Source organism: Streptomyces sp. NPDC051041, assembly GCF_044456065.1.
GTDB classification, from domain to species: Bacteria; Actinomycetota; Actinomycetes; order Streptomycetales; family Streptomycetaceae; genus Streptomyces; species Streptomyces glaucus.
Window position 1 is genome coordinate 122,476 of record NZ_JBITFM010000001.1, and the last position, 113,351, is coordinate 235,826.

Here is a 113,351-nt window from a genome sequence, read left to right on the forward strand (position 1 = left end):
GAACATCGCCGCCTCGGCGCGGCGCCTGCCCCCCCCCCCGCCCGCCCGGGTGCGCCGCCCCGGGCGCGGGCTGATGGTGTGCGGCCTGCCCGCGGGGGCGGGGCGCGGGGCCCGGGCGCCGGGCCGCGCCGCGCCGCCCCCCTCCAGCAGCGCGCCGCGGCCGGCCGTCCTCCATGCCCTGCGGAGGGCTTGACCCACTGTGACCCGCGGCACGGGCCGGAGGGGAGGGACGGCCGGTGTTGTCACCCTGATGGGCGAACCGGCCCGACGCCCCGTCAGATGTGGCCGATGCCCGCGCCGGCCTCGGCGTTCTCCCCCCGCTTGGTGAGGAACGCGACCAGCACCGCGACGACGGCGACCCCGGCGGCGACCAGCGACGCCAGGCTCATGCCGGAGACGAAGGTGTCGTGCGCGACGTCCGTGATCTTCCCGACGACGGCGTCGGGGGTGCCCGGCGCCACCGGCGCCACGCCGACCTGGACCGCCTCCGAGGCCTGCTGCTCCTGGGCCGGGGTGAGCGGCGGGAGCCCCGCCTCGGTCCAGTTGCCGGCCAGGTCGCTGTCGACCTTGGAGGCCATCACGGCGCCCAGGACGGCCGTGCCGAGGCTGCCGCCGATCTGCATGGCGGCCTGCTGCAGACCGCCGGCGACGCCGGAGAGCTCCATCGGCGCGTTGCCGACGATGACCTCGGTGGCGCCGACCATGACCGGTGCGAGGCCGAGGCCCAGCAGGGCGAACCACAGGGACATCGGGCCGCTGCCGGTGTTCACGTCCAGGGTGGACATGCCGTACATGGCGATCGCGGTGAGCGCCATGCCGCCGGCCAGCGGGATCCGCGGGCCGAACTTGGTGATCATCGCGCCCGCCAGCGGGGAGCCGACGATCATCATGCCGGTGAGCGGCAGCAGGTGCAGACCGGCGTCGACCGGGCTCATGCCGTGCACGTTCTGCAGGTAGAAGGTCACGAAGAACAGACCGCCCATGAAGGCGATGGCCATCAGGACCATCAGCACGACACCCGCGGACAGCGGGACGGAGCGGAACAGCGCCAGCGGGATCAGCGGCTCCCGCACCCTCTTCTCCCAGAGGGCGAAGGCGGCGAAGAGGACCACCGACGCGGCGATGAACAGCCAGGTCCTGCCGTCCCCCCAGCCCCACTCGGGCGCCTTGATCAGGGCCCAGACGAGGCAGAACATCGCGCCCGACAGCAGCGCGATGCCGGCGACGTCGAAGGAGCGCGGCGCGTTCTCCGCACGGTGGTCCAGCAGGATCCACCCGCCGAGGACGACCGCGAGGACACCGACCGGCACGTTGATGAAGAACACCGACTGCCAGTTGACGTGCTCGACGAGGACACCGCCGAGGATCGGGCCGCCCGCGGTGGAGGCGCCGATGACCATGCCCCAGATGCCGATGGCCATGTTGAGCTTCTCGGCCGGGAAGGTGGCCCGCAGCAGGCCCAGCGCGGCCGGCATCAGCAGCGCGCCGAACAGGCCCTGGAAGACGCGGAAGGTGACGACCAGCCCGATGCTGCTGGACAGGCCGATGGCCCCCGAGGCGGCGGCGAAGCCGATCACGCCGATGAGGAAGGTCTGGCGGTGGCCGAAGCGGTCACCGAGCTTGCCCGCGGTGATCAGGGAGACCGCGAGGGCGAGGAAGTAGGCGTTGGTGATCCACTGCAGCTGGGCCAGGCTGGCCTTCAGGTCGTCGCCGATGGCCGGGTTGGCGATGGCCACGATGGTGCCGTCGAGGGCCACCATCATGACCCCCACTGCGACGGTTATGAGGGTGAACCAGGGGTGGCCGCGCAGCCCCTTGCCCGGCGTCGCGTCCGACGGGGTTGCCGGTGCCTTGTCCCCCGACCCCGTCGTGTCGATGGTGGTCTGACTAGTCATGCGTTCGAGGCTAGTGACAGCGACTGACACATGACAAACCAGTTCACAAGCCGGTAACTGACGCGCCACTCCCTTATAGCCTGAACAGGGAGAACAGTTTCGCCGGGAGGGCCCATGGACACGCTGGAGACCGTTCGCACGGCGCCCCGGCCGGGGCTGCGCGAGCGCAAGAAGCAGCGCACGCGGGACGCGCTGCTGCGGGCCGCCCTCGAGCTGTTCACGGCCAAGGGCTACGAACGGACCACCGTCGACGAGATCGCCGAGGCCGTCGGCGTCTCCCAGCGCACCTTCTTCCGCTACTTCGCCAGCAAGGAGGAGGCGGCGTTCTTCGTGGCGCGGCTCGCGGAGTCGCACTTCCTGGCCGCCCTGCGCGAGCGCCCGCCCGGCGAGCCGCCGCTGCAGGCGCTGCGCCGCGCCGTCCTGGACAGCTGGGACACCATCGGCGAGGCCATCGAGCAGCTGGTGCCGCTGGAGCTCCACATGCGCCTGTACCGGGTGATCGAGTCGACGCCCGCGCTGCTCGCCGCCCATCTGCGGCGCGCGACGGAGCTGGAGGAGGAGATCGCGCGCGTCATCGCCCGCCGGGAGGGGCTGGACGTGGACGCCGACCCGCGGCCGCGCCTGGTGGTGGCCGTCTTCGGCGCGGTCATGCGGGTCACGGAACGGGCCTGGTCGGCGGGGGACGACGTCAGCCTCGCGGCGATCCGCGAGCTGACCGCCTCGCACCTCGATCAGGTGGGGCCGGCGCTGGCCGGGAACTGGCGCGGGGAGTGAGCCGCTCCCAGCCGCTTCGGACCGCGCGGAAGAGAACCGAACCCCGCATCGCGTGAACGAAACGTGATCCGCGTCACTTGATTCACGCGAGACCCTTCCGTTCTCCTAGTGTGTCCTTCCAGTGACTTCCTTCGACACCTCCCCTCACCTGAGCGTCTGGCGCGCGCTGCTCGCCCTGGCCGTGGTGTTCGTGATGCTGGCGACCACCGGCTGGACCGCACTGCGCGCCCAGCACGAGACGACGGCCCTGGGGGCCTCGCTCAGCGCCTGGGAGCACGGCCGGATCGACGGGCGCCGGCTGCCGGACCCGCAGGCGGCGCCCGGCCGGCTGGCCCGCTTCTTCGCCTCCCTCACCGAACGGCAGCGGCTCACGCTGGCCCGCCGCCATCCCCTCGTGGTGGGCAACATGAACGGCGCCCCCGTCGAGCTGCGCTACCGCGCCAACCGCATCGCGCTCGGCCAGGCCCGCGCGGCCGAGCGCGCACGCCTGCACGACAGCCGCCTCACGCCGGACGGGCAGCGGGCGGCGGGCCGCCGGATGCACCGCTTCGAGTCGCTGATGGGGGCCGGCCGGCGCATCCTCGCCTTCGACCCGGAAGGCTCCGGACGCGTCGCCGAGGTCTTCGGCGATCTGCGCCGGGCCGACCGCGTCTCCGTCGTCGTCCCCGGCGTCGACACCGACCTGCTCACCTTCCAGCGCACCCGGCGCAGGTACGCGGCCCCCGTCGGCATGGCCGAGGCCCTGTACGCCGCCGAGCGGGCGGCCGGCCCCTCGACCCGCACGGCCGTGATCGCCTGGGCCGACTACACGGCACCCAGCGGGCTCGGCGTGGACGCGGCCACCGCGACGCGCGCCGGGAGCGGGGCCGCACGGCTGAACGCGCTGGTGCGGGCGCTGCCCGGGAAGGCGCCGGTCGCGCTGTTCTGCCACAGCTACGGCTCCGTGGTGTGCGGGCTCGCCGCGCCCGCGCTGCCGCGCCGGGTGGCCGACATCGCGGTGGCCGGCAGCCCCGGCATGCGCGTCCGGAACGCCGCCCAACTGCGCACCACCGCCCGCGTGTGGGCGACGCGGGACGCCGACGACTGGGTGCAGGACGTGCCGTATCTGGAGGTCGGCGGGCTGGGCCACGGGGCCGATCCGGTGTCGGCCGCGTTCGGGGCGCGGGTGTTGTCCGCGCGGGGCGCGCAGGGACACAGCGGCTATTTCGAACCGGGGACGGAGAGCCTGCTGAACTTCGCCGAGATCGGCGTTGGCGCATACCGCTCGGTGGACTGCGCCGGAGAAGACGACGTCTGCGCGGCGGGTTTGTCCGACGCGGGCACGGCCGGACGCGCGTAGAGACGACAGGAACCGCGGTCTGCACGGGGAGGGGACGGAAGGCCTCATGCCGCATACGATGAGCCGCATGGGTGACGTACTGGCCGGATTTCATGCCGCCTGGGAGTTCGAGTCCGACTCCGTGCTCATCCGCTACGAACGGGGGATTCGAACACCGAAGCTGCTCCAGGTGCTGGGGGAACGCCGGATCCCCCTGGAGGCCGTCACCGGCGTGACGCTCACCCCCGGCCGGCGCGGCACCGTCGTCCTGCGCATGGAGCCGCGGCCCGGCGCCGATCCGCTGATGGAGGCCGCCGCGGGGCAGTTGAAGGAGAGCGGCGACCCGTACCGGCTGGTGCTGCCGGCCGAGCGGGACGTGCTCGCGGAGTACTACGCCGAGGAGGTGCGGGCGCGGCTGACCGCCTCGGGGCCCGCCGAGCGGTACCTGGTGGCGGCGCCCGAGGTGCCGCTGCAGTTCAAGGGGTACGACGGGAAGGCGTCCTTCGACGGCCGCACGGTGCGCTTCCGGTGGTTCTGGACGGGCGCGTCGACGGCGAAGTGGAAGGCCGGCGACCAGAGTTTCGCGGTCGCCGGCCTGAGCGGGGTGGAGTGGCGCTCACCCGAGCTGTTCGAGGGGTACCTGCGGCTGCTGCGGCGCGACGCCGCCGAGGCGCAGCCGGCGTCGCCGGACCAGGACCCGGCGGCCGTGGTGTTCGGGCTCGGGTACGGGGCGGTGCACGAGTCGCTGCCGTTCGCGGCGGCGGTGCTGGCGGCGGTGCGGGAGGCCCAGCCGGTGCCCGCGGTGCCGGCGGCGGTGCGCCGCGACCCCGCGGACATCGCCGAGCGGATCCGCCATCTCGGGGAACTGCACCGGGCCGGGCTGGTGACCGACGAGGAGTTCTCCTCGAAGAAGGCGGAGTTGCTGGCGGAGCTCTAGCCGCCCGGCGGCGTCCCCGCCCTCCCGGCTACTCCCGGCCCGCCGAGGTGAACGCCATGTCCGGGTAGCGGTTGCCCGCCACCTTCGCCGCGATGGGCTCCAGCAGCGCCAGTTCCTCCTCGGTGAGCACGATGCGGGTGGCCGCCGCGTTCTCCGCCACCCGGCCCGGCTTGCGGGTGCCCGGGATCGGGACGACCGGCAGGCCGTGCACCGCCGCCCGCTGCTGGGCCCAGGCCAGGGCGATCTGGCCGAGGGAGGCGCCGCGGGCCTCGGCGACCGTGCGGACCGGGGCGAGGAGGGCCGCGTTGGCCCGGGCGTTCTCGCCGGTGAAGCGGGGCTGCTGGCGGCGGAAGTCACCGTCCGTCAGGTCCTTCTCGGCGTTGACGAAGGAGCCCGTGAGGAAGCCCCGGCCGAGCGGGGAGTACGGGACCAGGGCCACGCCCAGTTCGCGGGCGGCGGGCACGACCTTCGCCTCGATGTCCCGGCTGAACAGCGACCACTCCGACTGCACGGCGGCGATGGGGTGGACGGCGGCCGCGGCCCGGAGCTCGTCCGCGGTGACCTCGCTCAGGCCCAGGTGCTTCACCTTGCCCTCGCGCACCAGCTCGGCCATCGTGCCGACGGTCTCCTCGATCGGCACAGCCACATCGCGCCGGTGCATGTAGTAGAGGTCGATCACGTCGACGTCGAGGCGCTTCAGGCTGGCCTCGACGGCCTGGCGGATGTACGGGGGGTCGTTGCGGATGATGCGCTTCGTCGGGTCGTCCGGCGGGATCGACAGGGCGAACTTGGTGGCGACGACGACCTCGTCGCGGTGCGCCTTGAAGAACGGCGACAGGAACCGCTCGTTCTCCCCCGCCCCGTACGCGTCCGCCGTGTCGTACAGGGTGATGCCGAGTTCCAGCGCCCGTTCCAGGGTCGCCCGGGACTCCCCGGCGTCCGCCGGGCCGTAGGCGAAGCTCATGCCCATGCAGCCCAGGCCCTGGACGCCCACCTCGGGGCCGTCCGTGCCCAGCCGTACCTTCTCGATCCTGCCGTCCGTCATCGGGACCCCTCCGACGCCAGGGCGCGCCCGGCGTCCGCGTAGAAATCGATCTTCCGGTCGAGCACGGCGAGCGTGCCCTGCAGTTCGGCGATCCTGGCCAGGACGTCCTCCCGGGTCGCCTTCAGCAGCGCGAAGCGCTCGCCGTAGGTGTGGTCGCCCGCGCGCACCAGCTCCGCGTACCGGACCATGTCCGCGACCGGCATGCCGGTCAGCCGGAGCTTGCCGACGAGGTCGAGCCAGTCCAGGTCGCGGTTGTTGTAGCGGCGCTGCCCGGTGTGGGAGCGGTCGATGTGCGGCATCAGCCCGATCCGCTCGTACCAGCGCAGGGTGTGCGCCGTCAGGCCGGTGAGGGCGGCGACCTCGCTGATGGTGTACCGGTCCTCGCCGTCCGGGCGCCGGCCGCGGGGCCGCGGCCCCGCGCAGGTGTCGGTACTGGTGCTCGTGGTCTCCGTCACCGTCATGGCCTCACGCTATGACCTTGGAGTGTGCTCCAGGCAAGCGCGATCGATCGGAAATCGACGCGGCGGGACGCGGGCGCACCGGTCGGCGCGCGGGCCACGGGTGCCGTACGCCGTGCCGCGCCCGGGGACGCCCAGGAGGTGCTGAGACCGCGTCAGGTGATGGTCGACGCGCCCGCCGAGCGGCACGCCCGGTCCCCGCCGGCCCCGCGGGAGCGGCCGGCCCGGCCGCACGGGGACTGCGCCGCGTTCGTCGCCGGCCGCCCGGAGCGGCCCGGGGCGCCGGCCGCGCCGGTGGCCGGGACGCTGGAGCACCGGATCGGACAGGTCGCCAACCCGCACGGGCTGACCGGCTACGTCTTCGGCGTCGCGACCGACCCGGACGCCCGGCGCCGGGGGTACGCGCGCGTGCACGGAGGAGTCGCTGCGCCGGCTCCGGGAGCGGGGCGCCGGGTACGTCAGTCATGCTCACCGCCTCCGCCGGGACCGAGCCGCCGTACGCGTCGACGGGCTCCACCCGGGACACCGACCCCTCGGTGCGACTGCGCCGGTGGGCCGCTTAGGCTCACGGGCATGTCCTTGAAGAGCCTCGCGTTGATCGAGAACTGGCCGGTTCCCACCGCCGCGGCGGGTGTCGTACGGGCCGACGGCACGGTCCTCGGCAGCCACGGACCGGTCGACCGGCGCTTCCCCCTGGCCTCGGTCACCAAGCCGCTCGCCGCCTACGCGGCGCTCGTCGCGTACGAGGAGGGGGCGGTCGAGCTGGACGAGCCCGCCGGCCCCGACGGGTCGACGGTGCGGCACCTGCTCGCGCACACCTCGGGCCTCGCCTTCGACGAGCACAGGGCGACGGCCCCGCCCGGGGAGCGGCGGCTGTACTCCAACGCCGGTTTCGAGCAGCTCGGGGAGCACATCGCGAAGGCCACGGACATCCCGTTCGCCGAGTACCTGCGGCAGGCGGTGCTCCAGCCGCTGGGGATGACGTCGACGACGCTCGACGGCTCCCCGGCCAAGGACGGCGTCTCCACCGTCGAGGACCTGCTGCGGTTCGCCGCCGAGGTGCAGGCCCCGCGGCTGCTGGACCCCCGCACGGTCGCCGAGGCGATGACGGTGCAGTACCCGGGGAGGAAGGGCGTGCTGCCGGGCTACGGGCACCAGAACCCCAACGACTGGGGCCTCGGCTTCGAGATCCGCGACGGCAAGTCCCCGCACTGGACCGGGTCGTCGTCCTCGCCGCGCGCCTTCGGGCACTTCGGGCAGTCGGGGACGTTCCTGTGGGTCGACCCGGACGCCGGCGCGGCGTGCGTGGCGCTGACGGACCGGGCGTTCGGGCCCTGGGCGATCGAGGCGTGGCCGCTCTTCACCGACGCGGTGCTGGCGGAGCTGCGCTAGCGGTCTCGCGCGCAGCCGGCCGCCCCACGGCGCGACCCGCCGGCCGCAGCCCCGCGGTCCCCGCCCGGCCGCGCCCGGGCGGGGACTCCGCGAAAACCCCTCGCACCTCCTTGTCCCGCCCGGTACGGTCTCGGGCGTGTCCGCCGCGGGGAGCCGAAGAGCTCCGCGCGCGGCCGTACCGGCAGTTCCCACACCGGAAGCGGGGTTCGTCCATGGCATGTCGCATCAGTGAACTCGTGCTCGACTGCCGGGACCCGGAGGCGCTGGCGCGGTTCTGGTGCGAGGTCCTGGACTTCGTGGTGCTCGACCGCGGGGAGGAGGGCTACGTCGAGATCGGTCCGCGCGAAGGGTTCGGCGGTCCGCAGCCGACGATCATCCTCAGCCGCAGCGACGAGCCGAAGCCGGACAAGCTGCGGCTGCACATCGACGTCAACCCCACCGACCGCGGCCAGGACGCCGAGCTCGAGCGCCTTCTGAAGCTCGGAGCGCGCCCGGCCGACATCGGCCAGACCGGCGAGGAGCAGTGGCACGTCCTCGCCGACCCCGAGGGCAACGAGTTCTGCCTGCTCAAGGCCCGCCTCGACCCGCTCTGACGGCTCCGTGTCCCCGGCGCGGCCGAGGCCTGCGCCGGCAGCGGGCGTCGGCTGCTCCGCGGCGGGCGCGGGATGCGCCCGCCGGGCGGCGACCGCACCCTCGGCGCGGTTCTAGCCGCTCATCTCCCACACCAGCAGCTCGGCCGGCGTCACCCCCGCCGCTGCCACGCCGTCCGCCCCGGTGATGCGCGCCGCGTCGCCGGGGCCCAGCTCCGCGCCGTCCAGCCGTATGCGGCCGCGCACCACGTGGACGTACACGTACGCCCCGTCCGGGACCGCCGTCCGCTCCCCCGCCGCCAGGCGCCGCACGTGCAGCGTCGCGCCGGCCGCGGGGACGGCGTACGGGGCGGAGTCGGCGAGGGCGGGGACGATCTCGTACGACGGCTCGCCGCCCGGTTCCCGGGGCGCCAGCCACATCTGCACGAAGGTCAGGGGCGCGGTCCCGTCGTTGCGTTCGACGTGCCGCACGCCGCCGGCCGCGCTCAGCCGCTGCACGTCCCCGGGGCGCACCACCGTCTCGCGGCCGGTGGAGTCCCGGTGGGTCAGCTCGCCCTCGACGACCCAGGTGACGATCTCGGTGTGGCTGTGCGGGTGCTCGTCGAAGCCGGCGCCCGGCGCCAGGCGCTCCTCGTTGCAGGCGATCAGCGTCCCGAAGCGGAGGTTGTCGGGATCGTAGTGCGGGCCGAAGGAAAAGGCGTGGAACGACTCGATCCCTGCCGTCGGGTCGCCTCCGGGGTAGCGCTCCGCCGCGCGCCGTACGTCCATCACGCGTCCCACCGTAGACCCGGCGGCGCACGCGGCCGTCCCGATAAGGCAGTCTTGTCCCCGTGCCCGAACCAGAAACCCGTACCGTCGAAGCCACAGCACACGGCCTCCATCCGCACTCCGCGACCCTGAGGCGGCTGGAGAAGTCGTCCGGAAGCCTCGCCGCGCAGGCCATCGCGCGGATGGACGAGACGCTGCCGTGGTACCGGGCCATGCCCCCGGAGAACCGTTCCTGGATCGGGCTGGTCGCCCAGGCCGGCATCGCCGCCTTCACCGAGTGGTTCCGGCACCCGGAGGCTCCGCAGGCCATCTCCACCGACGTCTTCGGGACCGCGCCGCGCGAGCTGACCCGGGCCATCACCCTGCGGCAGACCGTCGAGATGGTGCGCACCACCATCGAGGTCATGGAGTCCGCGATCGACGAGGTCGCGGCCCCCGGCGACGAGAGCGTGCTGCGCGAGGCGCTGCTCGTGTACGCCCGTGAGATCGCCTTCGCCACCGCCCAGGTGTACGCCCAGGCCGCCGAGGCACGCGGTGCCTGGGACGCCCGGCTGGAGTCCCTGGTGGTGAACGCCGTGCTCAGCGGCGAGGCCGACGAGGGGGCCGTCTCCCGGGCCGCCGCCCTGGGCTGGAACTCCCCGGAGCACGTGTGCGTGGTGCTCGGCACCGCCCCCGACGGGGACTCCGAGCTGACCGTGGAGGCCATCCGGCGGGCCGCCCGGCACGCCAAGCTGCAGGTGCTGACCGGGGTCCTCGGGGACCGGCTCGTCGTCATCGCGGGCGGCAGCGACAACCCGCTCGCCGTGGCGAAGTCGCTGATCGGGCCGTTCGCGCCGGGACCGGTGGTGGCCGGCCCGGTGGTGCCGGACCTGCTGGCCGCGACCCGGTCCGCGCAGGCCGCCGCGGCGGGGCTCAAGGCGTGTTCCGCCTGGCAGGACGCCCCGCGTCCGGTGCTGGCCGACGACCTGCTGCCGGAGCGCGCGATCGCCGGAGACCCCTCCGCACGCGAGCAGTTGGTGGAGGAGATCTACAGACCGCTGGAGGAGGCCGGGGCCGCGCTGCTGGAGACGCTGAGCGTCTATCTCGAACAGGCGAGCAGTCTGGAAGGCGCCGCCCGGATGCTCTTCGTCCATCCCAACACCGTGCGCTACCGGCTCCGACGTGTGACTGATGTCACCGGATGGTCACCCTCCGATGTACGGTCGGCTTTCACCCTCCGTATCGCGCTGATCCTGGGGCGTCTGGTCGACGGCGATCCTCAGCCCTAGGGTTTTGTCGGGGGCCCACAAAACCCCCTGCTGTTCTTCGTCCCTGTCCTCACGGGCGGCCGTACCCGTCCCCAAGAGAGAGTGTGAGAGTGCTCGTACTCGTCGCTCCCGGCCAAGGCGCCCAGACGCCCGGCTTCCTGACTGAATGGCTCGAACTGCCCGGCGCCGCCGACCGCGTCGCCGCCTGGTCGGACGCCATCGGACTCGACCTCGTCCACTACGGCACACAGGCCGACGCGGACGCGATCCGCGACACCGCCGTGGCTCAGCCGCTGCTCGTCGCCGCGGGGATCCTCTCGGCCGAGGCACTCGGTGACATCCCGCCGGGGGCCGTCGCGGGCCACAGCGTCGGCGAGATCACCGCCGCCGCCTTCGCCGGTGTCCTGGACGACACCGCCGCGCTGACCCTCGTACGCCGGCGGGGCCTGGCGATGGCCGAGGCCGCCGCGATCACCGAGACCGGCATGTCGGCGCTGCTCGGCGGCGCCCCCGAGACGACCGTGCCGCACCTGGAGAAGCTGGGCCTGACCCCGGCGAACATGAACGGCGCGGGCCAGATCGTGGCGGCGGGCACGCTGGAGCAGCTCGCCGCGCTGAACGACGACAAGCCCGAGGGCGTCCGCAAGGTCGTCCCGCTGAAGGTCGCCGGCGCCTTCCACACCCACCACATGGCCCCCGCCGTCGAGAAGCTGGCCGAGGCCGCCGCGGAACTCACGCCGGCCGACCCGAAGATCCCCTACGTCTCCAACAAGGACGGGCGGACCGTCGCGAGCGGCACCGAGGTGCTCCAGCGGCTGGTCGGCCAGGTCGCCAACCCGGTCCGCTGGGACCTGTGCATGGAGACCTTCAAGGAGCTCGGTGTCACCGCGCTGATCGAGGTGTGCCCCGGCGGTACGCTCACCGGTCTGGCCAAGCGCGCGCTGCCCGGCGTCAAGACGCTGGCCCTGAAGACCCCCGCCGACCTCGACGCGGCTCGCGAGCTCATCGCCGAGCACGCCGCCGAGCACAGCGCCTAGAAGGAGCCCACATGGCGAAGATCAAGCCCAGCAAGGGCGCCCCGTACGCGCGCATCCTCGGCGTGGGCGGCTACCGCCCGACCCGGGTCGTGCCGAACGAGGTGATCCTGGAGCGGATCGACTCGTCCGACGAGTGGATCCGCTCGCGCTCCGGCATCGAGACCCGGCACTGGGCGTCGCCGGAGGAGACCATCGCGGCGATGTCGATCGAGGCGTCCGGCAAGGCCCTCGCGAACGCCGGGATCGACGCCGGGCAGATCGGCGCCGTGGTCGTCTCGACCGTCTCCCACTTCAGCCAGACCCCGGCCATCGCCACCGAGATCGCCGACAAGCTGGGCACGGACAAGGCCGCCGCCTTCGACATCTCGGCGGGCTGCGCGGGCTTCGGCTACGGCCTCACCCTCGCCAAGGGCATGATCGTCGAGGGTTCGGCGGAGTACGTCCTCGTCATCGGCGTGGAGCGGCTGAGCGATCTCACCGACCTGGAGGACCGGGCCACGGCCTTCCTGTTCGGCGACGGCGCCGGCGCGGTCGTCGTCGGCCCCTCCCAGGAGCCGGCCATCGGCCCGACCGTGTGGGGCTCCGAGGGCGACAAGGCGGAGACCATCAAGCAGACGGTGCCGTGGGACCGGTTCAGGATCGGTGACGTCTCCGAGCTGCCCCTCGACTCCGCGGGGAACGTCAAGTTCCCCGCGATCACGCAGGAGGGCCAGGCGGTGTTCCGCTGGGCCGTGTTCGAGATGGCGAAGGTCGCCCAGCAGGCGCTGGACGCGGCCGGCATCGCCCCGGACGACCTGGACGTCTTCATCCCGCACCAGGCCAACGTGCGGATCATCGACTCGATGGTGAAGACCCTGAAACTGCCGGAGCACGTCACGGTCGCCCGCGACATCCGCACCACCGGCAACACCTCGGCCGCCTCGATCCCGCTCGCGATGGAGCGGCTCCTGGCGACCGGCGAGGCGAAGAGCGGCGACACCGCCCTCGTCATCGGCTTCGGGGCGGGTCTCGTCTACGCAGCGACGGTCGTTACCCTCCCTTAGGCACTCGGTACCGGATCATGTTTCCGGTGCGGAGTACTCCACCACCTGCCGCCGACGCGGCGGGCGCCACACCCTCTGGATATCTACGAAGGAGCGCCAACATGGCCGCCACTCAGGAAGAGATCGTCGCCGGTCTCGCCGAGATCGTGAACGAGATCGCCGGCATCCCGGTTGAGGACGTCCAGCTGGACAAGTCCTTCACCGACGACCTGGACGTCGACTCGCTGTCCATGGTCGAGGTCGTCGTCGCCGCCGAGGAGCGCTTCGAGGTCAAGATCCCGGACGAGCAGGTCAAGAGCCTCAAGACCGTCGGCGACGCGGCCGAGTACATCCTCAAGCACCAGGCCTGATCGGCCGGTCGCAGGCTGAGGGCCGACTGCCCCGCCACCCGGCGGTGGCGCCGTACGAATCCTCGTATCCGTTGGAGAGAAATTCCGTGAGCTCGACCAATCGCACCGTGGTCGTCACCGGTATCGGCGCAACCACACCGCTGGGTGGCGACGCAGCCTCTACCTGGGAGGGTCTGATCGCCGGTCGTTCCGGCGTCACGCCCCTCGAGCAGGAGTGGGCCGCCGAACAGGCGGTCCGCATCGCGGCCCAGATCGCCGTGGAGCCGACCGAGGTCATTCCCCGGCCGCAGGCCCGCCGCCTGGACCGCTCGGCGCAGTTCGCGCTGATCGCGGCCAAGGAGGCCTGGGCCGACGCGGGCTTCGAGGCCAAGGCCGGTGAGGGCGCCGACGTCGACCCGGACCGGCTCGGCGCGGTCATCGCCTCCGGCATCGGCGGCGTGACCACCCTCCTCGACCAGTACGACGTGCTCAAGGAGAAGGGCGTCCGCCGCGTCTCCCCGCACACCGTCCCCATGCTGATGCCGAACAGCCCCTCGGCCAACGTGGGTCTGGCCGTCGGCGCCCGGGCGGGCGTGCACACGCCGGTCTCCGCCTGCGCGTCGGGCGCCGAGGCCATCGGCTACGCCATCGAGATGATCCGCACCGGCCGCGCCGACGTCGTCGTCGCCGGCGGCACGGAGGCGGCGATCCACCCGCTGCCGATCGCCGCGTTCGGCAACATGATGGCGATGTCCAAGAACAACGACGACCCGCAGGGCGCCTCGCGTCCGTACGACGTCGCCCGCGACGGGTTCGTCCTCGGCGAGGGCGCCGGCGTGATCGTCCTGGAGTCCGCCGAGCACGCCGCCCGGCGCGGTGCGCGGGTGTACGCCGAGGCGGTCGGGCAGGGCATCTCCGCCGACAGCCACGACATCGTGCAGCCGGAGCCGGAGGGGCGGGGCATCTCGCACGCCCTGCAGAACCTGCTGGACCGCAACGACCTGGACCCGGCGGAGATCGTGCACGTCAACGCGCACGCGACGTCGACGCCGGCCGGTGACATCGCCGAGCTGAAGGCGCTGCGGAAGGTGTTCGGCGACGACGCCGACCACATCGCGGTGTCCGCGACCAAGTCGATGACCGGGCATCTGCTCGGCGGCGCGGGCGGCGTGGAGTCCGTCGCGACCGTGCTGGCGCTGTACCACCGGCTGGCTCCGCCGACCATCAACATCGAGAACATCGACCCCGAGGCCGAGGCCCACGCCGACGTGGTGCGGGACGAGGCGCGCAAGCTGCCGGTCGAGGGGCGGATCGCCGCCCTGAACGACTCGTTCGGCTTCGGCGGGCACAACGTGGTGCTGGCGTTCCGGACCGTCTGACCGGCGTCCGCACGCAGCCGAAGGGCTCCCACCGGCCGGTGGGAGCCCTTCGCGCGTCCCGGGACGGCGCCCGCCGCGGGCCGGGCCGGTCAGACCACCTGGTGCAGCCAGCGGACCGGGGCGCCCTCGCCGGCGTACCGGAACGGCTCCAGTTCGTCGTCCCAGGGCTTGCCCAGCAGCTTCGACAGTTCCGCCGCCAGGTCCGCCTCCCCGCGCTGGGAGCGCAGCAGGGCGGCGCGCAGGCGGTCCTCGGGGATGAGGATGTCGCCGTGGATGCCGGTGACGGCGTGGAAGATGCCGAGGTCGGGGGTGCAGCTGTAGCGCTCGCCCTCGGCGGTGGCGCAGGGCTCGGCGGTGACCTCGAAGCGCAGGAGCTGCCAGCCGCGCAGGGCGGAGGCCAGTTGGGAGGCGGTGCCGGTCCCGCCCTGCCAGGAGAACTCCGAGCGCCAGGTGCCGGGGGCGGCGGGCTGCCGGATCCAGTCCAGGCTGACGCGCGTGCCGAGCACCCCGGCGACGGCCCACTCGACGTGCGGGCACAGCGCGCGCGGAGCGGAGTGCACGTACAGAACTCCACGTGTCGTCACCGGAACCTCCGGGCAGAGCGGGACATCTCGGAACGGGCGGGCGGCCGTGACCGGGAGGGTCACGTTGAGGGCGAGGCTACCGTGCGGCGGGGTGGGGAGTGTGACGTACCGTCGGTCCCGGTACCCGGAAACATCCGCCATTCACCCGGCAGGACGCTTGTGCGGGTGTGAGACGTCGCACCGACGGGTCCGGGAACCCTCGCGCGGTGCCACGGGTTGAGAACGTGGAGGACCCGGCGGGAGATCAGCGAGGGAATGGGCCAGGATGCGGAAACGACGCCACCGTTCACGGGCCGTCCTCGCCGTCCTGGCCGCGGCCGTCCTGGGCGTCGCCGGCTGCGACGCCGGCGGCGACGCCTCCGGCCCCCGGAAGGACGGGCCGTCCGCGCGCCCCACGCCGGTCTGGGACGTGAGCCCGGCCTCGATCGCCGCCGTCGGCGACTCCATCACGACCGGCTTCGACGCCTGCACGGTCCTGTCGGACTGCCCCGAGGCGTCCTGGGCGACCGGCAGCAGCCCCGAGGTGGACAGTCTCGCGGTGCGGCTGCTGGGCGCGAAGGCGGCCGGGCGGAGCTGGAACTACGCGGTGACCGGGGCGCGCATGGCGGACCTGCCCGGTCAGCTGGCGCGGGCCGCGGCGCGCCGGCCGGAGCTGGTGACGGTGCTGGTGGGGGCGAACGACGCCTGCCGGGACACGGTGTCCGCGATGACCCCGGTGGCCGACTTCCGCGCCGACTTCCAGCGGGCGATGAGCACGCTGCGCAAGACCCTGCCCAAGACCCAGGTGTACGTGGCGAGCGTGCCGAACCTGAAGCGGCTGTGGGCCCAGGGGCGCACCAGCCCGCTGGGCCGGCAGGTGTGGAAGCTGGGCGTCTGCCCGTCGATGCTGGGTGACGCGCAGGCGACGGACGCGGCGGCGACCCTGCGGCGGAACACGGTGCAGCAGCGGGTGGAGGACTACAACAGGGTCCTGCGGGAGGTCTGCGAGCAGGACCGGCGGTGCCGGTCCGACGGGGGCGCGGTGCACGCGTACCGGTTCGGGCCGAAGCAGCTGAGCCCGTGGGACTGGTTCCACCCCAGCGTGGACGGGCAGGCCCGGCTGGCGGAGATCGCCTACCGGACCGTCACGGCCCGCACGGCGTGACCCGGCGCCCCGGCGGGCGCGTCCACCCGGCGCCGCTCCTCGGCGGGCGGCCGGTGCCTGCCGGGCACTAGAGTTTTCGAACATGAGCGAACTCTTCGGCACATTGTCCGACGGCACCCCCGTCCACCGCTGGACGCTGGAGCGGGCGGGCGTCCGGGTGCGCGTCCTGTCGTACGGCGGGATCGTGCAGTCGGTCGAGGTCCCGGACCGGGACGGGCGGCGGGCGGACGTGGTGCTGGGGTTCGCGGACCTCGACGGCTATCTGACCCACCCGGAGCCCTACTTCGGCGCCCTGGTCGGGCGGTACGCCAACCGGATCGCCCGGGGCCGCTTCGCGCTGGACGGGCGGACGTACGCACTGGCGCGCAACAACGGGCCCAACTCCCTGCACGGCGGCGAGCGCGGCTTCGACAAGCGCGTGTGGGACGCGGCCGAGGTCGAGCACGGCGTGCGCCTCACGCGGGTCAGCCCGGACGGCGAGGAGGGCTTCCCGGGCCGGCTGGAGGTCGCGGCGACCTACACGCTGGACGAGGCGGGGGCGCTGCGGATCGCCTACGAGGCGGTCACCGACGCGCCGACCGTGGTGAACCTCACCAACCACAGCTACTTCGACCTGGGCGGCTCCGGGCACGCCGGCGGGCACGAGCTGCGGCTGGCCGCCTCGCGCCTCACCCCCGTCGACGCGGACCTGATCCCCACGGGGGCGCTCCAGGACGTGTCCGGCACCCGCTTCGACTTCCGCCGGGCCCGCGCGGTCGGCACGGGCTACGACCACAACTTCGTGCTCGACAAGGGCGTGACGGACACGCCCGTGGAGGTCGCCGAGCTGTACGACCCGGCGTCCGGGCGGGTCCTGACCGTGGCGACCACCGAACCCGGCCTCCAGCTCTACACCGCGGACCACGTCGGTGCGCCCTTCGCGCCCGGCGCCGGCGTCGCGCTGGAGACCCAGCACTTCCCCGACTCCCCGAACCGGCCGGAGTTCCCGAGCACGGTGCTGCGGCCGGGCGAGGTGTTCCGGTCCGAGACGGTGTACGGGTTCGGGACCCGCTAGGCCCCGTCGCCGTCTTCCCGCCGTCCGCCGGGGTCCCGGGGACGTCCGAGCCCCGGCCCGGGTGTCAGGTCCCGGGCCGGGGCTGCTCGGTGGGAGGGTCGTCCCGGATCAGACGTTAATCGTCGCGGTGATCCTGCGGTCCGCGATCGAGCGGCCGGCCTGGAGTTCGTACGAACCCTTCACAGAAGACCACGAGCCGGTCGCCTCGTCCCCACCTCGAAGGCGCGGCGCGGCAGCCCGACGACGGCTCGGCGATCAGCCCGTCGGGGTCGCGCCGCGGCCGCCCCCGGGGCCACGCGCCATGGCGCACGGCGCTTCCGTCACCGATACTGCGGCACATGCTCCCCGCCGCGACGGAAGGACCCGGACTCCCTTGACATCTCGACGCGTTGGCCCCTGCGTGCTCGGCCTGGTCCTGCTGGCGGCGCTCGCCGCCCCCACGGCGGCCGGCGCCGCGCCGGCGGTCCCCTCCCCCACCGTCGAGGAGCAGCGCCTCGACCGGTCCGTGCCCCAGGAGATCCTGCGCCGCTCCGGATTCGGCACCGCGACCGGGCGGTTCGCCCGCGCCCTCGGCGCGGCCCGCTCCTACGGCGAGGCCCGCCGGGTCGTGGCCCGGGAGGGCTCGGCGCTGTGGCGGCGGGCCGTGGACCGGGCGCAGGGGCGCGGGCCGGCGGGCGGCGACCTGAGCCGGGACGACGACCGGCCGCTGTACTGGGCGCGGCTCGCGATGACCCGTCAGGTGCGCACCTGGCAGCCGGATTTCGGGCTCACCGACGCGCGGCGCGCGCGCCTGCTGGACGAGCTGGAGCGGACCTCGCGCGGCCAGACCTCCCTCCGCCACCCGCGCGGCGAGGGCGTCAAGCGGGTCCTGGTCACCGGTTTCGACCCGTTCACGCTGGACCGGGACATCCGCACCTCCAACCCGTCCGGCGCGGCCGCCCTCGCCCTCGACGGCACGGTGATCGGGACCCCGGACGGCCCGGCGCGGATCGAGGCCGCCGTGTTCCCGGTGCGCTGGCGGGACTTCACCCCGGGCGCCTCCCGGGCGTTCGGCACCGGGGAGGGGACCGTGGAGCGCGCGCTGCGGCCGCACCTGCCGGAGGTGGACCTGTTCACCACCGTCAGCCAGGGGCGGGTCGGCCGCTTCGACGTCGAGCGGACCAACGGGGCCTGGCGGGGCGGCTTCCCCGACAACGAGAACGTCTCCCGCACCGAGGCGATCCCGGTCGCCGACCCGGCCACGCGGCCGCAGTGGACGACGACCACCCTGCCGTACGCCGCGATCACGGCCGCGGACACCGGGCGGTTCCCCGTGTACGACAACACCGCCGTGACCGAGATACCGGCGGGCGGCACCGAGCCCGTCGTACGGCCCGACGGCCCCACCCCCGGGTCGACGGCCCGGGCGGGCGGCGGCGGGGACTACCTCTCCAACGAGATCGCCTACCGGGCGACCCTGCTGCGGGACCGGCTCGGCCTGCGCGGGACGCTGCCGGGCGGGCATGTGCACACGCCGGTGCTCCGGTTCGGCGCCGGGAACACCACCGAGGTCACCGACCCGGAGTTCGTCCGCGACCGGCTGGACATCATCGCGCAGGTGCGGGCGATCGTGGCCGTGGCGCTCGGCGCGGCGGAGCGGCCCCGGCGCTGACCGCCGGGGCCGGCCGGGACGGCGGCCCCGGCGGCCCGCTCACGGCTTGGCGTCCTCGCCCTCGGGCTCGTCGGCGGTGTCCCCGGCGCCGTCCTCGCCCAGCAGCTCACGGGCGAGCAGCGTGGCGCCCGCGACCGCGCCCGGCATCAGGAACACCGCGACGAACGGGACCAGGAAGGCCAGGCCCAGCGGTGTGCCGAAGCCCCAGACCAGGGTCTTGCGGGAGCGCAGCAGGGCGAGGCGGTCGCGCAGTTCCACACCGCGGCGCTGGAGGGCGACGGCGGTGAGTTCCTCGGTGAGGAAGAACCCGGTGACGAAGAAGCCGATCACCGGGACGACCGTCTGGCCGACGACGGGGATGAAGCCGCAGGCGAACAGCAGCACGCCCCAGACGGCGGCGCGCAGTACGATCCGCAGGCTGTCGCGGCCCGAGACCCACAGCTCGCGCCAGAGCGGCAGGCCCGACCGGGGTGCGGTGCCGTCCGGGGAGACGTCCCGGTCGACCCGTTCGGAGAGGTCCTCGTAGAAGGGCTGGCCGATCAGCAGGGTGACCGCGGTGAAGGTGAGGACGGCGAGGAGCAGGCCGAGGGCGAACAGGACCGCGGTGAGCAGGCCGCGGAAGAGGCCGAGCCAGGGGCTCGGCCAGCCGTCGGCGAACGGGGTCGCCCAGGCGACCAGGTCCTCGCCCCACAGCGCCAGCGCGACCAGCGCCGCCGCGTAGAGAACGAGGGTGATCAGGCCCGGGAGGAGCCCGAAACCGTAGCTCCTGCCGTGCTGGGCCACCCAGCGCTGGCCCTTCAGAAGATGGCCGAATCCCGCCCCAAGATCGCGCATGGGGGAACTCTAGCGGGGGCGGCGCGGCTCCGTGGACGCCAGGCCCTGCCGCCCCTTGCCGCCGCCCGCCGGGGGGGGCGGGCCTGGCTGCGTGCCGGGCTCGGGACCTCGTACGGGACGCCCCCGGGCCGGGGCCCGGCCCGGGGGCGTGCCCGCGTGCACGGCGTCCCGAGGCGGGCGGGAAGGCGACGGCGGGGCTAGCCGCCGGCGCCGACCATCCGCCGCAGCGCGTCCCGCAGCGCCACCCGCTCCCCCTCGGACAGCCCCGCCAGCGGCTCGCGCGCGAACCGCAGGGACTCCCGCAGGCTGCGGGCCACCCGGCGGCCCTCCTGGGTCGCCGCCGCGAGTTTCACCCGGCGGTCGGCGGGGTCCGGCCGGCGCTCCACCAGCCCGCGCGCCTCCAGCCGGTCCACGAGGCCGGTGACGTTGGACGGCTCGCACTTCAGCCGCCGCGCCAGCTTCCGCATCGGCAGCGGCTCCAGCGACAGCAGGCTCAGCAGCCGCGCCTGCGCCCCGGTCAGCGCGTGCTCCGCCGCGGCCTCCTCGTAGTCGGCGTGGAAGCGGGCCACGACCTCCCCGATGAGCTCGACGACCTCCAGGGTGAGGGCGTCGGGCCGGCGGGCGGTCTCGTGCGGGGCGGTCATGGGTTCAGGGTACCCGGATGTTTGACAAGGTGAAATGTCCAGGCGCATGGTTGTTTCAGTAACTGAAGCAACCTGTGGTAATCGCCCCGGCAGCCGGGCGATCGGCTCAGCGGACCCCGAGGAAAGGCGCCCCCATGACCGACTCCCCCTCCCTTCCCGCCGTCAGCCGCGAATGGCACCTGCTCAGCCGCCCGGTCGGCTGGCCGAAGCCGGAGGACTTCGCCCTGGTCGAGGCCCCGGTCCCGGCGCCCGGCGAGGGACAGGTGCTGGTGCGCAACGAGTACCTCTCCGTCGACCCGTACATGCGCGGCCGGATGAGCGCCGCCAAGTCCTACGTCGCCCCCTTCGAGCTGGGCAAGGTCATGCAGGGCGGCGCCGTCGGCGAGGTCGTCGCCTCCAACGCCGAGGGCATCGCCGTCGGCGACCACGTCCTGCACTTCTTCGGCTGGCGCGAGTACGCCGTCGTGGACGCGGAGAACGCCGTGCGGGTCGACCCCGGGGCCGCGCCGCTGTCGGCGTACCTCGGCGTGCTGGGCATGACCGGGCTGACCGCCTACGCCGGGCTGCTGCGCACCGCCGCCTTCAAGGAGGGCGACGCGGTGTTCGTCTCCGGCGCGGCCGGGGCGGTGGGCAGCCAGGTCGGGCAGATCGCCAAGCTGAAGGGCGCCTCGCGGGTCATCGGGTCGGCCGGGTCCGCCGAGAAGGTCAGGCTGCTGCTGGACGAGTACGGCTTCGACGCCGCCTTCAACTACAAGGACGGGCCGGTGGGCGAGCAGCTGCGCGCCGCCGCGCCGGACGGGATCGACGTCTACTTCGACAACGTCGGCGGCGACCACCTGGAGGCCGCGATCGGCTCCCTCAACCGCGGCGGCCGGATCGCCGTCTGCGGCATGATCTCCGTCTACAACGCCACCGAGCCCGCCCCCGGCCCGAAGAACCTGGCCCGGCTCATCCAGACCCGCGGCCGCATCGAGGGCTTCCTCGTCGGCGACCACTACGACCTCCAGCCGCGGTTCGTCGAGGAGGTCGGCCCCTGGGTGCGCTCCGGCCGGCTCAAGTACCGCGAGACGGTCGTCGAGGGCATCGAGAACAACCTGGAGGCCTTCCTCGGCGTCCTGCGCGGCGACAACACCGGGAAGATGATCGTCAAGCTCTGACGCCTCTTCCGGCGACCCGCCGGAGGCGGACGCCGCCGCGGCCCGCGCCCCCGCCGGGGAGGCCCGCGGGATCCGCCCCGCGCCGGAAGGCGGGGCCCGCGGGGGCGTCACCGTGACGCCCGCCCGGGCGTGTTCGTTGCGTACGGCGAAGGCCGCGCCCTTGGACGTGGGGCGCGGCCTTCGCCGTACCCGCGGGGCGGCGGTCCATGACGCGGGAGGCCGTGTTCCGGCCAGGCCGCGCCCGCGGATCCGGCCGTGCGGGCCCCGCGGGAACCCCCGCTCCGGCACGGGTGGCCGGGACCTTTCCCCGGGATCCGGCCGGATCCGCGGCGGGCGCGTCGAAACCGGTTCCCGAAACTCTCGAAACCGTTGTGCGTTCGACCCATTGACACCCCCCGCGCCCCGTCCTTACTGTCACGCCAGCATTTCGAACGTGTGACGAAATTTCGAACGCTGGAATCTCGCACACACGCCGCAGAGCCGACGAAGTCGAAGAAACCAACGAAGCCGACGAAGCAGCAAGGGGCAACTGCCGTGCGCATCACCGGAATCAGCACACACGTGGTCGGGACGCCGTGGCGCAACCTGACGTACGTCCAGGTGCACACCGACGAGGGAGTCACCGGAGTCGGCGAGACCCGGATGCTGGGGCACACCGACGCCCTCCTGGGCTATCTGAAGGAGGCCGAGGTCAACCACATTCTCGGCTCCGACCCGTTCGCCGTCGAGGACCTCGTGCGCCGCATGAAGTACGGCGACTACGGCCGGGCCGGCGAGATCGTGATGTCCGGCATCGCCGTGATCGAGATGGCCTGCTGGGACATCAAGGGCAAGGCCCTCGGCGTGCCCGTCTGGCAGCTGCTGGGCGGCAAGGTCACCGACAAGGTCAAGGCCTACGCCAACGGCTGGTACACCACCGAGCGCACCCCGGAGGCCTACCACAAGGCCGCCCAGCAGGTCATGGCGCGCGGGTACCGGGCGCTGAAGATCGACCCCTTCGGCACCGGGCACTTCGAGTTCGACCACGAGCAGACCCTCTACGCCGTCTCCCTCATCGAGGCGGTCCGGGACGCCATCGGCCCCGAGGCCGAGCTGATGCTGGAGATGCACGGCCGGTTCTCGCCCGCGACCGCGGTGCGGCTGGCCAAGGAGATGGCGCCCTTCAAGCCGGCCTGGCTGGAGGAGCCGGTGCCGCCGGAGAACCTGAAGGCGCTGAAGAAGGTCGCCGAGAAGGTGGACCTGCCGGTCGCCACCGGCGAGCGCATCCACGACCGGATCGAGTTCCGCGAGCTGTTCGAGGACCAGTCCGCCGACATCATCCAGCCGGACGTCGGCCACATCGGCGGCATCTGGGAGACCCGCAAGCTGGCCGCGACCGCCGAGACCCACTACATGCTGGTCGCCCCGCACAACGTGGGCGGGTCGGTGCTCACCGCCGCCTCCCTCCAGGTCGGCTTCACCTCCCCCAACTTCAAGATCCTGGAGCACTTCAACGACTTCGCGGACGCGGAGATCAAGAAGGTCGTCAAGGGCGCCCCGCAGGTCGACCCCAAGGACGGCTGCTTCCACCTCTCCGACGCCCCCGGCCTCGGCGTCGAGCTGGACACCGACGCCGCCGCCGAGTTCCCGCAGCAGCAGGCCCGCTTCGACCTGTGGGCCGAGGGCTGGGAGCAGCGCAAGCCGAAGGCCACGAAGTGAGCCGGCCGCAGGACCCGTCCCCCCGCGGGAGGAGACCGTGAGCACCGCCGTCGTCATCGAGGCGCCGGGCGCGCACCGGCTCGTGGCGCACGAGCCCCGCGAGCCCGGTCCCGGCGAGGCCCTGGTCCGGGTGCACGCCGCCGGGATCTGCGGCAGCGACCGCGAGGTGTACCAGGGCAACCGGCCCCCGGGGTACGTCCGCTACCCGCTCACGCCCGGCCACGAGTGGTCCGGGACCGTCGAGCGGGTCGGCGCCGGCGTCCCCGGGTCGCTGGTCGGCCGCAGGGTCGTCGGCGAGGGTTTCCGCAACTGCCAGGTCTGCGACCGCTGCCACGCGGGCGAGACGACCCTGTGCCGGGCCGGCTACGAGGAGACCGGGTTCACCCAGCCGGGCGCCATGGCCGCCACGCTCACCCTGCCGGCCCGCCTGCTGCACGTGCTGCGGGACGACTGCGACCTGACGGCGGCGGCCCTGCTGGAGCCCGCCGCCTGCGTCGCCGCCGCCGCGCTCAAGGCGAACGCGCTGCCCGGCGAGAAGGTGGCCGTCGTCGGCACCGGCACGCTGGGGATGTTCGCCGTGCAGTTCCTCAAGGCGAACTCGCCGGCCGAGCTGCTGGTCGTCGGCACCCGGCGGGACCGCGAGGCGCTGTCCCGCGCCTACGGCGCCACCGACTTCCGCACCAAGGACCAGGAGCTCCCCGACGACGTCGACGTGGTGATCGAGACCGCCGGGTCGGCCGACGCCGCGCGGATCTCCGCGGGGCTGCTGCGGCGCGGCGGGCGCCTGGTGCTGACGGGCATCCCCGCGCCGGGCGCCGACGGGCTCGACCCGACCGACCTCGTCGTGCGGCAGCTGGAGGTGCACACCGTCTTCGGGGCGCCGCCGGACGCCTGGGCGCACACGGCGCGGGCCTTCGGGGCCGGTCTGCTCGACCCGCTGCCGCTGGTGACGCACGAGCTGCCGCTCGCCGAGTTCCCGCACGCCATCGAGCTGGTGGGGTCCGGCGACCCGAAGGTCGGCAAGGTGCTGCTCCGCCCCTAGCCGTACGCCGGTACGGGGGCGACCTGACGGCCCCCGTACCGGCGTACCTCCGGGGCCCCACGGCCCCTTCCCACCCAGAGCCGCGAACCCCGTCCGACACACCGAACACGAAGGACACCTTGTGACCGACGCATCCGCCCCGGCAGCCCGCAGGCCCGGTGAGCACGTGCTCACCCCGCTCGGCCTGGGCGCGCCCGCCCTCGACCCCGCCGACGCCTCGCCGCACTCCTTCCCCGGCGGCGGCCGCTGGCGCACCGAGATCCCCTCGTGCGAGGGGCCCGAGGCGCTGGCGGTGGTCCTGAAGGAGGCCTCGCGGCTGGACGTGCCGATCCACCGGATCAGCCAGGGCAGCGGCGTGTGGATGCTGACCGACGCCGAGATCACCGAGATGGTCGAGGCCACCGGTGAACGCGACATCGAGCTGTGCCTGTTCACCGGCCCGCGCGGCACCTGGGACATCGGCGGCTCGACCCGGACCGATTCGCGCGGGGCGGGCCTGCGGGCGCGCGGCCACGACGCCGTCGCCGGGTGCGTCGAGGACGCCGTCCGGGCGACGGAGCTGGGCGTCAAGTGCCTGCTCGTGGCCGACGAGGGCGTGCTGTGGACGCTGCACCGGGCGCGCGCGGCCGGCCTCCTGCCGGCCGACACCACGCTGAAGGTCTCGGCGCTCATCGGGCCCGTCAACCCGGCCTCGTTCGCGGTCTACGAGAACCTCGGCGCCGACTCCATCAACGTGCCCAGCGACCTGACGCTGGATCACCTCACCGAGATCCGGCGGGTGTCGGCCGCCCCCATGGACATGTACATCGAGGCCCCCGACGACCTCGGCGGCTATGTGCGGATGTACGAGGTCGCCGAGCTCATCCGGCGCGGCGCCCCGCTCTACCTGAAGTTCGGCCTGTCCAAGGCGCCCGGGATCTACCCCTACGGCCACCACCTGCGGGAGCTGACCCTGGCCACCGCCCGGGAGCGGGTGCGGCGCGGCCGGCTCGCCCTGGACCTGCTGGCGCGGCACGGGGCGGACGGCGACATGGCGCCGCTCGGCTCCCGGCTGCCGGGTGAACTGCGCCGGTTCGAAACGTCGTCATAACGTTCCGGAAACTCGGCTTCACAGAAGCAGACACAGCCGCGCACAATCCCACACACCTGCTCTCGGTCTCTCCCTGCCCCTCCCCCGCAGCGCCGTCGCACCACCAGCAGCAGCACCAGCAGCGCCATCAGCACCACGCCGCACCACAGGCCGAGCCCTGCACACACATCAAGGATGATGATCATGCGTAACCGCAGAGCCGCACTCGCCGCCCTGGCCGCAACCGCCTCCCTCGCCCTCACCCTGTCCGCCTGCGGCCAGAACAGCGAGGGCGGCAGCGAGGAGGACTCGGGCGGCGCCAAGGGCGCCACCATCGGCATCGCGATGCCGACCAAGTCCTCCGAGCGCTGGATCGCGGACGGCAACAACGTCAAGAAGCATCTGGAGTCCAAGGGCTACGAGACCAAGCTGGTCTACGGCGAGGACGACCCCGACCAGCAGGTCTCGCAGATCGAGAACCTGATCACGCAGGGCGTGAAGGCGCTGATCGTCGCGGCGATCGACAACAAGTCGCTGAACAACGTGCTCCAGCAGGCCAAGGACGCCGACATCCCGGTGATCTCCTACGACCGGCTGATCCTCGGCACCCAGAACGTCGACTACTACGCCTCCTTCGACAACGAGAAGGTCGGCGAGCTGCAGGGCACGTACATCGTCGAGAAGCTCGGCCTGAAGGGCGGCGCCGGCTCCTCGTCGAAGGGCCCGTTCAACATCGAGCTGTTCGCCGGCTCCAACGACGACAACAACACCCGCTACTTCTTCCAGGGCGCGATGAACGTCCTGCAGCCGTACATCGACAAGAAGCAGCTCGTCGTCAAGTCCGGGCAGACCCAGCTCAACCAGGTCACCACCCTGCGCTGGGACGGCGGCACCGCGCAGAAGCGCATGGACGACATCCTGACCTCCAGCTACAAGACCGACCGGGTCGACGCGGTGCTCTCGCCCTACGACGGCATCTCCATCGGCATCCTGTCGGCGCTGAAGTCGGACGACTACGGCTCCAAGGCCAAGCCGCTGCCGATCGTCACCGGCCAGGACGCCGAGGTCGCCTCGGTGAAGTCGATCGTCGCGGACGAGCAGTCGATGACCGTCTACAAGGACACCCGCGAACTCGCCAAGGTGGCCTCCAACATGGTCGACGCGCTGCTGAACGGCAAGAAGCCCGAGGTCAACGACACCAAGACCTACGACAACGGCGCGAAGGTCGTCCCGGCCTACCTGCTGGAGCCGGTGGCTGTCGACAAGTCCAACTACCAGAAGACCGTCGTCGACTCCGGTTACATCAAGGAAAGCGACCTCAAGTAACCGCCGCATCCTAGGGATTGGAAGGCACGACCATGGCGGGACCCGTCCTGGAAATGCGCTCGATCGTCAAGACCTTTCCCGGCGTCAAGGCGCTGTCGGACGTCACCCTGACCGTCCGTCGGGGCGAGGTCCACGCCATCTGCGGGGAGAACGGCGCCGGCAAGTCGACCCTGATGAAGGTCCTCTCCGGAGTCCACCCGTACGGCAGCTACGAGGGCGAGATCCTCTTCGAGGGGGAGGTCTGCCGCTTCAAGGACATCCGGGCCAGCGAGGAGCGCGGCGTCGTCATCATCCACCAGGAGCTGGCCCTGGTGCCGTACCTGTCCATCGCGGAGAACATCTTCCTCGGCAACGAGCACGCCAGGCGCGGCGTCATCAGCTGGCGGGAGACGCTCCGGCACGCCACCGAGCTGCTGCGGCGGGTCGGCCTGAGCGACCACCCCGACACCCGGGTCGCCGACATCGGCGTGGGCAAGCAGCAGCTCGTGGAGATCGCCAAGGCCCTGGCGAAGAAGGTGAAGCTGCTCATCCTCGACGAGCCGACCGCCGCGCTGAACGACGAGGACAGCGGCAAGCTGCTGGACCTGATCCTGGAGCTGAAGAAGCAGGGCATCACCTCGATCATCATCTCCCACAAGCTCAACGAGATCCGCCGGGTCGCCGACTCGGTGACGATCATCCGCGACGGGCGCACCATCGAGACGCTGGACGTGAAGGACCCGGGGACCACCGAGGACCGGATCATCAGCGGGATGGTCGGCCGCGACCTGGAGCACCGCTTCCCGGAGCGCACCCCGCACGAGCCCGAGGAGGGCGCGGCGCCCGCCCTGGAGATCCGGGGCTGGACCGTGCACCACCCGATCGACCAGCAGCGCAAGGTCGTCGACGACGTCTCCCTGTACGTCCGGCGCGGCGAGATCGTCGGCATCGCGGGCCTGATGGGCGCCGGCCGCACCGAACTGGCGATGAGCGTCTTCGGCCGCACCTACGGCCGGTACGCGGGCGGCACGGTCCTGAAGGACGGCCGGGAGATCCGTACCAGGACCGTCCCGGAGGCGGTCGGGCACGGCATCGCCTACGTCACCGAGGACCGCAAGCACTACGGCCTCAACCTCATCGACACCATCAACCGGAACATCTCGCTGACCGCCCTGAAGAAGGTCGCCCGGCGCGGTGTGGTCGACGAGCACGAGGAGCGGCAGGTCGCCGAGGGCTTCCGCAGGTCCATGAACATCAAGGCGCCGACCGTCTTCGAGCCGGTGGGCAAGCTGTCCGGCGGCAACCAGCAGAAGGTCGTCCTCAGCAAGTGGATCTTCTCGGGTCCGGACGTGCTGATCCTGGACGAGCCGACGCGCGGCATCGACGTCGGCGCCAAGTACGAGATCTACACGGTCATCGACCAGCTGGCCGCCCAGGGCAAGGCGGTCGTCTTCATCTCCTCCGAGCTGCCCGAGCTGCTCGGCATGTGCGACCGCATCTACACGATGGCCGCGGGGCGGCTGACCGGTGAGTTCTCACGGGCCGAGGCCTCACAGGAATCGCTGATGCGTCAGATGACGAAGGACAAAGAGGTAACCCGATGAGCACGGATGTGACCGCCAAGACGCCGGCTCCCGCGCCGGCCGGCAAGGGAGGGGCGGCCACGGGTGACGGCGGCCTGCTCCGGCTGGTGCTGGACGGCATGCGCCGCAACATGCGCCAGTACGGCATGCTGATCGCCCTCGGCCTGATCGTGGCGCTGTTCGCCGTGTGGACCGACGGCGACCTGCTGCTGCCGCGCAACGTCTCCAACCTGGTGCTGCAGAACAGCTACATCCTGATCCTCGCGATCGGCATGATGCTGGTGATCATCGCGGGCCACATCGACCTGTCGGTCGGCTCGCTCACGGCGTTCGTCGGGTCGATGGCCGCCGTGTTCATGGTCAAGAACGACATGCCGTGGCCGCTCGCGGTGGTGCTGTGCCTGGCGGTGGGCGCGCTCGCGGGCGCGGTGCAGGGCTTCTTCATCGCCTACGGCGGCATACCGTCGTTCATCGTGACCCTGGCGGGCATGCTGGTCTTCCGCGGGCTGACCGAGATCTTCCTGGAGGGGCAGACGCTCGGCCCGTTCCCGGAGGGGCTGCAGAAGGTCGCCAACGGCTTCCTGCCGGAGGTCGGCCCGGAGACCAACTACCACAACCTCACGCTGCTGCTCGGCTTCGCGCTGATCGCGTTCGTGGTCCTGCAGGAGATCCGCGACCGCCGCCGCCAGCAGGAGTTCTCCCTGGAGGTCCTGCCGGTCAAGCTGTTCCTGCTGAAGCTGGTCGCGCTCGGCTCCGCCGTCCTCGTCCTCACGCTGCTGCTGGCCAGCTACAAGGGCACCCCGATCGTGCTGCTGGTCCTCGGCGTGCTGCTGGTCGGCTTCGGCTACGTCATGCGCAACGCGATCATCGGCCGCCACATCTACGCCATCGGCGGCAACCTGCCCGCGGCCAAGCTGTCGGGCGTGAAGGACAAGAAGGTCACCTTCCTGGTCTTCCTGAACATGGGCATGCTCGCGGCCCTGGCGGGTCTGGTCTTCGCCGCCCGCTTCAACGCGGCCTCCCCCAAGGCCGGCCTCAACTTCGAGCTGGAGGCGATCGCGGCCTCGTTCATCGGCGGGGCGTCGATGAGCGGCGGTGTCGGCACCGTGCTCGGCGCGATCATCGGCGGTCTGGTCCTGGGCGTGCTGAACAACGGCATGAACCTCGTCGGCATCGGCACCGACTGGCAGCAGGTCATCAAGGGCCTGGTGCTGCTGGCGGCGGTCGGCTTCGACGTGTGGAACAAGCGCAAGGTCGGTTCGTAGGTCCGTCGGGCCCCGCCGGAAGGCGGGGCCCTTCCTCTTCCTGAAGCAGGAGCCGCACATGGACATGAGCAGACGCACGGTCATCGCGGGAGCCGCGGCGGCGGGCATCGCCGCCACCGCCCTCGGCGGCGCCGCGCACGCCACGGGAGGCAGGAAGCCGGTGAGGACGCTCTTCGGCACGCTCGCCGACGGCACGGAGGTCCACCGCTGGTCGCTGGAGAACGGCGGCACGCGCCTGAAGGTCCTCTCCTACGGCGGCATCGTGCAGTCCCTGGAGATCCCCGACCGCCGCGGCCGGTACGCCAACGTCTCCGCGGGCTTCGACGATCTGGCGGACTACGTCGCGAAGTCCCCTTACTTCGGCGCCCTGATCGGCCGCTACGGCAACCGCATCGGCAAGGGCCGCTTCACCCTGGACGGCACGGCGTACCAGCTCTCCGTCAACGACGGCGAGAACAGCCTGCACGGCGGCGCGCAGGGCTTCGACAAGCGGGTGTGGGACGTCGAGCCGTTCACAGCGGGCACGGACGTCGGCCTGCGCCTGTCCTACACCAGCGCCGACGGCGAGCAGGGCTACCCCGGCACGCTGAAGGCGGAGGTCACCTACACCCTCACCCGGCACGGCGACTGGCGCATCGACTACGCGGCCACCACCGACAAGGCCACCGTCGTCAACCTCACCAGCCACGTCTACTGGAACCTGGCCGGCGAGGGCAGCGGCAGCATCGAGGACCACGAGCTGACCATCGCCGCCTCCCGCTACACCCCCACCGACGCGGGCCTGATCCCCACCGGCGAACTGGCGAAGGTCGCCGGCACCCCCTTCGACTTCCGCCGCGCCAAACCGGTCGGCCGGGACCTGCGCGCCGCCCACCCGCAGCTGATCGCCGCCCAGGGCTTCGACCACAACTGGGTGCTGGACAAGGGCGTCACCGCCCGGCCCGAGCACGCGGCCACCCTGCGCGACCCCGCCTCCGGCCGCACCCTGCGGATCGCCACGAACGAGCCCGGCCTGCAGTTCTACTCCGGCAACTTCCTGGACGGCACGCTGACGGGCACCTCCGGCCGCACCTACCGCCAGGGCGACGCGCTCTGCCTGGAGACCCAGCACTTCCCGGACTCGCCGAACCAGCCGTCGTTCCCGTCGACCGTGCTGCGGCCGGGGCAGACCTGGCGGACGACGACGATCCACTCGTTCGGGAACTGAACCCGCCTCCCGCGCGCGCCGGTTGAACGACACCTCCGCCGTCCCCGTACGAAGGGGCGGCCCGTGCTCCCCCGCGGGCCGCCCGGGACGACGGGCCCGGCCGTCCCCGCCCGGCCCGACGCGGCCGGGCCGGGCGGGTGGAGCGCCCGCGCAGGCCGCGGCGGGTCACGCCGGGTCCGGCCGCCCCTGCCGGCAGGCGTCGTTGCGCCGGGCCCGCCGCCGCGCGCCGGCGCCGTCGGCGGCCGGCGGGGTCAGTAGGCGACGGGCCATCCGCTGCTCCAGTCCAGGAGGTTGATGCCGAGCTTGGGCGTGCCGTTGTCGTTGCCGTCGTAGTAGTGGTAGACGATCAGGTCCCCGTCGGCGTCGCTCATGATCGACTGGCCGCCGGGGCCGATGACGCCGCCGTGCGACTCCAGCACGGGCGTGCCGCCGTTGTCCGTCAGCGCGACGCCGTTCCTGTCGCGGTACGGGCCGGTGACGCTGGTGGCGCGGCCCACCTTCACCTTGTACGTGGAGCTGGTGCCCGCGCAGCAGGTGTCGTACGAGGCGAAGAGGTAGTAGTACCCGTTGCGCTTGACGATGAAGGGCGCCTCGACGGCCTTGGTGCCGGTGGGCCGGGAGGCGAGCGAGTGCCGGGTGGTGTCGGAGGAGAGCTGCTTCCCGGTCGACGGGTTGATCCGGATCATCTTGATCCCCGTCCACCAGCTGCCGAAGGACAGCCACCACTTGCCGTCGTCGTCGACGAAGAGGTTGGGGTCGATGGCGTTGTAGTCGCTGGAGGAGCCGGAGGTGTAGACGACGCCCTGGTCGGTCCAGCTGCCCGCCAGGCCGGTGGTGGAGGTGGCCAGCCCGATGGCCGAGGTGTTCGAGCCGAACGAGGAGACGGAGTAGTACATCAGGTACTTGCCGCCCCGGTAGGAGATGTCGGGCGCCCAGGCCTCCGGGACGGAGGAGTAGGTGCGCCACCAGCTCGGCCGGGAGGAGAACGCGTCCGCGCTCGCCGCGAAGGCGGTCCGGTCGGACGAGGTCTTGCCGGCGATGCCGCCGCCGGTGGCGTAGAGCAGGTACTGGCCCGACGAGGTGCGGATCATGGTCGGGTCGTGGGTGACGACGGAGCCGGTGACGCGTCCGGGGTTGGGGTACGCCGACGCCGTGGTGGGGACCAGGGCGAGCAGGGCGGCGGCGGGGAGCGAGAGCAGGGCGGTGCGCCGGCGGAACGTGCGGGCGGCGCGGGTGGTCCGGGGCGTGCGGGAGGTGCGGCTCATGCGGGTCCTCCTTGCGGATGGGGGAGGCGCGTTCGGCATGTCCGATATACCGAACGGCGATCGCAAGTTCGAACGGACCGTAGAATCGAACCCCTTGCGCGTCAATGGTTCGCGCAGCCCCGGTCTCCCCCGGGCCCGCTCGGGACCCGGGGGGCGTGCCGCCGTCCCGGCGGCCGGCTCAGTGGTCGTTCGCCAGGTGCAGCTTGAGCAGGTCCACGCCGTAGTCGCCGCCGTTGGGCGTGCGGACGATGGTGTGGATGTGCTGCTGGGTGGGCGTGCCGCCCATCATGCCCGCGCCGCCGCCGGGGCCGGCGCTGCTGTTGCCGCCGCCGGACTCGTTGCCGTAGGCCAGCGGGGACTGGGCGTCGTACTCGATCAGCACCACCGGGCTGTGCACGCGGTAGTAGAACGCGGAGGAGTCCTCGGTCTCGCCGAGCCAGTAGAAGTAGGTCTCGTCGATGTGCTCCGCCACCTCCTCCAGCTTCACCGCGGCGTGGCCCGCGTCCATGTAGCCGACGTACACGCCGACCAGGTCGAGCAGCTTCCGCTTCTGCGCGGCGGTCATCTTCGAGCCGGGCAGGCCCGCGTAGGGGAGCTTCAGGTTGTCCTGGCCGGCGCCGGCGACCATGTCGGTGCCGCTCTTGTCCTTGTCGGAGTCGATGGCCTGGGCGCGCTGCGCGTCGGTCAGCGAGCGGATCATCGCCAGACCCGCCTCGGTCTCCGGCTCGAAGAGGGTGATCTTCTCGCCCTGGTAGGTGGCGGAGGTCGGCTCCGAGCCCATGAAGGTCGGCGTCATGACGACCTGGTCGCCCAGGACGAAGTAGTTGATGGCGACGTGGTGGCCCTCGAACTGGAAACCCCAGGGCTTGGTGGTGGAGGGCGTGCCCATGAAGGTGAAGTAGTAGTGGCCCTCGGTGAGCGTCTCCTTGCCGCCGCCGTTGTAGTCGCCGAGGAACGCGTTCAGCTTCATGATGTTGCGCGTCTGGGTGAGCCCGTCCGCGGAGAGCGCGGCGCCGAGCAGCGCGTAGCCGAGGTCGCGCTGCGCGTCGGTCAGGTCGCCCATCCGGGCGCCCTCGCGCTGGTAGCCGTCGACGTTGCTCCAGGCCAGCCACTCGTCGTCGTCGACCTCGAAGACGCAGGCCTTGCGCTCCTTGCCGGTCAGGCCGTCCAGGAAGGCCTGCGCGGCCTGCACCACCTTGTCGGTGGAGACGTCCGTGGAGTGGATGGAGTACAGGCCGTCGACGACCTTGCCGTCGGTGGTGACGCCCACGAAGTCGGCGTACTTGACCTCGGTCGCGCCCGGGCCCATGCCGTTGCCGCCGGGCATCCCCGACGGCATGCCGCCGGGAGCGGCGGAGGACGAGGCCGTGCTCGCCGTGCTCCCGGAGCCCGCGGAGCATCCGGTCATGGCCGCCACCGCGGCGGCGCCGCCGAGCAGCAGCGACCGGTTCATGAACCAGCGGCGGGTGCGCTCGGTCTCGGGGGTGCGTGATCTGTGTCCGTGCATGGGCCCAGACTGTCCGGCCCACCTGAGACTCCGGTCGGTGAAGCCTGTGAGCGAGCCGTGCGGCCGTGCCCCCGTCCGCGGGCGCCGTCCCGGCCGGCTCCGGTCACCGGCGATCGTCCGGGGGGCCGTTCCGCCGGTCCCGCTCGTTCCCCCGTTCCAGGCGGTCGTTCCAGGAGCCCGGTGTCCGTGCTGTTCAGCGGCCGTTTCCGCGTTCCGGCGTCCCGTGCTGCCGGTGGCTGGTGGCGGGCGGGACGGATCACCGCACAGGCTGAGGCCGTCCCGGCAGCCCGCCGGGCGATCCCGACTCCCGTACGGAGATTCCGATGCGTCCACGTCTCGCCTCCCGCTCCGCCCGCCTGGCCCTGACCGTCGCCGCCGCCGCGACCCTGGCCACCACGACCGCCGCGACCGCCCTCGCCGACAGCGGCGCCGCCCCGCGCGGGAACGGCGTGGGGCAGTCCTGCGGCACCAACGACCTGTCGTTCACGCTCAGCACGCGGACACAGGCCGGCGGCTACTTCCTCGTCACCGCCAAGGCCCTGCCCGGCATCACCTGCTACCTGGAGGGCACCTTCCCGTCCGCCGCCTTCGGCTCCGCCGCCGACACCCACGTGACCCCCGTCGAGCAGAGCGTGGGCGAGACCATCAAGCTCTCCGGCTCCACCGCCGCCTACGCCGGGATCAGCCCCAAGAGCACCGGCTCCGACGGCGGCAGGGAGTTCGGCCAGCTCTTCGTCGCCGTCGCCGGCTACGAGGCCGACGCCGTCGCCTTCCGGCTCGCCGAGCCCGTCCTGGTCGACCAGCCGGTGGCCACCAACTGGCACGCCGACCCCGCCGACGCCGTGCCCTACACCGGCTGACCCCCGGCCCGGCCCCGCCCCCCCCGCCCCGGGGGGCGGGGGGGGGGGCCCCGGGCCCGGTGTGCGGGACTCGTCGGCCGGTCCGGGGGCCGGTGGCGTCGGGGCGGGCCGGCATCGCGCCCCGGCCGCACGGTGGCTCCCGCGGCGGCTTCGAAGCGGTTCCCGACGTCACGTGCGGGGCCGTCCGTGAGCGGTCGTCGGCCACGCCAGGTCGACCTCGGCCCGGACGGTCTTGCCGGGCGGCTCGCGGTCCACCACCGCCCAGCGGTCGGCGAGTGCGTCGACCAGCGGCAGGCCGCGGCCGTGTTCGTCCAGGGGCCGCGGGGGCCGTACGGCGCCGGGGACCGGGGGACGCAGCTCGGTGCGGGTGTCGGTGACCTCGGCGCGGACGCGCGCGCCTGCGCCTGCGGTGAGGAGCGTGAGCGTCAGCTCGAAGTCCCGGCCGGGGACGCGGCCGTGGGTCACGGCGTTGGCGGCGAGTTCGGCGACGATCACGGCGATCCGGTCCGAGGCGTCGGTGCCGTAAGGGACGCCCCAGGTGTGCAGTTCGCGCACGGCGAGGTGCCGGGCGAGGCGGGCGCCGCGCGGGGTGGCGCTGAGCCGCTGGGTGAACACACGTACGGTGACCGGGCCCGGGTCGGCGGGAGGTGCTGTCATGCGCCCAATCTGACGGGCCGGCAGGGCACTTCTCCAGGTCGGCGGCGCGTACGCCGCGACGGCGTACGCGGTCACGCGCTGGACGGTACCGGCTACCGACCGCGACCATGCCGTCGGGAGGTGACCGACAGTGGTCGATGGCGCGGTGGGAACGGGTGGCGAGCCGGAGCCGTCCGACAGTCTGCGGACGTTCGGGGCGGTGGTCCAGGGCCTGCGCGAACACGCCGGGCTGAGCAGGGAGGAGTTCGGCGAACTGGTCCGCTTCTCCAAGCACACGGTGGCGTCCGTGGAGCTGGGGCGGCGGATGCCGGACCCGGTGTTCGTGGAGCGCGCCGAGGAGGCGCTGGGGATGGCCGGCGTCCTGCGGAAGGCGGCGGGGCGCCTGGAGCGGCAGCCCGGGCTGGCGGCCTGGTTCCGGCGGTGGGCGCGGCTGGAGGCGCTGGCGATCACGCTGTACACGTACGAATGCCGCCTGGTTCCGGGGTTGTTGCAGACGGAGGCGTACGCGCGCCAGTTGTTCGTCGATGAGTTGCCACCGCTGGGCGACGAGCAGATCGAGGCTCAGTGGGCGGCGCGTTCCGAACGGCAGCGGCTGTTACGGGAACGGCCCAACACCACCTTCAGTTTCATCCTCGAGGAGCACCTGTTTCTCAGGCATACCGGTGGTGTGGAAGTCACCCGGGAACTCATCGACCACATAGTGGCGATCACGGAGCTGCGGAACATCGAAATCCAGGTCATGCCGCTGGTACGGGAGTCGCATGCCGGGTTGCATGGCCCGCTGCAGTTGCTGGAGACGCCGGAAAACCAGTGGTTCGCCTACCTCGAAGGCCAGCAGAGTGGTCAGTTGATCAATGACCGCAAAGTAGTCAGCGTGCTCCAAAGGAGGTATGCCAGGATGCGTGCACAGGCTCTTTCCCCTGAATGCTCCGTGAGCCTGTTGCGACGGATGCGAGGAGACTTATGAGCACCAGCGGTCTGGCCTGGTTCAAGTCCACCTACAGCAGCAGCGGCTCCGGCGACTGCGTGGAGGTCGCCCTCGCCCCCGCCACCGTCCACGTCCGCGACTCCAAGGACGAGCAGGGCCCCCGCCTCGCCCTCTCCCCCTCCGCCTGGGCCGACTTCCTCACCCACGTCGCCAAGTGACGGCCGGGGCCGGCCGGTGCGGGCCCGGTCTACCGGTTCGCGGCTTCGCGAGAGGCGATCCGGTACGTGCGACCGACCGCGCGGCCCACCGCGTTGCGCACCGCGAGGCCCGGCCGGGTGCGGGGCACCAGGAGCCTGGAGAGCAGACCGACACGTCGCTGCCGCGGACCCACCTCGCGGCGGAGCCGCGACTCGTAGGCGGCGAAGGCGCGGACGTGATCACCGGGATGGGCGGCGAGCTCTTCCGCGAGGGCGTACGCGCCCGCCATCGCCATGCTGGACCCGTCGCCCAGCAGGGCTGTCGCCGCCGCCGCGTCCCCGAGCAGTACGACCCGTCCGCGGGACCACGAGGGCACCCGGACGGTGGTCAGGGGGTCGAAGAACGGAGCCGGGTGGTCGAGGAACGCCGCCACGAGTTCCGGTGCCCGCCACGGCACGTCGGCGTAGGCGTCGGCCACGGTCTTCTTGTGAAGGGCGATGTTCTTGCGGTCGTGGGGCGCCGGCTGTGCGGCCCGGAAGGTGAAGATCGCCAGCGGAGTGGTCCGCGAGGGGTGGACGACCAGCATCCGGTTCGGCACGGTCAGCATCGTCATCTCACTCGGGTCCTCGACGGCGTCGGGTTCCAGCGGCACGGTCGCGCCGTACAGGCCCAGGTCGCTCGCGAACTGCCGCTCGGATCCGAACACCAGGCGCCGTACGGTGGAGTGCACCCCGTCGGCACCGACCACCAGGTCGAAGCGCCGTGGCGCGGACCGCCGGAAGGTGACGTCGACCCCACCTGCGTCCTGGTCGAGAGCGGTGACCGTGTCGTCGAACAAGAACTCGGCCTCGGCCTGCGCCGACCGGTGGAGCACCTCGGACAGGTCGGCTCGGGTCACCTCGACCACCGGCGCCTTGTCGGAGGTGAGCGGCAGTTGCAGGATTCGCCTGCCGCCGGGGTCGAGCAGGGTCAGCGACCGATTGCGGGTGGCGAGCCCGCGAAGCTGCGGGAGGATGCCCATGCGGTCGGCGACCGGGATCGCGGGCCCCTTCACGACGATCGCGCTGCCGCCGGAGCGCAGCTGCCGGGCATGTTCGACGACCGTCGGCCGGTATCCCTTCCGGGAGAGCCAGTACGCGAGTGCGGGCCCTGCAATTCCGGCACCGACTATCAGCACCTCGGGCTTCTTCATGACGATGACCTCTCGGAGTGTCGATGACCAGGTCCCGGCAAGCGCCGGGCCGGGTCCCGGGGAGCGGCGGCACGGGGCAGCGCAACCGGAACAGAGGTACGAGAAATTTCGTACCTCAGTGGAGCACATCCTTCAGGTACGATTCAAGTCGTACCTGAAGGGAGTGCCGCGTGGCCGGGAAGAACCTGGTCGGCCCGGAGGCCGACGCGCTCGATCTGGGTGCGGTGTTCCGCGCCCTCGCCGACGAGCACCGTCGTTCGGTGGTGACGCAGTTGGCCGCCGACCGCAGCGACAACGAGCGGGGCTGCAACTCGTTCGATCTTCCGATCTCCAAGCAGACCCAGACCCACCACTTCCGCGTCCTGCGCGAGGCAGGTCTCATCGACGAGATCGACTACGGCAACCGCAAGGGCATCCGTCTACGACGCGCGGACATCGAGAAGAGATTCCCCGGGCTGCTCGCCCTCCTGGGAGCAGAGCCCCCGGGCGGTGCCGCTCCTCACTGAGCACAGCTGAGCACACCGGAGGACAGTGCGGGTCAGCCCTGGGCCGCGAGCTCGACCGCATCCAGCTCGCGCCCGGCTCGCAGGTGGCCGAGCACGACGCGGGCACGGAGGGGACCGGTGTCGCTTCGGCCACCGTCGCGGCGCCGGACATCGGCGTGGTGCCGATGTCCGGCGAGGCGGACCGCGGCGGACGCGGCGGACGGGCCGGCGCCCACGGTCGGCACCGGCGTGGTGGAGGTCACGCCGCGCAGGCCGCGCCGAGGCCGCGGTCCACGAGCTGGTCCCGAAGCCGCGAGGGCGAGCGGAACCGGCGTGCGCACGGGCAGGTCCCGTCCTTCCCGGGCTTCTCCACCGGTTCGGTGGGGCGGGCGACGGGACGGCACGCCAGGGCATCACCCGGTGGACGGCACGAGGACGCTTCCGGGCACCCGGGCCGCTACGGGTTCTCCCACGCCGCCGGCTCCGCCGCCAGGCGCCGTACCGGCTCGGGCAGCGCGTCCGCCGCGAGGTCGGCGACGGTGACGCCCTCCAGGACGCGGCGGACGCTGGCGCGCAGGGCGATCCACAGCGGCAGCAGCGGCTGCGCGGTGCCGGTGTAGGACAGGCCGGTGGGCCGCTCGCCGCGCACGGACACGATCGGGCCGTCGACGGCGCGGATCACGTCCGCGACGGTGATGTCCGCGGCGGCGCGCGCCAGCCGGTAGCCGCCGTTGCCGCCGCGCCGGCTGTCGACGATCCCGCCCCGCCGCAGATCGCCGAGGATGCCCTCCAGAAACTTGTGCGGGATGTCCTGCGCGGTGGCGACGGCCTCCGCCTTCACGGGGCCCTGGTCCTGCCGTACGGCCAGCTCCAGCACCGCCCGCACCGCGTAGTCCGCCCGCGCCGAGATCCTCATACGACCATTCTGGGGTGCCGGGCCGTACACAATGGCCGGGCACGGGATTCGGCACTCGGGCCGACACGGGGACCCGGCGCATCACCCGGCACATCGCGCGGCACGCGCGGCAGCCGCGAGAGGACAGGCAACAGGAGGCGCTCCCTTGGGGCTCAGCAGACGTACATTCGGCGCCCTCGCCGGCACCACGGTCCTCGGTCTCGCCCTGGGCGGCAGCGGCGGGACGGCGACCGGGCCGTCCGGCGACGGGCGGGTGCGCATCGGCCGCGACCGGTACGCGCTGCTGGTCGACGGCGAGCGGCTGGTGCTGCGGGCGGGCGAGGCGCACCCCTTCCGGCTGCCCAGCCCGTCCCTGTGGCGGGACGTGCTGCAGAAGATGCGCGCCCACGGCTACAACACGGTCCGCGTGCCCGTCCCGTGGCTGCACCACTCCCCCGCGCCCGGCCGCCACGACTTCACCGGCGTGCGCGACCTGGACCTGTTCCTGCGGATGGCCGCCGAGACCGGCCTGTACGTGATCCTGCGGCCGGGCCCCTACCTCGGCGCCGACCTCGACGGCGGCGGCCTGCCCGGCTGGCTGACCGCGTCCGGGGTCCGGGCGCGGACCGCCGACCCGGCGTATCTGCGGCACGCCGACGCGTGGCTGACGGCGGTGAACGACATCGCCGTCCGGCACCTGCGCACCAACGGCGCCGGCCCGGTCCTGCTCTACCAGATAGAGAACCCGGGCGGCCCGGACCCGGCCGCCCGCGCCTACCGGGAGCACCTGCGCCGCAAGGTGCGCGCCGACGGCATCGACGTGCCCCTGCTGCACGACCCGGCCGGCGACGGCCCCGGCGGGCGGCCCGATCCGTGGGGCGGGGCGGGCTACGGGCAGGTGCGCCGGGAGCGGGACGCGGCGCACCTGCGGCGCCTGCTGCTGACCGGCCTGGCCGACGGGGACGCCCTGCCCGAGGCGGACCTGGCGTTCGGCGGCACCTCCTGGGGGTGGCTGCCGGCGCCGGCGACCTACACGTCGTACGACCGGGCCGCGCCGATCGACGAGGCGCGCAGGCCGACCGCCGCGCTGGCCCCGGCGCACCAGCTCGGGCACCTGCTGCGCTCCGTGCCCGGCTTCGCCCGCCTGGAGCGGGCGGCGGACGCGCCGGCCTCGGACGGCCGGATCACGGTGCGCCACCTGGCCGATCCGGACACCGGCGCCCACGCCTACGTCCTGCGCAACGACTCCGCGGAGCGGGTCACCGCCACGCTGCCGGGCACCGGGATCGGGACGCCGGTGACCGTCGCCGCCCGGGACACCCGGCTGCTCGTCGCCGGGCTGCGGCTGGGCGGGCGGAAGCTGCTGTACAGCACCGCGCAGCCCATGCTGTTCCTGAACGCGGGGCGGCAGGACGTCGCGGTGTTCGCGGGGCGGCGCGGCGAGCTGGCGCAGGTGGCGCTGGAGTGCCCGAGCGAGCCGACGCCGATGCGGCTGGACGTGGAGCCCGCGTGGTCCTACGGCGACGGGCGGCTGCACGTGACGGTGCCGCTGGGGGTCGGCGGGCTGGCCCGGGTGCGGGTCGAGGGCGGCGGGTCCGACCGGCCGCTGCTGCTGCTCTTCGCCGACGACGCGACCTCGCTGCGGCTGTGGCCGTACGACACCCCGTCCGGCCCGGTCCTCGTCTACGGCCCGGCGCTGCTGCGCGGGGTCCGGCTGGACGGCGCCACCGCGCACCTCACCGGCGACACGACCGGGCCGACCGGCCTGGAGGTGTGGGGGCCGCGCGGCCTGACCCGCGTGACCTGGAACGGGAGCGCGGTGCGCACCCGGATCAGCGCCTCCCAGAGCCTGCTGGCCGAGCGGATGCTGCCCGGGGTGGGCGAGGTGGCGCTGCCCGCGCTGGACGGCTGGCGGCGGCGGACGGAGAACCCCGAGGCGGCGCCGGACTTCGACGACTCGGCGTGGCCGGCCGCCGACCGGACCGCCGCCTCCGGCGGCACGCCGGCGCCGGACGGGCAGCCGGTGCTCCTCGCGGACGACTACGGCTTCCACCACGGCGACGTCTGGTACCGGGCCCGCCTCACGGACGCGTCCGGCCTGACGAAGGTGTCCCTCGCCTACCGCACCGGCACGCTGGGGCTGCTGATGGCCTGGCTGGACGGCACGCCGCTGGGCACCCACCGGATGCCGGCGCCGGACGGCGGCACGGCGGACCGGGGCAGCTGGACCGCGACGGCCGCCTTCCGGGTGCCGAAGAGGCTGCGCGGGCGCGCCGGGCACGTCCTGTCCGTGCTCGTGCGGCCCATGCAGCGCGACGGGGAGGGCACGGCCCGCGGCCTGACCGCCGTCGCCTTCGAAGGCGCCTCCCCGCGGGCGAGCTGGCGGATCCAGGGGCGGGCCGCGCCCGACCCGGTGCGCGGGCCGCTGAACAACGGCGGGCTGTACGGGGAGCGCGCGGGCTGGCACCTGCCCGGGCACGACGACGGCGACTGGGAGCCCGCCGAGCTGCCGCGCGCCGACCGGCGGCAGGGGGTGACCTGGTACCGGACCGCGTTCCGGCTGTCCGTGGACCCGGGCGTCGACGCCTCCGTCGGGCTGGTCCTGGACGACGACCCGGAGCGCGCCTACCGCGTGCAGGTCTTCCTCAACGGCTGGAACCTGGGGCAGTACGTCAACGACGTGGGTCCGCAGCACACCTTCGTCCTGCCCGGCGGCGTCCTGCGCACCCGCGGCGCCAACACCCTGGCCCTGGCGGTCCTGTCCGACGGGACCACCCCCGCGGGTCCCGGGCGGGTCCGGCTGGCGCTGCTGGGGGCGGCGGCCGGCGGGGTGCCGGTGCGGGCGGTGTGACCGGCCCGCCCCGGGCGGCGGGTACGGCGGCGCCGTGCCCGCCGCCCGGAGGCGCGCCGGGCGGCGGTGTCACGCCAGCCGGATCACGTTCCAGGACAGCGGCTCCAGGACGGCGGTCAGCCGGCCGCCGTCCAGGGCGGTGCCCTCGACCGCGTGCGGGGTGACCCGCTCGGGGTCGTCGAGGGTGTTGCGCGCGTCCGGGTCGGCGTCCGCGAGCGCGCTGTGCTCGACGACCGACGTCAGGTCGAGGCCGTGGAGGGCGACGTCGAGCGGCAGCGGCTCGGTGCGGGAGCGGTTGACGGCGAAGACGGTGACCGTGCCGTCCTCGGCGCGCACGGCGGTGGCGTGCAGCAGGTCGGCCTCGCCGTACTTGTCCGTCCGGTACGTCGGCGAGTCCACGCGCACGTCGAGGACCTCGCCGCGGCCGTACCGGGACGCCTGGGCGAACGGGAAGAACGTCGTCTGCCGCCAGGCGGGGCCGCCGGGCTCGGTCATGATCGGGGCGATGACGTTGACGAGCTGGGCGAGGCAGGCGACGGTGACGCGGTCGGCGTGCCGCAGCAGGGCGATGAGCAGGGAGCCGAAGACGACGGCGTCGGTGACGCTGTAGCTGTCCTCCAGCAGGCGGGGCGCCTCGGGCCAGTCGTCCTGCGCGAACGTCGTCGCCTGCTCCTGCCAGCGGGACAGGTACCAGACGTTCCACTCGTCGAAGGACAGGTTGATCTTCTTCTCGGACTTCAGCCGGGCGCCCACGTGGTCGCAGGTGGCGATCACGTTCTCGATGAAGGACTCCATGTCGACGGCGGAGGCGAGGAAGGAGTCGACGTCGCCGTCGAGCGGCTCGTAGTAGGCGTGCAGCGAGATGTAGTCGACGAGGTCGTACGTCTCCTGGAGGACCGTCGCCTCCCACGCCGCGAAGGTGGGCATCGACTGCCCGGAGCTGCCGCAGGCGACCAGTTCGACGGACGGGTCGGCCTGGCGCATGGCGCGGGCGGTCTCGGCGGCGATGCGGCCGTACTCCTCGGCGGTCTTGTGGCCGGTCTGCCAGGGGCCGTCCATCTCGTTGCCCAGGCACCACAGCCGGATGCCGAAGGGGTCCTTGTCGCCGTGGGAGACGCGCAGGTCGGACAGGGCCGTGCCGGCGGGGTGGTTGGCGTACTCCTGGAGTTCGAGGGCCTCGGCGACGCCGCGGGTGCCGAGGTTGACGGCCAGCATGGGCTCGGCCTGCGGGCCGACCTTCCGCAGGAAGGCGATGTACTCGGACAGGCCGAAGCGGTTGGTCTCGGTGGAGTGCCAGGCGAGGTCGAGGCGGCGCGGGCGGTCCTCGACCGGGCCGACGGAGTCCTCCCACCGGTAGCCGGAGACGAAGTTGCCGCCGGGGTAGCGGACTGCGGTGACGCCGAGTTCGCGGACCAGTTCCAGGACGTCCCGGCGGAGGCCCGCCTCGTCCGCGGCGGGGTGGTCCGGTTCGAAGATGCCGGTGTAGACGCAGCGGCCGAGGTGCTCGACGAAGGAGCCGAACAGGCGGGGGTCGACCGTGCCGACGGTGAAGGCGGGGTCGAGGGTGAATCGGGCGGTTCGCATGGGCGCCTTTCGGAGTGCGTGACGGGTGATGCGCGGGCGGATGCGGGTGCGGGTCGTGCGGGGTCCCCGCGCCCCGGGCGGTGACCGGCCGGGGGCGGGGCGGGCGGCGCCGGCCGGGGGGACCGGCGCGGTGGGCCCGGGGCGCCTGCCGCGGGGTCTGCTCGTGGGCGTCACTGGCCGGCCAGGCCCGTGTGGGCGACGCCCGCGACGATCTGGCGCTGGAAGAAGACGAAGACGACGATCAGCGGCAGGCCCGCCAGGAGGCCGCCGGCCATGAGCTGGGCCCACTGGATGCCGTAGGAGTTCATGACGGTCGCGATGCCGTTCGGCATGGTCATCAGGTCGGGGTTGTTGGTCACCATGTAGGGCCACAGGAAGTTGTTCCACGAGGCGATGAAGGTGAAGATGCCGACCGCGGCGAGCGAGGGGCGCGACAGCGGCAGCACGACGGTCAGGAAGACCCGCCAGCGGCCCGCGCCGTCGAGGAAGGCGGCCTCCTCCAGCTCGCGGGGGACGCCCTGGAAGAACTTGTAGAGGATGTAGACCATCGCGGCGGGCGCGCACTGCGGCAGGATCATGCCCCAGTAGGTGTCGACCATGCCCATCTGCTGGACCGTGGTGAACAGCGGGACGCCGAGGACCGCGGGCGACACCATCAGGCCGGCCATGACCAGGCCCAGCAGGGCGCCCTTGCCGCGGAACTCGGTGCGGGCGAAGCCGTATCCGGCCAGGGCGCTGACCGCCAGCACGACGGTGGTGACGCAGACGGAGACGACGAGGGAGTTCACGAACCAGTTGGTGATGTTGCCGCTCTCCAGGAGCGCCGTCCAGGCCTGGCCGGTCCAGTCCTCGGGCAGCCAGTGCGGGGGCGCCTCGACGGCCTCGGTCTCCGACTTCAGGGAGGTGAACAGGGCCCAGGCCAGCGGCGACAGGATCACCGCGGCGACGGCCGCGCCGATCAGGGTGAGCACGGCCTGGCCGGGCGACCAGGCCGCCCGGCGGGGCCTGGTCCGGGTCCGCGGTGCGGCGGCGGTCATCGGGCGTCCTCCTCACGGGTGCGCAGCAGCCACATCCGCGCCAGGGCGACGGCCGCGATGAGCACGAAGAAGATGATGGAGATCGCGGAGGCGTAGCCCACGCGGTAGCTGGTGAAGCCCTCTTCGAGGGTGTACTGCACGAAGGTGCGGGTGGATTCCTCGGGGCCGGGGGTGAAGTCCGTCATCACGACGGCCTGGTCGAAGACCTGGAGCGAGGCGAGGATCTGCAGGGTGACGACGAGGCCGGTGATGGTGCGCAGCATCGGCAGGGTGATGTGCGCCGTGCGGTGCCAGGCGTTGGCGCCGTCCAGCTTGGCGGCCTCGTACAGGTGCGCGGGGATGCCCTGGAGCGCGGCGAGGTAGAGCAGGAAGCTGAAGCCGACCGTCCACCACAGGGTGCAGACGACGACGGCGAGCAGGGCGTAGGACTTGTCGGTCAGCCAGGGCGTCTGGAGGCCGAAGACGTGGTTGATCATGCCGGTGCCGGGGTTGAACAGCCACTGCCACAGGTTGGCGGCGACGGTGGACGGCAGCAGGAACGGCAGGAAGAAGCACAGCCGCCACAGCCACTTCCCGCGCTCGATGTGGTGGGCCAGCATCGCGAGCAGGAAGGCGAGCACGGTGATGCCCGGCACGACGAGCAGGGTGAAGAAGGCGCTGTGGCCGAGCGCGTCCCACATCAGCGGGTCGCCCAGGGCCTCGCGGTAGTTGTCCAGGCCGACGAAGCCCGCGCCCTCGCCGGAGATGTTGGCGTCGGTGAAGCTGAGGTAGAGGCCGCGCAGCAGCGGCCAGATCACGAAGAGCGCGAACAGCGCGAGGAACGGGGCGACGAACCAGCCGCCGTGCTGGAACCCCTGCCGGCGGCGGACGGCGGCGCCCGGCGCGGCGGCCCCGGCGCGTGCCGGGCGGACGACGGTCTCGGCGCTGGTCGTCGTCATGCGGCCGCACCTTCCTGCGCGGCGGTCCTGCCGTCCATGGGGTTCTTCGCGGCGAGCAGCTCGGTGAGCACGCGCTTCATGCGGCGGGCGGCGGCGTCCGGCCGGGCGGAGCCCGTCGTCGAGGAGACGACGGCGGGGCCGACGCGCTGGGCGAGGATGCCGGTGGACCCGGCGAACCACACCTTCGGCTCGGTGGCCTGGTGGTCCATGGCCGAGACGTACTCGTTCTGCGGCTGGAGCCTTCGGTACGCGTCCGTGGCCAGGGTCGGCGTGTACGCCGGGATGTGCCCGCCGGCCGACCACTGCCGGGCGTGGGTGACGACGTAGGCGGCGAGCCGGTGCGCGGCCTCGTTGGCGGCGCCGCCGCGGCCCGCCTGGTGCGGCAGGACGAAGGCGTGCGACTCGGCGTGGGTGGCCGGCCGGCCGAAGACGGGGGGCAGCGGGATCGCGCCGTAGTCGACCTTCGCGCTGTCGAAGACCGGCACCGACCAGTTGCCCTCCCAGACGAACGGGGAGCCGTTGACGAACTGTTCGGCGCCCGCGCCGCCCCCGAAGGCCGGGTCGGCGTATCCGTCGGCGATGTGCCGGCGCAGGAACTCCAGCACCCGGGTGGCCTTGTCGGTGTCGAAGGTGACCTCGGTGCGGGCGTCGTCGAACCAGGTGCCGCCCAGCTGGGTGTAGAAGGCGACGAAGAACCACCACTGGAAGTTCAGGTCGTTGTGCCACAGGCCGATGGTCTGCAGCCCCTTCCCCGTGGCCTTCCTGGCCTCCTTCAGCACGTCGAACCACTCGTCGGCGGAGGTGACCGGCACGATCCGGCCGTCGGCGCCGAGCAGTCCCGCCTTCCTCAGCACGTCCTTGCGGTAGAAGCAGAGCTGGACGTGGATGTCGAGCGGGAGGGCGTAGAGCTCGCCGCCGACGACGGCCCGCCGCCACAGCGCGGGGCTGAAGTCCTCCTCCCGCACGCCGTACTCGGCGAGCAGGCCGACGTCCCAGGGGTCCAGGAGGCGGCCGGGCGAGAAGCCGGTGACCCGGCCCAGGTGCATGACGCCGAGGTCCGGTGCGCGGTTGCCCGCCGCGGCCATGGCGAGCTTGGTGTAGAAGGGGCTGCCCCACTGGAGGGTGGAGTCCTTCACCTCGATGCCGGGGTGGTCCGCGCGGAAGGCGTCCAGCATCGCGATCATGTTGTAGCCGTCGCCGCCGCTGAAGAGGTTCCAGAACCGCACGCGCGTGTCGGCGTCGGAGGCCAGTGCGTCCGCGCCGGTCCCGAGGGCGGCGAAGCCGAAGCTGCCGGCGACGAACAGTCCCCCGATCCCGCCCAGAAGCTGCCTGCGATCCAGGCCAGGTCGTCCCATGCCCTGCCCTTACTGTTCGAGAGTCAGCGTTCGAAAGATCTTTGTTCGAGATATCGGATGTTGCCCGTAACTTCGAACGGGACCGTAGGGTTGAAGCGCTTTCCCGTCAATGGGTCGCGCACGAGTTTCCCGCCGCCCCTCCGGCCGCCCCGGGCGGAAGGGACCGTTCCCGTCGCACCCCGGCCGGCGGACCGCATGACGCGGACCAAGGCGGGCACGTACCCTCGAACAGGCGCCGAACGGCGGCGGGAAGGGGGAGCGATGGGCGACGCGCCCGTGCGGCGGCGAGCGGCGCGGTGACGCACGCCCCGCCCCTGGAACACGTCCCTCCCCCGGAGCACGTCCCGCGCCCGGCGTTCGGCCCGGCGGGGTTCCTCGGCGAGTTCTACCCCTCCTTCTGGTGGATCCCGGCCGGGGTGCTGGCCGCCGCCCTGGCGATCAAGCTGCCGACGATCGTCCGGTTCCGGGGCGACCCGCTGCTGCGCGCGGTCGGCGGCCTGCTGCTGCTCGCCTGCGCCGTGTTCGTGTTCGTCGCGCCGTCGACCATCGCCTGGGTCAACCGGGTCACGGGCGTCCCGAACATCTCGGCTCCGTGGGTGTACTCCCTGCTGACCGCCTTCTGCGGCTCCTGCCTGCTGCTGATCATCGCCTGGCGCAACGGCCTGTCCGACCGCTCGGCCGCCACCCGCCGCGCCACGCGCTGGGTGGTCTCCGTCTACTCGGGCGTGATCGTGGCGCTGTGGGTCCTGTTCGTCCTCGCGGACGTGCCGGTGGAGCGGTTGCGGGACCTGGACACCTACTACGCCAACACCCCGTTCATGCGCGAGGAGATCCTGCTCTACCTGCTCGCGCACACCACGGCCGTGCTGATCACCTCGAAGCTGATCTGGAACTGGGTCCGCACCGACGGACTGGACGCCTGGCTGCGCTGGGGGCTGACGTTCCTCGGCGTCGGCTACGCGATGAACCTGCTCTTCGACGCCGCCAAGCTCACCGCGGTCGTGGCCCGCTGGACGGGCCACGACCTGGACTGGCTCAGCATGACCGTGGCGCCGGCCGTGGCCTGCCTGTCCGCCGTCCTGATCGCGGTCGGCTTCATCCTGCCGCACGCCGGCCAGTACCTGTCCGACCGCCGGCGCGTCCGCCGCGCCCACCGCGAACTGCGCCCCCTGTACCTGCTGATGCGGTCCGTCGGCGGCGGCGGCATCCCGTTCGTGCTGCGCGCCGGTCCCGAGCTGCGCCTGACCCGCCGCGAGACGTTCATCCGCGACGTGCTGCTGCCGCTGGCCCGGCACATCGACGAGGACCTGCGCCGGCGGTCGTACGCCGCCGCCCTGGCCCTCGGGCACCCCCCGGACCGGGCGAAGGCGCTCGCGGCGGCGGTGGCGGTGGCGGACGCCGTGGACGCCCGCCTCGCCGGGCGCGAGCGCGCGGACGGGGACGGCCCGGACACCGCGGAGCTGCTGCGGGAGATCGGCGCGGTCTCCCGGGCCCTGCGCCGCCCCGACGACCTGCGGCGGGTGCGGGCCCGCGCGGACGCCCCGGACGGCAGTGCGGCGGTCGCCGAGTGACCGCCCGGCTGGCCCGGCCGCCCCGGCCTTGGCATAGTGCACGGGTGTCCGAGCGGCACCCGGGCGAGCAGGGGGGAGAACGGTGCGCAGGAACAGGGAGATGCGTCGCCTCGCCGACGCCCTCGTCGACCCGATCCGCATCCCGGTGCCCGCCGATCCGGAGACCCTGTTCGAGGCGCTCGTCGACTCGGTCGGCGCGTGGCGGGGCCGTGAGGTCGTCGTCCACCGCAGGGCCTTCCCGCCGCACACCGCCAGCGGGCTGTGGCTGGAGCACGACACGCACGACGACGTCGTGGTCGACCAGCGGGCCGCCGTGTGGCATCAGATCGTGATCCTCTGTCACGAGGTGTGGCACATGCACCGGCGGCCCCCGGCCGCGCCCGGCGGCCCCCGGCCGGCCGCCGCCCGCACCGACTTCAGCCTGGCCGAGGAACAGGAGGCCGAACGGTTCGGCATGCTGATGGGCCGTCGGCTGCGCGCCTGGCTGGAGGGCGCGGCGGGCCCGGTGCCCCCGGCCCGCCCGGGCGACGCCCAGGACCTCGCCGGACGCATCGGGGCCGCGCTCGGCTACCGCGGGACGCGCCGATGAGCGGCCTGGTCAACTACGCCAGCTGTGCCGTGCTGTGGCTCGGCCTGCTGGTGAAGGCGCCGGACCTGATCCGCCACCGGCACGACCCGTACCTGCGCGCCATCTGCGCGGTGCTGGGCCTGGCCGGTCTGTGCTTCCTCCTCGGGGCGCCGCCGACGGTCGGGGCCGTCAACCACGCGAGCGGCGTCCCCAACCTCGCCGCGCCGCTGACGTACGCCTCGATCACCGCGTACGGCGCCGCCTCCCAGGTGCTGGTCGTCCACTGGCGCGGCGGGCCGCGGGTGCGCCGCGCCGCCCGCCGCTGGATCTGCGCCTACGCGGGCATCGTGCTCGGCATCGCCGTCGCCTTCGTCCTCGGCGACGCCCCGGTGGAGCGCCGCACCGACCTGGACACCTACTACGCGAGCACGCCTTACCTGCGCGAGATGATCGTGCTCTACCTGGCCGGGCACCTCACCGCCGCCGCCGTCACCGCCGTGTCCTCGCTGCGCTGGGCCCGGCAGGTGCGGGGCTGGCTGCGGGCGGGGCTGACGCTCCTCGGCGTGGGCACGCTGTGCAACGCCGGGTACAGCGTGAGCAAGCTGGTCGCCGTGGCGGCCCGCTGGTGCGGCCGGGACTGGTCGGCGCTGAGCACGCACGTCTCCCCGGCGGCGGCCGCGCTGGGCGCCCTGATGACGGCCGCCGGGGTGCTGCTGCCGCTGCTGGGACCCCGGCTGACGGAGAGCCGGCGGGCCTGGCGGGCGTACGTGCGGCTCGAACCGCTGGAGCGGGAGCTGGACGGCGTCCTCACCCGCCGCTCGCTCCGGCTGCCCCGGCCGCGCCCGGCCGCGCCCGCCACCCTGCTGGTGTGGCGCCAGACCAGCATCCACAACGCGCTCAGCCACCTGCACGCCGCCTTCGACCGGGACCTGTACGACCGGGTCCGAAGGACCGTGCTCGAGGAGACGGGCGACGCGGAGCGGGCCGAGGCGACCGCGTGGGCCGCCGTCGTCGTCACGGCCGTGCGGAAGGCGGGCGGCCCCGGGGCGCTCCCCGGCGGCGCCGGCCGTTTCCCCGACCCGGTGCCCGGCCCCGCCGCCCTGGTGCGGATCGCCGACGCGCTGGGCCCGGCGGCCCTCGTCGCCGCCCGCCCGTCCGGCGGCCGGGCCACGACGGGCACCGCGTGAACCGGCCGCCGGGCGAACGGAGCCGCGGAACGTGAACCTCGTCGTGTACCTGGCCGCCGGCGTCTTCGGGCTGTCGTCGGTCCTGCTGCTGCGCCGGCCGCGCACCGCCGTGCTCGACCCGCTGACCCTGTCCACCTGCGCGGCGATCGTCCTCGGCGCGCTGGTCTTCGTCTGCTCGGCGCCGCTGACGCTGGCCGCGGTGAACGACCTCACCGGCATCCCCAACTTCGGCGCCCCGCTGACCTACGGCATGATCTCCGCGTACAGCTGCGCGCTGACCGTCCTGCTGATCAACTGGCGGGGCGGCCCCCGCGCCCGGGTCCGGCGCATGGTGCTGCGCAGCGTCGCCGCCTACGGTCTGCTGATCGTCGCCGTCGTCGCGCTGTTCGCCCGCGCGGACGCGGACACCGAGCGGCTCACCGACCTCGACACCTACTACGCGAACACGCCGTACATGCGGGAGATGATCCTGCTGTACCTGCTGGGGCACAGCGCCGCGACGCTGGTGATGTGCGCCGTGTGCGTCAAGTGGGGCCGCGAGGTCACCGGCCCGCTGCGCACCGGGCTGCGACTGATCCTGGCCGGCCTGCTGCTGGACGTGGTGGGTTTCCAGCTCGCCAAGTACACCGCGGTCGCGGCCCGTTGGGCGGGCGGCGACCTCGACGCGCTGTCCACCTCCGTCGCCCCGCCGCTGGCCTCGCTGGGCGCGCTGCTGTGCTCCGCCGGTTTCGTGGTGCCGCGGCTGTGGCCGGCGGCCGCCGCCCACTGGCACGGGCTGCGCGACCACCGGCGGCTGGAGCCGCTGTGGTCGCTGGTGCGGTCCGCGTCCACCGCGCCCAGACCGCCCGCCCCCTGGTGGCAGCCGCCCCGGACGCGGCTGCACTGGCGCGAGGTGTCCATCCACGACGCCCTGCTGGCGCTCGCCCCCTACTTCGACGACCGGGTCCGCGCGCGGGCCCGGGACGCCGCCCTGCGCGGCGGGCGCCCGCCCCACCAGGCCCGCCTCGCCGCGGAGGCGGCCATGCTCGCCGACGCCACCCGCCGCGCCGCCGCCGGCGGGGAGCCCCTGGACGCGCCGAGCGCCCACCGGCTGCACGCCACGGAGGTGTCCGGTACGAGCGCACTGGTCGAACTGGCCCAGGAGCTGGCGCGTTCACCCGCCGCCGGCGCCGTACCCGCGCGTGCGGTGCGGGCCGTCCAGGGCCGAGCCCATGGCTGAATCGGAGGAGCCCCATGTCGCGTAGAGCTGTCGTCATCGGTGCCGGGCTGGCCGGCATGCTGGCCTCGGCGGCCCTGTCCACCGCCGTCGACGAGGTGATCGTGCTGGACCGGGACGACCTGCCCGACGGCCCGGAGCACCGCCGCGGCCTGCCGCAGGGCCGCCACGCCCATCTGCTGATGGCGGGGGGCCTGGCCGCCATGGAGGACCTGGTGCCGGGAGGGAGCGTGCGGGAGCGCCTGCTCGCCGCCGGCGCCCGCGAGGTCTCCCTCAGCTCGGGCATGCTGGCCCTCACCCCCGACGGCTGGCTGCGGCGCTGGCGGCGCCCGGGACCGAGCATGATCGCGTGCAGTCGGGCGCTGCTGGACTGGGCGGTCCGGTCCGCGGTGCTGGCCGGCACCCGGACCGAGATCCGCAAGGCCCGGGCGCTGGAGCTGCTGGGCACCGCCCGGCGCGTCCACGGCGTGCGGGCCGCCACGGCCGCCGGGGACACGGACGTCGAGGCGGACCTCGTCGTCGACGCGAGCGGACGCGGGTCGCGGGTGGTGACCTGGCTGGCCGGGATCGGGGTGTCCGGCCTGCGGGAGCGGACCGTGGACGCCGGGCTCGTCAACGCGACCCGCGTCTACCGGGTGCCGGAGGGCGCCGAACGCTTCCCGCTGACGGTCGTGCATGCCGATCCGTACACCTCCCGGCCGGGCCGGAGCGGGATGGTGCTGCCCATCGAGGGGGGCCGCTGGATGGTCAGCCTGGCCGGCACGCGGGGCGGGGAGCCGCCGGCCGACCCGGACGGCTTCCTGCGCTACACCCTCGACCTGCCCGACCCGCTGGTGGGCCGGCTGATCTCCGGCGCCGAGCCCCTCACCGACGTGCACCTCAGCCGCAGCACCCGCAACGTGCGGCGCTATCCGGAGAAGGCCCCGCACTGGCCGGAGGGGTTCGTGGTCCTCGGCGACGCCCTGGCCGCCTTCAACCCCGCCTACGGGCAGGGCATGTCGGTGGCGGCCCTCGGCGCCCGGGTCCTCGCCCGCGAGCTGCGCCGCAGCGGCCCCGACGCCCCCGGGCTCGCCCGGCGCGTGCAGCGCGGGGCGGCGCGGTCGGTCGACATGGCGTGGGCCGTGGCGGCCGGCCAGGACGTCCGCTACCCGGGGGCGGTCGGCGGGGCGCCGGGCCCCGCCGACCACCTCGTCACGGCGTACACCCGGCGCATGATGAAGGCGGCCGCCGGCTCCTACGACGCGGCCCGCGCGGTGTGGGACCTGACGAGCCTGCGGGCGGGCCCGGCCCGCCTGCTGCACCCGGCCGTGGTCCTGGCCACCCTCGCCGGCTCGCCCCTGCCGCCGGCCGCCCGGCCGCCGCTGACGGAGAGCGAGCGGAAGGTGGTGCGGGCGCTGGACCGGACCGGAAGGTGAGCGGGGCCGGGCGCCCGGGTCCCGGGGGGAGCCGGTGTCAGCCCGCGAACGCCGGCTGCTCCAGGCCCCGGCCCGCGCCCGGCACCACCAGCAGCGCGCCCGCCAGCGGGTGCGGCGCCACGAGGCCGGTGCGGGCCGTGGTGAGGTACAGGTCGGTCAGGTCCGCGCCGCCGAAGGCGCACGCCGTCACCCGCGGGACCGGCAGCTCGACGACCCGGTCGAGTTCGCCGTCCGGGGTGTAGCGGCGGACCGCCGCGCCGTCCCACAGGGCCACCCACACGCAGCCGTCGGCGTCGACCGTGAGGCCGTCGGGGAAACCGGCGCCCTCCTCGATCTCCGCCAGGGTGCGCCGGCCGGTGACCTCGCCGGCCTCGTGGTCGAAGACGTCGATGCGGCGGGTCGGCGTGTCGACGTAGTACATCAGCCGTCCGTCGGGGCTCCAGCCGGTGCCGTTGCTCACCGTCACGTCGTCCAGGACCGTGGTCACGGTGCCGTCGGCGGTGATCCGGGACAGCGTGCCGCCGCCGGACGCCTCGTCGTAGCGCATGGTGCCGGCCCACAGCGAGCCGTCGGGGGCGACGGCGGCGTCGTTGCCCCGGCGGCCGGGGACGGGCTCGCGGTGCAGCCAGCGGAAGTCCCCGCCGGCGTCCAGCAGGCCCACCCCGTCGCGCAGGTTGAGGACCAGGCCGCCGCCCGCGCGCGGCTTGGCGGCGCCCACGTGCTGCTCCGTGGCGCGGACCGTGCGCCGCCCGGAGGCCGGGTCGTAGGTGTGCACCCGGCAGCCGAGGATGTCGACCCAGACCAGCCGGCCGGCCGCCGCGTCCCACGTCGGGCCCTCGCCGAGGGCCGCCTCGGCGCGGACCGCCACCTCGTACGCCGTCGTCGTCTTCGTCGTCTTCGTTTTCGTCTTCGTCATGCCGCACTCCGGTGTCCGAGTCGCTCCGACAGGTCCGCCGCGCCCTTGGCGGCGAGCTGCTCCAGTTCCGCGCGCCGCTCGTCGCTCCAGCGGATCATGGGCACGGAGATGGACAGCGCGGCGACCACCTGGCCGGTGCGGTCGCGGACCGGGGCGGCCACGCAGGACACGTCCGGATTGGACTCGCGGCTCTCCACCGCGATGCCGCGCCGCCGTATCTCCGCCAGGGCCTCGCGCAGGGCGGCCGGGTCGGTGATGCTGTTCGGGGTCATCGCGGCCAGCTCGGCGCCGTCGGGGACGCGGGCGGCGAGTTCCCGCTCGGGGAGGGAGGCCAGCAGCATCTTGCCGACGGAGGTGCAGTGCGCGGGCAGCCGCCGGCCGGCCGCCGACACCATGCGCACCGCGTGCGTGGAGTCCACCTTCGCGATGTAGATGACGTCGGTGTCCTCCAGGATCGCCACGTGCACGGTCTCGTCGCAGGTCTCGGCGACGGACCGGGCGACCTGCTGGCCCTCGGCGGCCAGGTCGAGCTGCTCGGCGTAGCGCGCACCGAGCTGGTACGGGCGCACCCCGAGGCGGTAGCGTCCGGGCTGGCCCTGCACGGGGACGATGTACTTCCGGGCGGCGAGCGTGGTGACCAGCTCGTGCACGGTGGTGCGCGGCAGCTGGAGCCGGCGCACGATGTCGGGCGCGGAGAGCGTCCCGTCCCCGTCGAGGAAGAGCTCGAGAATGTCGAGAGCCCGGGTCACGGCTGGTACGAGGCGTCCCACGACCGGCCCCCTCCCTATGTGTCTCAGGCGCCTGCGATCCAGGCACCTATGTTCGAAATTTCAACAGGTGATCGGCATGACGAACACAGGCTAGCCACAGCGGTTCGTCCCGGGCAATGGGCCGCCCGCCACCGGGCCGGACGCGCGGCCGCCCGCCCCGCGCGCCCCGGGGGCCCCGCCCCCTCGTCCCGCACGGCCGGCGGGGCGGCCCGCGCCTCCGCCCCGGACCGCGGTCAGCGGCCGGCGGCCCCGAGCACCGCCTCGACGACGCGCGGCACCGAGCCGGGGTGCAGGAACAGGAACAGGTGGGGCTCCACCAGCTCCAGCTCCATCACCCACGGCCGGCCGTCGTCCCCGGTCACCAGGTCGACCCGCGCGTACAGCAGCTCGTGGTCCCCCGGCACGGCGCCCAGCGCCCGCTCGGCGACGGCGCGTTCGGCCTCGGTCGGCGTCCAGGGCGCCAGGTCCGGGTGGGTCACCTTGTCGGCGTCGTACGCCGTGCCCGGCGCCAGCACCGCGCCCTTGCGGCTGGCGTGCAGCAACCGGCCCCCGAAGAACTGCAGGGCCCGCTCGCCGTCGGTGTCGACGGACCGCACGTACGGCTGCACCAGGGCGGTGATCCCCTCGGCGTGCATCCGCTCCAGCTGCCGCAGGGCCGCGTCGCGCTCGCCGGGCGCGTAGCGGGCGGTGAACCGGGCGCCCGCGCCGAAGACGGGTTTGACGACGTACTCCCGGTCGGCGGGCAGGTCGGCCGGCTCGCCCGGGGCGATGTAGCGGGTGGGGACGACGGGCACTCCGGCCGCGGCGAGGTCCGCGAGGTACCGCTTGTCGGTGTTCCACCGCACGACCGGCGCCGGATTGGCCAGCCGCGTCGCCTTCCCGCACCGCTCGGCCCACGCGGTGAACTCCGCCGCCCGCCGGGTGTAGTCCCACGTGGACCGGATCACCACGAGATCGAATCCGCCCCAGTCGGTCCCGGCGTCGTCCCAGGCCACGCCGACGGCGTCGGCCCCCGCCTCCCGCAACGCCTCCACCAGTACCGGAAGGTCGCTGTCCAGATGTGTCCCGGAGCCTGGGTCGTAGGTGGCGAGCGCTATTCGGGGCACGGCGGGCTTTCCTCCGGGACGGCGACGGACCGGCCCGCAGGCTAGCAACCGCGCCCGTCACCGGGACACCCCGTCTCCCGCGCGGGCGCGCGGACCGCGCGGGAGACGGCGGCCCGGGCGTTTCCTCCGGCGGCCGGCGGTGTACGGAGGGAGCGTGGGGGCGCCGACGCCCACGGGGCGCGGCCGGTGACAGGCGGCCGGGCCCCGGCGCGGCGCCCGGTGGCGACGACCAAGGAGTACGCACGCGTGTCTTCCCTCTTCCCGGCCCTGACCGGCGCCCCGACCGAGACCGGCGCCCCGGCGCAGGCCGGTCCCCCGCCCGGGGCCGACCGGCCCGCCCTGCGCTTCGGCGAGCGGTCCCTGACGTACGCGGAGCTGGCCGCCGCGGCCGGGGCCGTGGCGGACCGGATCCGGGCCGCGCGCCGGGTCGCGGTCTGGGCGGCCCCGGCGCCGGAGACGGCCGTCGGCGTCGTCGGCGCGCTCCTCGCCGGGGTGCCCGCGGTGCCGCTGAACCCGAAGTCGGGCGCGAAGGAGCTCGGGCACATCCTGTCCGACAGCGCGCCGGACCTGGTGCTCACCGCCCCCGGCGCCGAACTCCCGCCCGCGCTGCGGGGGACGGCGCGCGTCGACGTCGACGTGCGCGCGGCCGGGACCGTCCCGGACGACCGCGCCGACGACGGCGACCCCGCCCTGATCGTCTACACCTCCGGCACCACCGGCCCGCCCAAGGGCGCCGTCCTCCCCCGCCGGGCCGTCGCCGCCACCCTGGACGCGCTCGCCGACGCCTGGCGGTGGACCGGCGACGACGTGCTGGTGCACGGGCTGCCGCTGTTCCACGTGCACGGGCTGGTGCTGGGCGTCCTCGGTCCGCTGCGCCGCGGCGGGTCCGTGCGGCACCTGGGCGGCTTCACCACCGAGGGCGTGACGCGGGAGCTGAACGCGGGCGCCACCATGCTGTTCGGGGTGCCGACGATGTACCACCGCATCGCGGAGGCGCTGCCCGCCGACCCGGACCTGGCGAAGGCCCTGCGCCGGGCGCGGCTGCTGGTGTCCGGCTCGGCCGCGCTGCCCGTGCACGACCACGAGCGGATCGCCGCCGCGACCGGCCGCCGGGTGATCGAGCGGTACGGCATGACGGAGACGCTGATGAACACCAGCGTGCGGGTGGACGGAGAGGCGCGGCCGGGCACCGTCGGCGTCCCGCTGCCCGGCGTCGGGCTGCGGCTGGTGGCGGAGGACGGGGCGCCGATCACCGCGCGCGACGGCGAGACGGTGGGCGAGATCCAGGTGCGCGGCCCGAACCTGTTCACCGGGTATCTGAACCGGCCCGACGCCACCGCCGCCGCCTTCACCGCCGACGGCTGGTTCCGCACCGGCGACATGGCGGTGCGCGACCCCGACGGCTGCGTCCGGATCGTCGGCCGCAAGGCCACCGACCTGATCAAGAGCGGCGGATACAGGATCGGGGCCGGCGAGATCGAGAACGCGCTGCTGGAGCATCCGGGGGTGCGGGAGGCGGCCGTCACCGGCGAGCCCGACCCCGACCTGGGCGAGCGGATCGTCGCGTGGATCGTCCCCGCCGACCCGCAGGCCCCGCCCGGGCTCGACGAGCTGGCCGGCCACGTCGCCCGCCGGCTCGCCCCGCACAAGCGGCCCCGCGTCGTGCGCCACCTCGACGCCCTGCCCCGCAACGACATGGGGAAGGTCGTGAAGCGGGCGCTGGCCGAGGGCTGACCGCCCGGCCGCCCGCGGGGTCCGGGCCCCGGCCGCCGGCGACCGCACCGAACCGCCGCCGGCGCGCGGGTCCGGACCCGGCGGCCCGCTGTCCCGGCGGGGCTCCGGCACCCGGTGCGCCCCGCGCGTGCGGGGCGCGGCGGGCGGCGCGCGTCACCGGGCGCACGGGGCGCGGGAGCCGGCGGCGGGCGACGAGCCGCGGCCCCGGCGCCCCGCCGGCGCGCGGAGGACCGGCGGGGCGGATTCCCCCGTTCGGCGGCCACTCGCCCGGTCCCCTCCAGAAGGCGCTCCCGCCCCACCGCCCGCACGATGCCAGGGAGGTCCGCCGCCCGGCGGTCCCCCATGGTCCGCGCTCTCGGGAGGAACCGCCATGACCGCCAGTCTGGAGCAGTTGCGCCGCTGTCATCTCGCCGTCGACCTGGGGGCGGCCCGGACCCGCGTCTACGTGAAGGGGGACGGCCTCGTCGTCGACCAGCCGTCCGTCGCCGCCGTGAACACCCGCACCGGCGCCCTCATCGCGGTCGGCGAGTTCGCGCAGAGGATGACGGGCCGCACGCCCGGCTACATCCGCGTCGTACGGCCCGTCTCCGGCGGCACGGTCGTCGACATCGAGATGGCCCAGCGGATGCTGCGGCACCTGCTCGGCGACAAGGTCCGCCGCTCCCTGCGCCGCAGGCCCCGCCTGCGCGCCGCCGCCTGCACCCCGCACGACGCCGACCCGCTGGCCCGGCGCGCCACCGTCGAGACCCTGGTCGGTCTGGGCGCCCGCCGGGTGGAACTCGTCGACACCCTGATCGCCGCGGCCGTCGGCTGCGGACTGCCCGTGGAGCGTCCCGAAGCCAGCATGATCATGGTGTGCGGGGCGGCGGCCACGCAGGTCGCCGTGCTCTCCCTCGGCGCGATCGTGGCCGCCGAGCGGATCCCGGTCGGCGGCGAGGCCGTCGACCACGCGATCGTGCAGCACCTGCGCCACCGGCACGAGCTGATGCTGCCCGGCCAGTCGGTGCGACCCCTGCAGCTCGCCCTGTCCGGCAACGGGCTCACCCCGCACGGGCCGGCGTCGACGGAGGTCCACGGCCGGGACGTCGCCACCGGCCTCGCCCGGTCCGTGCGGGTCGACACCGCCGCCGTGCGGGACGCCATCCAGACCCCGCTGACCGCCGTCCTCGACGGCATCGGCAAGGTGCTGCGGGACTGCCCGCCCGACCTGGTCGCCGACCTCGTCGACCGCGGGGTCACGATGGTCGGCGGCAGCGCGCTGCTGCCCGGCCTCGACGAGATGCTGCGGCAGGCCACCGGGATGCCGGTGCACGTCGCCGAACGCCCCGACGTGTGCGCCGTGCAGGGCCTGGGCGCCATGCTGGAGGGCCGGGTCGAGCCGCTGGCCCTGGACTCGCTGGCGTCCTGAACCCGCGCCGGCGAACCGGCCGGGCGGGGGCGCCGTCCGTCCGTCACCGCCCGAACCAGCACCGTACGGTCGTGCCGTCCCGCGCGGTGTGCAGCCGCACCAGGTCCGAGACGAGGTTGACCAGCAGCAGCCCGCGCCCGCCGCGCTGGTCGCGCGGGGCGGGCCGGCGCCCGGCCAGCGGGTCGTCGAGCCGTCCCCTGTCGCGGACCTCGCACACCACGTACCCGTCCTCGGCCCACACCCGCAGCACGCCCGTGCCCCCGCCGTGCACCACGCTGTTGGTGACCAGTTCGGCGGTGACGAGCGTGAGGTCCTCCAGCCGGACGCCCCGCAGGCCGAGCCGCTCGCCCCGGCCGGCGGCGACGTGCCGGGCGTGGGACAGGGAGTCCCGGTCGAAGGAGAGGGCCGGCGCGTCCGGTGCCGGCGGCAGCGGTTCGTTGTAGCGGGCGACGACGTCGGCGGGGGCGTACGCCGCGCTGTCCCGCTCCCGCCCGGAGCCGGCGGCGATGACGGTGGGGTGGGTGGCGCACGCGTCGGCGAGGACCCGCTCGTCGAGGCGCGCGGTGTCGTACGGGCACAGGATGGTCGCCTCGCGGCCCCGGAAGGCCGCGTTGATCAGCGCCTCGTGCTGGGCGCAGGCCGGGTACTCGGCGGCCGAGCGGCCGGCCCAGATCGGTTCGCCGACGATCCGCACCCGCCGGCCGGGCGGCTGGGCGTCGGCGAAGGCGCGCAGCACCCCGGGGATGATCCGCCCGGGGTTGCGTCCGGCCTCCCGCATGTCGAGGAACGTCACGGCGTCGGCGCCGTCGCCCAGCGCGTCCCTGATCAGCGTGAGGTTCTCCCCGGGCACCGCCACGGCGACCGGCTCGCCGGCCCGGAGCGCCGCCCGGACGAAGGGGAGCGTGCCCGCGAGGTACTCGCGTTCGTCCCGGTAGAACAGGGCGGGATGGGCGAAGGGCCCGAGCGGCTCGGACGGCGGGAAGGGTTCGGCCACGGCACTCATGACATCGGCACCTCGATCACCGGCAGGTCGGGCCGGAACAGGTCCGGCAGCCGGCGCGGCGCAGGCGGCGGCCGGTACGGCACAGACCGCCGCCCTCCGGGAGCCGCCGTGCGGCGGCCCCGAGCGCACCGACGCCGACGACGTCCACGAACGTCACGTCGGACAGCTCCAGGTCGTACACCTCCTCGCCCTCGCGCACCGCCTGCGCCGGCACGCGTCCCCGCGTCTCGCGCGTCCCCGGGACGGCCTCGCCCGCGGCCCGCACACCTGCGCGCCCGGCCGGTGCCTCGCGCCGAGTGCCCACCCTCGTCTGCCGTAGTCGCGGACGAGGCGGCCCCTACCCTCCCGGTCCCGGGTCATACCCCGGCGCCGGGTGTACCCGCCCGTACGGCGGGCAGGCGCACTGGAAGCACCGCCGGGCCCCGCGGGGCCGGGCCCACGGCTCCGCGGCCGGCGCCCGGCGACGACGGGGCACGTGACGCCGTGAAATCCGTCGAGGACCCGACAGGACCGACGAGGACCGACAAGGCGGTGACATGACCTCAGCGGCACCATCCCTGGCAGGGAGGCTGAACACCCTGGTCATCGACAGTCATGTGGACGCGGACCAGGCCCGGCTCGTCCCACGCGGGGAGCTCGTGCACGGCTGCGCGGACGTGCTGGCCGGGACACTGGACCGGCTGCCGGCCGGCGTCCGCCGGGTCGACCTGGACATGGGCGGCGTGGTGTTCATGGACACGGCCGGACTGCAGTTCCTGGACGTGCTGGGCGACTACGGCCGGCGGCGGTCGGTCCCGGTGACGGCCACGAACTGGAACGGCCAGCCGCGCCGCATCCTGGAACTGGCCGGCCTGGACACCACCGATCCCCTGCGCTGCGCCGCCCGCCGCGCCGCCCCGGACACGGACCGCGGGCCCGGCCCGGCGGCTCCGGACGTGTCCCAGGGGCCCGGCCCGGCGGCTTCGGCCCTGTCCGCGGTGGCGCGGGAACGCGCGGAACGGCTGCTGCGCCTCCAGGAGCTCCAGCAGGAAGTGGAACAGCTGCGCCAGGCGATCACCTCGCGCCCGGTGATCGACCAGGCCCGCGGCATCCTCATGGCCGTCCACGGCTGCACCTCCGATGAGGCCTGGCACATCCTGCGGGAGGCCTCCCAGCTCTCCAACACCAAGCTCCGCCGGGTCGCCGAGGCGGTCACCGCCAGCGCCGTCGCCACCGCCCCGCCTCCGCCCCCGGCCCTGCGCACGGCCCTGCGCACGGCGATATCCCGCCTGCGCGCCTGAGCTCCCGCCCGTGTTCCCGACCTCGCCCGCACACCTGGCCCGCGCCTTCGGCCCCGGCGCCCCCGCGCCCTGGTGTCACCGTGCCGGGTGGGGTACCCGCCAGGCGAGAGACCGCCCCACAGGAGGCACCACGATGACCGAGCACACTCCGTCCCAGGCCCGGAGCGACCGCGACAAGCCGGCCCTCGACCACCCGACCCCGTCCCAGGCCGAGGGCGACCGCGACGACGAGCAGCCGGCCTTCGACTACCCGACGCCCTCCCAGGCCGAGGGCGACCGCGACGACGACACCGTCGACGCCCCGGCCCCGGGCGCCGGCGGCTCCGGCTGACACGGCCGCGGCGCGGCGGTCCCGGTACGGCGGGCGGGAGCCCGGCGCGGCGGCCGGTCCAGGGCCCTGCGCCGGCTGCTCTGCGCGGAGGCCCACCGGTTCCCGGATCTGCTGGAGACCACGGGAACCGGCCGGATCACCGAGGCGCTGGCCGACCGGTTCGCGCGCCTCACGCTCAGCGGCCACCTGCGCACCCCCGATCCGGCCGAGGCCGCGGAGCAGTTCCTCGCGCTCCTGACCGGTCCCGCCGAGGCGCGGTCCCGCTTCGGGACCCGCGAGCTCCCCGACGAGGCCCTGCGGTCCCTGGCCCGGGCGGCGGCCGGTACGTTCTGCAGCGCCTTCGGTCCCCGGCCCGCCGCACCGCCGGCCGGCCGGTCCGGATAGCCCCGGGGGACGGCCACCCGACGCGCCGCCGCCCGGGCCGGACTGCCGGCCGCGGCCCGGGCCCGCCTCGCCCTGTGCGGCCACGACGCGACCGGCGTCCGGGACATCGCCCGCGACGCGGGGCCGACCCGGCGCTGATCTTCCGTTACCTCGGTTCCGAGGAGCGGCTCTTCGAGCAGGCGGCGCAGAGCTTCCAGGGCGCCCGGGACCACGAGGCGGCGTCCATGACGTCGAGCACCGCGGACCGACCGCCGCGCCACTCGCTCGACGAGAGCCTGCACCACCTCTGCCGAAGGAAGGCGTACGGGGTGCCGGCCGGGAGGGGCTGAGGGGGTTTCAGCGCCGTCCCCCGTGCCCGGGCGTGGCGTCCCGCGGGCGGGGACGGCTCCTCCCCCTGCTTCTGGTGGGGCGGGTGGGACTCGAACCCACGGCCGACGGATTATGAGTCCGCTGCTCTAACCGGCTGAGCTACCGCCCCATAGCGGCGTGTCGCGTACATGTGTGCGCGCCGTCTGCCGCAGCATAGCCGGTCATACGATCTACTGCCTCGGATGGTCGGCTACGCCACGGCGTTCATGACCTTGAGGACTCCACCGCACCCCGTACGGTTCCCGCGGCCGCGCGGCGGAGTGAGGGAAGACACGTGAGAAGGCCATGAAAAAGGACCCCTTCGGGGTCCTCGTTCAGCGTGCTCCCCCGACTGGACTCGAACCAGTAACCTGCCGGTTAACAGCCGGCTGCTCTGCCAATTGAGCTACGGAGGACCGAGCTCCCCCGACTGGACTCGAACCAGTAACCTGCCGGTTAACAGCCGGCTGCTCTGCCAATTGAGCTACGGAGGAATGCCTCGTTGCATCGAACGCATCTGCCTGGGTATTCGCCAGGGGGCGCGCGCTCGCTGCGACACATACATTAGCGCAAGCAGGGGGGTGCTCCGCCAATCGGTACCTCCCGGCGCCGACGCCGCACCGGAGACCTACGCAAGGAAGGGTGGCCGCCATGCGTTACCGGCTCACGTTCGTCGCCGGACTCGCCCTGGGTTACGTGCTGGGCACGAAGGCCGGGCGCGAACGCTACGAGCAGCTGAAGAAGTCCGCACAGCAGATCGCGCAGAACCCCGCGGTCCGCAACACCGCCGAGACGGCGGCCCAGCAGAGCCGCCAGTTCGCCGACAAGGCGTACCACGCGGTCAGCGACAAGGTCGGCGACCGCGTGCCCGACTCGGTGGCCCAGCGGGTGCGGTCCCTGCGGGAGCGCAGCGCGAACGGCAGCGGCACGGACGACTGGGGCACCAGCGCCACCTAGCGCTCCGGCAGGCGCCGTTCGCCCGCGGGGAGCGGCGCCCCGCGCACTCCCGCCGCACCGGCCGGAGGCCCGGGTACGTCCGGTACCCGGGCCTCCGGCCGGTGCGGCGCGCAGGGGCCGCTCCCCCGCCCTCGCCGCGGCGGGGGAAGGTGCCGGGCGTCACAGCGGGGCGAACGCCGCCTGCCGGGACACCGGGAACACATCCGGCGCAGCCACCCCGCGCGGTGCGGCAGAATTTTGGCCATGGGGATAGTCGCCGGGTTGGACAGTTCGCCCGATTTCACTCGCATCGTCGTCTGCGACGCGGACACGGGGGCCGTACTGAGGCAGGGATACGCGCCGCATCCGGTCGAGAGTCCCGAGGGCGGCGGCCGCCCCGCCGACGTCGATCCGCAGGCGTGGCTGCTGTCCCTCGGGGAGGCGGCGGGCGGCGGGCTGCTCGAAGGCGTGCAGGCCATCGGTGTCTCCGCGCAGCAGAACGCGGTCGTGCCGCTGGACGCGCAGGGCAACACCGTGCGCCCGGCCATGGTCGGCGGCGACAAGCGGACGCAGGTCGCGGCGGCCGACCTGGTCGACGCGCTCGGGGGGCGCGAGGCGTGGGCGCAGGCGGTGGGATGCGTGCCGCAGGCCGCGCAGCCGGTGACCAAGCTGCGCTGGCTGGCCCGCACCGAGCCGGACAGCGCCCTGCGCACCGCCGTCCTGATGCAGGCCCACGACTGGCTGGTGTGGCAGTTGCTCGGGCGGCCGCTCCGAAGGACCACCGACCGGGGCGGGGCCTCCGGCACGGGCTACTGGTCGGCGGCGACCGGCGCCTACCGGCCCGATCTCGTCGAGCTCGCGCTCGGCCACCAGGCCGTGCTGCCCGAGGTCGTCGGACCCGCCGACGCGGCCGGCACGACGCCGGAGGGGCTGCTGATCTCCGCCGGGACCGGCGAGACGATGGCCGCCGCCTTCGGGCTGGGGGTCGGGCCCGGGGACGCGGTGGTCTCCCTCGGGGCCTCCGGGTCCGTGATGGCCGTGCACCCCGAGCCGCTGCTCGACCAGTCCGGGACGATCACCGCGCTGGCCGACGCGACCGGCCTGCACCTGCCGGCCGTCACCACCCTGAACGCCGTACGGGCCCTGCGCGGCACCGCCGAGCTGCTCGGGCTGCCCGATCTGGAGAGCCTGTCGGACCTGGCGATGAAGTCGACGCCGGGGGCGCACGGGCTGGTGCTGCTGCCGTACCTGGAGGGCGAGCGGACGCCGAACCTGCCGCACACCGCGGGGACCCTGGCCGGGCTGCGGCGCGAGTCGATGAAGCCGGAGCACCTGGCGCGGGCCGCGTTCGAGGGGATGCTGTGCGGGCTCGCCGACGCCCTCGACGTGCTGCGCGGCCGGGGCGTGGAGGTGCGGCGGATCTTCCTGCTGGGGCCGGCCGCCGAACTGCCCGCCGTACAGGCGGCGGCGCCCTCGCTGTTCGGGACGCAGGTCGTCGTACCGCAGCCCGCGGACTACGCCGCGATCGGCGCGGCCCGGCAGGCGGCCTGGGCGCTCGGCGTGTCGCGGGGCACACTCGATCCGCGCACCCCGCCGGCCTGGCAGGGCGCGGTCGCGCAGGTGCTGGAGCCGGGCGAGGAGCTGGCGGTGGGTCAGGCGGTGCGCCAGCAGTTCGTGTCGGTGCGCGAGCAGACCCATCCGGGGGCGTTCCGGCCGTGACCGCCGCCCGCGGCCGCTCCCGGGGCGGGGACCGGCGGGGCCCGCTCGCGGACCCTGTTGGCTTAATCAGTTGAGGTAACGCGGGTGGAGTGTTCGACGATAGGGGCCAGGAGCAACCACCTGCCCCCATCGCCGACTCCGAGAGACCCAGCGTGCTCATACGACTTCTGCGGGCCTGTCTCAGGCCCTACCGAAAACCCATCGCCCTGCTGGTGCTGCTGCAGTTCCTGCAGACCTGCGCCACCCTCTACCTGCCCACGCTGAACGCGGACATCATCGACGAAGGCGTCGTGCGCGGCGACACCGGCTACATCCTGGGCTTCGGCTCCCTCATGATCGGCATCTCGCTGGTCCAGGTCGTGTGCAACATCGGTGCCGTGTACTACGGCGCGCGGACGGCCTCGGCGCTCGGCCGGGACCTGCGGGCCGCCGTCTTCGACCGGGTGCAGTCCTTCTCCGCGCGCGAGGTCGGCCACTTCGGCGCCCCGTCGCTGATCACCCGGACGACCAACGACGTCCAGCAGGTGCAGATGCTGGCCCTGATGACGTTCACGCTGATGGTGTCGGCGCCCATCATGTGCGTCGGCGGCATCGTGCTGGCGCTCGGCCTGGACGTGCCGCTGTCCGGGGTGCTGGTCGCCGTCGTGCCGGTGCTGGGCGTCTGCGTGACGCTGATCGTGCGGCGGCTGCGTCCGCTGTTCCGGGCCATGCAGGAGCGGCTGGACACGGTGAACCGGGTGCTGCGCGAGCAGATCACCGGCAACCGGGTCATCCGCGCCTTCGTCCGCGACGAGTACGAGCAGCAGCGCTTCCGCCGGGCCAACGCCGACCTGACCGAGATGGCGCTGGGCGCCGGCAACCTGCTCGCGCTGATGTTCCCGGTGGTCATGACGGTGGTCAACCTGTCGTCGATCGCGGTGGTGTGGATCGGCGCGCACCGCATCGACGGCGGCGACATGGGGATCGGCGACCTGACGGCGTTCCTCGCCTACCTCATGCAGATCGTCATGTCCGTGATGATGGCCACCTTCATGTTCATGATGGTGCCGCGCGCGGAGGTGTGCGCCGAGCGCATCCAGGAGGTGCTGGACACCGCGTCGAGCGTCGTGCCGCCGGCCGCGCCCGTCACCGAGCTGCGCCGCCACGGCCATCTGGAGATCCGCGGGGCGGGCTTCCGCTACCCGGGGGCGGAGGAGCCGGTGCTGAAGGACGTCGACCTCGTCGCCCGGCCGGGTGAGATCACGGCCGTGATCGGCTCGACCGGCAGCGGCAAGTCCACGCTGCTGGGGCTGGTGCCCCGGCTCTTCGACGCCACCGACGGACAGGTCCTGGTCGACGGGGTGGACGTACGGACCGTCGATCCGGCGCTGCTGGCGCGGACCGTCGGGCTGGTCCCGCAGAAGCCCTACCTGTTCGCGGGCACGGTCGCGACCAATCTGCGGTACGGCAATCCGGACGCCACCGACGAGGAGCTGTGGCACGCGCTCCAGGTGGCGCAGGCCAAGGACTTCGTGGAGCGGCTGGAGGGCGGGCTGGACGCGCCGATCGCGCAGGGCGGCGGCAACGTCTCCGGCGGTCAGCGCCAGCGGCTGGCCATCGCCCGCACCCTGGTGCAGCGCCCGGAAATCTACCTCTTCGACGACTCCTTCTCCGCGCTCGACTACGCCACCGACGCGGCCCTGCGCGCGGCCCTGGCCCGGGAGACGGCGGAGGCGACCGTCGTCATCGTCGCCCAGCGGGTGGCGACGATCCGGGACGCCGACCGGATCGTCGTCCTCGACGAGGGCCGGGTCGTCGGCACGGGCCGGCACCACGAGCTGATGGCGGACAACGACACCTACCGGGAGATCGTGCTCTCCCAGCTCACGGAAGCGGAGGCTGCCTGATGGCCGGGCCCGCGGCGCGGATGATGGCCGGGGGCGGCCCCGACCAGCACACGATGGACTTCGGCAAGTCGGGCCGGCGGCTCGTGGCGCGGTTCGCGCCGGAGCGGCTGACGCTCGGCGTGCTGCTGCTGTGCACGGTCCTCAGCGTCGGCCTGAGCGTGATCGGGCCGAAGATCCTCGGCCGGGCCACCGACCTGGTCTTCGCCGGGATCGTCGGCCGGGACATGCCGTCCGGGGTGTCGAAGGAGCAGGTCCTCGACTCGCTGCGCGAGCGCGGCGACGGCGACGTCGCCGACATGCTGCGCGGTACGGACTTCACGCCGGGCGAGGGCATCGACTTCACGGCCGTCGGGAACGTCCTGCTGCTGGCGCTGGCCGTGTTCACGGTCGCCGGGCTGCTGATGGCGGTAGCGACGCGGCTGGTGAACCGGGCCGTGAACCGGACGATGTACCGGATGCGCGAGGACGTGCAGGCGAAGCTGTCGCGGCTGCCGCTGTCGTACTTCGACCGGCGGCAGCGCGGCGAGGTGCTCAGCCGGGCGACGAACGACATCGACAACATCGGGCAGACGCTCCAGCAGTCGATGGGCCAGCTGATCAACTCGCTGCTGACCATCGTCGGCGTGCTGGCGATGATGTTCTACGTCTCCTGGATCCTGGCGCTGGTCGCGCTGGTGACCGTGCCGCTGTCGTTCGTCGTCGCCACGCGCGTCGGCAAGCGGTCGCAGCCGCACTTCGTGCAGCAGTGGCGCACCACCGGCCGGCTCAACGCGCACATCGAGGAGATGTACACCGGGCACACGCTGGTGAAGGTGTTCGGCCGGCAGGAGGAGTCGGCGCGGCGGTTCGCCGAGGAGAACGAGGCGCTGTACGAGGCCGGGTTCCGGGCGCAGTTCAACAGCGGGGTCATGCAGCCGCTGATGTTCTTCGTGTCGAACCTCAACTACGTGCTGGTCGCGGTCGTGGGCGGGCTGCGGGTCGCCTCCGGCGCCCTGTCCATCGGGGACGTGCAGGCCTTCATCCAGTACTCGCGGCAGTTCTCGATGCCGCTGACGCAGGTCGCGTCGATGGCGAACCTGGTCCAGTCGGGCGTCGCCTCCGCCGAGCGGATCTTCGAGCTGCTGGACGCGGAGGAGCAGACGGCGGACCCCGTGCCGGGGGTGCGGCCGGAGCGGCTGCGCGGCCGGGTGGAGCTGGAGCACGTGTCCTTCCGGTACGACCCCGACAAGCCGCTGATCGAGGACCTGTCGCTGACCGTGGAGCCCGGGCAGACGGTCGCGATCGTCGGCCCGACCGGCGCGGGCAAGACCACGCTGGTCAATCTGCTCATGCGGTTCTACGAGGTCACCGGCGGGCGCATCACCCTCGACGGCGTGGACATCGCTCGGATGTCGCGGGACGAGCTGCGCGCCGGGATCGGCATGGTGCTGCAGGACACCTGGCTGTTCGGCGGCACCATCGCGGAGAACATCGCGTACGGGGCCGCCCGGGAGGTCACCCGCGGGGAGATCGAGGAGGCCGCGCGGGCCGCGCACGCCGACCGGTTCATCCGTACGCTGCCCGACGGCTACGACACGGTGATCGACGACGAGGGCAGCGGGGTGAGCGCCGGTGAGAAGCAGCTCATCACCATCGCGCGGGCGTTCCTGTCCGACCCGGTGATCCTGGTGCTGGACGAGGCGACGAGCTCGGTCGACACCCGGACCGAGGTGCTGATCCAGAAGGCGATGGCCAAACTGGCCCACGGGCGGACGTCGTTCGTCATCGCGCACCGGCTCTCCACCATCCGGGACGCGGACACGATCCTGGTGATGGAGAACGGGGCGATCGTCGAGCAGGGCGCCCATGCCGAGCTGCTCGCGGCGGGCGGCGCCTACGCGCGGCTGTACGAGGCGCAGTTCGCGCAGGCGGTGGCCGAGGTCGACTAGGTCACCGGCCGGCGGCCGGGCGGCCGGGGGCGGTCCCGTCGTGCGGCGCGGCGGGACCGCCCGGGCCGGCCCGGCAGGGGCGGAGGGGCGCCGCCTTGTTCGCGTCCCGTTCACGCGGGGGACCACGGACCCTCACCCGGGTGAGGTCTTCGCTGCCGAGCATCTGTCTCCCTTGAATCGACGCTCGAGCAGGGGGGCTTGAGATGTTCGAGTCGATCGCCGACTTCTTCGGTGGATTGAGCAACGGGCAGATGTGGGCGGGCGCCCTGGTGTGCGCCCTGTGCGCGGGCCTCATGGCGTTCTGGCTGGACCGGTACCAGGGGTGGCGGCGGATCAGCTGGAGCGAGGTCTACAACGGGCCCATCAACAAGCACATCAACAGCCAGCCGCCGCCCGGCATGTGGGAGATCCACTGGCAGGGCCGTCCGATCAGCGAGGGCAGCCTGGTCATTCTCGAAGTGCGCAACTCCGGTGTGCAGACGCTCGAACCGGAGCACTTCGCGGCCCCCGTCACCTTCACGTTCCCCGGCAAGGAGGTCGTGCACTTCAAGGTGCGGGACGCCGGCGAACCGCTGGAGGCGGCCCTGCGCCCGGTGCCGCCCGCGCGGTCCGCGGCCGGGCCGGCGGACGATCCTCCGGGCGCGGTCCGGACCGCGTCCCGGCAGACCGACACGATCGTCCTGCCGCTCTTCACCCTGAACCGGCGCGAGCACTTCCGGCTCCTGGTGCTGCTGGAGGACGACGGGGCCGGCGCCGCACCGAAACCCCCAAAGATCATCTCGGGCGGGAAGCTGAAGGGCGGCCGCATCAAGCAGACCGCCGGACGGGCCAGACGCCGGTGGGCCACCGCCATCGTCGTGACGCTCATCGTGGCCCTGAGCCTGGGCGCGGGCGTCTACGCCGACAACGCGAGTCTGAGACTCGACGCCGCCTGCTCCCCGGGCCGGCTGACGGTGACGGGCTCGACCGCCTTCTCCCCCCTCGCCCACCAGGTCAAGGAGGCGTACGAGGAGCAGTGCCGCGACACCGACGTGGTGCTGGAGGCGACCAACAGCAGCGCGGGGCTGGACCGGCTGCGCGCGAACACGGCGGCGGAGAGCATCGCCATGGTGGACACCGTGGCCGGGCAGCCTCTGGAGCGGGGCCTCGACGCCCACCGCGTCGGCGTCCTGGTCTACGCCGTCGTGGCCAACCAGTCACTGGCGAGAAGCCTGGGCCCCGGCGAGTCGCTCTGGGAGCGGGGACTGCGCCAGGAGCAGCTCGCGCAGATCTTCGCCGGGGAAGAGGCCGACGACGAGGGCGGACTCCTCGCCGACCCGCCCGTGGCCGTGGTCCGGGCCGACGGCTCGGGCACCCGGCACGCCTTCGAGACGCGGGTCACCGGCCGGAAGAGCCCGGCGTCCGTCCCGCCGTGCGCCCCCGGCGCGACCGGAGTGTGCTCCGTGGGGTCCACGATGGAACTGCTCGACTACGTGAACCGGACGCCGAACGCCATCGGGTACGCCGAGGCCGACGCCCTGCCGTTCTTCCCCAACGTGCGGACCGTGCCGATCAACAGCACTCCCCCGGCCAAGGACGACGTCCTCGACGGCGACTACCCCTTCTGGGCCTCCGAGATCCTCTACACCCGCGCGGGCGCGACCGGGCTGACCCGCAACTTCCTCGACTTCCTGCGCAGCCGGGGGGTCTCCAAGCTCCTGGAGGGCCGGGGCTTCCTGCCGTGCCGGGAGCTGCGGGACTCCGTCGTCGAGGAGATGAGGTGCGGCGACGGCTAGGGCCCTTGTGGCGGCCCCGCGCGCAAGGGGGGAGCGGCGTTCGGTGCGTGCGCCCGGCGGGCCGGCGTCCTCAGTCCAGGTAGCCCCGCAGCTGGTCGGCGAAGGCGTGGTCGCGCAGCTTGTCGAGGGTCTTGGACTCGATCTGCCGTATCCGTTCCCGGGTGACGCCGAAGATGCGCCCTATCTCCTCCAGGGTGCGGGGGCGGCCGTCGGCCAGGCCGTAGCGGAGCTGCACCACCTTGCGTTCGCGCTCGCCCAGCGTCGACAGCACCGCCTCCAGGTGCTCGCGCAGCAGCAGGAACGCGGCCGACTCGACCGGGCTGGCGGCGTCGCCGTCCTCGATCAGGTCGCCGAGGGCCACGTCGTCCTCCTCGCCGACCGGGGCGTGCAGGGAGACGGGCTCCTGGGCGAGGCGGAGGATCTCGCCGACCCGCTCGGGCGGCAGGTCCAGGTGGGCGGCGACCTCCTGCGGCGTCGGCTCGCGGCCGCGTTCCTGGAGCATGCGGCGCTGGGCGCGGACGACGCGGTTGATGAGCTCCACGACGTGGACGGGGACGCGGATGGTGCGGGCCTGGTCGGCCAGGGCGCGGGACATGGCCTGGCGGATCCACCAGGTGGCGTACGTGGAGAACTTGTAGCCGCGGGCGTAGTCGAACTTCTCGACGGCCCGGATGAGGCCGAGGTTGCCTTCCTGGACGAGGTCGAGCATGGTCAGGCCGCGCCCCGCGTACCGTTTGGCCACGGACACCACGAGCCGCAGGTTCGCCTCGATCAGGCGGCGCTTGGCCATGCGGCCCATGACGACCAGCCGGTCCAGGTCGAGGGCCAGCCGGGTGTCGAGGTCGGGGGTGTTCAGCAGCTTCTCCTCGGCGAACAGGCCCGCCTCGACGCGGCGGGCGAGTTCGACCTCCTCGGCCGCGGTGAGCAGGGGGATGCGGCCGATCTCGCGCAGGTACTGGCGGAACAGGTCCGCGGAGGGGCCGCCGGTCTCCGGGCGGGCGGGCGGCGGTCCGACGGGCTCGGCCGCCTCCAGCGCCCCGGCCGGGGGTTCCGCCGGCTCGGGCGGGTCCACGGGGTCCGTCCCGGGGTGGTGCACGGCACGGTTCAGCGGGGGCACCGCGACGAACACGTCGGTCTCGGCGTCCGGTTCCGTGCCGTCCGTACTGATGTCGGTCTGGACGAGGGTCTGGGTCTGCACGGGGGCGACCTCCAGGATGATCGCTGCTAGAGGGGTACGGCAGCGGTACTTCGGGGGCGGAGTCGGCGGCCTCGCCGCCGTCCGTCCCGTACGCGGTGGGCGGGACCGCGGGGGTCCGGGGCCCGTGGGGGGACGGCCGGCCGCGCTCCGGGGACTCAGGCACCGGAACCCAGTGTGGGGTAAGACACATCGCCGCCACGAGGGGCGTGCGGTGACTTTTTGCGTCCGGTCCGTGACGGGGTGGTTATCCGGGCCGTCCGGCCGCCGGCCCCGAGGACCGGCCGGCGCCGGGGCCGCTCCCCCGCCGTCCGGCGCGGCGCCGGGCGGGCGGCCGGGGTGCCGCCGGACGGCTCCCCGGCCGCCGTGGCGGGAGGCGGGCCACCTGCCCGCGGCACGACCCGGTGCCGCGGGGCATCACGCGACACCGAGTGGCACCCCTTGGCGCCACCCAGCGCCATGCGACGCCACATGGCGCCAAACGGTGCCACTCCACGCTCCCGGCGGCGTACGAGCGCATACGGCACCACCATCGCCCGCCCCTCTCTCCCCGTGTTTCCGCAGCTCAAAAGAGGGGCTGACACATACGCGCACCACGTGATGCCAATCCGGCTTGCGCATAGCGCCATGATGGTGCCATCATGGCGTTATGGACCTCACGCCGTATGTCGACACCCTCCGCCGCGAACTCGCGGTGGCCGCCGAAGCCGGCGGGGACGAAGCCCGCGAGCTGGCCGAGCGGCTCACCGCCCCCCTGGAGTCGGCGACCCGCCTGACCCTGCTCAACGTGCTCTCCGCCGCGATGGACGAGATCACCCGCGAGCTCGCCCCCGGCTCGGTCGACGTACGGCTGCGCGGACTGGACCCCGACTTCGTGGTGACGCCGCCGCCGGCGGGCGCCCCCGCGGAGCCGGCCGCGCCCGTCGAACCGTTCCCGGCCGCGGCCCCGGCCGACGCCGACGAGGGCGGCACCGCCCGCGTCAACCTGCGCCTGCCGGCCCACCTCAAGGCACGCGTGGAGGAGGCCGCCGGCCGCGAGGGCCTGTCGGTCAACGCGTGGCTGGTGCGGGCCGTGTCGGCCGCGATCGACGGCGGCGCGGGACCGCGCACGGCGGAGCAGGCCCGGACCGTCGGACAAAGCTTCACAGGCTGGGTGCGCTAGCCGCGCCCCGCCCGCACCACTCCACCCAGACCACGTCCCACCAGCGGGGACGTCCCAGAGAGCCAGGAGGACGGGACAGCCATGCCTTCTTTCGACACCCCCGGAGCAATCTCGGTCACCGCCTACGTGCAGGCCGGTTCCATCCAGTTCACCGCGAGCGACCGCCCCGACACCGTCGTCGAGGTGCGGCCCCGCGACCCGAAGAAGGAGCAGGACGTGCGGGCGGCCGACCAGACCGAGGTCGGTTACGCGAGCGGCGTGCTGACCGTCCGCACGCCCAAGCCCCCGCTGCTCGGCCTCGGCCGCACCGGCACCGTCGACGTGACGGTCGGCCTGCCCACCGGGTCGCACGTCGAGATGACCGGCGCCTGGGCCCAGGTGCTCGGCGAGGGCCGGCTGGGCGAGGTCCGCGTGAAGACCTCGTCCGGCGACGTCCGCCTCGACACCACCGGCCCGTTGCAGCTGACCGCCTCGCACGGCTCGATCACCGTGGACCGCGTCGAGGGCCCGGCCGAGATCACCACCAGCTCCGGCAGCCTGCGCGTCGGCCTCGTCGACGGCTCCGCGGTGCTGAAGAACTCGCACGGCACCACGACCGTCGGCGCCGCGACCGGCGAGCTGCGGGTGAGGGGCGCCAACGGCGACATCGACATCGCCCGCGCCGAGGACTCGGTCACCGTCGCCACCGCCCACGGCACCCTGCGCGTGGGCGAAGTGGTCCGCGGCACCGTCCAGCTGGAGACCTCCTACGGCGCCATCGAGGTCGGCGTCCGGGAGGGCACCGCCGCCTGGCTCGACGTCAGCTCGGGCTCCGGCCAGGTGCGCAACGCGCTCACCGCGTCCGAGACCCCGGAGCAGACCGAGGACACCGTCAAGGTCCACGCCCGCACCCGGCACGGCAACATCGACATCCGCCGCGCCCGGGCCTGAGCACCACGCCCCCGACCGCTCCCCGCCCACCTCGGGCTCCGAACGGAGAACCCCATGCCCTCTTCTGTCATGCTCACATCCACCAGGGGCGGCGATCACGCGTCGCCGGCCGCCGTCTCCGCCGTCGGCTTACGCAAGTCCTACGGCGACAGGACCGTCCTCGACGGCATCGACCTGCACATCCCGGCCGGCTCGGTCTTCGCGCTGCTCGGCCCGAACGGCGCCGGCAAGACCACCGCCGTGAAGATCCTGTCCACGCTCATCACCGCCGACGGCGGACAGGCCCGGGTCGCGGGCCACGACCTCGCCGCCGACCCGCAGGCCGTGCGCGCCGCGATCGGGGTGACCGGGCAGTTCTCCGCCGTCGACGGCCTGATCACCGGCGAGGAGAACATGCTCCTCATGGCGGACCTGCACCACCTGCCCCGGCGCGAGGGGCGGCGGGTCGCCGCCGAGCTGCTGGAGCGCTTCGACCTGACCGACGCGGCGAAGAAGCCCGCCGCCACCTACTCCGGCGGCATGAAGCGCCGCCTGGACATCGCCATGACCCTGGTCGGCGGCCCGCGGATCATCTTCCTCGACGAGCCCACCACCGGCCTCGACCCGCGCAGCCGCCACAGCATGTGGCAGATCATCCGCGAGCTGGTCACCGGCGGCGTCACCGTCTTCCTCACCACCCAGTACCTGGAGGAGGCCGACCAGCTCGCCGACCGCATCGCCGTGCTCGACGGCGGCAGGATCGCCGCCGAAGGGAGCGCCGAGGAACTGAAGCGGCTCGTCCCCGGCGGGCACGTCCGGCTCCGCTTCACCGACCCGGCCGCCCACCGGTCCGCCGCCGCCGCGCTGCGCGAGGCCGCCCTCCCCCACGCCCGGCCCCGCCCCGGCGGCAGAACCCCCGCCGACGAGGCGCTCGCCCTGCGGATCCCCTCGGACGGCAGCCAGCGCGAACTGCGCTCCATCCTCGACTGGCTGGACGCCGCCGGCATCGAGGCGGACGAGCTGACCGTGCACACCCCCGACCTCGACGACGTGTTCTTCGCCCTCACCGGCGGCACCGACCCCCAGCCCGGCCGGCCCGGCCGACCCGAGGAGGATGTCCGATGAGCTCCCTGTCCCTCGCCGTGCGCGACTCGTCCACGATGCTGCGCCGCACCCTGCTGCACGCCCGCCGCTACCCGTCCCTGACGCTGAACCTGCTGCTCACGCCGGTCATGCTGCTGCTGCTCTTCGTCTACGTCTTCGGCGACGTGATGAGCGCCGGCCTCGGGGGCGGCGGGGCGGACCGGTCCGACTACCTCGCCTACCTCGTCCCGGGCATCCTGATGATGACCGTCGCGGGCACCGTGGTCGGGACCGCGGTGTCCGTCTCCATGGACATGACCGAGGGCATCATCGCCCGCTTCCGCACGATGGCGATCCACCGCGGCTCCGTGCTCATCGGGCACGTCGTCGGCAGCGTGCTGCAGTCGGTCGCCAGCGTGGTCCTGGTGGGCGCCGTCGCCGTGGCCATCGGCTTCCGGTCCGCCGACGCCACGGCCCTGGAGTGGCTGGCGGCGTTCGGGCTGATGGCGCTGGTCGCCCTGGCGCTCACCTGGATCGCGGTCGGCGCGGGCCTGGTCAGCCCCAACGTCGAGGCGGCCAGCAACAACGCGATGCCGCTGATCGTCCTGCCGCTCGTCTCCAGCGCCTTCGTCCCCGTCGACGCGATGCCGGGCTGGTTCCAGCCGATCGCCGAGTACCAGCCCTTCACCCCGGCCATCGAGACCCTGCGCGGCCTGCTGCTCGGCAGCGAGATCGGCCACAACGGCTGGCTGGCCGTCGCCTGGTGCCTGGCCCTCTCCGGGCTCGGCTACTTCTGGTCGAAGGCGGTCTTCGACCGCGACCCGAAGTAACCGGGACGACCACGCGGGCCGCCACCCGCGGCCGCCCGAGGGCGGCGTGCTCCGACACAGTGTCGGCGTACGCCGCCCCGCCCGCGTTCCCCCCGCCGCCCGCCGGGCCCGGGGCGCGGACACCGCCGGCCGGAACGCGGCCCGCCCCGCGCCCGAGCGGTCCCCGGCGCCGCCCTCACAGCGCCGCGGCGCCGTGCTCCCGCAACGCCTGGTCGTACTGTTGCAGCACCCACAGCTCGTTCTGCACGGCGGCCAGCTCGGCCGGGTCGCCGTGGGTGCCCAGGCGGGTCAGCCGGCTCTGGATGTCGCGGACACGGCGCTCGACGGCCCGGCGGCGGACCCGGACCAGCACCTCGCCCGCGTAGACCTCGTCGACCGTACGGCGCATGATCGCCTCGACGGCGAGTTCGGTGACCATCGCGCGGACGGTGTCGTCGGGGGCCGCCTCCCGGACCCGGACCAGGTACTCCTGCGGGTCCTGGAGGCCGTGCTCCGCGCCGCCCGCGTCCAGGATCGCCTGGCGTACGGCGGCGTACGGCGGGGCGGTGAACTCGTCGACGCCGTACGCGTCGAAGGCCGGGGAGACCAGCTCCGGGCGCTGGAGGGCGAGTTTGAGCAGTTCGCGCTCGGTGGCGTAGACGGGGTTGCGGAGGTTGAGCGCCGGGCCGCGGGGGACGGCCGGCGCGGGGACGGCGGCGTACTGCTGCGCCGGGCGCTGCCCGTTCGCCGGGGCCGGGCCCCGGCCGCCGCGCTCGCGGGCCCAGCGGGCCAGCTGGGCCACCCGCCTGACCACGAACTGCGTGTCGAGGATGCCGAGCATGCCCGCGAGCTGCACGGCGACCTCGTGCTGGGCGCCGCTGTTCTTGATGCGGGCGACGACGGGGGCGGCCTCGTCCAGGGCGGCGGCGCGGCCCGCGGGGGTGTCCAGGTCGTAGCGGCCGACGATCTGGCGCAGGGCGAACTCGAAGAGCGGGGTGCGGGGCTCGACCAGGTCGGCGACCGCCTCGTCGCCCTTGGCCAGGCGCAGGTCGCAGGGGTCCATGCCGTCGGGGGCGATGGCGATGTAGGTCTCGGCGGCGAACTTCTGGTCGTCCTCGAAGGCGCGCAGGGCCGCCTTCTGGCCGGCCGCGTCACCGTCGAAGGTGAAGATCACGCGGGCCGAGCCGTTGTCCATCAGCAGCCGGCGCAGGATCTTGATGTGCTCGCCGCCGAAGGCCGTGCCGCAGGTGGCGATCGCGGTCGTCACACCGGCGAGGTGACAGGCCATGACGTCCGTGTAGCCCTCGACCACCACCGCGCGGGAGGTCTTGGCGATCTCCTTCTTCGCCAGGTCGATGCCGTACAGGACCTGGGACTTCTTGTAGATCGCCGTCTCGGGGGTGTTGAGGTACTTCGGGCCGTTGTCCGCCTCGTGGAGCTTGCGCGCGCCGAAGCCGACGACGTCGCCGCCGATGTCGCGGACGGGCCACATCAGACGGCCCCGGAACCGGTCGATGGGGCCGCGGCGGCCCTCCTGGGACAGCCCGGCCAGCAGCAGCTCCTTGTCGCTGAAGCCCTTGCCGCGCAGGTAGCGGGTGAGGTGGTCCCAGCTCTGCGGGCTGTAGCCGACGCCGAAGTGCACGGCGGCGGCCTGGTCGAAGCCGCGTTCGGCGAGGAAGACCCGGCCGGCCTCGGCCTCGGGGCTGGTGGCGAGCTGTTCGGCGTACCACTCGGCGGCGAGTTTGTGGGCCTCGACCAGGCGGATGCGCTCGCCGCGCTGGTGGGCGGGGTTGTACCCGCCCTCCTCGTAGCGCAGGGTGATGCCGGCCTGGGCGGCGAGGCGCTCGACCGCCTCCGAGAAGGAGAGGTGGTCGATCTTCATCACGAACGTGATGGTGTCGCCGCCCTCCTGGCAGCCGAAGCAGTGGAACAGCCCCTTGCTGGGGCTGACCTGGAAGGACGGCGACTTCTCGTCGTGGAAGGGGCACAGGCCCTTGAGGTTGCCGCCGCCGGCGTTGCGCAGCTGGAGGTACTCGGACACCACGGCGTCGATCGGGACCGCGTCCCGTACCGCCTTCACGTCCTCGTCGTTGATCCGTCCTGCCACGGAGTGATTCTACGGGGCGGCACGGACACTCCCGGGGCCGGACGCCCGGCCCCCGGCCGGGGACCGGTCCGCCGCGCGGCGGGCGGGCAGGCGTCGGCGGGGTCTAGGGGACCAGGACGTCCAGCGGCACGTGCGGGTCCGCCAGCGCCTCGGTGTCCACCGGGGCCCGGGAGCGGATCAGCTTCTGGACCGGCTCCGTGACGTCCCGCACGTTCACGTTCATCCCGGCCAGCACGCGCCCCTGCGCCACCCAGAACGCGATGAACTCCCGCTTCCCCGCGTCGCCGCGGATCACCACCTGGTCGTACGTCCCCGGGGGCGCCCAGCCGCTGTACTCCATGCCCAGGTCGTACTGGTCGGAGAAGAAGTAGGGCACCCGGTCGTAGGTCACCGCACGGCCGAGCATCGCGCGGGCGGCGGCCGGGCCGCCGTTCAGGGCGTTGGCCCAGTGCTCGACGCGCAGCCGGACGCCGAAGAGCGGGTGCGGGAAGGAGGCGACGTCGCCGGCGGCGTGGATGTCGGGATCGGAGGTGCGCAGCCGCTCGTCGACGACGATGCCGCCGCCGTGGGCGCGGTCGGCGACCTCCAGCCCCGCCGCCCGGGCGAGGGCGACCCGCGGGACCGCGCCGACGGCGGCGAGGACGTCGTGCGCGGGGTGCTCCTCGCCGTCGTCCGTGCGGGCCGCGAGGACCACGCCGTCCTCGCCGACGATCTCGGTGAGCCGGACGCCGAAGCGGAAGCGGACGCCGCGCTCGCGGTGCAGCTCGGCGAAGAGCTGGCCCAGCTCGGGGCCGAGGGCCGCGTGCAACGGGGTCGGCTCGGGCTCGACGACGGTGACCTCGGCGCCGTACTGGCGGGCCGCCGCCGCGACCTCCAGGCCGATCCAGCCGGCGCCGGCGATCACGAGGTGGCCGTTGTCCCGGCCGAGGTTGGCCAGCACGGTCTTGAGGCGCTCGGCGTGGGCGAGGCGGCGCAGGTGGTGCACGCCCATGAGGTCCGTGCCCGGGATGTCGAGGCGGCGGGGCTCCGCGCCGGTCGCCAGCAGCAGCTTGTCGTAGCGGACGACGGTGCCGTCCTCGCCGAAGCGGACCGTCCTCGCCGTACGGTCGATCGCGTCGACGGTCGCGCCCAGGTGCAGCTCGATGTCGTGGGCGGCGTACCAGGCGGGCTCGTGCACGAAGACGCTGCCGCGCTCCTCCCTGCCGAGCAGGTAGCCCTTGGACAGGGGCGGCCGCTCGTAGGGGTGGTCGCGTTCGTCGCAGATCAGTATCACGCGGCCGGTGAAGCCCTCCGCGCGGAGCGTCTCGGCCGCCCTCACGCCGGCCGGACCGCCTCCGACGACGACGAATGTCTGATCCGCGTCCACCACGTGCTGCCTCCTTCTGGGGTGCGCCACCTGCGAGCGTCCCGCACGGAGCGTGATGCGGGAAGGGGGAGTGACCCGATCAGGCCACGGAGAGTCACATTCGGGCGTGCCCGTGTCCCCCCTGTCCCGTCCGTCGCGCGGGTGTCACGCGTGTCCCGTCAGTCGGGCGTGCAGCGAGCGGGCCGAGACGTCGGTGAGGGAGGCGATCTGGTCGACGACGACCCGCTTGCGGGCACGGTCGTCGGCGGCCCGCTCGAACAGGGCGCGGAACTGCGGGTCCAGGCCGTCCGGGGCGCGGGCGGCGAGCGCCTCGGCCAGTTCGGCGACGACGATCTCCTGCTCGACGCGGAGCCGCTCCTGCTCGGCGCGCTGCATGACGTAGCGGTCGGCGACCGCCTTGAGGACGGCGCACTCCATGCGGGTGCCGCGCGGTACGACGAGCTCGGCGGCGTACCGGGTGAGCCGGCCGCCCCCGTACGCCTGCCGGGTGGCGCCCTCGGCGGCCAGGCAGAACCGGCCGATGAGCTGGCTGGTGGCGTCCTTCAGCCGGGCCTGGGCGAGCGCGGAGCCGTCGTAGCCGTGCGGCCACCACTCCTGGGCGAGGAGGCGGTCGAGCGCCTCGGCCAGTTCCCCGGGGTCGGTGCCGGCGGGGACGTACCGCCCGAGGGCGACCTGGAACACCGTCTGCCGTTCGGTCCCGGCGCGCAGGCAGGCGGGGTCGATGTGGCCGGCGTGCAGGCCGTCCTCCAGGTCGTGCACGGAGTAGGCCACGTCGTCGGACCAGTCCATGACCTGGGCCTCGAAGCAGGCGCGGGTGCCGGGGGCCGCTTCGCGGACCCAGTCGAAGACGGGCCGGTCGTCCTCGTAGACGCCGAACTTCACCGAGGCCGGGTCGGTGGGGTGGGCGCCGCGCGGCCAGGGGTACTTGGTCGCGGCGTCGAGGGCGGCGCGGGTGAGGTTGAGGCCGACGCTGACGAGGCCGCCCGTGCCGGGGTCGGTGACGAAGCGTCGGGGTTCGATGCGGGTGAGCAGGCGCAGCGACTGGGCGTTGCCCTCGAAGCCGCCGCAGTCCCCGGCGACCTCGTTCAGCGCCCGTTCGCCGTTGTGGCCGAAGGGCGGGTGGCCCAGGTCGTGGGAGAGGCAGGCGGCCTCGACGAGATCGGGGTCGCAGCCGAGGCTGGCGCCGAGCTCGCGGCCGACCTGCGCGCATTCGAGCGAGTGGGTGAGCCGGGTGCGGGGGCTGGCGTCCCACACCCGGTGCGGCACGCCCGGGTCGACGACCTGGGTCTTGCCGGCGAGGCGGCGCAGCGCGGCGGAGTGCAGGACGCGGGCGCGGTCGCGCTGGAAGGCGGTGCGGCCGGGGCGTTTGTCCGGTTCGGGTGCCCAGCGGGCGACTGACGCCGGGTCATAGCCGGCGGGGGGTGCGGTGCCTTCCATGGTCCGACAGTAAGGGCACGAGGGGGCCGTGCGCCCGGACACCGGTCCGTCGGGCGCCGGGCCTCGTCACCGGCCGCGCCCGAGCGGGCCGTCGTCCGGGGCCGTCGCGTGCCGTGCGGCCCGGCCCGGGCGGCCCCGGGCCGGGCCGGATCCGTCCGCCGGTCAGTCGAACACGGCGGCGAACATGCCGGGCGCGTAGGAGCCTCCCCGCTGGCGCGTGATCACGGCGAGCCGGTTGGCCGCGTTGATCAGGGCGACCAGGCAGACCAGTGCGGCGGTCCGGTCGTCGTCGTAGTGCTCGCGCACCTGGGCCCAGGTCTCGTCGGACACGCCGTGGTGGGCGTCGGCGAGCCGGGTGCCCTCCTCGGCGAGCGCCAGCGCGGCCCGCTCGGCCTCGGTGAACACGGTGGACTCGCGCCAGGCGGCGACCAGGTGGAGCCGGACCGCGCTCTCACCGGCGGCCGCGGCCTCCTTGGTGTGCATGTCGACGCAGTGACCGCAGCCGTTGATCTGGCTGGCGCGCAACGACACCAGCTCCTGCGTGGACTTCGGCAGCGGCGACTGCTGGACCAGCAGGCCGGCGGCTGCGAACCGCTTGGCGAACCGGGCGGCTACCTCGTTGCCGAACAGGTCGAATCGGGCGTCCATGGCTTCGTCCTCACTCGTGTGCCGTACGGGACGACCACGAGACGCCGGCGGCCCGCTCCCCGTGACGGGTCCCCGGTGTGACGTACGCCACCGCCCGCGGGTGTCACAGGGCCGCGGGGACCGGCGTCCTGTGCGTATGACACCGTCGAAAGCGCACAGGCGGGAGCGGCCGGTGGGGAGCGGGCGCGCCAGGGACACGGCCGGGCGGCCCGCCGGCGGCGGGCCCGCGGACCCCGCCACCGAGGCGTTCGTCGCCCATCGCAACCTGCTGTTCACCGTCGCCTACGAGTTGCTCGGCTCGGCCGCCGACGCGGAGGACGTCCTGCAGGAGACCTGGCTGCGGTGGGCGGGTGTCGACCTCGCCGAGGTGCGGGACCGGCGTGCGTACCTGGTCCGGATCGTCACGCGCCAGGCGCTGAGCCGGCTGCGCGCGCTCGGCCGCCGCCGGGAGTCCTACGTCGGCTCCTGGCTGCCCGAGCCGCTGCTGACCGCCCCGGACGTGGCCGAGGACGTCGAGCTGGCCGACAGCGTCTCCACGGCGATGCTGCTGGTGCTGGAGACGCTCGCGCCGACCGAGCGGGCGGTGTTCGTGCTGCGCGAGGTGTTCGGCCTCGGGTACGACGAGATCGCCGGAGCCGTCGGCAGGAGCCCGGCCGCGGTCCGTCAGATCGCGCACCGGGCCCGGGCGCACGTCGCGGCGCGCCGGCCGCGCGGGTCCGTCTCCCCGGCCGAGACCCGGGACGCGCTGGAGGCGTTCCGGCGGGCCGCCGAGACGGGCGACCTGCAGGGCCTGCTCGACGTGCTCGCGCCGGACGTCGTGCTGATGGGCGACGGCGGCGGAGTCGTGCAGGCCGTGCCGCGGCCCGTCGTGGGGGCCGACAAGGTGGCCCGTCTGCTGATCGCCGGGCTGGGCAGGGCCGCCGCCGCGGTGTCGCTGCGGCCGGCGCAGGTCAACGGCCGCCCGGCGCTGGTCTTCCGGGTCGACGGCGCGCTCGACACCGTCGTGACGGCGCGCGTCGACGACGGCCTCGTCGCCGGGCTCTACGCCGTGCGCAATCCCGGGAAGCTGGGGCACATGCGGCAGGAGACCGTCCTGTGCCGCCGAACCGGCCGGGCCTCCGGCTGACGGACGCGGCGGGTGCCACCGCCCGTGCGGCGCGGCGGCGGCGCCTCCGTCGGTGCGCGGGGCCGTCCCTCACCGCGCGCCTCGGGCCGGCGCCGGTTCGGGCCGCGCGGCGGCCGGTGCCGCCAGGGCCCGGTCGTAGCGGTGCAGGATCAGGCGGGCCACCGCCGGGTGGGTGCCCAGCGGCGCCGCCGCCAGCCAGGGGGCCTTGTCCGCGCATTCGGCGGCGAAGCGGCCGGGGGCAGTGAAGTAGGAGGCCAGGGCGACACGGGTGCGGCCCTGGGCGGCGAGGTGCCGGACGGCGTCCTCGACCGTGGGGGCGGCGGCGGAGGCGTAGGCGGGCAGGACGGGGACGCCCAGGCGGTCGGCGAGCAGGCGGGCGGTGCGGTCCGTGTCGGTCCTCGACTCCGGGTCCCGGGAGCCGGCGGCGGCGAGCACGACGGCGTCGGCGCGGCGGGCGGCGGCGTCCGCACCGGTGCGCCAGCCGGCCTCGACGAGGCGGGCGTGCAGGGCGTCCACGAGGAGGGGGTGCGGGCCGAGCGGGGCGGCCACGCGCGTGCGGGCCGGGGACGCGGCGGCCGCCTCGGGGATGTCCCGCTTGACGTGGTAGCCGCGGCTGAGCAGCAGCGGTACCAGGACGGCGTCCGCGTCCCCGAGCGCGGCGAGCGTGTCGGGGAGCAGGGGCGCGTTCAGCTCGATGTGGCCGAGGTGCACGGGCAGGCCGGGGCGCAGCGCGCGGACCCTTTCGAGGAGGGCGCGCACGGTGCCCGGCGCGCGCGGGTCGCGGCTGCCGTGGGCCACGAGCACCAGGGCGGGCGGGCCCGGGCGGCGGCCGGCCGGCGGGACGGGGCCGCGCCGGGCGGCGGTGCGGCCGTCGGTCCGGCCCCTGGGGTTCGCCGCGGTGCCGGGGAGGGTCGTGGACGCGCCGCGGGGAGTGTCCGGCCCGCCGGGCCCCGATTCGCTGATCGCCGTCATGCGTCGATGGTGCGGGCGCGGGGTTGCCGCCCCGTTGCGCCGGCGTCACGGGGGTTTTCGGGGGGTTCACGGCGCGGTGCGGAGCCGTGTGAGGCGGCCGGGGCCGGTGGTCACGCCGGCGTCCGGCGTCGGCCGGCGTCGGTGACCTGCCCCGGCCGTGCGGCGACCGCGTCCGGCTCGCCGGCGTCCGGGCGGGGCGCCGCCTCCCGTGTCCGGGCCTCACGGCGGCCCCCCGGACGCGGGGAGGTCGCCGTACCGGTCGTGTAACAGGGGCCGGCGCGACGCGTAACACCGGGGACGCAGGCTGAACGGCATGCAGAACTCCGCGACGCCCACGCACTGCCCCTACTGCGCCCTGCAGTGCGGGATGAATCTGACGCCCGCCGCCGACGGGACCGTCGAGGTGACCGAGCGCGCGGACTTCCCGGTGAACCGGGGCGCGCTGTGCGGCAAGGGCCGCACCGCGCCGGCGGTGCTGTCGTCCCGGGTGCGGCTGACCTCCCCGCTGGTGCGCTCCGCGGGCGCGCTGGTGCCCGCCTCCTGGGACGAGGCGCTGGACCGGATCGCCGAGGGGCTCGCCCGCACGCGCGCCGAGCACGGCCCGGACGCGGTCGGGGTGTTCGGCGGGGGCGGGCTGACCAACGAGAAGGCGTACGCGCTCGGCAAGTTCGCGCGGGTGGTGCTGGGCACCTCCCAGATCGACTACAACGGCCGGTTCTGCATGTCGTCGGCCGCGGCGGCCGGCACGAAGGCGTTCGGCCTGGACCGCGGGCTGCCCTTCCCGCTGGCGGACATCCCGCGGACCGGCTGCGTGATCCTCGTCGGCTCCAACCTCGCGGAGACCATGCCGCCGGCGCTGCGGTACCTCACCGAGCTGAAGGACAACGGCGGCACGCTGATCGTCGTCGACCCGCGCCGCACCAGGACCGCCGAGCAGGCCGACCTGCACCTGGCGCCCCGGCCCGGCACCGACCTGGCGCTCGCCCTGGGCCTGCTGCACCTGGTCGTCGCCGAGGGCCGCACGGACGAGGCGTACATCCGGGAGCGGACCGTGGGCTGGGAAGAGGCGCGGGCGGCGGCGATGGCGCACTGGCCGGAGTACGTGGAGCGGATCACGGGGGTGTCCGTGCCGCAGCTGCGCCGGGCCGTGCGGATGTTCTGCGAACCCGAGGCCGCCATGGTGCTCACCGCGCGCGGGCCCGAGCAGCAGTCCAAGGGCACCGACACGGTGGGCGCCTGGATCAACCTGTGCCTGGCGACCGGGCGGGCCGGGCGGCCCCGGTCGGGGTACGGCTGCCTGACCGGGCAGGGCAACGGGCAGGGCGGACGCGAACACGGCCAGAAGGCCGACCAGCTGCCCGGCTACCGCAAGCTGACCGACCCGGCGGCGCGGCGGCACGTCGCCGGGGTGTGGGGCGTGGACCCGGACAGCCTGCCGGGCCCGGGCCGCAGCGCGTACGAGCTGCTGGACGCGCTGGGCACGGACATCAGGTCGCTGCTGCTGATGGGCTCCAACCCGGTGGTGTCGGCGCCGCGCGCCGCGCACGTGGAGGAGCGCGTCCGGTCGCTGGACTTCCTCGCGGTGTGCGACGTGGTGCTGTCGGAGACGGCGGCGCTCGCGGACGTCGTCCTGCCCGTCACCCAGTGGGCGGAGGAGACCGGCACCATGACCAGCCTGGAGGGCCGGGTGCTGCTGCGGCGGCGCGCGCTCGCCCCGCCCGAGGGCGTCCGCAGCGACCTGGAGGTGCTGCACGGGCTCGCCGCCCGGCTGGGGGTGGAGAAGGGCTTCCCGGCCGATCCGGAGGAGGTCTTCGAGGAGCTGCGCCGGGCGAGCGCGGGCGGACCCGCCGACTACTCCGGGATCACCTACCGCAGGCTGGCGGAGGAGAACGGCGTGTTCTGGCCGTGCCCGGCGCCCGCCGCGGCCGGGGACGCCGCGGGCGCCGCGCCCGACGGGCCGGACGCCCGCCCCGGCGATCCGGCGCGGGACCGCGCCCCCGCCACGGCCGCGCACCCCGGCACGCCCCGCCTCTTCCTCGACCGGTTCGCCACCGAGGACGGCCGGGCCCGCTTCGTCCCCGTCGCGCACCGGGCGGCCGCGGAGGAACCGGACGAGGAGTATCCCGTGCTGCTGACCACCGGGCGGGTCGTGGCGCAGTACCAGTCCGGCGCCCAGACCCGGCGCGTCGACGAGCTGAACGCCGCCGCGCCGGGGCCGTTCGTGGAGCTGCATCCGCGGCTGGCGGCCCGGCTGGGCGCGGCGGAGGGCGACCCGGTGGCGGTGGTGTCCCGGCGCGGACGGGCCGTCGCGCCCGCCCGCATCACGACCGCCATCCGCCCGGACACCGTCTTCATGCCCTTCCACTGGCCGGGCGAGGGCCGCGCCAACACCCTCACCAACCCCGCCCTCGACCCGGCCTCCCGCATGCCGGAGTTCAAGGCGTGCGCGGTGCGGCTGGAGGCCGTGCGGCGGTAGCGCGCCCGCCCGGCCGCCGGTGCTCACCCGGCGCCGGGGGGCCGCGCGCCGCGCCGGGACGCCGTCCAGTCCCCGCCCGCGACGCGCGTGCCCCCGTTGCGCAGCCGCGCGGCGACGGCGGGGGCGGCCAGGTACACCCACGCCCGCGCCTCCCCGCCGTCGCACACCACCCGGCGCTCGACGCGCTCGTAGAGGTTGCGCGCGCCGCCCGGCGTGTACCCCTCCAGCCGGTCCAGCTCGGCGAGCAGCGCGCGGTACTCCTCCGGCCGTGCGGTGACGAGTTCGCCGTGCACCACGCCGCCGGGCTCCGCCACGGCGTACGGGTAGCCGGGTCCGGCGTACAGCACCGCGTCCCGCAGCCGCGCCGGCTCCTCGGCGCGGGTCCGGCCGCGCAGGAACAGGGCGTGGTTGGGCTCGCCGGGGCGCAGGGTGCCGTAGACGAAGAACGGGAGCTCCGGGGGACTCACGCGGACGATTCTCTCCCCTCGCACGCCTCCGCGGGCCCGCCCCGGTCCCCGGCCCGGCACGACCGCCCGGATCACGGTCGTCCTCGGCGCCGCCCGGGACGGCCCGCGCGGGCCGCCGGCCCCGGTCACCCGTTCACCGCCGCGCCCTGCACCCATCGGGTGTTCTTCCGCGACCCGCCCGGCCGCCCCTCGCCGCACGTCGGTGACCTGCTGAAACAGCGGGCGGGCGGGGTCCGGGGCGGCACCGTCCGACACCCGTTCACCTCATTTCTGACAGTCTTTCAGGAAGCGGGCGGGACCCGGTGCCACTTACCTCGGTAGGGCAGGGACGCGATCACGAAGGAGCCTTGATGCGCCGCACCGCCCGTCTGCTGACCGGGACCGCGCTCGCTTTCACCGCCGCGGGCCTGGCCGCCGTGCCCGCGTACGGCGCGGGCACCGGCGGCCTCCAGGTGTACCCGTCCTCGGCCGTGCCGGGCGGCCGGGTCACGGTGAACACGGCGGCGTGCGGCGACGCCGGCACGATCGCGGGCGACGCCCGCGCGGTCGGCGCGGGCGCCTTCACGCTGGCGCCGAGCACCCACCGGGGCGAGGCGATCGGCCAGTTCCGGGTGCCGCCCGGCGCCCGGCCGGGGACGTACGAGATCGTCGCCACGTGCGCCGGGAGCGGCCGGCGGGTGACGGGCGACCTGGTGGTCACACCGGCGTCCTCCCGCGCGCAGGTGCACCCCAGAGGAAGCGTGAAGACGGGGGTCGGCGGCGCTCTGGGCCCCGATCCCGTGCAGACCGCGGCCGGTGTGGCGGCCCTCGCCGTCGCCGCCGCGGGCGGTACCTGGCTCCTGCATCGCCGGGCGAGAGGCGACGGGATCTGACGGACACCCTCCGCTGTCCGTCCGCCGGTACCGCAACTCCCCTCCCCCTCCGGGTCCGACGCCCCTCGCGGCCCGGAGGGGGCCGGGGCCCGAAGGAGAGGGCTCGTCATGCACAGGGTCGGCGACATCGCCATGGCGGCCGTCACGCTGGTCGCCCTCGGCGCCGGCGCCTGGCTGCTGGTCTGCGGCGCCCCGCACGCCCCGCCGCAGCCGTCCGCCGCCGAGGCCCGTGCCGCGCGGGACGCCGAGCCGCCCGCCGCGCCGGCGCTGCCGCCCTCCCCGCCCGACCGCATCCGCATCCCGGCGATCCGGGTGGACGCCCCCCTCGTGGGCCTCGGCCTCACCCCGTCCGGCGGCCTGGACGCGCCGCCCGCCGCCGAGCCGAACCTCGCCGGCTGGTACCAGGCCGGCACCACGCCCGGCGAGACCGGCACCGCGATCGTCGCCGGGCACGTCGACAACGCCGACGGCCCCGCCGTCTTCTACCGCCTCGGCGCCCTGCGGAAGGGCAGCACCGTGGAGGTGGGCCGGCGGGACGGCGGCGTGGCGGTGTTCACCGTGGACGCGGTCGAGGTGTACGCCGCGCGGCACTTCCCCGACGAGCGGGTGTACGGGGCGGCGCGCCGGCCCGAGCTGCGGGTCATCACCTGCGGCGGGGGCTACTCGCGGAGCACCGGCTACCAGGGCAACGTCGTCGTCTTCGCGCACCTGACGGGCAGCCGGTGAGCCGGCCGCCCGCGTCCCCGGGGCCGGGCGGGTCCTAGCCCGCCGCCTCCACCGGCCGCCGGGCGGCCGGCCGCTCGCGTCCCCAGGCGGCCAGCGGCTCGAGCGCGTCGTTGAGGCGTACGCCGTCCTCGGTCAGCGAGTACTCGACGCGGGGCGGCACCTCGTCGTAGGAGACGCGGTGCACGACGCCGTCCGCCTCCATCTCACGCAGGTGGGAGGCCAGCACCTTCTCGGTGATCCCCGGAAGCAGCCGGCGCAGCTCGCCGAAGCGGCGGCGGGGGTGTTCGTGGAGCGCCCAGAGGATCAGCACCTTCCACTTGCCGCCGATCACCTCCATGGCGGTGTCGATCCCGCAGACGTGTCCATCCGGTGCGCCCGGCCGGTTCAGCGTCGTCATGCCCACCCCTTTGACGTGCTCGCTCACCTCAGGGTAACCGCCCACTCCGAAGTGCGTACTTGATCACCCCCGGGCCGGCGGCGAGCCTGATCGGCATGACACGGAACACGACCGGGAAGACCTCCCTCACCCTGCTGGGCCTCGGCGCGATGGGCACCGCGCTGGCCCGTGCCTGGCTCGCCGCCGGCCATCCGCTCACCGTCTGGAACCGCACCCCGGCCCGCGCCGCGGCGCTCGCCGCCGAGGGCGCGCGGGTCGCGGACGGCGCCGCGGCGGCGGTCGCGGCGAACACCCTGGTCGTCGTCTGCCTGCTGGACGACGCCTCGGTGGACGAGGTGCTGGCCGGCGCCGACCTGGCCGGCCGGGACCTGGTCAACCTGACCTCCGGCACCCCCGCCCAGGCCCGCGCCCGCGCCGAGTGGGCCCGCGAGCGCGGCGCCCGCTACCTGGACGGCGGGATCATGGCCGTCCCGCCCATGATCGGCGTCCCGGAAGCCGGCGGCCACGTCCTCTACAGCGGCTCGCGGGAGCTGTTCGAGCGGCACCGGGAGACCCTGGGCGTCCCGGCCGGCACCACCTACGTCGGCGAGGACACGGGCTTCGCGGCCCTGTACGACGTGGCCCTGCTCAGCGCCATGTACGGGATGTTCGCCGGGGCCGCGCACGCCTTCGCCCTGATCCGCACGGAGGACATCGACCCCACGGCGTTCGCCCCGCTGCTCGCCGGCTGGCTCGCCGCGATGGCCCCGTCGGTCCACCAGACCGCCGGGCAGCTGCGCAGCGGCGACTACACCGAGGGCGTCGTCTCCGACCTCGCCATGCAGGTGGCCGGCGTGCCGACCTTCCTGGACACCGCCGAGCAGCAGGGGGTCAGCACGGAGCTGCTGCGCCCCTACTTCGAGCTGATGCGCCGCCGCCTGGCCGAGGGCAGCGGAGCGGAGGGCCTGACGGGCGTGGTCGACCTGCTGGTGCGCTGACCGGCACCGCCGCCCCACGCGTCAGGCGAGCCACTGCTCGTAGGCCAGGTTCGCCACCAGGGCGAAGACCACCGCCAGCAGCACGACGCGCACGAAGCGGCTGCCCCTCTTCAGCGCCGTGCGGGCGCCCAGCATGCCGCCCGCCAGGTTGAACACGGCCATCAGCGCGGCCAGCCGCCACAGCACCGCGCCCTGCCAGGCGAACATGGCGAGCGCGCCCGCGTTGGTGCAGCAGTTGACGATCTTGGCGGTGGCGGAGGCGGCCACCAGGTCCAGGTGCAGGACGGCGGTGAGCGCCAGGACGAGGAACGTGCCGGTGCCGGGGCCGATGAAACCGTCGTAGAAACCGATGCCCAGGCCCGCGAGGCCGATCGCCGCGAGGACCCGGCGGCGGGTGGCCGGACCGGGCGCGGGGGCCGTGCCGAAGGCGGGGCGCAGGATCACGAAGGCGGCGACCCCGAGCAGCACCACCATGATCACGGGTTTGAGCACCTCGGTGCTCATCCCGGCCGCGAAGAAGGCCCCGGCGGACGACCCGGCGAGGGCGGCCAGCCCGATGCGCACGGCCGTGCGCACGTCCACCGGGGCCTTGCGCGCGTACGTCACCGCCGCGCCCGTCGTGCCGACGATGGCGACCGCCTTGTTGGTGCCGAGCGCGTGCGCGGCCGGGGTGCCCGACGGCAGGCCCAGCAGCAGGACGGGCAGCAGCAGGAGCCCGCCGCCGCCGACCACGGCGTCGATCCACCCGGCGGCGAGCGCCGCGAGGCAGAGCAGGGCGACCATGGTGAGCGTGATGTCGGGCATGGCCGCGACCCTACGGACGGGATGGATGTGCCGTCCAACCGGATGAGGGCTTTCCGAGGTTCGGCCCGTCGTGGCCCCGGCCCCACCGCGCGGTCCGTCCCACCGCGCGGCCCCTCCCGCGGCCCTCACACCCGCCCCCCGGCCCCGTTGAGGGCAGCGTTCCCCCCGGGAAACAGACGTGATGCGGTCGGGTAACACCGGCACCGCACGCTCAGGGGCATGACCTCGAATACGCGTGTGGTGGTGATCGGCGCCGGCCTCGCGGGCGTCCGGCTCGCCCGGCGACTCGGCGAGCTCGGCACGCCCGCGCTGCTGATCGGCGAGGAGGAGCACCGGCCCTACAACCGGGTGCTGCTCGCCGAGGTGCTGGCCGGCCGGTACGCCCCCGAGGTGATCGCGCTGCCGGCGCCCGCGGCGCTGACCCGCGCCCGGGTCACCGGCATCGACCGCGCCGGGCGGACCGTGCGCTGCGCGGACGGCTCGGTGATCGCATACGACACGCTGGTCCTGGCGACCGGCTCCAACCCCGTGCTGCCGCCGCTGCGCGGCCTGTTCGGATCCGGCCGCGCGCTGCCCGAGGGCGTGCACGCGTTCCGCACCATGGACGACTGCCTGGGCCTGTCCGGGGCGGTCCGGCCGGGGGTGCGGGCGGTGGTCGTCGGCGGCGGGCTGCTCGGGGTGTCCGCGGCGCGGGCGCTCGCGGTGCGCGGCGCGCAGGTCGTGCTCGCCCAGCAGGCCGAGCGGCTGATGGAGCGCCAGCTGGACCCGGCCGCCTCGCGGCTGGTCCGCCGGCACCTGACGGACCTCGGCGTGGAGGTGCACACCGAGTGCCGGGTGCGCGACGTGCGCTGCGCCGGCGGCGCGGTCCGCTCGGTGGAGCTGGCCGACGGGTACGCCCTCGACGCCGACCTGGTGGTCCTGGCCTGCGGGGTGCGCCCGCGCACGGGCCTCGCCGAGGAGGCGGGGCTCGCCGTGCGCAAGGGCGTCCTCGTCGACGACGAACTGCGCACCTCCGACCCGCACGTGCACGCCGTCGGCGACTGCGCCCAGCACGCCGGCACGGTGTACGGGCTGGCCGCCCCGGCCCTCGAACAGGCCGACGCCCTGGCCGCGCTGCTGGCCGGGGACACCGCCGCCCGCTACACCGGCACCCGCTCCCTGACCCGGCTCACCCTCGCCGGGCACGGCGGCCCCTTCGACCTCGCCGCGTTCGGCGAGACCGAGGCGCGGCCGGGCGACGACGTCGTCCAGCTCGCCGACGCCACCCGCGGCACCTACCGCAAGGTCGTCGTCCGCGACGACCGCCTGGTCGGCGGGGTCCTCGTCGGCGAACTCGGCACCGTCGGCGCGCTGGCGCGCGCCTGGGAGGGAGCGGAGCCGCTCCCCGGCGACGGCCCCCTGCTCCACCTGCTCACCAACGACGGAGGCTCCTGATGACCGCCACCCCGGGGGGCACCCCCACGATCGCGCTCGTCGGCCACGGCATGGTCGGCCAGCGCTTCCTCGAAGCGCTCGCCGAGCGCGGCCTGACCGCCACGCACCGCGTGGTCGTGCTGTGCGAGGAGCCGCGCCCGGCCTACGACCGCGTCCAGCTCACCTCGTACTTCTCGGGCCGGACGCCCGAGGACCTCTCCCTGACCGACATGGCGTTCATCGAGGAGCACGGCATCGAGCTGCGCGTCGGCGACCCCGCCGAGTCCGTCGACCGGGAGGCCCGCAAGGTCACCGCCCGCTCGGGCCTCGTCGTCGACTACGACGTCCTCGTCCTGGCCACCGGCTCCTACCCGTTCGTGCCGCCGGTGCCGGGCAGGGACGCCACCGGCTGTTTCGTCTACCGCACCGTCGAGGACCTGCTCGCCATCGAGGAGTACGCGAGGACCAGGGCGTCGACGGGAGCCGTCGTCGGCGGCGGCCTGCTCGGCCTGGAGGCCGCGGGCGCGCTCAAGGGCCTGGGCGTCGAGACGCACATCGTGGAGTTCGCGCCGCGGCTGATGCCGGCGCAGGTCGACGAGGGCGGCGGCGCCGCGCTGCTGCGCACCATCGAGGACATGGGCCTGACCGTGCACTGCGGCACGGGCACCCAGGAGATCGTGACCGGCGAGGACGGCTCGGTCACCGGCATGAAGCTGTCCGACGGCTCCGAGATCGCCACCGACATGGTGATCTTCTCGGCCGGTGTCCGCCCCCGCGACCAGCTGGCCCGCGACTGCGGCCTGGCGGTCGGCGAGCGCGGCGGCGTCGCGGTCGACGAGCAGTGCCGTACGGTCACCGACCCGCGCGTGTTCGCGATCGGCGAGTGCGCCCTGGCCGCCGACGGCCGGGTCTACGGCCTGGTGGCCCCCGGTTACGAGCAGGCCGAGACCGCGGCCGCGACCATCGCGCGGGACGAGGCCGCGTTCACCGGCGCGGACCTGTCCACCAAGCTGAAGCTGCTCGGTGTGGACGTGGCGTCCTTCGGCGACGCGCACGGCACCACCGAGGACTGCCTGGACGTCGTCTACTCCGACTCCCGCGCGGGCCTGTACAAGAAGCTGGTCGTCGGCCGCGACGGCACCCTGCTCGGCGGCATCCTGGTCGGCGACGCGGACGCCTACGGCACGCTGAAGGCGTTCACCGGCTCGGTCCCGCCGGTCCCGCCCGAGTCGCTGGTGCTGCCCGCCGGGGCCGGGGAACCGGCCCGGCTCGGCCCGTCCGCGCTGCCGGACGACGCGATCATCTGCTCCTGCCACAACGTCTCCAAGGGCACGATCCGCGGCGCGGTCACCGACCACAAGTGCGCCACCGTGCCCGAGGTGAAGAAGTGCACCAGGGCCGGCACCGGCTGCGGCTCCTGCGTCAAGGTGCTCGGCCTGCTGGTCGACGCCGAGCTGGAGGCGAGCGGCGTCGAGGTCGACAAGGGCCTGTGCGGCTGCTTCGGGCAGACCCGCGAGGAGCTGTACGAGATCGTCCTCGCCCTGCGGATCACCTCCTACCAGGACCTGCTGGACCGCTACGGCCGCGAGGAGGCCCGGGGCGGCGACGGCTGCGAGGTCTGCAAGCCGACGGTCGGCTCGATCATCGCCTCCCTCGCCCCGACGATCGGCGCGAGCGGCTACGTCCTGGACGGCGAGCAGGCCGCGCTGCAGGACACCAACGACCACTTCCTGGCCAACCTCCAGAGGAACGGCTCGTACTCGGTCGTCCCGCGCATCCCCGGCGGTGAGATCGCCCCGGAGAAGCTCATCGTGATCGGCGAGATCGCCCGCGACTTCGGCCTCTACACGAAGATCACCGGCGGGCAGCGGATCGACATGTTCGGCGCCCGCGTCGAGCAGCTCCCGCTGATCTGGGCCCGCCTGGTGGACGCCGGCTTCGAGTCGGGCCACGCCTACGGCAAGTCGCTGCGCACGGTGAAGTCCTGCGTCGGGCAGACCTGGTGCCGCTACGGCGTCCAGGACTCCGTCCGCATGGCGATCGACCTGGAGCTGCGCTACCGGGGCCTGCGCTCCCCGCACAAGCTGAAGTCGGCCGTCTCCGGCTGCCAGCGCGAGTGCGCCGAGGCCCGGTCGAAGGACTTCGGCGTGATCGCCACGGCCAACGGCTGGAACCTGTACGTCGCCGGCAACGGCGGCGCGACCCCGCGCCACGCCGATCTGCTCGCCCAGGACCTGACCGACGACGAGCTGATCCGCCTGATCGACCGGTTCCTGATGTTCTACATCCGCACCGCCGACCGCCTGGAGCGCACCTCCGCCTGGCTGGAGCGGATCCCCGGCGGCCTGGACCACGTGCGGGACGTCGTGGTGAACGACTCGCTCGGCATCTGCGCGGAGCTGGAGGCCCTGATGGCGGCCCACGTCGCCCACTATCGCGACGAGTGGGCCGAGACCGTCAACGACCCCGAGAAGCTGGCCCGGTTCGTGTCCTTCGTCAACGCGCCCGACACGCCGGACCCGGTCGTCTCCTTCGTGCCCGAGCGCGACCAGATCAAGCCCGACCTGCCGCTGCTGGCCATCGGCACGCGGCCGGCGCGGTCCGAGGAAGCCGCCCTGGAAGGGAGCGCCCAGCGATGACCCTGGCACCCGAGACCACCGGCCTGAAGGTCCAGCTCCTGCTGGACGGCGACTGGTTCACGGTCTGCGACCTGACCGCCCTCCTGCCGGGCCGCGGAGTGGCGGCCCTGCTGCCGGACGGCCGCCAGGCGGCCCTCTTCCGCGACCGCGGCGGCGCGCTGTACGCCCTCGACAACCGCGACCCGTTCACCGGCGCGGCGGTCCTCTCCCGCGGCCTGACCGGCACCCACCGGGGCCGCCCGTTCGTGGCCTCCCCGCTGCTGAAGCAGCGCTTCGACCTGCTCTCCGGGCAGTGCCTGGACGACGAGGCGGTGCGGGTGGCGGTGTACCGGGTGCGGGCCTCGTAGGAAGATTTATTGACCGGTCGTTCTAAACATGCCTAGGCTGCGCCGTGTGGCCAGGACCAAGGAGTTCGATCCGGACGCCGCGCTGCAGTCGGCCCTGGAGCTGTTCTGGCGGCGCGGCTACGAGGCGACGTCGATGTCCGACCTCGTCGAGCACCTCGGCATCGGACGCGCCAGCATCTACGCGACCTTCGGCAACAAGCGCGAGCTGTACCTGAAGGCGTTCGACCGATATTGCGAGAACCGTGACGCGCTGCTGCTGCGGGAACTGTCCCGGCCGGGGCCGGCGCTGCCCGCTGTCCGGTCCGTCGTGCGCCGGTTCGCCGACGAGGCGGCCGAGGAGCAGCGGCTGTGCGGCTGCTTCGTCACCAACACGGCCGCCGAGCTGGCGCCGCACGACCCGGAGGCGGCCCGCCGCGTCGAGCGGCGGTGGGACCACGTGGAGACCCTGCTGCGCTCGGCGCTGGCCCGCGCGCAGGCGCAGGGCGAGCTGCCCGAGGACCGCGACCCGCGCGCTCTCGCCCGCATGCTGCTGGTCGTGATGCAGGGGCTGCGCGTGGTCGGCAAGGCGTCGTCGGACCCGGCCCGCGTCCGGGAGGCGGCGGAGCAGGCGCTGGTCCTGCTCGACTGAGGCGCCCCTTCACCGGGGCGCTTTTCCATGCCAGCAAATTGAATCGATCGGTCAAAAAAGGGGAGACCATGACCCACCGTTTCACCGGCAGGACCGCCCTCGTCACCGGCGCCGGCTCCGGCATCGGCCGGGCCGTCGCCCTGGCGTTCGCCGCCGAGGGCGCGCACGTCGTGGTCGCCGGCCGCCGGCCGGAGCCGCTGGACGGGACGGTGGCGCTGATCGAGCGGGCGGGCGGCACGGCGCTGGCCGTCACCGCCGACGTGGCGCGCGCCGCCGACGTGCGGGCCGTCGTCGACACCGCCGTGGAGCACTTCGGCGGACTCGACGTGGCGGTCAACAACGCGGGCGTCTTCCGCGGCGGCGCCCCGCTGGCCGACCTGTCCGAGGAGGACTGGCGCGCCCAGCTCGACATCAACCTCACCGGTGTGTTCCTCGCCCTCCAGGCCGAGATCCGCCGGATGCGCACCCAGCCGTCCGGCGGGGCGATCGTGAACATCGCCTCCACCTTCGGCGCGCACCTGCGCCCCGCCGGGGCCGCCGCGTACACCGCCACCAAGGCCGCCGTCTCCGCGCTCACCAGGAGCGCGGCCCGCGACCACATCGGGGACGGCGTCCGCATCAACGCGGTCAGCCCCGGCGCCACCGCCACGTCCATGTCGCTCAGGCCGGGCGAGACCGAGGCCGAACGCGCGGAGCGCATGAGGACGGCGAACCCGCTCGGCCGGGTCTCCGCCGTCGAGGAGGTGGCCGCCGCGGTGCTGTACCTGGCGTCGGACGACGCGGCGTCGGTGGTGGGCGCCGACCTGGTGGTGGACGGCGGTCAGACGGCCTGACGTCCACGCGGCAGGGGTCGGCGGGCAGGGCACCCCGGCCGTGTCCGGTCCGGCGGACGGGAGACGTGGGCCGCGTCCCGGCCCTACGATGCGCGCAGTGCACCCTCACCAGCCCCCGGGGGTCTGATGGAGACCAATCGCTTCGGAGAACTCGGAGAACTCGGAGAACAAGGACCGGGCGGACCGCCGGAGTTCGCCCCTTCGCAGGGGGCCCGTGGGCCCGGCGCGGCGGCGCCTTCCGAACGGGCCGACCGGCACGAGGTGCTCGACCTGTACAAGCTCGCCGTGGAGATGGCCGACCGCGTGTCCGCGCGCCGCGGGACGGCCAACTCCTTCTTCCTCTCCGCCCAGACCGCACTGGTCACGCTGGTCGGTTTCGGGATCCCCCGGTTGTCGCAGTCACCGTGGTGGGTGTCCGTGGCGGTGGCCGCCGGGGGCGCCACGCTGTCCCTCGCCTGGTGGTTGCAGCTCCGCAGCTACCGGGATCTCAACTCGGCCAAGTTCATGGTGATCAACGCCCTGGAGGAGCGCCTGCCGGTCAGGGTCTTCACCGACGAGTGGGAGGCCTTGAGGACCGGTCGCGCCCCCGGCCGACGCAGACGGTACGCGGAGTTGGGCGTCTCCGAACGCATCGTCCCGCTGCTGTTCGCCCTGATGCACACGATCCTGCTGGCGGGCACACTTTCCCTGTGACGTACCTTGATCCGCTCGCCGATCTGATCCGCTCGTGCCTGCCTCCCGATGCCAGGCCCCCCGCGGATTCCGACGACCTGTTCCGGCTCTACGCGGTGCTGCTGAGAGCCAAGGGGGAGCAGGTCCGCGACGAGGACGTCCACGACGCGTGGTCGGCGTGGATGCAGACGATCGACAGCTCGCACGACGCCTTGGTCCCCTTCGAGGAGCTCACCCCCGAGACGCGCGCCGCGGACGCGCCGTACACCGCGGCCATTCGGGCGGCGGCTCGCCGGATGGAGCGTGGCCGGAACTGACGCCCGCAGACGTTCCCGTCCTGCACAACGGGCCGCGCGAGCACGCTTGGTGAGTACCCTGCCACTCCATGCACGAGGAAGCGGGCAACGGCTCACCACCCCAGCCCCGCCAGTTCAGAACCGTCGGGTGCGGCGCCCGCGGCGCCGGATGCGTGACGCGACTGGCCGGGTTCGGCATGGCACTCGGCGGCGCCAACCACATCCGCACTCCCGTCCTGTTCGGGGAGTCATGGGCCGAGGGGATCGGCACCGGCATTCTCATGATCGCGATCGGTGTCGTCGCGGTCTTCGCGGGAGCGCGCATGTCCCGCTTCGGCAGACGCCACACGGCCAGGCTGATCAAGGACCCGAGCCTTCTCGAGCCGCGCTCGTACATCCTGTACCTGCGCCCCTTCGACCTCGACGACCGGCTTCACGAGGTCAAGCCCGCCGCCGCCCGCAACCCGCTGCGAAGGATGTGGACCCCGCTCAGCCGCACCTTCGAAGAGGACATGGTGCTGTCCCTGCGGTGGAAGCTGAGGAGCCGCGTCGTCGCCGTGGGCCGCCCCGGTGAGCGGCTGCCCCTGTCGGGCGCCCGGCGGTTCTACCTGCCCCTCGACGGCTGGAAGCCGACCGTCGGCGCCCTCATCCGCGAGGCACGGCTCGTGGTGCTCGCCACCGGGACCAGTGAGGGAACGCTCTGGGAGTTCACCGAGGCCGTCCGCCTCCTGCCGCCCGAGCGACTGCTGGTGGCGGTCTTCACCGACGCCGCCGACTACGACCGCTTCCGGCGAGCGGCGCAGGTCCACTTCGCCGCCCGGGCAGCGGAGTCGGAGGGACGGGAGGCCGCGCGACTCGCCGGGATGCGGTGGCCGGACTACCCGCCCCTGAAGAAACCGGACGCCCTGACGAGCAGGGTGGTCGGACTACAGGGCCTCATCGCCTTCGGCCCGGCCTGGGAACCGGAGTTCGTCCGGCTCGACCCCACCGCGGTGCGGGCCCTCAGCGACCTCGGACGTCTCCACAAGATCATGCGGCAGCAGGTGAACCCGGTGATCCGTCGCGTCAGGAGCAGGCTCTCCGAGGACTCGGGCGCCGCGAACGGCAGCGTGATCCCTCCCACGCGCCCCTCACGGAGCGCATCACGCGACACCGACACCCCGGCCCGCGGACCGGAGTGATCCTCCCCGGTTCCGGCGCGGTCCGTCCGAACACCCCCCGGCCGCATCCGCGCGCCGTGGGCAGCGGCCGGACCGCCCGAGCCGCTGTCGGTTCGCTGTCGGATTCGCCGACCCGGCCGGGCGGGCGCGGGGCATCGCGTTTCATCGAGGCAGACCCCGTCCGTCACGGAATCCCCACGGAGGCCCACCATGACAGGGAACCCCCGCCCCCACGTCCGGCCGTCCCGGCGCGCCGTGCTCGGCGGTGCGGCCCTCGCCGCGCTCGCCACGGCCGCCGGAACCGCACCGGCCCGGGCCGTCCCGAGGACCGCCTGGCCGACCCGGTTCCCGCTGCCCGACGGCTGGCTCCCCGAGGGCATCACCATCGGCAGCGCGCCCTACGCCTACCTGGGCTCCCGCGCCGGCGGCGCGATCTACCGCGCCGACCTGCGCACCGGCGAGGGCCGGGTGATCCACCAGGGCGCCGCGGGCCGGACCTCGATCGGGCTGAAGCTGGACCGCGACGGCCTGCTGTACGTCGCGGGGGGCGGCGGCGGCAGCGCCAGGATCGTCGACGCCCGCACCGGCGAACTGCGCGCCACCCACCAGCTCACCGCCGCCACCGGCCATTTCATCAACGACGTCGTCCTGCTCGGCGACCGCGCCTGGTTCACCGACTCGCGCGGGGCGGTGCTGTACGGCGTCCCGCGCGGCCGGCGCGGCGAGGTCCGCGCGCTGCCGCTGACCGGGGACTGGACGCAGACCCCGGACGTCAACAACGCCAACGGCGTCGTCGCCGCCCCGGACGGGCGCGGCCTGATCGTCGTCAAGAGCACGCCCGGGGAGCTGTACCACGTCGGCCTCCGCACCGGGCGGGCCCGGCGGATCGCGCTGTCCGGCGCGTCCGACGTCGTCAACGGCGACGGCCTGCTGCGCGTCGGCCACACCCTGTACGTCGTGCAGAACCGGCTGAACCGGGTCACCGTCTGGCGCCTCGGCGCTGACCTCGCCACCGCGGCCCTGCGCCGCACGATCACCGACCCGCGGTTCGACGTGCCGACCACCGCCGCGCGCTTCGGCAACCGGCTGTACCTGGTCAACGCCCGCTTCACCAGCCCGCAGGAGCCGACGACGACGTTCGACGCGGTCGCCGTGCCGCTGTGAGCGCCGGGCCGTCCCGGGCCTTTCGCCGGCACCGCGCCCACCCGCCCGTCACGGCCTGTCCACGCCCCGGCCACCCCCGGTCACCGGGGCCGGTAACCCCGCGCCCCTAGCGTCCCTCACCGCACCCCCGATCCCGCCGCCGTCCGGTGGCGGGGCGGTCACGACACCTCTTGGAGCAAGAGTGGAACGTCGTACCCTCCTGCGTGCGGCCGTCGTCGGCGGCTCCTCCGCCGTGCTCGGCGGGACCCTGTGGCGCGGCGCCGCGCACGCCGCCCCCGCCCAGCCCGGCACCGGCCCGTACGGGCCGCTCGGCGCGCCGGACGCCAACGGCGTCCGGCTGCCGGGCGGCTTCACCAGCCGGGTGATCGCCCGGTCCCGCCAGACGGTGCCCGGAACGTCGTACACCTGGCACGACGCCCCCGACGGCGGGGCGTGCTACGCGGACGGCGCGGGCTGGATCTACGTGTCGAACTCGGAGATCAATCCCGGCGGCGGCGCGAGCGCGGTGCGGTTCTCCGCCACCGGCGCGGTCACCGGCGCGTACCGCATCCTGTCGGGCACCCGCACCAACTGCGCGGGCGGCAGGACCCCGTGGAACACCTGGCTGTCCTGCGAGGAGGTCGACCGGGGCTACGTCTACGAGACGGACCCCTGGGGCGTGAAGGCGGCGGTCCGCCGGGACGCCATGGGCCGCTTCAAGCACGAGGCGGCGGCCGCCGACCCGGTCCGCAGGGTCGTCTACCTGACCGAGGACGTCACCGACGGCTGCTTCTACCGCTTCCGCCCGACGACCTGGGGCGACCTGTCCTCCGGCACGCTGGAGGTCATGGTGGCCGGCGCCGGCACGTCCGGCCCGGTCACCTGGGCCCGGGTCCCCGACCCCACCGGCGCGACCGCCACCCGCAACCAGGTCGCCGGCGCCAAGCGGTTCAACGGCGGCGAGGGCTGCCACTACGCGGACGACACCTGCTGGTTCACCACCAAGGGCGACAACCGCGTCTGGCGCTACGACGCGGCCGCCCAGACCATCGAGCTCGCCTACGACGACTCCCTGGTGACGTCCGGCACGGCCCCGCTCACCGGCGTCGACAACGTCACCGGCTCCGCCTCGGGCGACCTGTTCGTCGCCGAGGACGGCGGGAACATGGAGATCTGCGTCATCACCCCGGACGGCGTGGTGGCCCCCTTCCTGCGCGTCGACGGCCAGTCCGGATCCGAGATCACCGGCCCGGCCTTCTCCCCGGACGGCACCCGCCTGTACTTCTCCAGCCAGCGCGGCACGACCGGCAGCTCCTCGGGCGGCATCACCTACGAGGTGCGGGGCCCGTTCCGCGCGTGACCGCCGCGCCCGGGCAGTCGCCTTCCCGCCCCTGGTGACCGGGGCGTACGGTCGTCCCCCTCACACGCCCCTCTCCGCGGGGGACGGCCGTACCGGCGCCCGCGGCGCCCGACGCGCCGGCGCCGGTGACCATCCGCGGACCCGGCCGTTCCTCCCTGTGGGCAGCTCACCCCGACTGCCCGGCCGACGGAAGGAACAGCATCGTGGACATCACCGGGACCGCCGAGCACCTCGAGCGCGTCCTGCCCCGCGCGGAGTGGGTCAGGACGCTCCCCCAGACCATCGTCGCCGCCTGCGTCCTGCTCCACGACCCCGACGACCGGATCCTGCTGCTCCGCTACGCCGGGGACCGGCCGGGCGCCGGGACCTGGGGGCTGCCGGGCGGCATGCTGGACCACGGCGAGGACCCGCTGACGGCGGCCCGCCGCGAGCTGTACGAGGAGACCGGCATCGTCCTGGACCGGGCGCCCCGCCTGATCGGCTACGACCACCGCGCCGACGTCAAGGGCACGGGCCCGGTGCTGGACTTCTACTTCCACGGCGGCACCCTCACCGGCCGGCAGTCCGTGCGGCGCAGCCCCGAGCACGACGCCGACGGCCTCTTCCCGCTCCCCGAGGCGCGCGCCCTGCGCCTCACCGCCCACCCGGACGCCCTCACCGCCCTGCACACGGCGGCCCGCTCGGGCACGGTGGTGTGCCTGCGGGAGGGCAAGCCGCTGTAGTACGCGGGCGGGGCGGCGCCCCCGCACGGGCGCCGCCCCGCCCTTCGTGTTCCGGAACGCGCCGCCCCGTCGGTGAGGGCCGGGTCCGGGCGCGGTGCCTTCCGGCGTGCCGGCCGGCCCCCGCGCGGGGGCCGCCGGTGGTCCCGCCGAGGGTTCAGCGGTGGTCGCTGCCCTCCGCCTGCACGGCCGCCCGGCCCGCCTCCAGCCGCGCCACCGGGATGCGGAACGGGGAGCAGGAGACGTAGTCGAGACCCACCTCGTGGAAGAAGTGGACCGACTCCGGGTCGCCGCCGTGCTCGCCGCAGACGCCGAGCTTGAGGTCGGGGCGGGTGGCCCGGCCGGCCTTCGCGGCGGACGCGACCAGGGAGCCCACGCCGTCCTTGTCGATCGTCTCGAACGGGGAGACGCCGAAGATGCCCTTCTCCAGGTACGCCGTGAAGAAGGAGGCCTCCACGTCGTCCCGGCTGAAGCCCCACACGGTCTGGGTGAGGTCGTTGGTGCCGAAGGAGAAGAACTCCGCCGCCTCGGCGATCTGGCCGGCGGTCAGGGCGGCGCGCGGCAGCTCGATCATCGTGCCGATCGACAGCTTCAGCCGCGTGCCGGTCGCCGCCTGCACCTCCTCGATGACCCGGTCGGCCTCCTCGCGGACGATCTCCAGCTCCTGGACCGTGCCGACGAGCGGGATCATGATCTCGGCCCGCGGGTCGCCCTTGGCCGCCTTGCGCTCGGCCGCGGCCTCCGCGATCGCCCGGACCTGCATGGTGAACAGGCCGGGGATGACCAGGCCGAGGCGCACACCGCGCAGGCCCAGCATCGGGTTCTGCTCGTGCAGGCGGTGCACGGCCTGGAGCAGGCGCAGCTCGTTCTCGTGCGGCTCCTGGCGGGCCTCGGCGAGGGCGACGCGCACCGACAGGTCGGTGATGTCGGGCAGGAACTCGTGCAGCGGCGGGTCCAGCAGGCGGATGGTCACCGGCAGGCCGTCCATCGCCTCGAACAGCTGGACGAAGTCCTGCTTCTGCAGCGGCAGCAGCTCCTTGAGGGACTCCTCGCGCTCGGCCTGGGTGTCGGCCAGGATCAGCCGCTCCACCAGCTCGCGCCGGTCGCCGAGGAACATGTGCTCGGTGCGGCACAGGCCGATGCCCTGCGCGCCGAACCGCCGCGCCCGCAGCGCGTCCTCGGCGTTGTCCGCGTTGGCCCGCACCCGCAGCCGGCGCTTGCGGTCGGCGAAGGACATCATCCGGTGCACGGCCTCGACCAGTTCGTCGGCGTCGTCGGCGCCCGGGTGCATCCGGCCCTCGAAGTACTCCACGACCGGGGAGGGCACGACCGGCACCTCGCCCAGGTAGACCCGGCCCGTCGAGCCGTCGATGGAGATGACGTCGCCCTCCTCGACGACGTGCCCGCCGGGGACCGTCATGCGGCGGCGCTTGGTGTCGACCTCCAGCTCCTCGGCGCCGCAGACGCAGGTCTTGCCCATGCCGCGCGCGACCACGGCCGCGTGCGAGGTCTTGCCGCCGCGCGAGGTCAGGATGCCCTCGGCCGCGATCATGCCGTCCAGGTCGTCGGGGTTGGTCTCGCGGCGGATCAGGATGACCTTCTCGCCCGAGCGCGACCACTTCACCGCGGTGTAGGAGTCGAAGACCGCCTTGCCGACCGCGGCGCCCGGCGAGGCCGCGATGCCCCGGCCGATCCGCTCGACCTTCGCGCTCTCGTCGAAGCGGGGGAACATCAGCTGCGCGAGCTGCGCGCCGGTGACCCGCTGGAGCGCCTCCGTCTCGTCGATCAGGCCCTGGTCGACCAGCTGGGTGGCGATGCGGAAGGCCGCGCCCGCCGTGCGCTTGCCGACGCGGGTCTGCAGCATCCACAGCCGGCCGCGCTCGATGGTGAACTCGATGTCGCAGAGGTCCTTGTAGTGGTTCTCCAGCGTCTCCATGATCTGCAGCAGCTGGTCGTACGACTTCTTGTCGATGCGCTCCAGCTCCGCGAGCGGGACGGTGTTGCGGATGCCCGCGACCACGTCCTCGCCCTGCGCGTTCTGCAGGTAGTCGCCGTAGACGCCCTGGTGGCCGGAGGCGGGGTCGCGGGTGAAGGCGACGCCCGTGCCGGAGTCCGGGCCCAGGTTGCCGAAGACCATGGAGCAGACGTTGACGGCCGTGCCCAGGTCGTGCGGGATGCGCTCCTGACGGCGGTAGAGCTTGGCGCGGTCGCCGTTCCAGGAGTCGAAGACCGCGCGGATGGCCAGGTCCATCTGCTCACGCGGGTCCTGCGGGAAGGCCCGGCCGGTCTCCTTCTCGACGATCTTCTTGAAGGTGGTGACCAGCTTCTTCAGGTCGGCGGCCGCCAGCTCGGTGTCGACCGCGACCCCCTTGGCCTCCTTGGCCTTCTCCAGCGCGTCCTCGAAGAGGTCGCCGTCGACGCCGAGGACGGTCTTGCCGAACATCTGGATGAGGCGCCGGTAGGAGTCCCAGGCGAAGCGCTCGTCGCCGGCCTGCCGGGCGAGGCCCTGCACCGACCGGTCGGACAGGCCGATGTTGAGGACGGTGTCCATCATGCCCGGCATGGAGAACTTGGCGCCGGAGCGGACGGAGACCAGCAGCGGGTCGTCCGGCTGGCCGAGCCTCTTGCCCATCCTCTCCTCCAGGGCCGCGAGGTGCGCACTCACCTCGTCACGCAGTGCCGCCGGCTCCTCGCCGCTGTCCAGGTAGACCTTGCAGGCCTCGGTGGTGATGGTGAAGCCCGGCGGGACCGGAAGGCCCAGGTTCGTCATCTCGGCGAGGTTCGCGCCCTTTCCGCCGAGGAGGTCCTTGAGATCCTTGTTGCCCTCGGTGAAGTCGTAAACGAACTTCACGCCCTCAACGCTCTTACCGTGCTCAGCTACCTGAGGATCTTTGTTTTCCGACACGGGTCTCGTCTCCTGGAGGACGCGGTGGCTGCCCTGACGGCGAGGAACATACCCAGATCGAAGGCGCCTGGGTACGTCCACTTGCGCGTCATACGCCTGTAACCACCCGTCCGCCACCGGATCGAAAGTCAAGGCGCGGCAAGCGACCGAATGCCTGTGTTTTCACTTCTTGAACGAATCAACCCTCGTAGATCGCGCAGGGCGCTCGGATGAGCGCCTTTCTTCACGTATGTTTTTGCTCGATGAACGATCAAAGGGTGGCACTCAGTGCCACCCTTTGAGAAGTGCAGTCGCCCACGATCCGCTCATCTGAGCGCAACCCTCATCAAGGGTGGCGAGAATCACGCTGCCACAGACGACCGGGTTTCACCATGCGGACGCGCCCCCGGAACGGGACCGGGAGCGGAAACACGGACGTCACAGGCCGAGCGCGCGCAGCCGCTCCTCCACCCGTTCGGGTGCGTAAAGGTGCTCCACGACCAGCGCCCCGGCCCCCACCAGCCCGGCCCGCTCGCCCAGCCGGGAGGTGACCACCTCCAGACGGGCGGTGGAGCGCGGCAGCGCCCGCTGGTACAGCAGCTCCCGCACACCGGTGACGAAGGGCGTCCCGGCCAGGTCGCCCGCGATCATCAGCACCCCGGGGTTGAGCAGCGTCACCACGGTCGCCAGCACGTCCCCGGCCAGCCGCCCGGCCTCCCGGGCGAGCGCGACGGCCTCCGGATGGCCGGCCGCCAGCAGATCCCGCACGTCCGAGCCGGAGGCCGCCCGCACCCCGGCCGCGGCCAGCCGCCGCGCCACGGCGCCGCCGCTCGCGACGGCGGCCAGGCAGCCGTACGAACCGCACCGGCACAGCGCCTGGGCGCCCTGAGGGACCCGGATGTGGCCGATGTCCCCGGCGCCGCCGTCGACGCCCCGGTAGATGCTCCCGTCCACCACGACCCCGGCGCCGATCCCGGTGGACACCTTGACCAGCACGAACGCCGAGCAGTCCGGATGCCCGGCGCGCTGCTCGGCGTACGCCATCAGGTTGGCGTCGTTGTCGACGAGCACCGGCACGCTCCCCGCGCCGGTGTGCTCGGCGAAGGCCCGCGTCAGCCGGCCGCGTATGTCGTAGCCGTCCCAGCCCGGCATGATCGGCGGCTGCACCACCCGGCCGGTCCCGGTGTCCACGGGGCCCGGCACCGCGAGCCCGGCCCCGCACACCTCCTGCGCCCGGCGCCCGGCCTTCTCCAGCAGCTCGGCGAACCAGCGGCCCAGCTCGCCGAGGACGGCGTCGGGGCCGTCCTCGACCACGAGCGTGCCGGTGTGCTCGGCCAGGACCTCGCCGGCGAGCGTGAGCACGGCGGCGCGCGCGTGCCGGGTGTCGAGGTCGGCGGCGAGGACGACGGCGTGCTCGTCGTCGAACTCCAGGGTGAGGGAGGGGCGTCCGCCCAGCGGGGAGTCCACCGGGCCGCCGGCTCCCTCGCGCAGCCAGCCGGCCCGGAACAGCCGGTCCAGGCGCTGGCCGACGGTGGCCCGGGACAGTCCGGTGACCTGCTGGAGCGCCCCGCGCGTGGTGGCGCGGCCACTGCGCACCAGTGCGAGCAGATCGCCGGCGCTCGCCTGGCCCCCGCCTCTGCCGGTCCGTGCGGGCCGTCCGGTCATGCCCACCCCCTTGTGCTTCTCCATCGTGCATTACATGCTGGGTTTTGCGTGTTAAATAGGCGTAACTCTATGGCAGCCCCGGCCGAACCGATCGGCCGGACGTCCTCGGGGAGCCCCGCGTGGATCGCACGACCCGCCCCGCCGCCCGCCCCACCGGGCGGTTAGCCCTCGCCCGCGCCGCTTCCCCGCCGGCTCCGCCCGGCCCCGGCGAGCTCACCGGCCGGCCCGGCGTCGCATACGATCCGCCCGCGCCCGCCCCCTCGCTGCGGGCCCGGGCCGTCCGGGTGCTGGAGGACAACTGGACCGGCACGTCCACGGTCCCCTCGCGCAGCCTGTATCCGCACCAGTGGTCCTGGGACTCGGCGTTCATCGCGATCGGCCTCCGGCACCTGTCGCCGCTGCGGGCGCAGACCGAGCTGGAGACGCTGCTGAACGCCCAGTGGGGCGACGGGCGCGTCCCGCACATCGTCTTCAACCCCTCCGTACCGCTCGACGCCTACTTCCCGAGCCCCGACTTCTGGCGCTCCTCGACCGCGGGGCGCGCCGCGGGCGCCCCGCGCACCGTGCAGACCTCCGGGATCGTGCAGCCACCGGTGCACGCGCTGGCCGCGTGGCTGGTGCACGAGGCCGATCCGGGACTGTCCCGGGCGCGCGGCTTCCTCACCCGGGTGTATCCGCGGCTCGCGGCCTGGCACCGGTACCTGCTGCACCGGCGGGACCTCGGCGGGGGCGGGCTGGTGTCCGTGGTGCACCCCTGGGAACAGGGTATGGACAACAGCCCCTGCTGGGACCTGCCGCTGTCCCGCGTCGCCCCCGCCCCGGCCCGCTCCTTCCGCCGCGCCGACCTCGCCCACGGCGCCCCCGGGGACCGGCCGACGGACCTGGACTACGGGCGGTACGTGCGGCTGGCGGCGGACTACCGGGACGGCGGCTACCGGGACCGGCCGGGCGGGGGGCACGGCGCCGGGGCGGGCGCGTTCGCCGTGGAGGACCCGGCGTTCAACGCGCTGCTCATCGCCTCCGAGCACGCCCTGGCGCGCATCGCCCGCGAGCTGGGCGCCTCCGGCACCGCGCGCCACGCCCGCGCGCGGCGGCTGACGGCGGCCCTGGTCCGGCGGCTGTGGGACCCGGCGGCGGGGATGTTCCTGTGCCGGGACGTGCGCGGCGGGCGGCTCATCCGCGAGCGCGGCGTCTGCGGCCTGGTCCCGCTGCTGCTGCCCGCGCTCCCCCGCGAGATCGCCGCCGCCCTGGTCCGCACGGCCTGCGGGCCGCACTTCGGCCTGGGCGGGACGGTCCGCCTCGTCCCGAGCCACGACCTGCTCAGCCCGGCCTTCGACCGGCACCGGTACTGGCGGGGCCCGGCCTGGTTCAACGTGAACTGGCTGCTGGAGCGCGGCCTGAGGCTGCACGGCCGGCCCGGCCCGGCCGCCGCCCTGCGCCGGGCGGTCCTGGACACCGCCGGCTCCTCCGGCTTCGCGGAGTACGTCGACCCGTACACCGGCGAGCCCCGCGGCGCGGCCGGCTTCGGCTGGACCGCCGCGCTCGCCCTCGACCTGCTGCACGACCGGCCCGCCCGGGACGGGAACGGCGTCCAGCGAACCGAAGGAGGGGACCGAGGATGACGGACCGGCATCATCTGCTCGTGTACGGCGGGACGTTCGCCGCCGTCGGGGACCGCGGGGACATCACCGGCGTACGCGCCGGCAGCGTCCCGGACGGGCTGTTCGTGCGCGACGCCCGGCATCTGAGCCGCTGGCAGCTCACCGTCGACGGCGCCGTGCCCGACGTCCTGACGCCCGTCGCGGACGGGGACACCGCCCGCTGCGTGCTGGTGCCGCGCGGCGGCCGCCAGGAGCCGCCCGCGTACACGCTCTTCCGCGAACAGGCCGTCGGGGAGAGCTCGTTCGTCGAGTCGCTGCGCGTGACCGGCAACCGCCCGGTGCCGACGACGGTCCGCCTCGCCCTCACCGTCGACGCCGACTTCGCCGACCAGTTCGAGCTGCGCTCCGACCACCGCACCTACGCCAAGACCGGCGCCGTCCGCTCCCGCCGGGTCCTCGACGACGGCGTGGAGTTCGCCTACCGGCGCGGCGCGTGGCACTCCTGTACCGCCGTGACCGCCGAGCCCGCCCCGGACGGCGTCGAGGAGACCGGCACCGGCGCCCGCCGCCTGGTGTGGACCCTGGAACTCGAACCGCACGGCACGGCCGAGCTGCTGCTGCGGGTGATGGCCCGGCCGCACGGCGGGAAGCGGACCCTGCGGGTGCCCCGCTCCCCGGCCGCCCTCACCGGCCGGCTCCTCGCCGAGGAGGACGAGTTCACGGCGGGCGTGGCCTTCCCGGCCGGCTGGCCGGAGCTGGCCGCGGCCTGCGCGCGGGGCCTGGCCGACCTGGCCGCGCTCCGGGTCCCGGCCACCGGACCGGACGGCGAGGAGCTGCGCGTCCCGGCGGGCGGCGCCCCCTGGTTCCTGACCCTGCTGGGCCGCGACGCCCTGCTGACGTCGCTGTTCGCCCTGCCCTACCGCCCGCGGCTCGCCGCCGCCACGCTGCCCGCGCTCGCGGCCGTCCAGGCGACCGGGACCGCCGCGCACGCCGTCGCCCAGCCCGGCAAGATCGTGCACGAGGTGCGCCACGGCGAACTGGCCCACTTCGGCCAGGTCCCCTACGGCCGCTACTACGGCTCGGTCGACGCCACCCCCCTGTTCCTCGTCCTGCTCGGCGCGTACGTCGAGCGGACCGGCGACACCGCCCCGGCCCGCCGCCTCCAGCCGCACGCCCGCGCCGCGGTCGGCTGGATGCTGGACCACGGCGGTCTCGCCTCGCGCGGCTACCTGGTCTACCGCCCCGACCGGGGCGGCCTCGCCAACCAGAACTGGAAGGACTCCCCCGGCGCCATCTGCTCGGCCGACGGCACCCGCCCCGGCGGGCCGGTGGCGGCGGCGGGCGCCCAGGGATACGCGTACGACGCGCTGCGCCGCACGGCGTTCGTCGCGCGCGCGGTGTGGCGGGACGAGACGTACGCCGCCCTGCTGGAGCAGGCGGCCGGCGACCTGCGCGACCGTTTCCAGCGGGACTTCTGGATGCCGGAGCACTCCTTCCCGGCGCTCGCCCTCGACGGCGACGGCCGCCGGATCGACGCGCTGGCCTCGGACGCCGGGCACCTGCTGTGGTCGGGGCTGCTGGACAAGGAGTACGGCGAGCTGGTCGGCCGGCGCCTGCTGGAGCCGGACTTCTTCTCCGGCTGGGGGGTGCGCACGCTGGCGGCCGGGCAGCCGGCGTACCACCCGCTGTCGTACCACCGCGGTTCGGTGTGGCCGCACGACAACGCGCTGATCGCGCTGGGCCTGGCCCGCTACGGCCTGCACGACGAGGCCCGCGCGGTCGCGCACGGCCTGGTCGACGCGGCCACCGCGACCGGCCACCGCCTCCCCGAGGTCCTCGCGGGCTACGGCCGCGACACCCACCCCGAGCCGGTCCCCCACCCGCACGCGTGCGTCCGGGAGTCCCGCTCGGCGGCCGCCCCGCTCGCCCTGCTCACGGCGGTCGGCGGCGCCTAGGCCGCGTCCCGCCAGACGGTCAGGTCTCCTTGGAGGAAAGCGAGGTCCGGTATGGCGGTCGACTTCGTCTGGATCACGTACAGCCCGATGTTGCCCTCGGCGTCCTTCATGCAGATCTCGGTACCGGCCGTCGCCGCGGCCAGCGGCCAACGGCGGCTCTCGGCGCTCCTGAGCATGAGACGGCACTCGTCGAGGGTGGTACCGCGCCCTCCGAACATCTGGACGAATACGGTGCGGTCGCTCTTCAGTTCACAGCCGCTCGACTCGCAACCGAAGCGGATGTCACCCTCGCGGTTCTCCAGCTCCGGCTCGGAGCTGCTCAGGCTCAGCGAGTTCTCCGGGTTCAGCTCCACCAGGGGGAACCCCTCCGGCCGCGGCCCCTGGGACGAGTCCGACGAGGAGGCGGCGTCCCCGGGTACCCCGCCGGCGGCCGGGCCGTCCGCGGAAGAGCCCGGCGAGGGGGACCCCGGCGCGGATGCCGACGACCGGGCGGCCGGCCCCGTGGCGGACGTCCCGGAACCGGCCGTGTCCTGGTCGCCGAGCCGGTTCCGCGCGTCCGTGAGCACCCATGCCAGCGCCACCAGCAGCGCTCCTCCCGTCACACCGGCGGCCGTGATCAGCGCTGTGCGCCGCCGGCGGGCCCTGCGCTGCTCCGGCGCCGGCTGCGGCCGCCCGAACCGCGGCTGCGGGTAGGCGGGCGCGGGCACCGGCGGCTGCGGGTAGGCCGGGGTCGGCTCGGGCACCGGTGCCGGAACCGCGACCTCCGGCCCGGTGATCTCCCGCCACACGGCCGGTCCCCCGCCCGCGTCGGCGTCCGCTCCCAGCCGCTGCCGGCACCACTCCACGACCTCCGCCGGCGTGGCCCGCTCCGCCGGGTCGGCGGCCAGGCAGCGGGAGAACAGCGGGCGCAGCGACTGGGGCAGCAGGGACAGGTCGGGTTCGCAGTGCACGATCCGGTACAGCATGTTGACAGCCGACCCGTCGCCGTAGAGCGGCCTGCCCAGCGCCGCGAACGCCGCCGTCTGGCCGAGTGCGAAGACGTCGGTCGCCGTCGTGATCTCACCCCCGGACGCCTGCTCCGGGGCCATGAAGGAGGGCGTGCCGATCGTGCCCCCCGTCGCCGTGTACGAGGTCCCGTCGGCGGCCAGCGCGATACCGAAGTCGATCACTCGTGGGCCGTCGGCGGCCAGCAGCACGTTCGACGGCTTCAGGTCCCGGTGCACGATGCCCTCGGCGTGGATGGCCTGCAGCGCCTCGGCCACCCCCGCCATCAGCCACAGCACCGCCGGCACCGGCAGCGGCCCGCGCCGGGCCACCGCCTCCGTCAGCGACGGCCCCGGAACGTACAGCGTGGCCAGCCACGGCGGTACGCCGTCCGCGTCGGCGTCGATCAGCTCGGCGGTGTACGCCCCCCGGACCCGCCGGGCCGCCTTGATCTCCCGGCCGAACCGCCGCCGGAAGTCCGGATCGTCGGCCAGCTCCGGCCGTACCACCTTGAGCGCCACGGGACGGCCGCCCTGCGTGTGCGACAGGTACACCCGGCCCATGCCACCGGCGCCCAGCCGCGCGGCGAGCCGGTAGCCGCCCACCGCGGGCGGGTCGTCGGCTTGGAGCGGCCGGAAGACCTCCGTCACATGGCTCATCGGCCCCATACCCCCCTGTGGTGTCCTGGCCAGCGGCAGCAGCCTAAACGGAGCGTCGGTGCGCCCCGCTACGGGACCTTCCCCGACCGTCGCCGGTGACGCGCCGAGTGCCACCCGCGCCTGCCGGGACACCGTCGGCGCCCTGCCGGGCGGCGTGGAAGGGCCGGCCGGAGGCGGAGCGGTACGGCCTCGACCGGGTCTGCGGCGCCTTCGACCTGGGCTGCCGGGGGCCGAAGTCCAGCCGGCCGACGATGCCGGACCCGTACGCGCCGGAGGCGTTCCGGCGCCTGATGCACGGCGGGGAGCGGGACAAGCCGCCGGTGGCCGGCTGGGACGAGCCGGGCGACGGCTCGGTCCTCGACGCCGTCCGGGAGGCGGGCGAGGAACCGGCCGACGTCATCGCCGACACCGCCGGGTCCCGGCGGGCGTACGGCAGGTGCGTCCGGTACTCGTTGACCGGCCTCGTCCGGTGGCTGGAGCGCTGCGGCGCCGGCGGCACCGTCCCGGTCCTCCTCGGCGACCGCCGGCCCGTCGCCCGGGCCGGCGGCAACCGCGCGAGCCGGGACGTGCCGGTGCCGGTCGTCGCCGGGGACCCGGAAGCGCCGGACCGGATCGCCGGCCGGGGCTGGGCGGAGGGGGTGCGGTCCGCGAAGGACGCGCCCGGGGGGAGGACGAGCGCCTTCGGCGGCCGCTTCCCGGCCGCCTACGGCTCTGCCCCGCACCTCTCGGGGCCGACCGGCCCCCGAGGGGTGCGGCTCCGCGCGGCCGGTCAGCCGCCCGACGTGTCCAGCTCCGCGTCCTCCCCCACGCCCGCGCAGTCGTAGGGGTCCTTCAGCCAGCCGTCCGGCAGCACCACCCGGTTGTTGCCGGACGTGCGGCCGCGGGGGCCGTCGGCGCCGGCGGGCCAGGGCTGGTCGAGGTCCAGCTGGTCCAGTCCGGCCCGCAGCTCCTCCAGCGAGGAGGTGACCGCGAGCTTCTTGCGCATCTCGGAGCCGACCGCGAAACCCTTCAGGTACCAGGCGACGTGCTTGCGGAAGTCGACGACCCCGCGCTGCTCGTCGCCGAGCCACTCGCCGAGCAGGGTGGCGTGCCGCACCATGACGTCGGCCACCTGGCGCAGGGCGGGGCGGGCGACCTCGTCCGGCCGGCCCTCGAAGGCGGCCACCAGGTCGGCGAACAGCCACGGCCGGCCCAGGCAGCCGCGGCCCACGACCACCCCGTCGCAGCCGGTCTCGCGCACCATCCGCACCGCGTCCTCGGCCGACCAGATGTCGCCGTTGCCGAGCACCGGGATCTCCGGGACGTGCTCCTTCAGGCGGGCGATGGCCTCCCAGTCGGCGGTGCCGCCGTAGTGCTGGGCGGCCGTGCGGCCGTGCAGGGCGATGGCGGTGACGCCCTCCTCGACGGCGATCCGGCCGGCGTCGAGGTAGGTGAGGTGGTCGTCGTCGATGCCCTTGCGCATCTTCATCGTCACCGGCAGGTCGCCGGCGCCGCTGACGGCCTCGCGCAGGATCGCCCGCAGCAGGTTCCGCTTGTAGGGCAGGGCGGAGCCGCCGCCCTTCCGGGTGACCTTCGGGACCGGGCAGCCGAAGTTGAGGTCGATGTGGTCGGCGAGGTCCTCCTCCGCGATCATGCGGACGGCCTTGCCGACGGTGGCCGGGTCGACGCCGTACAGCTGGATCGAACGGGGGCGCTCGCTGGCGTCGAACTTGATCAGCTGCATGGTCTTGTCGTTGCGTTCGACCAGCGCCCGGGTCGTGATCATCTCGCTCACGAACAGGCCCTTGCCGCCGCTGAACTCCCGGCACAGCGTGCGGAAGGGCGCGTTGGTGATGCCGGCCATCGGCGCGAGGACGACGGGGGGCCGGACCGTGTGGGGACCGATCTGCAAGGGGGGCACGGGCTGGGACATTCCTCCATTGTCACGTACGCCGGCCGGTGCCCGTCCCCGGCCTGTGGACAACCCGGGCGGGCGGCCGGGCCGGATCCGGGCCCGGCGGCGGACCGCACGCAGGTCATTAGTTAACCGCACTATCGAAATGCGCGTACGATGAGAGCCATGCCCGAGCTCAGTCACCGCCGGCGTCTGCTCGTGCTCGCGATCTGCTGCATGAGCCTGCTGATCGTGAGCCTCGACAACACCGTCCTCAACGTCGCCCTGCCCGCCATGCAGCGCGAGCTGCACGCGGACACGGCCGGGCTCCAGTGGGCGATCGACGCGTACACGCTGGTCCTGGCCTCGCTGCTGATGCTGGCGGGCTCCACGGCCGACCGGATCGGGCGCAAGCGGGTCTTCATGGCGGGCCTGGCCGTCTTCACCCTCGGCTCGCTGCTGTGCTCCCTGGCGCCGGACCTCCAGTCGCTGGTGGCGTTCCGGGCGGTGCAGGCGGTGGGCGGCTCGATGCTCAACCCGGTCGCCATGTCGATCATCACCAACACCTTCACCGACCCGCGCGAACGGGCCCGGGCCATCGGGGTGTGGGGCGCGGTGGTCGGCATCTCGATGGCCGCCGGGCCGCTGGTGGGCGGGCTGCTGGTGGAGTCGGTCGGCTGGCGCTCGATCTTCTGGGTCAACCTGCCGGTGGGGCTCGCGGCGCTGCTGCTCACCCTGCGCTTCGTCCCCGAGTCGCGCGCTCCGAAGGCCCGCCGCCCCGATCCGCTCGGGCAGCTGATGGTGGTCGCGCTGTTCGGCTCGCTGACGTACGCGATCATCGAGGCGCCGACCGCGGGGCCCGCGACGGCGGTGCCGTTCGCCGCGGTCGCGTTCGCCGCGCTGCTCGGTCTGCTGGTCTACGAGCCGCGCCGCGCCGAGCCGCTGATCGACCTGCGGTTCTTCCGGTCGGCGCCGTTCAGCGGGGCCACCGTCATCGCGGTCGGCGCGTTCGCCGCGCTGGGCGGCTTCCTGTTCCTGTCGACGCTGTACCTGCAGAACGTGCGCGGGCTCAGCGCCCTGCACGCGGGGCTGTGGATGCTGCCGATGGCCGTGCCGACCTTCCTGTGCGCCCCGCTGGCCGGCCGCCTGGTCGCCGCCCGGGGCCCGCGGCTGCCGCTGCTGGTCGCGGGCTGCGCGATGACCGCGAGCGGTGTGCTGTTCGCCGCGTTCGAGGCGGAGACCTCGAACGTCACGCTGTTCCTCGGGTACGTCCTGTTCGGCGTCGGCTTCGGCTGCGTCAACGCG

General features: G+C 74.1%; 99 protein-coding genes, 3 tRNA genes and 1 pseudogene (1 of these 103 running past the window's edge). 65 read left to right on the forward strand and 38 right to left on the reverse strand.

The genetic code is table 11. The annotated features are described in order from the left end of the window. Positions 1-275: 275 nt before the first annotated feature. On the reverse strand, positions 276-1,895 hold the full coding sequence (locus ACIBAI_RS00570; protein ID WP_399030207.1) for an MFS transporter: 1,620 nt from the start codon (positions 1,893-1,895) through the stop codon (positions 276-278). 114 nt (positions 1,896-2,009) lie between these two features. On the opposite strand from ACIBAI_RS00570, the gene ACIBAI_RS00575 reads away from it, so the two are divergent. The 3 genes from ACIBAI_RS00575 (at position 2,010) to ACIBAI_RS00585 (ending at position 4,924) form a co-directional block, all read left to right on the forward strand. Beyond that, positions 2,010-2,669 (forward strand): TetR family transcriptional regulator, encoded by a 660-nt coding sequence (locus ACIBAI_RS00575; protein ID WP_399030208.1) that lies wholly within the window; start codon positions 2,010-2,012, stop codon positions 2,667-2,669. A 121-nt stretch (positions 2,670-2,790) separates the two neighbouring features. After that, positions 2,791-4,008, forward strand: a complete 1,218-nt coding sequence (locus tag ACIBAI_RS00580) for an alpha/beta hydrolase (RefSeq protein ID WP_399030209.1) — start codon at positions 2,791-2,793, stop codon at positions 4,006-4,008. Between the two features lie 67 nt (positions 4,009-4,075). Next, positions 4,076-4,924, forward strand: coding sequence for a DUF4429 domain-containing protein (locus tag ACIBAI_RS00585; RefSeq protein WP_399030210.1), 849 nt, complete (start codon positions 4,076-4,078; stop codon positions 4,922-4,924). A gap of 28 nt (positions 4,925-4,952) precedes the next feature. Here ACIBAI_RS00585 and ACIBAI_RS00590 read toward each other — a convergent pair whose 3' ends face one another. Then, positions 4,953-5,969 (reverse strand): aldo/keto reductase, encoded by a 1,017-nt coding sequence (locus tag ACIBAI_RS00590; protein WP_399030211.1) that lies wholly within the window; start codon positions 5,967-5,969, stop codon positions 4,953-4,955. Next, positions 5,966-6,430 carry a MerR family transcriptional regulator gene (locus tag ACIBAI_RS00595; RefSeq protein WP_399030212.1) on the reverse strand — a complete coding sequence of 155 codons (465 nt, stop codon included), beginning with the start codon at positions 6,428-6,430 and terminating at the stop codon, positions 5,966-5,968. The genes ACIBAI_RS00590 and ACIBAI_RS00595 overlap by 4 nt, the downstream gene beginning before the upstream one ends. A gap of 570 nt (positions 6,431-7,000) precedes the next feature. On the opposite strand from ACIBAI_RS00595, the gene ACIBAI_RS00600 reads away from it, so the two are divergent. Both ACIBAI_RS00600 and ACIBAI_RS00605 read left to right on the forward strand, forming a co-directional pair. Further along, on the forward strand, positions 7,001-7,819 hold the full coding sequence (locus tag ACIBAI_RS00600) for a serine hydrolase domain-containing protein (protein WP_399030213.1): 819 nt from the start codon (positions 7,001-7,003) through the stop codon (positions 7,817-7,819). 212 nt (positions 7,820-8,031) lie between these two features. After that, on the forward strand, positions 8,032-8,412 hold the full coding sequence (locus tag ACIBAI_RS00605) for a VOC family protein (RefSeq protein WP_399030214.1): 381 nt from the start codon (positions 8,032-8,034) through the stop codon (positions 8,410-8,412). Between the two features lie 111 nt (positions 8,413-8,523). Here ACIBAI_RS00605 and ACIBAI_RS00610 read toward each other — a convergent pair whose 3' ends face one another. Continuing rightward, positions 8,524-9,177, reverse strand: a complete 654-nt coding sequence (locus tag ACIBAI_RS00610; protein WP_399030709.1) for a pirin family protein — start codon at positions 9,175-9,177, stop codon at positions 8,524-8,526. Between the two features lie 62 nt (positions 9,178-9,239). Between ACIBAI_RS00610 and fasR the strand changes: the two genes are divergently transcribed. From fasR to fabF, 5 genes are all read left to right on the forward strand, one after another. Then, entirely contained in the window at positions 9,240-10,445 is a 1,206-nt protein-coding gene (fasR, locus tag ACIBAI_RS00615; RefSeq protein WP_344606772.1) for a fatty acid biosynthesis transcriptional regulator FasR, read from the forward strand. A gap of 89 nt (positions 10,446-10,534) precedes the next feature. Beyond that, on the forward strand, positions 10,535-11,461 hold the full coding sequence (locus ACIBAI_RS00620) for an ACP S-malonyltransferase (RefSeq protein ID WP_399030215.1): 927 nt from the start codon (positions 10,535-10,537) through the stop codon (positions 11,459-11,461). Between the two features lie 11 nt (positions 11,462-11,472). Continuing rightward, positions 11,473-12,504 (forward strand): ketoacyl-ACP synthase III, encoded by a 1,032-nt coding sequence (locus ACIBAI_RS00625; RefSeq protein ID WP_399030216.1) that lies wholly within the window; start codon positions 11,473-11,475, stop codon positions 12,502-12,504. 101 nt (positions 12,505-12,605) lie between these two features. Next, positions 12,606-12,854 (forward strand): acyl carrier protein, encoded by a 249-nt coding sequence (locus tag ACIBAI_RS00630; protein WP_399030217.1) that lies wholly within the window; start codon positions 12,606-12,608, stop codon positions 12,852-12,854. A gap of 86 nt (positions 12,855-12,940) precedes the next feature. Then, positions 12,941-14,212: a beta-ketoacyl-ACP synthase II gene (fabF, locus tag ACIBAI_RS00635; RefSeq protein ID WP_344606778.1), complete on the forward strand. Its 1,272-nt coding sequence runs from the start codon at positions 12,941-12,943 to the stop codon at positions 14,210-14,212. Between the two features lie 89 nt (positions 14,213-14,301). Here the strand turns inward: fabF and ACIBAI_RS00640 are convergent, their stop codons facing one another. Next, positions 14,302-14,796: a DUF3145 domain-containing protein gene (locus ACIBAI_RS00640; protein WP_399030218.1), complete on the reverse strand. Its 495-nt coding sequence runs from the start codon at positions 14,794-14,796 to the stop codon at positions 14,302-14,304. 265 nt (positions 14,797-15,061) lie between these two features. Between ACIBAI_RS00640 and ACIBAI_RS00645 the strand changes: the two genes are divergently transcribed. From ACIBAI_RS00645 to ACIBAI_RS00655, 3 genes are all read left to right on the forward strand, one after another. Further along, positions 15,062-15,940 (forward strand): SGNH/GDSL hydrolase family protein, encoded by an 879-nt coding sequence (locus ACIBAI_RS00645; protein ID WP_399030219.1) that lies wholly within the window; start codon positions 15,062-15,064, stop codon positions 15,938-15,940. A gap of 82 nt (positions 15,941-16,022) precedes the next feature. After that, a complete protein-coding gene (locus tag ACIBAI_RS00650; protein ID WP_399030220.1) occupies positions 16,023-16,994 on the forward strand; it encodes an aldose epimerase family protein in 972 nt (323 codons plus the stop codon). A gap of 373 nt (positions 16,995-17,367) precedes the next feature. After that, positions 17,368-18,645 carry a pyroglutamyl peptidase gene (locus tag ACIBAI_RS00655; RefSeq protein WP_399030221.1) on the forward strand — a complete coding sequence of 426 codons (1,278 nt, stop codon included), beginning with the start codon at positions 17,368-17,370 and terminating at the stop codon, positions 18,643-18,645. Between the two features lie 39 nt (positions 18,646-18,684). Here ACIBAI_RS00655 and ACIBAI_RS00660 read toward each other — a convergent pair whose 3' ends face one another. Further along, positions 18,685-19,479 (reverse strand): EI24 domain-containing protein, encoded by a 795-nt coding sequence (locus ACIBAI_RS00660; protein WP_399030222.1) that lies wholly within the window; start codon positions 19,477-19,479, stop codon positions 18,685-18,687. A gap of 197 nt (positions 19,480-19,676) precedes the next feature. Further along, positions 19,677-20,123, reverse strand: coding sequence for a MarR family winged helix-turn-helix transcriptional regulator (locus ACIBAI_RS00665; protein WP_399030223.1), 447 nt, complete (start codon positions 20,121-20,123; stop codon positions 19,677-19,679). Between the two features lie 134 nt (positions 20,124-20,257). Here ACIBAI_RS00665 and ACIBAI_RS00670 point away from each other — a divergent pair, with 134 nt between their 5' ends. The 8 genes from ACIBAI_RS00670 (at position 20,258) to ACIBAI_RS00705 (ending at position 30,449) form a co-directional block, all read left to right on the forward strand. Beyond that, on the forward strand, positions 20,258-21,280 hold the full coding sequence (locus ACIBAI_RS00670) for an NADP-dependent oxidoreductase (RefSeq protein WP_399030224.1): 1,023 nt from the start codon (positions 20,258-20,260) through the stop codon (positions 21,278-21,280). 534 nt (positions 21,281-21,814) lie between these two features. Beyond that, on the forward strand, positions 21,815-22,978 hold the full coding sequence (locus tag ACIBAI_RS00675) for a mandelate racemase/muconate lactonizing enzyme family protein (protein ID WP_399030225.1): 1,164 nt from the start codon (positions 21,815-21,817) through the stop codon (positions 22,976-22,978). Positions 22,979-23,015: 37 nt separating this feature from the next. Continuing rightward, positions 23,016-24,020 (forward strand): zinc-binding dehydrogenase, encoded by a 1,005-nt coding sequence (locus tag ACIBAI_RS00680; protein WP_399030226.1) that lies wholly within the window; start codon positions 23,016-23,018, stop codon positions 24,018-24,020. Positions 24,021-24,141: 121 nt separating this feature from the next. Continuing rightward, positions 24,142-25,110: a hypothetical protein gene (locus tag ACIBAI_RS00685; protein WP_399030227.1), complete on the forward strand. Its 969-nt coding sequence runs from the start codon at positions 24,142-24,144 to the stop codon at positions 25,108-25,110. Positions 25,111-25,293: 183 nt separating this feature from the next. After that, positions 25,294-26,415, forward strand: coding sequence for a multiple monosaccharide ABC transporter substrate-binding protein (gene chvE, locus ACIBAI_RS00690; protein WP_399030228.1), 1,122 nt, complete (start codon positions 25,294-25,296; stop codon positions 26,413-26,415). Positions 26,416-26,447: 32 nt separating this feature from the next. Next, positions 26,448-27,998, forward strand: a complete 1,551-nt coding sequence (gene mmsA, locus ACIBAI_RS00695; RefSeq protein WP_399030229.1) for a multiple monosaccharide ABC transporter ATP-binding protein — start codon at positions 26,448-26,450, stop codon at positions 27,996-27,998. Continuing rightward, positions 27,995-29,242, forward strand: coding sequence for a multiple monosaccharide ABC transporter permease (mmsB, locus tag ACIBAI_RS00700; RefSeq protein ID WP_399030230.1), 1,248 nt, complete (start codon positions 27,995-27,997; stop codon positions 29,240-29,242). Before mmsA ends, mmsB begins: the two co-directional genes overlap by 4 nt. A gap of 58 nt (positions 29,243-29,300) precedes the next feature. Next, positions 29,301-30,449, forward strand: coding sequence for an aldose epimerase family protein (locus ACIBAI_RS00705; RefSeq protein ID WP_399030232.1), 1,149 nt, complete (start codon positions 29,301-29,303; stop codon positions 30,447-30,449). A gap of 251 nt (positions 30,450-30,700) precedes the next feature. Here the strand turns inward: ACIBAI_RS00705 and ACIBAI_RS00710 are convergent, their stop codons facing one another. Together ACIBAI_RS00710 and ACIBAI_RS00715 are read right to left on the reverse strand one after the other, a co-directional pair. Further along, a complete protein-coding gene (locus tag ACIBAI_RS00710; RefSeq protein WP_399030233.1) occupies positions 30,701-31,714 on the reverse strand; it encodes an arabinan endo-1,5-alpha-L-arabinosidase in 1,014 nt (337 codons plus the stop codon). A 178-nt stretch (positions 31,715-31,892) separates the two neighbouring features. Further along, positions 31,893-33,221 carry a DUF3500 domain-containing protein gene (locus ACIBAI_RS00715; RefSeq protein WP_399030234.1) on the reverse strand — a complete coding sequence of 443 codons (1,329 nt, stop codon included), beginning with the start codon at positions 33,219-33,221 and terminating at the stop codon, positions 31,893-31,895. Positions 33,222-33,544: 323 nt separating this feature from the next. Here ACIBAI_RS00715 and ACIBAI_RS00720 point away from each other — a divergent pair, with 323 nt between their 5' ends. Next, complete coding sequence (locus ACIBAI_RS00720; RefSeq protein WP_399030235.1) at positions 33,545-34,081, forward strand: DUF4232 domain-containing protein; 537 nt, start codon at positions 33,545-33,547, stop codon at positions 34,079-34,081. Positions 34,082-34,249: 168 nt separating this feature from the next. Here the strand turns inward: ACIBAI_RS00720 and ACIBAI_RS00725 are convergent, their stop codons facing one another. Next, positions 34,250-34,738, reverse strand: coding sequence for an ATP-binding protein (locus ACIBAI_RS00725; protein ID WP_399030236.1), 489 nt, complete (start codon positions 34,736-34,738; stop codon positions 34,250-34,252). Between the two features lie 130 nt (positions 34,739-34,868). Between ACIBAI_RS00725 and ACIBAI_RS00730 the strand changes: the two genes are divergently transcribed. Beyond that, positions 34,869-35,705 carry a Scr1 family TA system antitoxin-like transcriptional regulator gene (locus ACIBAI_RS00730; RefSeq protein ID WP_399030237.1) on the forward strand — a complete coding sequence of 279 codons (837 nt, stop codon included), beginning with the start codon at positions 34,869-34,871 and terminating at the stop codon, positions 35,703-35,705. Then, on the forward strand, positions 35,702-35,884 hold the full coding sequence (locus ACIBAI_RS00735) for a DUF397 domain-containing protein (RefSeq protein ID WP_344606820.1): 183 nt from the start codon (positions 35,702-35,704) through the stop codon (positions 35,882-35,884). The genes ACIBAI_RS00730 and ACIBAI_RS00735 overlap by 4 nt, the downstream gene beginning before the upstream one ends. A 29-nt stretch (positions 35,885-35,913) precedes the next feature. On the opposite strand, the gene ACIBAI_RS00740 is transcribed toward ACIBAI_RS00735, so the two are convergent. Continuing rightward, on the reverse strand, positions 35,914-37,056 hold the full coding sequence (locus ACIBAI_RS00740; protein WP_399030238.1) for an FAD-dependent monooxygenase: 1,143 nt from the start codon (positions 37,054-37,056) through the stop codon (positions 35,914-35,916). Between the two features lie 170 nt (positions 37,057-37,226). Between ACIBAI_RS00740 and ACIBAI_RS00745 the strand changes: the two genes are divergently transcribed. Continuing rightward, positions 37,227-37,562 carry a winged helix-turn-helix domain-containing protein gene (locus ACIBAI_RS00745; RefSeq protein ID WP_344606824.1) on the forward strand — a complete coding sequence of 112 codons (336 nt, stop codon included), beginning with the start codon at positions 37,227-37,229 and terminating at the stop codon, positions 37,560-37,562. A gap of 32 nt (positions 37,563-37,594) precedes the next feature. Here the strand turns inward: ACIBAI_RS00745 and ACIBAI_RS00750 are convergent, their stop codons facing one another. Both ACIBAI_RS00750 and ACIBAI_RS00755 read right to left on the reverse strand, forming a co-directional pair. Then, positions 37,595-37,804: a hypothetical protein gene (locus tag ACIBAI_RS00750; protein WP_344606826.1), complete on the reverse strand. Its 210-nt coding sequence runs from the start codon at positions 37,802-37,804 to the stop codon at positions 37,595-37,597. Between the two features lie 194 nt (positions 37,805-37,998). Continuing rightward, positions 37,999-38,457, reverse strand: a complete 459-nt coding sequence (locus ACIBAI_RS00755; RefSeq protein WP_344606828.1) for an Rrf2 family transcriptional regulator — start codon at positions 38,455-38,457, stop codon at positions 37,999-38,001. Between the two features lie 145 nt (positions 38,458-38,602). On the opposite strand from ACIBAI_RS00755, the gene ACIBAI_RS00760 reads away from it, so the two are divergent. Continuing rightward, positions 38,603-41,287, forward strand: a complete 2,685-nt coding sequence (locus tag ACIBAI_RS00760) for a beta-galactosidase (protein ID WP_399030240.1) — start codon at positions 38,603-38,605, stop codon at positions 41,285-41,287. 69 nt (positions 41,288-41,356) lie between these two features. Here ACIBAI_RS00760 and ACIBAI_RS00765 read toward each other — a convergent pair whose 3' ends face one another. The 4 genes from ACIBAI_RS00765 to ACIBAI_RS00780 form a co-directional block, all read right to left on the reverse strand. Next, entirely contained in the window at positions 41,357-42,871 is a 1,515-nt protein-coding gene (locus ACIBAI_RS00765) for an alpha-N-arabinofuranosidase (RefSeq protein WP_399030241.1), read from the reverse strand. Positions 42,872-43,041: 170 nt separating this feature from the next. Beyond that, positions 43,042-43,908 carry a carbohydrate ABC transporter permease gene (locus tag ACIBAI_RS00770; protein WP_344606834.1) on the reverse strand — a complete coding sequence of 289 codons (867 nt, stop codon included), beginning with the start codon at positions 43,906-43,908 and terminating at the stop codon, positions 43,042-43,044. Further along, positions 43,905-44,846, reverse strand: a complete 942-nt coding sequence (locus tag ACIBAI_RS00775) for a carbohydrate ABC transporter permease (protein ID WP_399030242.1) — start codon at positions 44,844-44,846, stop codon at positions 43,905-43,907. The genes ACIBAI_RS00770 and ACIBAI_RS00775 overlap by 4 nt, the downstream gene beginning before the upstream one ends. After that, positions 44,843-46,201 (reverse strand): extracellular solute-binding protein, encoded by a 1,359-nt coding sequence (locus ACIBAI_RS00780; RefSeq protein WP_399030243.1) that lies wholly within the window; start codon positions 46,199-46,201, stop codon positions 44,843-44,845. Before ACIBAI_RS00780 ends, ACIBAI_RS00775 begins: the two co-directional genes overlap by 4 nt. Positions 46,202-46,515: 314 nt before the next feature. Between ACIBAI_RS00780 and ACIBAI_RS00785 the strand changes: the two genes are divergently transcribed. The 5 genes from ACIBAI_RS00785 (at position 46,516) to ACIBAI_RS00805 (ending at position 52,158) form a co-directional block, all read left to right on the forward strand. Beyond that, a complete protein-coding gene (locus ACIBAI_RS00785) occupies positions 46,516-47,772 on the forward strand; it encodes an MAB_1171c family putative transporter (RefSeq protein ID WP_399030710.1) in 1,257 nt (418 codons plus the stop codon). Positions 47,773-47,872: 100 nt separating this feature from the next. Further along, a complete protein-coding gene (locus ACIBAI_RS00790) occupies positions 47,873-48,361 on the forward strand; it encodes a toxin (protein ID WP_399030244.1) in 489 nt (162 codons plus the stop codon). Further along, the gene (locus ACIBAI_RS00795; RefSeq protein WP_399030246.1) at positions 48,358-49,527 is read left to right on the forward strand and encodes an MAB_1171c family putative transporter; all 1,170 of its coding nucleotides are present in this window, start codon (positions 48,358-48,360) and stop codon (positions 49,525-49,527) included. Before ACIBAI_RS00790 ends, ACIBAI_RS00795 begins: the two co-directional genes overlap by 4 nt. Before the next feature lie 31 nt (positions 49,528-49,558). Further along, positions 49,559-50,746 (forward strand): MAB_1171c family putative transporter, encoded by a 1,188-nt coding sequence (locus tag ACIBAI_RS00800; protein ID WP_399030247.1) that lies wholly within the window; start codon positions 49,559-49,561, stop codon positions 50,744-50,746. A gap of 14 nt (positions 50,747-50,760) precedes the next feature. Beyond that, a complete protein-coding gene (locus ACIBAI_RS00805; RefSeq protein WP_399030248.1) occupies positions 50,761-52,158 on the forward strand; it encodes an FAD-dependent oxidoreductase in 1,398 nt (465 codons plus the stop codon). A gap of 37 nt (positions 52,159-52,195) precedes the next feature. Here ACIBAI_RS00805 and ACIBAI_RS00810 read toward each other — a convergent pair whose 3' ends face one another. The 3 genes from ACIBAI_RS00810 to ACIBAI_RS00820 all read right to left on the reverse strand — a co-directional run bounded on the left by ACIBAI_RS00810 (position 52,196) and on the right by ACIBAI_RS00820 (position 54,950). Next, complete coding sequence (locus ACIBAI_RS00810; protein ID WP_399030249.1) at positions 52,196-53,074, reverse strand: SMP-30/gluconolactonase/LRE family protein; 879 nt, start codon at positions 53,072-53,074, stop codon at positions 52,196-52,198. Continuing rightward, positions 53,071-53,844, reverse strand: coding sequence for an IclR family transcriptional regulator (locus tag ACIBAI_RS00815; protein WP_399030250.1), 774 nt, complete (start codon positions 53,842-53,844; stop codon positions 53,071-53,073). Before ACIBAI_RS00815 ends, ACIBAI_RS00810 begins: the two co-directional genes overlap by 4 nt. 233 nt (positions 53,845-54,077) lie before the next feature. Further along, on the reverse strand, positions 54,078-54,950 hold the full coding sequence (locus ACIBAI_RS00820) for a RimK family alpha-L-glutamate ligase (protein WP_399030251.1): 873 nt from the start codon (positions 54,948-54,950) through the stop codon (positions 54,078-54,080). 246 nt (positions 54,951-55,196) lie between these two features. Between ACIBAI_RS00820 and ACIBAI_RS00825 the strand changes: the two genes are divergently transcribed. Together ACIBAI_RS00825 and ACIBAI_RS00830 are read left to right on the forward strand one after the other, a co-directional pair. Further along, positions 55,197-56,684, forward strand: coding sequence for an acyl-CoA synthetase (locus ACIBAI_RS00825; protein WP_399030252.1), 1,488 nt, complete (start codon positions 55,197-55,199; stop codon positions 56,682-56,684). Positions 56,685-57,054: 370 nt separating this feature from the next. After that, the gene (locus ACIBAI_RS00830) at positions 57,055-58,092 is read left to right on the forward strand and encodes a rod shape-determining protein (RefSeq protein WP_399030253.1); all 1,038 of its coding nucleotides are present in this window, start codon (positions 57,055-57,057) and stop codon (positions 58,090-58,092) included. A 43-nt stretch (positions 58,093-58,135) separates the two neighbouring features. Here the strand turns inward: ACIBAI_RS00830 and ACIBAI_RS00835 are convergent, their stop codons facing one another. Both ACIBAI_RS00835 and ACIBAI_RS00840 read right to left on the reverse strand, forming a co-directional pair. Then, a complete protein-coding gene (locus ACIBAI_RS00835; RefSeq protein WP_399030254.1) occupies positions 58,136-59,095 on the reverse strand; it encodes an anti-sigma factor RsbA family regulatory protein in 960 nt (319 codons plus the stop codon). Positions 59,096-59,111: 16 nt separating this feature from the next. Next, positions 59,112-59,309: a hypothetical protein gene (locus tag ACIBAI_RS00840; protein WP_399030255.1), complete on the reverse strand. Its 198-nt coding sequence runs from the start codon at positions 59,307-59,309 to the stop codon at positions 59,112-59,114. Positions 59,310-59,631: 322 nt separating this feature from the next. Here ACIBAI_RS00840 and ACIBAI_RS00845 point away from each other — a divergent pair, with 322 nt between their 5' ends. From ACIBAI_RS00845 to ACIBAI_RS00855, 3 genes are all read left to right on the forward strand, one after another. Beyond that, on the forward strand, positions 59,632-60,375 hold the full coding sequence (locus ACIBAI_RS00845) for an ANTAR domain-containing protein (RefSeq protein ID WP_399030256.1): 744 nt from the start codon (positions 59,632-59,634) through the stop codon (positions 60,373-60,375). A 133-nt stretch (positions 60,376-60,508) separates the two neighbouring features. After that, the gene (locus tag ACIBAI_RS00850; RefSeq protein ID WP_399030257.1) at positions 60,509-60,706 is read left to right on the forward strand and encodes a hypothetical protein; all 198 of its coding nucleotides are present in this window, start codon (positions 60,509-60,511) and stop codon (positions 60,704-60,706) included. 66 nt (positions 60,707-60,772) lie between these two features. Then, entirely contained in the window at positions 60,773-61,090 is a 318-nt protein-coding gene (locus tag ACIBAI_RS00855; protein WP_399030711.1) for a TetR/AcrR family transcriptional regulator C-terminal domain-containing protein, read from the forward strand. 401 nt (positions 61,091-61,491) lie between these two features. On the opposite strand, the gene ACIBAI_RS00860 is transcribed toward ACIBAI_RS00855, so the two are convergent. The 3 genes from ACIBAI_RS00860 to ACIBAI_RS00870 all read right to left on the reverse strand — a co-directional run bounded on the left by ACIBAI_RS00860 (position 61,492) and on the right by ACIBAI_RS00870 (position 61,932). Beyond that, a tRNA-Ile gene (locus tag ACIBAI_RS00860) sits at positions 61,492-61,568 on the reverse strand. 213 nt (positions 61,569-61,781) lie between these two features. Beyond that, positions 61,782-61,854: transfer RNA gene (locus ACIBAI_RS00865), tRNA-Asn, on the reverse strand. A 5-nt stretch (positions 61,855-61,859) separates the two neighbouring features. Next, positions 61,860-61,932 (reverse strand) — tRNA-Asn (locus ACIBAI_RS00870). A gap of 157 nt (positions 61,933-62,089) precedes the next feature. Between ACIBAI_RS00870 and ACIBAI_RS00875 the strand changes: the two genes are divergently transcribed. From ACIBAI_RS00875 to ACIBAI_RS00895, 5 genes are all read left to right on the forward strand, one after another. After that, positions 62,090-62,395 carry a YtxH domain-containing protein gene (locus ACIBAI_RS00875; RefSeq protein WP_344601842.1) on the forward strand — a complete coding sequence of 102 codons (306 nt, stop codon included), beginning with the start codon at positions 62,090-62,092 and terminating at the stop codon, positions 62,393-62,395. Between the two features lie 243 nt (positions 62,396-62,638). Further along, positions 62,639-64,093, forward strand: a complete 1,455-nt coding sequence (locus ACIBAI_RS00880) for an FGGY family carbohydrate kinase (protein WP_399030258.1) — start codon at positions 62,639-62,641, stop codon at positions 64,091-64,093. Between the two features lie 152 nt (positions 64,094-64,245). Beyond that, complete coding sequence (locus tag ACIBAI_RS00885; RefSeq protein ID WP_399030259.1) at positions 64,246-65,979, forward strand: ABC transporter ATP-binding protein; 1,734 nt, start codon at positions 64,246-64,248, stop codon at positions 65,977-65,979. Beyond that, on the forward strand, positions 65,979-67,907 hold the full coding sequence (locus tag ACIBAI_RS00890; RefSeq protein WP_399030260.1) for an ABC transporter ATP-binding protein: 1,929 nt from the start codon (positions 65,979-65,981) through the stop codon (positions 67,905-67,907). The genes ACIBAI_RS00885 and ACIBAI_RS00890 overlap by 1 nt, the downstream gene beginning before the upstream one ends. Positions 67,908-68,110: 203 nt before the next feature. Continuing rightward, the gene (locus ACIBAI_RS00895) at positions 68,111-69,682 is read left to right on the forward strand and encodes a PstS family phosphate ABC transporter substrate-binding protein (RefSeq protein ID WP_399030261.1); all 1,572 of its coding nucleotides are present in this window, start codon (positions 68,111-68,113) and stop codon (positions 69,680-69,682) included. 70 nt (positions 69,683-69,752) lie between these two features. On the opposite strand, the pseudogene ACIBAI_RS00900 reads toward ACIBAI_RS00895, so the two are convergent. Further along, positions 69,753-71,043, reverse strand: a pseudogene (locus ACIBAI_RS00900) (RNA polymerase sigma factor). A gap of 483 nt (positions 71,044-71,526) precedes the next feature. Between ACIBAI_RS00900 and ACIBAI_RS00905 the strand changes: the two are divergent. The 4 genes from ACIBAI_RS00905 (at position 71,527) to ACIBAI_RS00920 (ending at position 74,861) form a co-directional block, all read left to right on the forward strand. Next, on the forward strand, positions 71,527-72,039 hold the full coding sequence (locus tag ACIBAI_RS00905) for a hypothetical protein (RefSeq protein ID WP_399030262.1): 513 nt from the start codon (positions 71,527-71,529) through the stop codon (positions 72,037-72,039). Positions 72,040-72,120: 81 nt separating this feature from the next. Beyond that, positions 72,121-72,969, forward strand: coding sequence for a DUF4097 family beta strand repeat-containing protein (locus tag ACIBAI_RS00910; protein WP_399030263.1), 849 nt, complete (start codon positions 72,121-72,123; stop codon positions 72,967-72,969). 54 nt (positions 72,970-73,023) lie between these two features. Beyond that, positions 73,024-74,073 carry an ATP-binding cassette domain-containing protein gene (locus tag ACIBAI_RS00915; protein ID WP_399030264.1) on the forward strand — a complete coding sequence of 350 codons (1,050 nt, stop codon included), beginning with the start codon at positions 73,024-73,026 and terminating at the stop codon, positions 74,071-74,073. Beyond that, positions 74,070-74,861, forward strand: coding sequence for an ABC transporter permease (locus ACIBAI_RS00920; RefSeq protein ID WP_399030265.1), 792 nt, complete (start codon positions 74,070-74,072; stop codon positions 74,859-74,861). Before ACIBAI_RS00915 ends, ACIBAI_RS00920 begins: the two co-directional genes overlap by 4 nt. 175 nt (positions 74,862-75,036) lie before the next feature. Here ACIBAI_RS00920 and dnaG read toward each other — a convergent pair whose 3' ends face one another. The 4 genes from dnaG to ACIBAI_RS00940 all read right to left on the reverse strand — a co-directional run bounded on the left by dnaG (position 75,037) and on the right by ACIBAI_RS00940 (position 80,398). Next, positions 75,037-76,947 (reverse strand): DNA primase, encoded by a 1,911-nt coding sequence (gene dnaG / locus ACIBAI_RS00925; RefSeq protein ID WP_399030266.1) that lies wholly within the window; start codon positions 76,945-76,947, stop codon positions 75,037-75,039. Between the two features lie 103 nt (positions 76,948-77,050). Continuing rightward, positions 77,051-78,316, reverse strand: coding sequence for an NAD(P)/FAD-dependent oxidoreductase (locus ACIBAI_RS00930; protein WP_399030267.1), 1,266 nt, complete (start codon positions 78,314-78,316; stop codon positions 77,051-77,053). Positions 78,317-78,457: 141 nt separating this feature from the next. Further along, complete coding sequence (locus ACIBAI_RS00935; protein ID WP_399030268.1) at positions 78,458-79,750, reverse strand: deoxyguanosinetriphosphate triphosphohydrolase; 1,293 nt, start codon at positions 79,748-79,750, stop codon at positions 78,458-78,460. A 162-nt stretch (positions 79,751-79,912) separates the two neighbouring features. Further along, positions 79,913-80,398, reverse strand: a complete 486-nt coding sequence (locus ACIBAI_RS00940; RefSeq protein WP_399030269.1) for a carboxymuconolactone decarboxylase family protein — start codon at positions 80,396-80,398, stop codon at positions 79,913-79,915. A gap of 130 nt (positions 80,399-80,528) precedes the next feature. Here ACIBAI_RS00940 and ACIBAI_RS00945 point away from each other — a divergent pair, with 130 nt between their 5' ends. Further along, entirely contained in the window at positions 80,529-81,524 is a 996-nt protein-coding gene (locus ACIBAI_RS00945; RefSeq protein WP_399030270.1) for an RNA polymerase sigma-70 factor, read from the forward strand. 69 nt (positions 81,525-81,593) lie between these two features. Here ACIBAI_RS00945 and ACIBAI_RS00950 read toward each other — a convergent pair whose 3' ends face one another. After that, positions 81,594-82,496 (reverse strand): sirohydrochlorin chelatase, encoded by a 903-nt coding sequence (locus ACIBAI_RS00950; protein WP_399030271.1) that lies wholly within the window; start codon positions 82,494-82,496, stop codon positions 81,594-81,596. A 313-nt stretch (positions 82,497-82,809) separates the two neighbouring features. Between ACIBAI_RS00950 and ACIBAI_RS00955 the strand changes: the two genes are divergently transcribed. Then, complete coding sequence (locus tag ACIBAI_RS00955; protein ID WP_399030272.1) at positions 82,810-84,972, forward strand: molybdopterin oxidoreductase family protein; 2,163 nt, start codon at positions 82,810-82,812, stop codon at positions 84,970-84,972. A 23-nt stretch (positions 84,973-84,995) separates the two neighbouring features. On the opposite strand, the gene ACIBAI_RS00960 is transcribed toward ACIBAI_RS00955, so the two are convergent. Beyond that, the gene (locus ACIBAI_RS00960) at positions 84,996-85,439 is read right to left on the reverse strand and encodes a gamma-glutamylcyclotransferase family protein (RefSeq protein WP_399030273.1); all 444 of its coding nucleotides are present in this window, start codon (positions 85,437-85,439) and stop codon (positions 84,996-84,998) included. A gap of 350 nt (positions 85,440-85,789) precedes the next feature. Here ACIBAI_RS00960 and ACIBAI_RS00965 point away from each other — a divergent pair, with 350 nt between their 5' ends. Together ACIBAI_RS00965 and ACIBAI_RS00970 are read left to right on the forward strand one after the other, a co-directional pair. Then, positions 85,790-86,311, forward strand: coding sequence for a hypothetical protein (locus ACIBAI_RS00965; RefSeq protein ID WP_399030274.1), 522 nt, complete (start codon positions 85,790-85,792; stop codon positions 86,309-86,311). Positions 86,312-86,419: 108 nt separating this feature from the next. Continuing rightward, a complete protein-coding gene (locus ACIBAI_RS00970) occupies positions 86,420-87,037 on the forward strand; it encodes a class F sortase (protein WP_344601877.1) in 618 nt (205 codons plus the stop codon). Between the two features lie 34 nt (positions 87,038-87,071). On the opposite strand, the gene ACIBAI_RS00975 is transcribed toward ACIBAI_RS00970, so the two are convergent. Further along, positions 87,072-87,434, reverse strand: coding sequence for a winged helix-turn-helix transcriptional regulator (locus ACIBAI_RS00975; protein WP_399030275.1), 363 nt, complete (start codon positions 87,432-87,434; stop codon positions 87,072-87,074). Positions 87,435-87,529: 95 nt separating this feature from the next. Between ACIBAI_RS00975 and ACIBAI_RS00980 the strand changes: the two genes are divergently transcribed. Beyond that, on the forward strand, positions 87,530-88,411 hold the full coding sequence (locus ACIBAI_RS00980) for an NAD(P)-dependent oxidoreductase (protein ID WP_399030277.1): 882 nt from the start codon (positions 87,530-87,532) through the stop codon (positions 88,409-88,411). Between the two features lie 21 nt (positions 88,412-88,432). Here the strand turns inward: ACIBAI_RS00980 and ACIBAI_RS00985 are convergent, their stop codons facing one another. After that, a complete protein-coding gene (locus ACIBAI_RS00985) occupies positions 88,433-89,215 on the reverse strand; it encodes a sulfite exporter TauE/SafE family protein (protein ID WP_399030278.1) in 783 nt (260 codons plus the stop codon). Positions 89,216-89,434: 219 nt separating this feature from the next. Between ACIBAI_RS00985 and ACIBAI_RS00990 the strand changes: the two genes are divergently transcribed. The 11 genes from ACIBAI_RS00990 to ACIBAI_RS01040 all read left to right on the forward strand — a co-directional run bounded on the left by ACIBAI_RS00990 (position 89,435) and on the right by ACIBAI_RS01040 (position 100,428). Further along, positions 89,435-90,649 carry an NAD(P)/FAD-dependent oxidoreductase gene (locus tag ACIBAI_RS00990; protein WP_399030279.1) on the forward strand — a complete coding sequence of 405 codons (1,215 nt, stop codon included), beginning with the start codon at positions 89,435-89,437 and terminating at the stop codon, positions 90,647-90,649. Continuing rightward, on the forward strand, positions 90,649-93,267 hold the full coding sequence (nirB, locus tag ACIBAI_RS00995; RefSeq protein ID WP_399030280.1) for a nitrite reductase large subunit NirB: 2,619 nt from the start codon (positions 90,649-90,651) through the stop codon (positions 93,265-93,267). The genes ACIBAI_RS00990 and nirB overlap by 1 nt, the downstream gene beginning before the upstream one ends. Further along, a complete protein-coding gene (nirD, locus tag ACIBAI_RS01000; RefSeq protein WP_399030281.1) occupies positions 93,264-93,614 on the forward strand; it encodes a nitrite reductase small subunit NirD in 351 nt (116 codons plus the stop codon). Before nirB ends, nirD begins: the two co-directional genes overlap by 4 nt. Positions 93,615-93,660: 46 nt before the next feature. Then, positions 93,661-94,242, forward strand: a complete 582-nt coding sequence (locus ACIBAI_RS01005) for a TetR/AcrR family transcriptional regulator (protein WP_399030282.1) — start codon at positions 93,661-93,663, stop codon at positions 94,240-94,242. A gap of 68 nt (positions 94,243-94,310) precedes the next feature. Beyond that, positions 94,311-95,075, forward strand: coding sequence for an SDR family NAD(P)-dependent oxidoreductase (locus tag ACIBAI_RS01010; protein ID WP_399030283.1), 765 nt, complete (start codon positions 94,311-94,313; stop codon positions 95,073-95,075). A 261-nt stretch (positions 95,076-95,336) separates the two neighbouring features. After that, complete coding sequence (locus ACIBAI_RS01015; RefSeq protein WP_399030284.1) at positions 95,337-95,768, forward strand: hypothetical protein; 432 nt, start codon at positions 95,337-95,339, stop codon at positions 95,766-95,768. Next, positions 95,765-96,064 carry a hypothetical protein gene (locus tag ACIBAI_RS01020; protein ID WP_399030285.1) on the forward strand — a complete coding sequence of 100 codons (300 nt, stop codon included), beginning with the start codon at positions 95,765-95,767 and terminating at the stop codon, positions 96,062-96,064. Before ACIBAI_RS01015 ends, ACIBAI_RS01020 begins: the two co-directional genes overlap by 4 nt. Positions 96,065-96,132: 68 nt before the next feature. Continuing rightward, entirely contained in the window at positions 96,133-97,224 is a 1,092-nt protein-coding gene (locus ACIBAI_RS01025) for a hypothetical protein (RefSeq protein WP_399030286.1), read from the forward strand. A gap of 189 nt (positions 97,225-97,413) precedes the next feature. After that, a complete protein-coding gene (locus ACIBAI_RS01030; protein ID WP_399030287.1) occupies positions 97,414-98,367 on the forward strand; it encodes an SMP-30/gluconolactonase/LRE family protein in 954 nt (317 codons plus the stop codon). A 181-nt stretch (positions 98,368-98,548) separates the two neighbouring features. Next, a complete protein-coding gene (locus tag ACIBAI_RS01035; protein WP_399030288.1) occupies positions 98,549-99,706 on the forward strand; it encodes an alkaline phosphatase PhoX in 1,158 nt (385 codons plus the stop codon). A gap of 203 nt (positions 99,707-99,909) precedes the next feature. Next, complete coding sequence (locus ACIBAI_RS01040; protein WP_399030290.1) at positions 99,910-100,428, forward strand: NUDIX hydrolase; 519 nt, start codon at positions 99,910-99,912, stop codon at positions 100,426-100,428. A gap of 154 nt (positions 100,429-100,582) precedes the next feature. Here ACIBAI_RS01040 and ppdK read toward each other — a convergent pair whose 3' ends face one another. After that, positions 100,583-103,330 (reverse strand): pyruvate, phosphate dikinase, encoded by a 2,748-nt coding sequence (gene ppdK / locus ACIBAI_RS01045; protein ID WP_399030291.1) that lies wholly within the window; start codon positions 103,328-103,330, stop codon positions 100,583-100,585. Between the two features lie 417 nt (positions 103,331-103,747). Next, the gene (locus ACIBAI_RS01050) at positions 103,748-104,974 is read right to left on the reverse strand and encodes an ROK family protein (protein ID WP_399030712.1); all 1,227 of its coding nucleotides are present in this window, start codon (positions 104,972-104,974) and stop codon (positions 103,748-103,750) included. A gap of 119 nt (positions 104,975-105,093) precedes the next feature. Here ACIBAI_RS01050 and ACIBAI_RS01055 point away from each other — a divergent pair, with 119 nt between their 5' ends. Continuing rightward, positions 105,094-106,596: an MGH1-like glycoside hydrolase domain-containing protein gene (locus tag ACIBAI_RS01055; protein WP_399030292.1), complete on the forward strand. Its 1,503-nt coding sequence runs from the start codon at positions 105,094-105,096 to the stop codon at positions 106,594-106,596. Further along, positions 106,593-108,530, forward strand: coding sequence for a glycogen debranching N-terminal domain-containing protein (locus ACIBAI_RS01060; RefSeq protein WP_399030293.1), 1,938 nt, complete (start codon positions 106,593-106,595; stop codon positions 108,528-108,530). Before ACIBAI_RS01055 ends, ACIBAI_RS01060 begins: the two co-directional genes overlap by 4 nt. On the opposite strand, the gene ACIBAI_RS01065 is transcribed toward ACIBAI_RS01060, so the two are convergent. After that, positions 108,527-110,173: a protein kinase gene (locus ACIBAI_RS01065; RefSeq protein ID WP_399030294.1), complete on the reverse strand. Its 1,647-nt coding sequence runs from the start codon at positions 110,171-110,173 to the stop codon at positions 108,527-108,529. The genes ACIBAI_RS01060 and ACIBAI_RS01065 overlap by 4 nt on opposite strands. A 107-nt stretch (positions 110,174-110,280) precedes the next feature. On the opposite strand from ACIBAI_RS01065, the gene ACIBAI_RS01070 reads away from it, so the two are divergent. Beyond that, a complete protein-coding gene (locus ACIBAI_RS01070) occupies positions 110,281-110,997 on the forward strand; it encodes a hypothetical protein (protein WP_399030295.1) in 717 nt (238 codons plus the stop codon). Here the strand turns inward: ACIBAI_RS01070 and dusB are convergent. Beyond that, on the reverse strand, positions 110,943-112,085 hold the full coding sequence (dusB, locus tag ACIBAI_RS01075) for a tRNA dihydrouridine synthase DusB (protein WP_399030296.1): 1,143 nt from the start codon (positions 112,083-112,085) through the stop codon (positions 110,943-110,945). The genes ACIBAI_RS01070 and dusB overlap by 55 nt on opposite strands. A 147-nt stretch (positions 112,086-112,232) precedes the next feature. On the opposite strand from dusB, the gene ACIBAI_RS01080 reads away from it, so the two are divergent. Beyond that, positions 112,233-113,351 carry the 5' portion of an MFS transporter gene (locus ACIBAI_RS01080; RefSeq protein WP_399030297.1) on the forward strand. The gene runs 333 nt beyond the window's last position, so only the first 1,119 of its 1,452 coding nucleotides appear in the window; its start codon is at positions 112,233-112,235; its stop codon lies beyond the right edge, outside the window.

What these genes read in the sequence shown, in the direction of transcription:
- ACIBAI_RS00570 (WP_399030207.1), bottom strand. Translation starts at nt 1,895, where the DNA reads ATGACTAGTCAGACCACCATCGACACGACGGGGTCGGGGGACAAGGCA.
- ACIBAI_RS00575 (WP_399030208.1), top strand. Translation starts at nt 2,010, where the DNA reads ATGGACACGCTGGAGACCGTTCGCACGGCGCCCCGGCCGGGGCTGCGC.
- ACIBAI_RS00585 (WP_399030210.1), top strand. Translation starts at nt 4,076, where the DNA reads ATGGGTGACGTACTGGCCGGATTTCATGCCGCCTGGGAGTTCGAGTCC.
- ACIBAI_RS00590 (WP_399030211.1), bottom strand. Translation starts at nt 5,969, where the DNA reads ATGACGGACGGCAGGATCGAGAAGGTACGGCTGGGCACGGACGGCCCC.
- ACIBAI_RS00595 (WP_399030212.1), bottom strand. Translation starts at nt 6,430, where the DNA reads ATGACGGTGACGGAGACCACGAGCACCAGTACCGACACCTGCGCGGGG.
- ACIBAI_RS00600 (WP_399030213.1), top strand. Translation starts at nt 7,001, where the DNA reads ATGTCCTTGAAGAGCCTCGCGTTGATCGAGAACTGGCCGGTTCCCACC.
- ACIBAI_RS00605 (WP_399030214.1), top strand. Translation starts at nt 8,032, where the DNA reads ATGGCATGTCGCATCAGTGAACTCGTGCTCGACTGCCGGGACCCGGAG.
- ACIBAI_RS00610 (WP_399030709.1), bottom strand. Translation starts at nt 9,177, where the DNA reads ATGGACGTACGGCGCGCGGCGGAGCGCTACCCCGGAGGCGACCCGACG.
- ACIBAI_RS00625 (WP_399030216.1), top strand. Translation starts at nt 11,473, where the DNA reads ATGGCGAAGATCAAGCCCAGCAAGGGCGCCCCGTACGCGCGCATCCTC.
- ACIBAI_RS00630 (WP_399030217.1), top strand. Translation starts at nt 12,606, where the DNA reads ATGGCCGCCACTCAGGAAGAGATCGTCGCCGGTCTCGCCGAGATCGTG.
- ACIBAI_RS00645 (WP_399030219.1), top strand. Translation starts at nt 15,062, where the DNA reads ATGCGGAAACGACGCCACCGTTCACGGGCCGTCCTCGCCGTCCTGGCC.
- ACIBAI_RS00650 (WP_399030220.1), top strand. Translation starts at nt 16,023, where the DNA reads ATGAGCGAACTCTTCGGCACATTGTCCGACGGCACCCCCGTCCACCGC.
- ACIBAI_RS00660 (WP_399030222.1), bottom strand. Translation starts at nt 19,479, where the DNA reads ATGCGCGATCTTGGGGCGGGATTCGGCCATCTTCTGAAGGGCCAGCGC.
- ACIBAI_RS00665 (WP_399030223.1), bottom strand. Translation starts at nt 20,123, where the DNA reads ATGACCGCCCCGCACGAGACCGCCCGCCGGCCCGACGCCCTCACCCTG.
- ACIBAI_RS00670 (WP_399030224.1), top strand. Translation starts at nt 20,258, where the DNA reads ATGACCGACTCCCCCTCCCTTCCCGCCGTCAGCCGCGAATGGCACCTG.
- chvE (WP_399030228.1), top strand. Translation starts at nt 25,294, where the DNA reads ATGCGTAACCGCAGAGCCGCACTCGCCGCCCTGGCCGCAACCGCCTCC.
- mmsA (WP_399030229.1), top strand. Translation starts at nt 26,448, where the DNA reads ATGGCGGGACCCGTCCTGGAAATGCGCTCGATCGTCAAGACCTTTCCC.
- mmsB (WP_399030230.1), top strand. Translation starts at nt 27,995, where the DNA reads ATGAGCACGGATGTGACCGCCAAGACGCCGGCTCCCGCGCCGGCCGGC.
- ACIBAI_RS00705 (WP_399030232.1), top strand. Translation starts at nt 29,301, where the DNA reads ATGGACATGAGCAGACGCACGGTCATCGCGGGAGCCGCGGCGGCGGGC.
- ACIBAI_RS00710 (WP_399030233.1), bottom strand. Translation starts at nt 31,714, where the DNA reads ATGAGCCGCACCTCCCGCACGCCCCGGACCACCCGCGCCGCCCGCACG.
- ACIBAI_RS00715 (WP_399030234.1), bottom strand. Translation starts at nt 33,221, where the DNA reads ATGCACGGACACAGATCACGCACCCCCGAGACCGAGCGCACCCGCCGC.
- ACIBAI_RS00720 (WP_399030235.1), top strand. Translation starts at nt 33,545, where the DNA reads ATGCGTCCACGTCTCGCCTCCCGCTCCGCCCGCCTGGCCCTGACCGTC.
- ACIBAI_RS00725 (WP_399030236.1), bottom strand. Translation starts at nt 34,738, where the DNA reads ATGACAGCACCTCCCGCCGACCCGGGCCCGGTCACCGTACGTGTGTTC.
- ACIBAI_RS00735 (WP_344606820.1), top strand. Translation starts at nt 35,702, where the DNA reads ATGAGCACCAGCGGTCTGGCCTGGTTCAAGTCCACCTACAGCAGCAGC.
- ACIBAI_RS00740 (WP_399030238.1), bottom strand. Translation starts at nt 37,056, where the DNA reads ATGAAGAAGCCCGAGGTGCTGATAGTCGGTGCCGGAATTGCAGGGCCC.
- ACIBAI_RS00755 (WP_344606828.1), bottom strand. Translation starts at nt 38,457, where the DNA reads ATGAGGATCTCGGCGCGGGCGGACTACGCGGTGCGGGCGGTGCTGGAG.
- ACIBAI_RS00765 (WP_399030241.1), bottom strand. Translation starts at nt 42,871, where the DNA reads ATGCGAACCGCCCGATTCACCCTCGACCCCGCCTTCACCGTCGGCACG.
- ACIBAI_RS00770 (WP_344606834.1), bottom strand. Translation starts at nt 43,908, where the DNA reads ATGACCGCCGCCGCACCGCGGACCCGGACCAGGCCCCGCCGGGCGGCC.
- ACIBAI_RS00775 (WP_399030242.1), bottom strand. Translation starts at nt 44,846, where the DNA reads ATGACGACGACCAGCGCCGAGACCGTCGTCCGCCCGGCACGCGCCGGG.
- ACIBAI_RS00780 (WP_399030243.1), bottom strand. Translation starts at nt 46,201, where the DNA reads ATGGGACGACCTGGCCTGGATCGCAGGCAGCTTCTGGGCGGGATCGGG.
- ACIBAI_RS00790 (WP_399030244.1), top strand. Translation starts at nt 47,873, where the DNA reads ATGCGTCGCCTCGCCGACGCCCTCGTCGACCCGATCCGCATCCCGGTG.
- ACIBAI_RS00795 (WP_399030246.1), top strand. Translation starts at nt 48,358, where the DNA reads ATGAGCGGCCTGGTCAACTACGCCAGCTGTGCCGTGCTGTGGCTCGGC.
- ACIBAI_RS00805 (WP_399030248.1), top strand. Translation starts at nt 50,761, where the DNA reads ATGTCGCGTAGAGCTGTCGTCATCGGTGCCGGGCTGGCCGGCATGCTG.
- ACIBAI_RS00810 (WP_399030249.1), bottom strand. Translation starts at nt 53,074, where the DNA reads ATGACGAAGACGAAAACGAAGACGACGAAGACGACGACGGCGTACGAG.
- ACIBAI_RS00830 (WP_399030253.1), top strand. Translation starts at nt 57,055, where the DNA reads ATGACCGCCAGTCTGGAGCAGTTGCGCCGCTGTCATCTCGCCGTCGAC.
- ACIBAI_RS00835 (WP_399030254.1), bottom strand. Translation starts at nt 59,095, where the DNA reads ATGAGTGCCGTGGCCGAACCCTTCCCGCCGTCCGAGCCGCTCGGGCCC.
- ACIBAI_RS00845 (WP_399030256.1), top strand. Translation starts at nt 59,632, where the DNA reads ATGACCTCAGCGGCACCATCCCTGGCAGGGAGGCTGAACACCCTGGTC.
- ACIBAI_RS00850 (WP_399030257.1), top strand. Translation starts at nt 60,509, where the DNA reads ATGACCGAGCACACTCCGTCCCAGGCCCGGAGCGACCGCGACAAGCCG.
- ACIBAI_RS00875 (WP_344601842.1), top strand. Translation starts at nt 62,090, where the DNA reads ATGCGTTACCGGCTCACGTTCGTCGCCGGACTCGCCCTGGGTTACGTG.
- ACIBAI_RS00880 (WP_399030258.1), top strand. Translation starts at nt 62,639, where the DNA reads ATGGGGATAGTCGCCGGGTTGGACAGTTCGCCCGATTTCACTCGCATC.
- ACIBAI_RS00890 (WP_399030260.1), top strand. Translation starts at nt 65,979, where the DNA reads ATGGCCGGGCCCGCGGCGCGGATGATGGCCGGGGGCGGCCCCGACCAG.
- ACIBAI_RS00895 (WP_399030261.1), top strand. Translation starts at nt 68,111, where the DNA reads ATGTTCGAGTCGATCGCCGACTTCTTCGGTGGATTGAGCAACGGGCAG.
- ACIBAI_RS00905 (WP_399030262.1), top strand. Translation starts at nt 71,527, where the DNA reads ATGGACCTCACGCCGTATGTCGACACCCTCCGCCGCGAACTCGCGGTG.
- ACIBAI_RS00910 (WP_399030263.1), top strand. Translation starts at nt 72,121, where the DNA reads ATGCCTTCTTTCGACACCCCCGGAGCAATCTCGGTCACCGCCTACGTG.
- ACIBAI_RS00915 (WP_399030264.1), top strand. Translation starts at nt 73,024, where the DNA reads ATGCCCTCTTCTGTCATGCTCACATCCACCAGGGGCGGCGATCACGCG.
- ACIBAI_RS00920 (WP_399030265.1), top strand. Translation starts at nt 74,070, where the DNA reads ATGAGCTCCCTGTCCCTCGCCGTGCGCGACTCGTCCACGATGCTGCGC.
- ACIBAI_RS00935 (WP_399030268.1), bottom strand. Translation starts at nt 79,750, where the DNA reads ATGGAAGGCACCGCACCCCCCGCCGGCTATGACCCGGCGTCAGTCGCC.
- ACIBAI_RS00940 (WP_399030269.1), bottom strand. Translation starts at nt 80,398, where the DNA reads ATGGACGCCCGATTCGACCTGTTCGGCAACGAGGTAGCCGCCCGGTTC.
- ACIBAI_RS00950 (WP_399030271.1), bottom strand. Translation starts at nt 82,496, where the DNA reads ATGACGGCGATCAGCGAATCGGGGCCCGGCGGGCCGGACACTCCCCGC.
- ACIBAI_RS00955 (WP_399030272.1), top strand. Translation starts at nt 82,810, where the DNA reads ATGCAGAACTCCGCGACGCCCACGCACTGCCCCTACTGCGCCCTGCAG.
- ACIBAI_RS00965 (WP_399030274.1), top strand. Translation starts at nt 85,790, where the DNA reads ATGCGCCGCACCGCCCGTCTGCTGACCGGGACCGCGCTCGCTTTCACC.
- ACIBAI_RS00970 (WP_344601877.1), top strand. Translation starts at nt 86,420, where the DNA reads ATGCACAGGGTCGGCGACATCGCCATGGCGGCCGTCACGCTGGTCGCC.
- ACIBAI_RS00975 (WP_399030275.1), bottom strand. Translation starts at nt 87,434, where the DNA reads ATGACGACGCTGAACCGGCCGGGCGCACCGGATGGACACGTCTGCGGG.
- ACIBAI_RS00980 (WP_399030277.1), top strand. Translation starts at nt 87,530, where the DNA reads ATGACACGGAACACGACCGGGAAGACCTCCCTCACCCTGCTGGGCCTC.
- ACIBAI_RS00985 (WP_399030278.1), bottom strand. Translation starts at nt 89,215, where the DNA reads ATGCCCGACATCACGCTCACCATGGTCGCCCTGCTCTGCCTCGCGGCG.
- ACIBAI_RS00990 (WP_399030279.1), top strand. Translation starts at nt 89,435, where the DNA reads ATGACCTCGAATACGCGTGTGGTGGTGATCGGCGCCGGCCTCGCGGGC.
- nirB (WP_399030280.1), top strand. Translation starts at nt 90,649, where the DNA reads ATGACCGCCACCCCGGGGGGCACCCCCACGATCGCGCTCGTCGGCCAC.
- nirD (WP_399030281.1), top strand. Translation starts at nt 93,264, where the DNA reads ATGACCCTGGCACCCGAGACCACCGGCCTGAAGGTCCAGCTCCTGCTG.
- ACIBAI_RS01010 (WP_399030283.1), top strand. Translation starts at nt 94,311, where the DNA reads ATGACCCACCGTTTCACCGGCAGGACCGCCCTCGTCACCGGCGCCGGC.
- ACIBAI_RS01025 (WP_399030286.1), top strand. Translation starts at nt 96,133, where the DNA reads ATGCACGAGGAAGCGGGCAACGGCTCACCACCCCAGCCCCGCCAGTTC.
- ACIBAI_RS01030 (WP_399030287.1), top strand. Translation starts at nt 97,414, where the DNA reads ATGACAGGGAACCCCCGCCCCCACGTCCGGCCGTCCCGGCGCGCCGTG.
- ACIBAI_RS01050 (WP_399030712.1), bottom strand. Translation starts at nt 104,974, where the DNA reads ATGACCGGACGGCCCGCACGGACCGGCAGAGGCGGGGGCCAGGCGAGC.
- ACIBAI_RS01060 (WP_399030293.1), top strand. Translation starts at nt 106,593, where the DNA reads ATGACGGACCGGCATCATCTGCTCGTGTACGGCGGGACGTTCGCCGCC.
- ACIBAI_RS01065 (WP_399030294.1), bottom strand. Translation starts at nt 110,173, where the DNA reads ATGAGCCATGTGACGGAGGTCTTCCGGCCGCTCCAAGCCGACGACCCG.
- dusB (WP_399030296.1), bottom strand. Translation starts at nt 112,085, where the DNA reads ATGTCCCAGCCCGTGCCCCCCTTGCAGATCGGTCCCCACACGGTCCGG.